At 44.8% G+C, this 115,343-nt stretch carries 91 protein-coding genes, 3 tRNA genes, 3 rRNA genes and 1 pseudogene (2 of these 98 running past the window's edge); 27 read left to right on the plus strand and 71 right to left on the minus strand.

Annotated features, from left to right (window positions below; all coding sequences use genetic code 11):
- Positions 1–1,205, minus strand: the beginning of a protein-coding gene (locus HRI96_RS09380) for an excinuclease ABC subunit UvrA (RefSeq protein WP_210117111.1). The gene continues 1,324 nt to the left of window position 1, outside the view; 1,205 of the gene's 2,529 nt are visible here — the first part of the coding sequence; its start codon is at positions 1,203–1,205; its stop codon lies beyond the left edge, outside the window.
- 232 nt (positions 1,206–1,437) lie between these two features.
- Between HRI96_RS09380 and HRI96_RS09385 the strand changes: the two genes are divergently transcribed.
- Both HRI96_RS09385 and HRI96_RS09390 read left to right on the plus strand, forming a co-directional pair.
- Positions 1,438–2,607 (plus strand): FIST signal transduction protein, encoded by a 1,170-nt coding sequence (locus tag HRI96_RS09385; protein ID WP_210117112.1) that lies wholly within the window; start codon positions 1,438–1,440, stop codon positions 2,605–2,607.
- Between the two features lie 20 nt (positions 2,608–2,627).
- Positions 2,628–4,067, plus strand: a complete 1,440-nt coding sequence (locus HRI96_RS09390; protein ID WP_210117113.1) for an aldehyde dehydrogenase family protein — start codon at positions 2,628–2,630, stop codon at positions 4,065–4,067.
- Between the two features lie 224 nt (positions 4,068–4,291).
- Here HRI96_RS09390 and HRI96_RS09395 read toward each other — a convergent pair whose 3' ends face one another.
- The 7 genes and pseudogenes from HRI96_RS09395 to HRI96_RS09420 form a co-directional block, all read right to left on the minus strand.
- On the minus strand, positions 4,292–5,056 hold the full coding sequence (locus HRI96_RS09395) for an IclR family transcriptional regulator (RefSeq protein ID WP_210117114.1): 765 nt from the start codon (positions 5,054–5,056) through the stop codon (positions 4,292–4,294).
- Positions 5,057–5,253: 197 nt separating this feature from the next.
- On the minus strand, positions 5,254–7,512 hold the full coding sequence (locus HRI96_RS09400; RefSeq protein ID WP_210117115.1) for a DEAD/DEAH box helicase: 2,259 nt from the start codon (positions 7,510–7,512) through the stop codon (positions 5,254–5,256).
- 13 nt (positions 7,513–7,525) lie between these two features.
- A complete protein-coding gene (locus tag HRI96_RS09405) occupies positions 7,526–8,857 on the minus strand; it encodes an ATP-binding protein (protein WP_210117116.1) in 1,332 nt (443 codons plus the stop codon).
- Positions 8,854–9,705: a tellurite resistance TerB C-terminal domain-containing protein gene (locus HRI96_RS11780; protein ID WP_256729330.1), complete on the minus strand. Its 852-nt coding sequence runs from the start codon at positions 9,703–9,705 to the stop codon at positions 8,854–8,856. The genes HRI96_RS09405 and HRI96_RS11780 overlap by 4 nt, the downstream gene beginning before the upstream one ends.
- Positions 9,700–10,236 (minus strand): annotated as a pseudogene (locus HRI96_RS11785) (TerB N-terminal domain-containing protein); the annotation flags it as partial. The pseudogene HRI96_RS11785 and the gene HRI96_RS11780, both read right to left, overlap by 6 nt.
- Before the next feature lie 15 nt (positions 10,237–10,251).
- Positions 10,252–10,770, minus strand: a complete 519-nt coding sequence (locus HRI96_RS09415; protein WP_210117118.1) for an MmcQ/YjbR family DNA-binding protein — start codon at positions 10,768–10,770, stop codon at positions 10,252–10,254.
- Positions 10,771–10,937: 167 nt separating this feature from the next.
- Positions 10,938–11,591, minus strand: coding sequence for an epoxyqueuosine reductase QueH (locus tag HRI96_RS09420; RefSeq protein WP_256729209.1), 654 nt, complete (start codon positions 11,589–11,591; stop codon positions 10,938–10,940).
- A 659-nt stretch (positions 11,592–12,250) separates the two neighbouring features.
- On the opposite strand from HRI96_RS09420, the gene HRI96_RS09425 reads away from it, so the two are divergent.
- The 4 genes from HRI96_RS09425 to HRI96_RS09440 all read left to right on the plus strand — a co-directional run bounded on the left by HRI96_RS09425 (position 12,251) and on the right by HRI96_RS09440 (position 15,476).
- On the plus strand, positions 12,251–12,868 hold the full coding sequence (locus HRI96_RS09425; RefSeq protein ID WP_430741162.1) for an ATP-dependent Clp protease proteolytic subunit: 618 nt from the start codon (positions 12,251–12,253) through the stop codon (positions 12,866–12,868).
- Between the two features lie 209 nt (positions 12,869–13,077).
- Positions 13,078–13,968 (plus strand): GNAT family N-acetyltransferase, encoded by an 891-nt coding sequence (locus HRI96_RS09430; protein ID WP_210117119.1) that lies wholly within the window; start codon positions 13,078–13,080, stop codon positions 13,966–13,968.
- A gap of 23 nt (positions 13,969–13,991) precedes the next feature.
- The gene (locus HRI96_RS09435) at positions 13,992–14,753 is read left to right on the plus strand and encodes a DbpA RNA binding domain-containing protein (protein WP_210117120.1); all 762 of its coding nucleotides are present in this window, start codon (positions 13,992–13,994) and stop codon (positions 14,751–14,753) included.
- Between the two features lie 6 nt (positions 14,754–14,759).
- Positions 14,760–15,476, plus strand: a complete 717-nt coding sequence (locus tag HRI96_RS09440; protein ID WP_210117121.1) for an MBL fold metallo-hydrolase — start codon at positions 14,760–14,762, stop codon at positions 15,474–15,476.
- 49 nt (positions 15,477–15,525) lie between these two features.
- Here the strand turns inward: HRI96_RS09440 and HRI96_RS09445 are convergent, their stop codons facing one another.
- The gene (locus HRI96_RS09445; RefSeq protein ID WP_210117122.1) at positions 15,526–16,227 is read right to left on the minus strand and encodes a YfcE family phosphodiesterase; all 702 of its coding nucleotides are present in this window, start codon (positions 16,225–16,227) and stop codon (positions 15,526–15,528) included.
- The gene (locus HRI96_RS09450) at positions 16,220–16,993 is read right to left on the minus strand and encodes a hypothetical protein (RefSeq protein ID WP_210117123.1); all 774 of its coding nucleotides are present in this window, start codon (positions 16,991–16,993) and stop codon (positions 16,220–16,222) included. The genes HRI96_RS09445 and HRI96_RS09450 overlap by 8 nt, the downstream gene beginning before the upstream one ends.
- 198 nt (positions 16,994–17,191) lie before the next feature.
- On the opposite strand from HRI96_RS09450, the gene HRI96_RS09455 reads away from it, so the two are divergent.
- Positions 17,192–18,847 (plus strand): Na/Pi cotransporter family protein, encoded by a 1,656-nt coding sequence (locus HRI96_RS09455; RefSeq protein ID WP_210117124.1) that lies wholly within the window; start codon positions 17,192–17,194, stop codon positions 18,845–18,847.
- A gap of 102 nt (positions 18,848–18,949) precedes the next feature.
- Here the strand turns inward: HRI96_RS09455 and HRI96_RS09460 are convergent, their stop codons facing one another.
- From HRI96_RS09460 to HRI96_RS09495, 8 genes are all read right to left on the minus strand, one after another.
- Complete coding sequence (locus tag HRI96_RS09460) at positions 18,950–20,947, minus strand: right-handed parallel beta-helix repeat-containing protein (protein ID WP_210117125.1); 1,998 nt, start codon at positions 20,945–20,947, stop codon at positions 18,950–18,952.
- 3 nt (positions 20,948–20,950) lie between these two features.
- On the minus strand, positions 20,951–21,799 hold the full coding sequence (locus tag HRI96_RS09465; RefSeq protein WP_210117126.1) for a carbohydrate ABC transporter permease: 849 nt from the start codon (positions 21,797–21,799) through the stop codon (positions 20,951–20,953).
- Entirely contained in the window at positions 21,792–22,718 is a 927-nt protein-coding gene (locus tag HRI96_RS09470; protein WP_256729210.1) for a carbohydrate ABC transporter permease, read from the minus strand. Before HRI96_RS09470 ends, HRI96_RS09465 begins: the two co-directional genes overlap by 8 nt.
- A 154-nt stretch (positions 22,719–22,872) precedes the next feature.
- Positions 22,873–24,174, minus strand: a complete 1,302-nt coding sequence (locus tag HRI96_RS09475) for an extracellular solute-binding protein (RefSeq protein ID WP_210117127.1) — start codon at positions 24,172–24,174, stop codon at positions 22,873–22,875.
- Positions 24,175–24,444: 270 nt separating this feature from the next.
- Positions 24,445–26,211 carry a helix-turn-helix domain-containing protein gene (locus HRI96_RS09480; RefSeq protein WP_210117128.1) on the minus strand — a complete coding sequence of 589 codons (1,767 nt, stop codon included), beginning with the start codon at positions 26,209–26,211 and terminating at the stop codon, positions 24,445–24,447.
- 120 nt (positions 26,212–26,331) lie between these two features.
- The gene (locus HRI96_RS09485; RefSeq protein ID WP_210117129.1) at positions 26,332–28,422 is read right to left on the minus strand and encodes a CHASE2 domain-containing protein; all 2,091 of its coding nucleotides are present in this window, start codon (positions 28,420–28,422) and stop codon (positions 26,332–26,334) included.
- A gap of 3 nt (positions 28,423–28,425) precedes the next feature.
- The gene (locus tag HRI96_RS09490; protein ID WP_210117130.1) at positions 28,426–29,271 is read right to left on the minus strand and encodes a M48 family metallopeptidase; all 846 of its coding nucleotides are present in this window, start codon (positions 29,269–29,271) and stop codon (positions 28,426–28,428) included.
- A 74-nt stretch (positions 29,272–29,345) separates the two neighbouring features.
- Positions 29,346–29,816: an SH3 domain-containing protein gene (locus HRI96_RS09495; RefSeq protein ID WP_210117131.1), complete on the minus strand. Its 471-nt coding sequence runs from the start codon at positions 29,814–29,816 to the stop codon at positions 29,346–29,348.
- A 1,032-nt stretch (positions 29,817–30,848) separates the two neighbouring features.
- On the opposite strand from HRI96_RS09495, the gene HRI96_RS09505 reads away from it, so the two are divergent.
- The 4 genes from HRI96_RS09505 to HRI96_RS09520 are packed head-to-tail and all read left to right on the plus strand — an operon-like array spanning position 30,849 to position 39,486.
- Positions 30,849–31,517 carry a hypothetical protein gene (locus HRI96_RS09505; RefSeq protein WP_210117132.1) on the plus strand — a complete coding sequence of 223 codons (669 nt, stop codon included), beginning with the start codon at positions 30,849–30,851 and terminating at the stop codon, positions 31,515–31,517.
- Between the two features lie 8 nt (positions 31,518–31,525).
- The gene (locus HRI96_RS09510) at positions 31,526–35,083 is read left to right on the plus strand and encodes an SNF2-related protein (protein ID WP_210117133.1); all 3,558 of its coding nucleotides are present in this window, start codon (positions 31,526–31,528) and stop codon (positions 35,081–35,083) included.
- A gap of 16 nt (positions 35,084–35,099) precedes the next feature.
- Positions 35,100–36,116, plus strand: coding sequence for a virulence RhuM family protein (locus HRI96_RS09515; RefSeq protein ID WP_210117134.1), 1,017 nt, complete (start codon positions 35,100–35,102; stop codon positions 36,114–36,116).
- Between the two features lie 19 nt (positions 36,117–36,135).
- A complete protein-coding gene (locus HRI96_RS09520; RefSeq protein WP_210117135.1) occupies positions 36,136–39,486 on the plus strand; it encodes an Eco57I restriction-modification methylase domain-containing protein in 3,351 nt (1,116 codons plus the stop codon).
- Positions 39,487–39,538: 52 nt separating this feature from the next.
- On the opposite strand, the gene HRI96_RS09525 is transcribed toward HRI96_RS09520, so the two are convergent.
- The 7 genes from HRI96_RS09525 to HRI96_RS09555 all read right to left on the minus strand — a co-directional run bounded on the left by HRI96_RS09525 (position 39,539) and on the right by HRI96_RS09555 (position 46,385).
- Positions 39,539–40,486: a TaqI-like C-terminal specificity domain-containing protein gene (locus HRI96_RS09525; RefSeq protein ID WP_346267176.1), complete on the minus strand. Its 948-nt coding sequence runs from the start codon at positions 40,484–40,486 to the stop codon at positions 39,539–39,541.
- 66 nt (positions 40,487–40,552) lie between these two features.
- Positions 40,553–41,167, minus strand: coding sequence for a master DNA invertase Mpi family serine-type recombinase (locus HRI96_RS09530; RefSeq protein WP_210117136.1), 615 nt, complete (start codon positions 41,165–41,167; stop codon positions 40,553–40,555).
- A gap of 67 nt (positions 41,168–41,234) precedes the next feature.
- Entirely contained in the window at positions 41,235–41,408 is a 174-nt protein-coding gene (locus HRI96_RS09535) for a recombinase family protein (RefSeq protein WP_430741163.1), read from the minus strand.
- A 612-nt stretch (positions 41,409–42,020) separates the two neighbouring features.
- Positions 42,021–43,076, minus strand: coding sequence for an NAD(P)-dependent alcohol dehydrogenase (locus tag HRI96_RS09540; RefSeq protein WP_210117137.1), 1,056 nt, complete (start codon positions 43,074–43,076; stop codon positions 42,021–42,023).
- A gap of 359 nt (positions 43,077–43,435) precedes the next feature.
- Positions 43,436–44,725: a TRAP transporter large permease gene (locus HRI96_RS09545; RefSeq protein ID WP_256729211.1), complete on the minus strand. Its 1,290-nt coding sequence runs from the start codon at positions 44,723–44,725 to the stop codon at positions 43,436–43,438.
- Complete coding sequence (locus HRI96_RS09550) at positions 44,722–45,213, minus strand: TRAP transporter small permease (protein WP_210117138.1); 492 nt, start codon at positions 45,211–45,213, stop codon at positions 44,722–44,724. Before HRI96_RS09550 ends, HRI96_RS09545 begins: the two co-directional genes overlap by 4 nt.
- Before the next feature lie 155 nt (positions 45,214–45,368).
- Positions 45,369–46,385, minus strand: coding sequence for a TRAP transporter substrate-binding protein (locus tag HRI96_RS09555; RefSeq protein WP_256729212.1), 1,017 nt, complete (start codon positions 46,383–46,385; stop codon positions 45,369–45,371).
- A gap of 392 nt (positions 46,386–46,777) precedes the next feature.
- Here HRI96_RS09555 and HRI96_RS09560 point away from each other — a divergent pair, with 392 nt between their 5' ends.
- Complete coding sequence (locus tag HRI96_RS09560; RefSeq protein WP_210117139.1) at positions 46,778–47,218, plus strand: Dps family protein; 441 nt, start codon at positions 46,778–46,780, stop codon at positions 47,216–47,218.
- A gap of 175 nt (positions 47,219–47,393) precedes the next feature.
- On the plus strand, positions 47,394–48,821 hold the full coding sequence (locus tag HRI96_RS09565) for a lyase family protein (RefSeq protein WP_210117140.1): 1,428 nt from the start codon (positions 47,394–47,396) through the stop codon (positions 48,819–48,821).
- Positions 48,822–48,887: 66 nt separating this feature from the next.
- Here the strand turns inward: HRI96_RS09565 and HRI96_RS09570 are convergent, their stop codons facing one another.
- From HRI96_RS09570 to HRI96_RS09610, 9 genes are all read right to left on the minus strand, one after another.
- Positions 48,888–50,258: a TrpB-like pyridoxal phosphate-dependent enzyme gene (locus HRI96_RS09570; protein WP_210118686.1), complete on the minus strand. Its 1,371-nt coding sequence runs from the start codon at positions 50,256–50,258 to the stop codon at positions 48,888–48,890.
- A gap of 674 nt (positions 50,259–50,932) precedes the next feature.
- Entirely contained in the window at positions 50,933–51,718 is a 786-nt protein-coding gene (locus tag HRI96_RS09575) for a TIGR02757 family protein (RefSeq protein WP_210117141.1), read from the minus strand.
- Positions 51,711–52,607, minus strand: a complete 897-nt coding sequence (locus HRI96_RS09580) for a patatin-like phospholipase family protein (RefSeq protein ID WP_210117142.1) — start codon at positions 52,605–52,607, stop codon at positions 51,711–51,713. The genes HRI96_RS09575 and HRI96_RS09580 overlap by 8 nt, the downstream gene beginning before the upstream one ends.
- Before the next feature lie 556 nt (positions 52,608–53,163).
- Positions 53,164–53,274, minus strand: a 5S ribosomal RNA gene (gene rrf / locus HRI96_RS09585).
- A 96-nt stretch (positions 53,275–53,370) separates the two neighbouring features.
- Positions 53,371–56,318: ribosomal RNA gene (locus HRI96_RS09590) — 23S ribosomal RNA — on the minus strand.
- A gap of 208 nt (positions 56,319–56,526) precedes the next feature.
- Positions 56,527–56,600, minus strand: a tRNA-Ile gene (locus tag HRI96_RS09595).
- A 113-nt stretch (positions 56,601–56,713) separates the two neighbouring features.
- A 16S ribosomal RNA gene (locus HRI96_RS09600) occupies positions 56,714–58,258 on the minus strand.
- Together the 16S, 23S and 5S rRNA genes with 1 tRNA gene alongside form the textbook arrangement of a ribosomal RNA operon.
- Before the next feature lie 567 nt (positions 58,259–58,825).
- Positions 58,826–59,419, minus strand: coding sequence for a CDP-alcohol phosphatidyltransferase family protein (locus tag HRI96_RS09605; protein WP_210117143.1), 594 nt, complete (start codon positions 59,417–59,419; stop codon positions 58,826–58,828).
- Positions 59,420–59,508: 89 nt separating this feature from the next.
- On the minus strand, positions 59,509–60,330 hold the full coding sequence (locus tag HRI96_RS09610) for a cytidylate kinase-like family protein (RefSeq protein WP_210117144.1): 822 nt from the start codon (positions 60,328–60,330) through the stop codon (positions 59,509–59,511).
- A gap of 88 nt (positions 60,331–60,418) precedes the next feature.
- Between HRI96_RS09610 and HRI96_RS09615 the strand changes: the two genes are divergently transcribed.
- The gene (locus HRI96_RS09615; RefSeq protein WP_210117145.1) at positions 60,419–60,976 is read left to right on the plus strand and encodes an NUDIX hydrolase; all 558 of its coding nucleotides are present in this window, start codon (positions 60,419–60,421) and stop codon (positions 60,974–60,976) included.
- A gap of 43 nt (positions 60,977–61,019) precedes the next feature.
- Here the strand turns inward: HRI96_RS09615 and HRI96_RS09620 are convergent, their stop codons facing one another.
- Together HRI96_RS09620 and HRI96_RS09625 are read right to left on the minus strand one after the other, a co-directional pair.
- Positions 61,020–61,715: a LysM peptidoglycan-binding domain-containing protein gene (locus HRI96_RS09620; RefSeq protein WP_210117146.1), complete on the minus strand. Its 696-nt coding sequence runs from the start codon at positions 61,713–61,715 to the stop codon at positions 61,020–61,022.
- On the minus strand, positions 61,712–62,761 hold the full coding sequence (locus HRI96_RS09625) for a hypothetical protein (RefSeq protein ID WP_210117147.1): 1,050 nt from the start codon (positions 62,759–62,761) through the stop codon (positions 61,712–61,714). The genes HRI96_RS09620 and HRI96_RS09625 overlap by 4 nt, the downstream gene beginning before the upstream one ends.
- Positions 62,762–62,930: 169 nt before the next feature.
- Between HRI96_RS09625 and HRI96_RS09630 the strand changes: the two genes are divergently transcribed.
- Positions 62,931–63,155, plus strand: a complete 225-nt coding sequence (locus tag HRI96_RS09630; RefSeq protein ID WP_256729214.1) for a YdbC family protein — start codon at positions 62,931–62,933, stop codon at positions 63,153–63,155.
- A 20-nt stretch (positions 63,156–63,175) separates the two neighbouring features.
- Here the strand turns inward: HRI96_RS09630 and holA are convergent, their stop codons facing one another.
- The 6 genes from holA to HRI96_RS09660 form a co-directional block, all read right to left on the minus strand.
- Positions 63,176–64,228 carry a DNA polymerase III subunit delta gene (gene holA, locus HRI96_RS09635; protein ID WP_210117148.1) on the minus strand — a complete coding sequence of 351 codons (1,053 nt, stop codon included), beginning with the start codon at positions 64,226–64,228 and terminating at the stop codon, positions 63,176–63,178.
- Between the two features lies 1 nt (position 64,229).
- Positions 64,230–64,844, minus strand: a complete 615-nt coding sequence (gene lexA, locus HRI96_RS09640) for a transcriptional repressor LexA (protein ID WP_210117149.1) — start codon at positions 64,842–64,844, stop codon at positions 64,230–64,232.
- A gap of 1 nt (position 64,845) precedes the next feature.
- On the minus strand, positions 64,846–65,112 hold the full coding sequence (locus tag HRI96_RS09645; RefSeq protein WP_210117150.1) for an HPr family phosphocarrier protein: 267 nt from the start codon (positions 65,110–65,112) through the stop codon (positions 64,846–64,848).
- 9 nt (positions 65,113–65,121) lie between these two features.
- The gene (gene hprK / locus HRI96_RS09650) at positions 65,122–66,111 is read right to left on the minus strand and encodes an HPr(Ser) kinase/phosphatase (protein ID WP_210117151.1); all 990 of its coding nucleotides are present in this window, start codon (positions 66,109–66,111) and stop codon (positions 65,122–65,124) included.
- A gap of 139 nt (positions 66,112–66,250) precedes the next feature.
- Entirely contained in the window at positions 66,251–66,541 is a 291-nt protein-coding gene (locus HRI96_RS09655) for an HPF/RaiA family ribosome-associated protein (RefSeq protein WP_210117152.1), read from the minus strand.
- 105 nt (positions 66,542–66,646) lie between these two features.
- Positions 66,647–68,446 (minus strand): RNA polymerase factor sigma-54, encoded by a 1,800-nt coding sequence (locus HRI96_RS09660; protein ID WP_210117153.1) that lies wholly within the window; start codon positions 68,444–68,446, stop codon positions 66,647–66,649.
- 45 nt (positions 68,447–68,491) lie between these two features.
- On the opposite strand from HRI96_RS09660, the gene HRI96_RS09665 reads away from it, so the two are divergent.
- Together HRI96_RS09665 and HRI96_RS09670 are read left to right on the plus strand one after the other, a co-directional pair.
- Positions 68,492–69,835, plus strand: coding sequence for a DUF1015 domain-containing protein (locus tag HRI96_RS09665; protein ID WP_210117154.1), 1,344 nt, complete (start codon positions 68,492–68,494; stop codon positions 69,833–69,835).
- 211 nt (positions 69,836–70,046) lie between these two features.
- Positions 70,047–70,544, plus strand: a complete 498-nt coding sequence (locus HRI96_RS09670) for a hypothetical protein (RefSeq protein ID WP_210117155.1) — start codon at positions 70,047–70,049, stop codon at positions 70,542–70,544.
- A 172-nt stretch (positions 70,545–70,716) separates the two neighbouring features.
- On the opposite strand, the gene HRI96_RS09675 is transcribed toward HRI96_RS09670, so the two are convergent.
- Positions 70,717–72,582, minus strand: a complete 1,866-nt coding sequence (locus tag HRI96_RS09675; RefSeq protein ID WP_210117156.1) for an IdeS/Mac family cysteine endopeptidase — start codon at positions 72,580–72,582, stop codon at positions 70,717–70,719.
- A gap of 301 nt (positions 72,583–72,883) precedes the next feature.
- Between HRI96_RS09675 and HRI96_RS09680 the strand changes: the two genes are divergently transcribed.
- A tRNA-Leu gene (locus tag HRI96_RS09680) sits at positions 72,884–72,966 on the plus strand.
- A gap of 1 nt (position 72,967) precedes the next feature.
- On the opposite strand, the gene HRI96_RS09685 is transcribed toward HRI96_RS09680, so the two are convergent.
- Together HRI96_RS09685 and HRI96_RS09690 are read right to left on the minus strand one after the other, a co-directional pair.
- Complete coding sequence (locus HRI96_RS09685; RefSeq protein WP_210117157.1) at positions 72,968–74,563, minus strand: YifB family Mg chelatase-like AAA ATPase; 1,596 nt, start codon at positions 74,561–74,563, stop codon at positions 72,968–72,970.
- A 116-nt stretch (positions 74,564–74,679) separates the two neighbouring features.
- Positions 74,680–75,540: a PHP domain-containing protein gene (locus HRI96_RS09690; protein WP_210117158.1), complete on the minus strand. Its 861-nt coding sequence runs from the start codon at positions 75,538–75,540 to the stop codon at positions 74,680–74,682.
- Positions 75,541–75,740: 200 nt separating this feature from the next.
- Between HRI96_RS09690 and HRI96_RS09695 the strand changes: the two genes are divergently transcribed.
- Positions 75,741–76,988: a Crp/Fnr family transcriptional regulator gene (locus HRI96_RS09695; protein WP_210117159.1), complete on the plus strand. Its 1,248-nt coding sequence runs from the start codon at positions 75,741–75,743 to the stop codon at positions 76,986–76,988.
- 62 nt (positions 76,989–77,050) lie between these two features.
- Positions 77,051–77,123, plus strand: a tRNA-Thr gene (locus tag HRI96_RS09700).
- Positions 77,124–77,208: 85 nt separating this feature from the next.
- Here the strand turns inward: HRI96_RS09700 and HRI96_RS09705 are convergent.
- From HRI96_RS09705 to HRI96_RS09735, 8 genes are all read right to left on the minus strand, one after another.
- Positions 77,209–77,742 (minus strand): ZIP family metal transporter, encoded by a 534-nt coding sequence (locus tag HRI96_RS09705; RefSeq protein WP_256729215.1) that lies wholly within the window; start codon positions 77,740–77,742, stop codon positions 77,209–77,211.
- 8 nt (positions 77,743–77,750) lie between these two features.
- Entirely contained in the window at positions 77,751–77,984 is a 234-nt protein-coding gene (locus HRI96_RS11790) for a ZIP family metal transporter (RefSeq protein ID WP_256729216.1), read from the minus strand.
- A gap of 3 nt (positions 77,985–77,987) precedes the next feature.
- Entirely contained in the window at positions 77,988–78,419 is a 432-nt protein-coding gene (fabZ, locus tag HRI96_RS09710; RefSeq protein WP_210117160.1) for a 3-hydroxyacyl-ACP dehydratase FabZ, read from the minus strand.
- An 18-nt stretch (positions 78,420–78,437) separates the two neighbouring features.
- Positions 78,438–79,691 carry a beta-ketoacyl-ACP synthase II gene (gene fabF / locus HRI96_RS09715; protein WP_210117161.1) on the minus strand — a complete coding sequence of 418 codons (1,254 nt, stop codon included), beginning with the start codon at positions 79,689–79,691 and terminating at the stop codon, positions 78,438–78,440.
- A gap of 192 nt (positions 79,692–79,883) precedes the next feature.
- Positions 79,884–80,630: a 3-oxoacyl-ACP reductase FabG gene (fabG, locus tag HRI96_RS09720; protein WP_210117162.1), complete on the minus strand. Its 747-nt coding sequence runs from the start codon at positions 80,628–80,630 to the stop codon at positions 79,884–79,886.
- Positions 80,631–80,653: 23 nt separating this feature from the next.
- Positions 80,654–81,610, minus strand: coding sequence for an ACP S-malonyltransferase (locus HRI96_RS09725; RefSeq protein WP_210117163.1), 957 nt, complete (start codon positions 81,608–81,610; stop codon positions 80,654–80,656).
- Between the two features lie 372 nt (positions 81,611–81,982).
- Positions 81,983–82,954: a hypothetical protein gene (locus tag HRI96_RS09730; protein ID WP_210117164.1), complete on the minus strand. Its 972-nt coding sequence runs from the start codon at positions 82,952–82,954 to the stop codon at positions 81,983–81,985.
- Positions 82,955–83,029: 75 nt separating this feature from the next.
- Positions 83,030–83,611 carry a type IV toxin-antitoxin system AbiEi family antitoxin domain-containing protein gene (locus HRI96_RS09735; protein WP_210117165.1) on the minus strand — a complete coding sequence of 194 codons (582 nt, stop codon included), beginning with the start codon at positions 83,609–83,611 and terminating at the stop codon, positions 83,030–83,032.
- Between the two features lie 347 nt (positions 83,612–83,958).
- Between HRI96_RS09735 and adhE the strand changes: the two genes are divergently transcribed.
- Both adhE and HRI96_RS09745 read left to right on the plus strand, forming a co-directional pair.
- Entirely contained in the window at positions 83,959–86,568 is a 2,610-nt protein-coding gene (gene adhE, locus HRI96_RS09740; RefSeq protein WP_210117166.1) for a bifunctional acetaldehyde-CoA/alcohol dehydrogenase, read from the plus strand.
- An 82-nt stretch (positions 86,569–86,650) separates the two neighbouring features.
- A complete protein-coding gene (locus HRI96_RS09745) occupies positions 86,651–87,400 on the plus strand; it encodes a phosphotransferase family protein (protein ID WP_210117167.1) in 750 nt (249 codons plus the stop codon).
- 146 nt (positions 87,401–87,546) lie between these two features.
- Here the strand turns inward: HRI96_RS09745 and HRI96_RS09750 are convergent, their stop codons facing one another.
- Both HRI96_RS09750 and HRI96_RS09755 read right to left on the minus strand, forming a co-directional pair.
- Positions 87,547–88,824 (minus strand): O-acetylhomoserine aminocarboxypropyltransferase/cysteine synthase family protein, encoded by a 1,278-nt coding sequence (locus HRI96_RS09750; RefSeq protein WP_210117168.1) that lies wholly within the window; start codon positions 88,822–88,824, stop codon positions 87,547–87,549.
- Between the two features lie 222 nt (positions 88,825–89,046).
- The gene (locus tag HRI96_RS09755; protein WP_210117169.1) at positions 89,047–90,360 is read right to left on the minus strand and encodes an ATP-binding protein; all 1,314 of its coding nucleotides are present in this window, start codon (positions 90,358–90,360) and stop codon (positions 89,047–89,049) included.
- A 310-nt stretch (positions 90,361–90,670) separates the two neighbouring features.
- Here HRI96_RS09755 and HRI96_RS09760 point away from each other — a divergent pair, with 310 nt between their 5' ends.
- Positions 90,671–91,285, plus strand: a complete 615-nt coding sequence (locus HRI96_RS09760; protein WP_210117170.1) for a uracil-DNA glycosylase family protein — start codon at positions 90,671–90,673, stop codon at positions 91,283–91,285.
- Positions 91,286–91,303: 18 nt separating this feature from the next.
- Here HRI96_RS09760 and gdhA read toward each other — a convergent pair whose 3' ends face one another.
- The 3 genes from gdhA to HRI96_RS09775 all read right to left on the minus strand — a co-directional run bounded on the left by gdhA (position 91,304) and on the right by HRI96_RS09775 (position 95,268).
- A complete protein-coding gene (gdhA, locus tag HRI96_RS09765) occupies positions 91,304–92,647 on the minus strand; it encodes an NADP-specific glutamate dehydrogenase (RefSeq protein WP_210117171.1) in 1,344 nt (447 codons plus the stop codon).
- A 240-nt stretch (positions 92,648–92,887) separates the two neighbouring features.
- Positions 92,888–93,874: a ketopantoate reductase family protein gene (locus tag HRI96_RS09770; RefSeq protein WP_210117172.1), complete on the minus strand. Its 987-nt coding sequence runs from the start codon at positions 93,872–93,874 to the stop codon at positions 92,888–92,890.
- 497 nt (positions 93,875–94,371) lie between these two features.
- Complete coding sequence (locus tag HRI96_RS09775; RefSeq protein WP_210117173.1) at positions 94,372–95,268, minus strand: DMT family transporter; 897 nt, start codon at positions 95,266–95,268, stop codon at positions 94,372–94,374.
- Positions 95,269–95,430: 162 nt separating this feature from the next.
- On the opposite strand from HRI96_RS09775, the gene HRI96_RS09780 reads away from it, so the two are divergent.
- Together HRI96_RS09780 and HRI96_RS09785 are read left to right on the plus strand one after the other, a co-directional pair.
- Entirely contained in the window at positions 95,431–97,422 is a 1,992-nt protein-coding gene (locus HRI96_RS09780) for an ABC-F family ATP-binding cassette domain-containing protein (RefSeq protein WP_210117174.1), read from the plus strand.
- A gap of 221 nt (positions 97,423–97,643) precedes the next feature.
- On the plus strand, positions 97,644–99,341 hold the full coding sequence (locus HRI96_RS09785; protein WP_210117175.1) for an FAD-dependent protein: 1,698 nt from the start codon (positions 97,644–97,646) through the stop codon (positions 99,339–99,341).
- Here HRI96_RS09785 and HRI96_RS09790 read toward each other — a convergent pair.
- The 6 genes from HRI96_RS09790 to HRI96_RS09815 all read right to left on the minus strand — a co-directional run bounded on the left by HRI96_RS09790 (position 99,336) and on the right by HRI96_RS09815 (position 106,952).
- Positions 99,336–100,271: a transketolase family protein gene (locus HRI96_RS09790; protein ID WP_210117176.1), complete on the minus strand. Its 936-nt coding sequence runs from the start codon at positions 100,269–100,271 to the stop codon at positions 99,336–99,338. The two genes, HRI96_RS09785 and HRI96_RS09790, sit on opposite strands and share 6 nt — an antisense overlap.
- Positions 100,272–100,283: 12 nt before the next feature.
- Positions 100,284–101,135, minus strand: a complete 852-nt coding sequence (locus HRI96_RS09795) for a transketolase (protein ID WP_210117177.1) — start codon at positions 101,133–101,135, stop codon at positions 100,284–100,286.
- Positions 101,136–101,154: 19 nt separating this feature from the next.
- Positions 101,155–101,910 (minus strand): SDR family NAD(P)-dependent oxidoreductase, encoded by a 756-nt coding sequence (locus HRI96_RS09800; protein WP_210117178.1) that lies wholly within the window; start codon positions 101,908–101,910, stop codon positions 101,155–101,157.
- A 180-nt stretch (positions 101,911–102,090) separates the two neighbouring features.
- The gene (locus tag HRI96_RS09805) at positions 102,091–102,816 is read right to left on the minus strand and encodes a FadR/GntR family transcriptional regulator (RefSeq protein WP_210117179.1); all 726 of its coding nucleotides are present in this window, start codon (positions 102,814–102,816) and stop codon (positions 102,091–102,093) included.
- A 296-nt stretch (positions 102,817–103,112) separates the two neighbouring features.
- A complete protein-coding gene (locus tag HRI96_RS09810) occupies positions 103,113–104,543 on the minus strand; it encodes an MATE family efflux transporter (RefSeq protein WP_256729218.1) in 1,431 nt (476 codons plus the stop codon).
- A gap of 3 nt (positions 104,544–104,546) precedes the next feature.
- A complete protein-coding gene (locus tag HRI96_RS09815; protein ID WP_210117180.1) occupies positions 104,547–106,952 on the minus strand; it encodes a glycoside hydrolase family 88/105 protein in 2,406 nt (801 codons plus the stop codon).
- A 69-nt stretch (positions 106,953–107,021) separates the two neighbouring features.
- On the opposite strand from HRI96_RS09815, the gene HRI96_RS09820 reads away from it, so the two are divergent.
- Positions 107,022–108,677, plus strand: a complete 1,656-nt coding sequence (locus HRI96_RS09820) for a SulP family inorganic anion transporter (protein ID WP_210117181.1) — start codon at positions 107,022–107,024, stop codon at positions 108,675–108,677.
- Between the two features lie 20 nt (positions 108,678–108,697).
- Here HRI96_RS09820 and HRI96_RS09825 read toward each other — a convergent pair whose 3' ends face one another.
- From HRI96_RS09825 to HRI96_RS09835, 3 genes are all read right to left on the minus strand, one after another.
- Complete coding sequence (locus tag HRI96_RS09825) at positions 108,698–109,456, minus strand: amino acid ABC transporter ATP-binding protein (RefSeq protein ID WP_210118689.1); 759 nt, start codon at positions 109,454–109,456, stop codon at positions 108,698–108,700.
- A 17-nt stretch (positions 109,457–109,473) separates the two neighbouring features.
- Positions 109,474–110,139: an amino acid ABC transporter permease gene (locus tag HRI96_RS09830; RefSeq protein WP_210117182.1), complete on the minus strand. Its 666-nt coding sequence runs from the start codon at positions 110,137–110,139 to the stop codon at positions 109,474–109,476.
- An 87-nt stretch (positions 110,140–110,226) separates the two neighbouring features.
- Complete coding sequence (locus HRI96_RS09835) at positions 110,227–111,021, minus strand: substrate-binding periplasmic protein (protein WP_210117183.1); 795 nt, start codon at positions 111,019–111,021, stop codon at positions 110,227–110,229.
- A gap of 180 nt (positions 111,022–111,201) precedes the next feature.
- On the opposite strand from HRI96_RS09835, the gene HRI96_RS09840 reads away from it, so the two are divergent.
- Positions 111,202–111,996, plus strand: a complete 795-nt coding sequence (locus HRI96_RS09840) for a carbohydrate-binding protein (RefSeq protein ID WP_210117184.1) — start codon at positions 111,202–111,204, stop codon at positions 111,994–111,996.
- A gap of 2 nt (positions 111,997–111,998) precedes the next feature.
- Here HRI96_RS09840 and HRI96_RS09845 read toward each other — a convergent pair whose 3' ends face one another.
- The 4 genes from HRI96_RS09845 to HRI96_RS09860 all read right to left on the minus strand — a co-directional run.
- Positions 111,999–112,562, minus strand: coding sequence for a hypothetical protein (locus HRI96_RS09845; protein WP_210117185.1), 564 nt, complete (start codon positions 112,560–112,562; stop codon positions 111,999–112,001).
- Between the two features lie 189 nt (positions 112,563–112,751).
- Positions 112,752–113,390 (minus strand): RpiB/LacA/LacB family sugar-phosphate isomerase, encoded by a 639-nt coding sequence (locus tag HRI96_RS09850; protein ID WP_210117186.1) that lies wholly within the window; start codon positions 113,388–113,390, stop codon positions 112,752–112,754.
- Between the two features lie 247 nt (positions 113,391–113,637).
- Positions 113,638–114,552: a DMT family transporter gene (locus HRI96_RS09855; RefSeq protein WP_210117187.1), complete on the minus strand. Its 915-nt coding sequence runs from the start codon at positions 114,550–114,552 to the stop codon at positions 113,638–113,640.
- Positions 114,545–115,343, minus strand: partial view of a glycogen/starch/alpha-glucan phosphorylase gene (locus HRI96_RS09860; RefSeq protein WP_210117188.1) — the final stretch only. Its footprint extends 1,673 nt past the window's final position; 799 of the gene's 2,472 nt are visible here — the last part of the coding sequence; its start codon lies off the right edge, out of view — the gene reads right to left on this strand; the stop codon is at positions 114,545–114,547. Before HRI96_RS09860 ends, HRI96_RS09855 begins: the two co-directional genes overlap by 8 nt.

Genomic DNA, 115,343 nt, shown 5'->3' on the forward strand with positions numbered 1-115,343 from the left:
TATAAAACGCCCGTCGTTTCGTTACGGACTGCGCGCGCAAGCTGAACTCTTTGCCGTTCCCCTGTGGAAAGCGTATTGCCGGCGCGGTCCAACGAAAGATAATCGAGTCCCAAATCATTCAGCCTTTTGGCATTATCGAGAAAAGACTGAATTATGCTATCCGCCATCGGACGCATGTCTTCGGGCAAAGTGTCGGGAACGGCCTTTATCCACGGAATGAGCGCGGCAAGCGTCATAGCCGTAGCTTCCGCAAGGTTTTTCCCTGCAAGTGTCGTAGAGCGCACCTTTGCGGAAAGCCTCGTGCCGCCGCAGTCAGGGCAAGCTGCTTCATGCAGAAATTTCTCTACCCGCTTCATGCCCTTTTCATCCTTTACCTTGGACAGTGCGTTTTCCACAGTATAGACGGCGTTATAGTAGGTAAAATCCATCTCGGCGGCAACATTGGTTTTTTCATTGACATACAGGATATGCCGTTTTTCCGCAGGCCCGTGAAACACGATCTCTTTTTCAGCGGGACTTAAATCTTTGAAAGGCACATGTGTCCTTACGCCCATTTTGCGCGCGATATCCTTCATTAAAGACCACATGAGGCTTTGCCACGGAGCGACGGCGCCTTCGTCAATGCTCAGCGATTCATCCGGCACAAGAGCGGACTCGTCCACCGTCCTCACAACTCCCGTTCCGGAACAGGTCGGGCAGGCGCCTCCCGAATTGAAGGCCATTTCTTCAGCACCGGGGCCGTAAAAGGTTTCGCCGCATACGGGACAGACAATCGGCTGCATGAGGGCGACAGCCATGCTCGGCGGGCAGGGATGCCCGTTAGGACAGCAATGACTGCCCAGACGGGAGAACATGAGCCTCAGACTGTTCAAAAGCTCGGACGCCGTTCCGAACGTACTGCGCACGCCGGGGATTCCGGGCCTTTGATGAAGAGCGAGCGCCGCAGGAACATGCCGAATCTCATCTATATCCGCTCTGGCAGCCTGCGTAAGCCTTCGGCGCGTGTAGGTTGACAACGCTTCAAGATAGCGGCGTGAACCTTCCGCATACAGTATTCCCATTGCAAGCGACGACTTGCCGGAACCGGAAACACCCGCTACGGCGACCAGTCTGCCGAGAGGAATATCCACATCAATATTTTTCAAGTTATGTACTTTTGCGCCCCGTACGATAATCTTGTCCGGAGCGGATCTTTTTTTATCCATCAAATTATCACCTGCTTAGCTTAGTAAAAGCTGTTCGATTATTATCCTGCCGAACTCTAAAATAAATCAAGTACGTATTTCAGATATAGGGGATCCTAAAATTTCGTTCCGCATCGTGAAACCACGTTTTTAATATACAGAACCGACTATTTTTATTTTCGTTGACAGGTGAAAATTGACCTTCTATCATAAATTCAAAAGTTTTTATAAAAAGTTTTAACAGGAGGCGTTTATGTTAAAGATACGGACTGCAAGCAGCAACAACCCCGATCCGGCTATGGCGGGAAAAGAATGTGCGCGAAAAATAAAAGATGCACTGCACGATCTGAAGCTTGTATTTGTATACAGCGGCGTATCGTATAACCAGCAGGCTCTGCTCAAAGCGATCGGTGAAGAACTGCCGGGCGTGCCGCTGATCGGAAACACGTCGTACTCCGGCATCGTTACTCAGGACGGTTTTGTAACCGGCGAAAAAGGTTATGTCGGAATTATGGGATTGTCGGACGCCGATTTGACGGTCGGAACGGCGGCCATGGCAAAAAGCGGGAGCGCCCGTGCGACGGGACGGAAATTGGCGGAAAGCGCGCTAGCCGCGGCCGGCAAAAAGGAAGCGCCCGCGTACATGTACATGGTCGCTCCTCCCGGCGAAGAAGAACACTATCTGAAGGGTATTGCCGAAGTCGTAGGCAGGGTACCGCTTTTCGGCGGCAGCGCGGCGGACAATACGCTTTCCGGCGAATGGAAACTTTTTGCGGACAAAACAATAACCGGCGACGGCGCGGCCGTTGCTTTCTTCTATACGAAAGCCGCTTTCGCGAACAAGTATACCGGCGGCTACAAAGAAACCGGCAAGTACGGCGTTATCACCAAAGTCGCAAAAGAGCGCACCCTCGTGGAAATCAACGGAAAACCGGCGCTTGACCAGTACCGCGAATGGACCGGTGCGAGCGCGAAAGACACGGAAGGCGGCAATCTGCTCGTGCGCTCCATCACAAATCCGCTCGGCGTAAAAGATCCCTTAGGCGATTTGATTGCGGTACGCCACCCGATGAACGGCAATGCCGACGGCTCGATCGCGGTAGGAAACAACCTTGCTGTAGGAACGGCGATAGCGCTCCTCGAAGGCAGTACGGACGATTTAATAAAAGCCGTAAGCACAGCTCTTGCCGATTTAAAAGCGAAAATGAAAGAGCCGATAGCAGGCTTCCATTTGGTGCACTGCGGCGGCAGACGGATCGGTATCGGAGACCGGATAAACGAATTGACCGCGGCAATCAAAAAAGAAGCGGGAAATATTCCGTTTATCGTCGAATTTACGTTCGGAGAATACGGCTACGAAGACGACGGACGCAATACCTGCGGCGGCCTTATGCTGTCATTTACGGCGTTCGGCGAAAAGTAAGTTAATAAGAGGTAATAATTATGAAGATGATTATCAACGGAAAAAAAACCGACAGCGCAAGCGGTAAAACATTTGACGTAATCGCACCTGCGACCGGCAAAGTGATCGACAGCGTTCCGCGCGCAAACGAAAAAGATTTGGACGCGGCGCTTGCGGCGGCCGTGCGCGGGCAAAAAGAATGGGCTAAAGTGCCCGTTTTTAAGCGCGCTGAAGTGCTGTATAAATTTTTGAGTTTGGTGCAAAAATCGCACGAAGATTTGGCACGGCTTTTGTCGAGCGAAAACGGCAAACCAATAACCGAAGCGCGCGCCGAAATCGGAAACGTTACGATCGGCTTCAGCGGCTTTATCGAGCGGGCAAAACACTTTTACGGTACGATTATTCCGCAGGGAACGGAAGCGGGCCAGCAGACAACGATGCAGCTGGTGCTCAGAGAACCGGTCGGCGTCGTCGTGTGCATCATTCCGTTCAACTTTCCGTGCGATCTGTTCGATCAAAAAGTCGCTCCCGCTTTAATGATGGGAAACTCCGCGCTCGTGCTGCCTTCGTCGGATAACCCGCTGACATTGATGCGGCTGACGGAATTGCTCGTTGAAGCGGGCGTGCCCGACGGTGCGATTCAGTGCGTTACGGCTCCCGGCTCCGTTAAAAGCTATGCCGTTTCCGACAAGCGTGTCGGTTTGGTTACGCTGACGGGAAGCACCGAAGTCGGAATCGATTCGGCGATAAAAGCCGCGGCTAACCTTACCCATACGGCGCTGGAATTGGGCGGAAACGATGCGTTTATCGTGCTGGAAGACGGCGATGTCGATTTGGCGGTCGAAGAGCTTGTATGGGGGCGCATGTATAATACCGGACAGGTATGCTGCGCAAGCAAGCGCTTTATCGTTCACAATTCGCTGAAAGACGAATTCGCGAAAAAAACCGTTGCAAGAATAAAGCAATTGAAATTCGGTGATCCTGCCGAAGAAGATACACAAATTGCATGCCTTATCAGCGAAAAAGCGGCGATTCAAGTTGAAAAACAAGTGCAAAAAACCGTCGAGCAGGGCGGCACAATCGTTTTAGGCGGAAAACGCAACGGCGCTTTTTATGAGCCGACCGTCATTACGAATGTTCCGAAAACGGCCGACGTCGCAAAGGATATGGAAATATTCGGACCGGTCGTGCCGATCATAGGATTCGATACCGACGACGAAGCGATCGAAATCGCGAACAATTCCGTATTCGGCTTGTCGAGCTGCGTATTTTCACGCGATCAAAAACGCGCCTTTAAAGTCGCAAACGCGATGGAAGCCGGCGAAGCGGTTATCAACGGCGCGAGTTTTTACCGCTCGTTTGAAATGCCCTTCGGCGGATGGAAGCACAGCGGTATCGGCACCGAAGGCGTCATGTCCACGTTCAACGAAATGACAAAGATAAAAACCGTCGTGCTGAAAAATATTATAGGAAACCTCTAAAAACTGCAGTTTTTAGAGGTAACTTTGAAAATGCGATGTTGTAACTCGCGATAATACAGCGAGTTACAACTCGTCGGAATCTCGAAAAAAAAAATCACTAAAGACAAGTTTTTCGAGATGACCTATAGAAGCGTAAAATAAATTCTAAAGGCGCTTTCGGACACAGTCCGCGAGCGCCTCTTCGTATGCGCCGCAAAAACCGCGCATATTTTGCGTGCCGCGCTTTACGGCACATATCCCATATTTTGAGAAATCTCCGCGGCGGTTTGCTTGAGATACTCGACTATTTCGGGAATCCGCTCGTCGGTGAGGATGCTAGTGCTGCCGCTTGCGCTGATAGCAGCGATTATATCGCCCCGGTAATCGTATACCGGCGCTCCGATACAGCGGTGCCCGATTTCAAATTCTTCGTTGTCGATCGCCCACCCGCGCTGTCTGACCGAATCGATTTCTTTTTGCAGCGCTTCGATAGTCGTAATTGTATTCGGCGTAAAGCGCGTAAATTCGGTTTTTCCCATAATCGAGCGAAGCTGCGCGTTCGAAAAATTCGCCAAAAGGCACTTGCCGAGCGAAGAACAGTACGCATGCATGCGCAGTCCGATTTGCGAATACAATTTGATATTCGAAAATATGTCCATCTTTTCTATATACACGACCTTGTCGCCTTCCAAAACTCCCAAATGCGACGTAAGGCCGAACTTTGCCGTAATCTGCGCGATATACGGACGCACTTCCGTTTGTAGCTCCAAACTGTCGATATAATAACTGACGGTTTCGATAAGCTTTAACCCGATTTTATAGGTGCCGTCTTCGTTCTTTTTTAAATATCTCCGCTTGAGCAGCGTCGAAATAATACGGTATGCCGTACTTTTATGCAGCCCCGCTTTTTCAGCAATTTCCGTTAATACGGCGGAACTTTTATTTGCCGCTACCGCTTCGATGATATCCAATGCCCGTTCAATAGATTGAACGCCGTGATCATCAGCCATGGCATACCTCCGTTACGTTTTTCAGCAAGTTTACGGCAGAAATCGATGCGCGCAGTTATTTGTTGCTTATTTTTTACTTTTCCGTATTTAAATATAGTGCAATTTTTTAAAATTGCAAAGCCGCCCGGTGTAACATATCGACTCCGGCAACGGTTTTCGCCGGGTTCCTCATCCCATACAGAATTCACAAGGTGTGCTCAAGGCCGAGCCTTATTTCTTTTCGCATTTTCCGAAGACCAGCCGATCACGCGCTTTTTCATTCCCGCAATGTCGAGGACGCCTTCGGCAAAGCCCTTGCGTACCAATTCTTCGGGAACGTATTCATCGTATTTTTCAAAAACGGGAATTTCTTTCGGATAGACAAGCTCGATCGGATCGAATTCCGTTTCGGCTTCTTCCGCAACAATTTTGAAAAATTCTTCTTCGCTCGCCTGCATCGTAAACTGCAGATAGTACGGGCGGGACGGATTCAAGCCTTTTAACCCGAGCCGCTTTGCGCACCGCAGTTTTAAAAAGCGTTCGAGCACAAAAAAGGCGTAGGTTCCCAGCCACGGAAACAGCGCCCACATTTTACCGCCGAGATTGATAAGCGGCCGATTTTGCATGAGCGCCTTTGCAAAGGTTTCCCGTGCATCGGCAAGGCGGCAGACGGCGTGCCGCATCAAATACGGATAAACTTTGTCTTCCGAAAGAACGCCGTACATCCGCTCCAAAATGTGCGTGTGTATGTCGCCGGCAACATCGCCGAAATACGCGGGGATATTGCCTTTAACCAAAGTGCAGTAAACTTCACGCTTTTTATGGTCCACTTCGTCGACCGCCCATACGCGGCCCGCGATGGCAATTTTGTCTCCCGCAGGCGGCGGCTTTACAATGGTGCCCAGCTGCTCCGAGCCTGAGCGCACGGTGTATTCGATATTTTCCTGAAACACCGCATAGAATTTATAATCGTTGACGATTCGCTCGCCTGCAAGACCGACGATGAGCCCGCCGTTTTCCGTACGGTTTATATGGTCGATTTCGATCAAGTGCCGAAGCAGCAAGCGGTAATCGTCCTGACCGATCCGATGAAAAGCAGACAGCGGCAAAACTCTGGACGCAAGTTCGGCGGGCGTCATTTCTCCGCGGGAAGCGAGCGTGCTCATCGTTTGATGATAGAGCAGACTGAAGGGCAGCCGTTCTGTCCTAGGCGGTTCAACAAAACGCTCTTCGATATACAGCTGTACGAGCGCGACGCCCTGAATGAGATACCACGGAATCATATCGGGCAGCATGGCCCGCGCTTCGGGGTGATCTTCGCGCATGACGAACCACATTTCTGAAGGATTGCCGCGGCGTCCGGTGCGTCCCATACGCTGCAAAAAGCCCGAAACGGTAAACGGCGCATCTATCTGAAAAGCGCGCTCAAGTTTGCCGATGTCGATGCCGAGCTCCAGCGTCGCCGTAGCACAAACGCTCATAAGCGAATCGTCGTCCTTCATTTCTTCTTCGGCGCTTTCGCGATAAGAAGCGGAAAGGTTTCCGTGGTGGATAAGGAAGCGGTCGGCTTCATGATTCGCTTCGCAGTATTGGCGCAGGTATTGGCAAACGGACTCGCATTCTTCGCGGGAATTGGTAAACACGAGGCATTTTTTTCCGCGCGTGTGTTCGAAGATGTATCCGATGCCGGGGTCGGCGGCCTTAGGTGCTGTGTCGGTTGCGGGCTCTATAATCGACGCTTCCGAAAAGGCCTCTCTGCCCTCGTCGGCTTGCGGAGCGGTATTGAAAAAATGCTCCATAGAAAGCCGCCACACTTCCTTTCCGCCATCAAAACGGGGAATGACCGTCTTTTTGCCGCTGCCCGCCGAAAGAAATTTTCCGGCGTCCTCAGGGTTGCCGATGGTCGCGGAAAGCCCGATGCGTCTGGGCTTACACGATGCGGTTTTGCACAGCCGCTCGATAAGGCAAAAAGTCTGCAAGCCGCGATCGGCGCGGAGAAACGAGTGAATTTCGTCGATGACGATAAATCGCAGATCGCCGAAAAGCGAAGGAATTTCCATGTGCTTGTTGATTATCAGGGATTCCAAAGATTCCGGCGTTATCTGCAATATGCCCGCCGGTTTTCGCAGGAGTTTCCGCTTTTGGGACTGCGGCACATCTCCGTGCCAGCGCGTAACGGGTATTCCGGCTTCTTCGCACAGTTCGCCCAATCGTCCGAACTGGTCGTTGATGAGCGCTTTGAGCGGCGCAATGTACAAAACGCCGACGGATGAAGACGGATTTTCCGCAAGCAGGCTCAAAATCGGAAAAAATGCCGCTTCCGTTTTTCCCGATGCGGTTGACGCGGTCAAAAGAACGTTGTCATCCGTATTAAAAATGGCGTCCCCCGCGGCATTTTGCACGGCGCGCAGCATTTGCCATCCCGAACGGTAGATATAGTCCTGTATAAACGGTGCATATCGGCTGAAAACATCCATAGCGGTCTTTTCCTTACACGCTGAATTCTACAAAAGTGCCGTCCGCTTCGTCCGATACCGCTTCGGTTTTGGCGTATGAAAATTCATCGGAATTCAGCATTTGTTCTATGGACATGGACGGATTTTGATACAAAAGATTCAACAGTTCGATAAAATCCCGAATCACTTCGCGCGGAGTTATATTCAAATCCGCACCGATGCGCTCGTATTCGATGCGGATAAAAACGGCCAGATCGTCCGTCGTAACGCTCCTTGCGTATCCGTACAGATCGGCATGCATGGCGGCGAGCTTTTCGCACAGGATGAGCATTTCTTCGGCGGTAAGCGGCTCCAAGCGGATGACAGGCGCCAATAAGTCGCGCGCTCCGGGTTTTGAAAATTTTCCTTCCGTAAGGCGCGAGCGCAGCGCTTCATAGCTGTACACACCGCGCCGCTTATCCTCGACGGCCTGCGGCGTGGCTCCCATGAGAATGCCCACATATTTCGCCTTACCCTGCAGGGTATCGTTATACATAGTCAGCAGTTTTTCGTAATTGTACTGCCGCGTAATTGCATTGGGGATTTTATATATGTTTACGAGTTCGTCGATGATGATCATCATGCCGGTGTAGCCGGCCAAACGGAAAAAGGCGGCGAAGAGTTTGAGATAATCGTACCAATCATCGTCTGAGATGATAATGTTGACGCCCAGTTCTTCTTTTGCTTCGCGCTTCAGATTGTATTCGCCGCGGAACCAGCGCACAACCTTCGCCTTCAGCGCATCGTCCCCGTTCACGTAGGCATGATAGTAAGCCGAAAGGAGTTTTGCAAACTCAAAGCCGTGTACCAGTTCGCTGACGGAGGAAGTAACCGCGTAGATTTTTTTGTCCACCGACGCCGTAAGAGCGGGATCGCCCGGTACGGCGCCGCTTTCGTTTACGGCTTCGCTCTGCACGCCGCTTATCCAGCGGTCGAGCACTAAAGTGAGCGCTCCGCCTTCGGGCTTTGTCTTTGTGGACAGGTTGCCGATGAGTTCGCGGTAGGTGGCAAGTCCTTGCCCGTGCGTTCCCTGCAGCCTCCGTTCGGGCGAAAGATCGGCGTCGGCGACGACAAAGCCCCGCTCCATGATATGGTTGCGGATTGTCTGCAAAAGAAAGCTCTTGCCCGAACCGTATCGTCCCACGATAAAGCGGAAGGACGCGCCTCCTTCCGAAATAATATCCACGTCGTGAAGGAGCGCTTCGATTTCGTTTTTCCGCCCGACGGTGATGTACGGAAGGCCAATGCGGGGAACGACGCCGCCTTTCAGGGAATTTAACACGGCTTGAGCGATTCTCTTCGGTACCTTTCTGTTTTCTTCGTTCATTGTATGTTTCCTCTGAGTATGCGGCCGATGTCTTCGCGGTAGTCGTCCACAAGCGTAAGGTCGCCGTTGTCGCATTCCACGGCGATGTCGCCGATTGTATCGAACAGGGCTTCGTTTAAAGAATCGGCAAAAATTTCAGCCATTTCGTTCCGAGCCTTCAAAATGCTCTTTACGGATTCTCCGCGCAAAAGCAGCGTCAGGATATCCGCCTGTTCCGCAGTGATCGGCATGGCGGGAATTTCGCCGCCGGAAGCGGCTTCGTTGCGGAATGCCGGTTCGTCGGACGTGCGATTTTTGTACGCACTATCTTCACGCTCCGCTTTTTCTTCTTGCGCTTGATTTTCCCGATTGTTTTCATGCGTTTTTTCGTCCGCTTTTTCTTCTTCGGTTAAAAGGTTTTCACGGGTTTGCAGAGCATCTTTTCGGATCCTGTCAAGGTCGCCGAAGCGGATTGTAACCTTAGGCTTCAAGGCTTCCGCTTGCAAGCACTTTTCGACAGCGATCACGTCTTCGATGATTACAGCGGCCCACGCGTCTTCCGGTCTTTCTTTTAAGGGCCGGCCCGCATTCAAATAGATACGCAGCCTTCGCTCGGTTTCGCGCAGCAAGCCTTCGAAAAGCGCCTTGTCATAGTACAGGCTGTGATAACAGCGCTCTTTCCACTTTCCGCCGCGGCAGATATACCGATGACATTCGTTAAGAGAATAATCGGCGTTTATCGCCGGCTGCGGATTCCAATAAACCGCATTTTCGAGCGGATGCCAGCTGAATTCTCTTTGCCTGCCGAAGCACGCAGTAAAAAAATCTTTTCCGTCTTTTTTATACTGTGATGCGGCATAACGCCACACCGCTGCGAATAAGCGTTTTGCGCCGGCTTCGGACTTTTTAAAAACCGCTCCGTTTTGTATCTTCGCCCCGCCGAATGCGCAGAGCGCACCGAACAGTTCGTCATCACTGTACTGTGCGGGCTTGCGGAGAACCGAAAGTGCGGCATCCCGTTTTAATGTTTCCGCATTTGCATATCGGACGGCAGTCTCCGGAGCGGCGCCTCCGGTAACGGCAAGTTCGTGCATCCAGCGGCGCAGATTTTTGCGCATGCCGCCGTCTCCGATGCCGGAATCGATAAAGCCGTTTTCAAACGCTTCCATTTTACAAAGAGCGTCTTCAAGCGAAGATGTGCCGATGCCGTTTAAAAGTTCGTAAAGATACAGGTACACAAGCGATGCGGCGATCGGCTCATAGACGCCTTTTCGGACCTTCGTCCTCCACGTAAAATAGCCGCGAAGCTGCTTTACGCTCAAATCGTGATAGGTTGTAAAATATCGATGAAATTCGCCGTTCCACGGAGCATCGTCTTCGTAATCCTCCATGAATTGTGCCTGTACGCAGAAATTTCAGCATTTTTGGCGGAACGAACCGTCGCCGTACCGATAGAGCTTTATCATTTTGCGGATTTTTTCGGGGATTTGAGCGGTCTGCAAAGAAGACGCCACCTTTGAAAACGGAATCGCCGATGCGTGATATTCCGCCTGCGCCGCCGGCAAATCGCTTGCGAGCACGATCGTAAATCCGCGCTGTTCTCCCGCTTTCATCGCTTTGTCAAACAGAGCGAACACGACATCCTCTTTTGTGCCGCTGTCAAACCTGACTCCGACCCAGTTTTTTCCGCGCATGCGAAACGGTGCCGAAAGAAACGGCGCGTCATACTCCTCAAGCGCTTCTTTCGCACACTTGATATCGCACAGTTCCGTTTCTTCGCCGAGGGACGCATTCCATCTGCGCATCAAAAGCGCAACCCATTTTTGCGTGTCCGGATCCTCGAGTACGGAAAATTCGGGAAAATCCGCCCATTTATGCTGTTCGGCAATGTTATATTTTTCTTTTGCGTATATCGTCAGATCCCGTAATCGCATTTTTCGGTCGTTCTTTTCAGCGTTAGTATTAAAACTATACTAATGTATACAAAAAGATCAAGTATTTTTTTATCATCACATAGCTTTCTGCGTTTTAAAATCAAGTTTTTTATTTAGGGCGGCTGCCCGCAAAGCGGGCACCGGGCTCTTGCTGCAAGTCCTCGCGGCTAAAGCCGCTGCGGTCTTTCCGCGACGATCCCTGCCGCATTTGAAGAGAGCGAATACACGCAGCCGCAATAATCCTGCCTGTACACCCCGTACTCTTTGGAAATCTCTATTGACCTTAGGTATCCGTTTTTTTTCTTAAAATCCGAATAAAGATACCTCAATTCAAGTCCGTTTTTTACGGCCTGCTCGTCAAGCAGCCTGCCTATTTCGTTCACTTTGTCGGAATCTTTATAAGGGCTTAAAGTCAAAGTAGTCGCAAAAAAATCAAAATTATTTTCGGCGGCATATTCAAAAGCCTTTTTCATCCGGAATTCGTAACACCTTCGGCATCGTTCGCCGCGCTCGGCCTCAAAAGCGAGTTCCGGGCATTCTTCGATTCTTATCGCCCTGTCATAATCGTCTTTATCGTAGCTGCCTTCCAAAATCCGTATCTCCTGTCCCGTAGCGGAGCGAAGCTTTTCTACAAATTTAAATATCTCGTCCCTGCGTTTTTCATATTCTTCAAATGGATAAATATTAGGGTTATAAAAATACACGCTTATTTCAAAAAAGGAAGAAATTTTTTCCAGGCAAGCCGTACTGCACGGCCCGCAGCAGGCGTGCAGCAAAAGTGAAGCTTTTTTGCCTTCAAGACCGGCTATGATTTTTTCCATTACATCATTATAATTTGTCTTTATTTTACGGCCTTGAGATCTTTTTTTATGTTCGGTTTCGGATACTTGCATTCTAAAGGCTTGCCGTGCCAAATTCATGTTTTAAACATATATTTTTTAACGGCCCTATGCAAGAACGCAAGGCGACAGTCTGCCGCCAGCCGCAGCAGAACGACGCAGGCACATTGCTTGCCTGACGGCTTTTTATTCGCTATATTGAATAAAAAGTTGTTTTTAACTTTTATTTGCGGCATCCGCGCCTCCGTCCGCAACAAAATTTCAGGCGAGATGCGGTGCGGTTCCGTGCAAAACAAAATTTCAGGCCGCACAAAATTTTATTCGGTTCTTTAAAATTCAACAGTCGAACAAAATGTCAATTTTGGAGACTGTTGAATTCGTGCGCATCTTGCGCACAGTTAATAAGCGATGTTTGCCGAAAGACAAACTCGAAATTAAAATATGCCGCGCTTATTTAGCGGCATCTTTTAAACCTTCCTTAAAATTCAACAGTTGAGAGAATATCAATTCTCGAAAACTGTTGAATTGATGCGCGATAGCGCATATGTTAATTAGCGATGTTTGCACAGCAAACTCGTCGTTTAATGAGACTGCGATATTCTTAGCGGTCGAAATTAAACCTGCTATTTACAGGAGCAACGATGAACGGTATGTATGGCATTGTCTTCAATGAAGAAGACGACGACGACGAAAAAAACAAAAAATCCGCCGATCCGTTAATGGAAAAATTTCTAAAAACAAGGCAGATAATTCTTTCGGGAGAAATAAACAAAGATCTGGCGGAAAAGATAGTCAGGCAGCTGCTTTTGCTTGAAGCGGACAACAAAGACCCTATCTGCATGTACATAGATTCTCCGGGCGGCGACGTCGACGCAGGTTTTGCAATATTTGACATGATCCGTTTTATAGACGCTCCCGTGTGCCTTATCGGTATGGGGCTCATTGCAAGCGCGGCAGCCCTCGTACTTTTAGCCGTACCCAAAGAGCGCCGTATAGGGCTGCCTGACAGCCGCTATCTCATACACCAGCCGCTGTCCGGAATAAAAGGGGTGGCAACCGATATAGAGATCCACGCGCAGGAAATGGCAAAAACACGCGCAAAATTGAATAAGCTGATCGCAGACGAAACGGGAAAGCCTTTGCCGCAGGTTGAAAAAGACACCGACCGTGATTATTGGCTTACCGCGGCGGACGCAAAAGAATACGGTCTTATAAGTTCCATCGTTTCAACGCGCGCAGACTTAAAAAAGATAATGTAGATATATGAAGGCAATGCGTTACGCGGCAGGGATTATGTAAGTCGCATGTCCGTGTGCGACAAACGCCGCCGAGGAAGTCTTCCGCGGCGTAAAAGCCGCCCCTGATTGCGGTTTGCCGAGCTTTTAGGGCAGACTCCGATAAGCGGAACGCTAAACACAAACGGTGCGCACAACATTGTCAATCGGAGCCTTTTATGGTACATTGATTTATGTATTTTGAACTTACTGAAAGCATAGCAAACTCTATTCTTGCTGCGATGGAAGATCAAAATTCTTTTTTCGTCTTAGACGCAGCAAACGGAATTTTAATAGAAAAAGAACAAAATACAGTTGATAACGACAGATATTTTTTTTTACCGCAATGGACATCTGCCGACGGGTTTGCGCTTAGGGAACAATTCGTTTCCGGCTTGCACTCGCCGCTCATAAAAGACGAACTTCAGCAGATCCTTCATTCCGGGAGGGGGGTGTTCAAAAACTTTAAGACCTGCATAAGGCAGTACCCTGAAATCGAGAAAAAGTGGCATTTGTTCAAGCATTATAAAATGCGCTGCAGCCTTAACGAATGGTACAATTCATTGCGCGAAATTTGGGGGCTTGAAAAACTGGCTCAGGAAGCGGAGGACTTTGAAATCCCCGTTCAAAACGATTTTATATTTTGCGCATACGATTCGTCCAAGGACAAGAATTTGATACTGCACTACAGCCGGACAGCCGCAGGCAATACGGATGAAAACCTGCCGAAAGAACTCAGCACGGCGTTCGTATCTTTATGGAAGTATCAATTCAAATCGCATGATTCTGAAATCGGCTTCATATGCAAAACCTTTTCCGACGAATTTGCAGGCTGCATAACGTTTTCACAATGTCCGTTTCCTCAGGGGAAGACGGCCGTACTTACGTCTTTTTTTGTTTTACAGAATTTCCGCGGACTCGGGATAGGTAAAGAACTTTTATCGCTGAGCCTTGAAGACTTACAAAAGCGGAATATTCAATGGGCGATCATCGCGAATGTAATAATTCCCGATATCATGATCCCCTTATTGCATCGGTTCGGTTTTGAAAAAATCGGTTCCGGATTCACTGCAAAACTATTTTAAATTATATTATTTGGGAGTTTCCTATGTCTTTTAAACATGCGGATGAGATAGATATTAACCTGTTTGTTTCTATTTTGAATGATGCCGTTTCCAAAGTTAAAACGGAAGAGGATCCTGAAGTTTTAACGGATCTGAAAAAAATATATAAAAAGAACGTTCCATTTTCGCTTAGAACATACGTTGCAGCTTACCTTGCAAAGCTGGCAATGGGCTCTCGTTCTTCCTCTTACAAAAGCCGGCGCGACGGACATGAAGGCCGCGCATATTCCAGAGATTGGAAATCCCGCCCTGCGCGCGAAACTCGTAATTTCCAGGCAAAGAATTCAAGCGTTGAAGAAAAAGAAAGCGAAGCCCGTACTCCGCGCGTACAAATCGACAGCGATCTTGCAACAACCATTTTTATCGGTATAGGACGAAATCGCCGCGTTTATCCGCGCGACCTTGTAGGCCTTTTGATAAGCGCAGCTCACTTGGACCGCGACAGAATCGGCGATATCCGCGTATTGGCAAATTATTCTTTTATACAGCTTTTTAACGAAGATGCGGACAAAGTAATCGAAGCTCTTAACGGCTACGACTACCGCGGACGAAAACTTACGGTAAGCTATTCCCACCAAAAAGACGTCAACGACGCCGTAAGACTTGCCGAATCGGAGCATCCCGAAAACTTTTCATCCGAAGTAAACGAAAACGACAAGTTTTCACAGGAAGATGCCGAAGCTTACGCAGCTGCTGAAAAAGCGGCGGCCGATAAAGAGCCGTTTACGACTTCTTCCGCACTTTAATAAAAGATGAAAACAATACGGACCGGGCCGATTCAAGTAAACACATACGTAGTTCCGCTTGCTGAAAATTTTGTCTTTATAGTGGATCCGGCAGGCTGCAAGGCCTCCGGAGACGCAGCGGCAATAACGGATTATCTTGCAAAGAATTTTCTTGTACCCGTTGCGGTTGTGCTTACACACGGACATTTTGACCACGTAATCGGCCTTCCTGAAATAAAAGAAGCTTACCCCGGCATAAAGATCGCAATACATAAGGACGACGCTTTAAGCCTGGGACAAGGCGGAACTGAATTTCACAGGCTTTGTCTTGAGCCTATGGGAGGACTTAGCCTTATACCTTTTCTTGCAAGCCTTCCCGAAGCGGATATTTTACTCAACGACGGCGACGATCTTGGAAAAGCCTTCGGTAAAGAGCATTGTCTTAATCTTTGTAAAGAAAACACGGAAAAGGCGGAAGAAAACTTTAAGCTTTTATCTCAATGGACTGTGATACACACTCCGGGACACACTAAGGGGTCTATTTGCCTGTACAACAAAACTCGTAAGGAGCTCATTTCAGGAGATACGCTTTTCTTTCAATCATGGGGAAGGACGGATCTATACGGCGGAAGCGAAAGCGCCATATTAAAAAGCTTGGAGCACTTAAAACAAACGCTTCCCGGCGACACCCTCGTATATCCCGGGCACGATTATTCGGGATTTCCTTTGTCACAGGGCATTTAAAAATAAATACGGTTAAAAAGGTATCGTGCCCATTCGCGCACAAAAAGCGCTAGTAAAAATTGAACCCCGGCTCGAACGGAACATACCTTAATTTGCCGCCGTAAATTTCTATCTTATAAAAAACAACTTTAATGTCTTCCATGTTTTTTCGGACAAATATCCGGGCAAAAGACGGCGGCATTCCTCCGCGCGGAAAACTACAGCTTCCGGGGTTTACCAAAACTGCGCCTTTCCTTTCAATTTTGCACGCAATGTGCGTGTGCCCATAAAGCGCCGCATACGCGCCCGCCTTTTTTGCGGCATAATACAGGTTTTCTGCGGAATAATACCTGTGCCCGTGCGTTATAAATATCTTGTGCAAACAAACCGGTAAAACAAGGCTGTCCGGTATAACGCTGCGCTCGTATCCGCTTTCCGCTTCGAAGCGTCCCGCGCCAGAGGCAAACTGCACGGAAAAACAACCGCCGTCGTTATTGCCGCGAACAACGGCGACTACGGGCGGAATATACTCCGAAAAAGCGATATCCATGCTTGCCCTATCGAGCATAAACGCCACATCTCCCGCCCCGTCGCCGCAAAAAACAAGAGCGTCGCTGCCTTTCCCGAAACTGCTTAATATTTCAAAAAGAATGTTTTTATTACCGTGAGAATCTGAAATTACCAGAATATCCGCGCTGTCCGCTTCGGAAAGTTTAAGCGCGTCTTCGTCTGAGCCTATCAGTTTTGATCGAAGTTGAACTAATTTATTCATACGCTTTTAAAACAAAATGATTTACGGAAAGAAGTCCAGTTTCGGGATCCACATACCTGCTTATTTTTCCGTATTTTCCGGCAATAGCTCTGACGTGGAGAATAAGATCGGAATCGGGCGGCAGCGGACCGTCAAGCAGCGTCATATATCGCACGGAAGAATCAAGCAGCAAAGATACTTCGTCCGTAACTACCACCGATTCTTCCATGGCGGGAACGGCGTCCTGAGGCCTGGCCTCGTCAAGCACAAAGTCGGCCGTCCATTCCATTCCGAGAACATCGTCTTGAGGAAAAAATGAAAAAATCGGAAAAGGAATTTCTCCATCATATAGATTTTTAAAAACTGAGACTGCGTTGTGCGTATTCTCAGGCGCGCCGAGAAATATTATTCCTTTAAGCCGGACATCGCGCAAGATTTCCGGCAGCATGGAAATTCTATCCCTGCCGGACACTTTAAAATCTCCGGGAAATAAAAGAGGAATTATAAGTCCGCCGTCTTCCGCAAGACCGTATTTTTCGGAAAGTTCGGCTTTTATTTTTGAAATAAATTCGTCGCCGTTGTAACCGTAGCCGAAGACTATGCATATTTTTTTTTCGGATTCGCTCCAAGCGCGGGAATTCGTCCATACGGAATGCGGCACGCTTTTAATATTCAGGCGCATAAGATCTGCGTAATCGTTATTTTTTTTTCTCTGCCCGCAGCTGCAAAAAATAAAGCATGCAAGGCAAATAACTGCAAATAGCACGGCATTTTCGTATTTTTTCATATTATCATAATACCGAATTTTCAGCTTTTTGAAAATCGGACGCCGGTCGCCGTGATTTGCGCTTTTAAGTCTTAAGTCGTAAGGCGAAAAACGCTTGACGCGTTTTTCTTTTTTAGGACACGCTCGCAAATCCTCCTCCACTGCTCGGATTTGCTCGCTCTTATTGTAAATACTAGGATCTTTATGTATTATTCGCGTGTGAACATCATACAAACGGTTTTACAGCTTGCGGGAAGCCTTGCTTTTTTGCTGTACGGAATGAAGATGATGAGCGATGGCGTTCAAAAAAGTGCGGGCGGCAGTCTTCAGCACATATTGGGCTTTATGACGGGAAATCGCCTGATGGCGGTAATAACCGGTATTCTTGTAACCATGATCATACAATCTTCGGGCGCAACTACCGTCATGGTCGTTTCCTTTGTAAATTCCGGCCTTCTCACGCTTACACAGTCAATCGGGGTCATCTTCGGCGCCAATATAGGAACTACCGTTACGGCGTGGATTGTCGCCCTATTCGGATTTAATTTTAAAATATCTTTATTTGCCGTTCCCGTTTTCGGGCTGGGCTATCTTTTTACCCTTTTAAAAAAATTGCACAAAGAAAGCATCGGCGAATTTTTGATGGGTTTCGGTATGCTGTTTTTGGGACTCGGCATGCTTTCATCCGTAGTATCCGTCGAACCTGAAAAAATTCTATTCCTTACGCAACTGCAGGGAATGGGCTTTGCGAGCACGATGATCGGAGTCTTTGCCGGATTTCTTTTGACCGTGCTGCTGCATTCGTCAAGCGCCTCTACTGCCATAATACTCACAATGGCCTACAACAGAATTCTTGAGTGGGAATTTTCCGCAGCTATGATTTTGGGGAGCAATATAGGATCCACCGTGGATTCCGTGCTTGCGGCGGTAAACACAAAGGTAAACGCGCGAAGAGCGGCTTCGATACACGTGATGTTCAACGTAGTCGGAACCGTAATAGCCGTAATCATGTTAAAGCCGCTTTTGCAAATGGTAGACTTTCTTGTTCCCGGCGACGTATACTCAAGCATAACCTACCATATTGCGATGCTGCACACGATATTCAATTTGCTTGCCACCGTTATATTCCTGCCGTTTACAAAACAAATTGCGCATCTTACGGAACGGCTCATAAAACCGCGTGAAAACGAAAAACAAGCCGTTTACAAGCTGGAATTCATAGACGCGATAGGAAGAAAAAACACACTTGCCCACATAGTCCGAGCGGAAAAAGCGATAGCCGACATGGCCGATCTTGTGATAGAGATGTTCGATCATCTTCAGCTGGGATTTTCAGACCGGTCGCAGAACTTTATAGACAAATACATGGAAAACCTTGTAAGGGACGAAGACTACGCCGATCAAATGTCCGAACAGCTTACGCATTATCTTTTAAGATGCGGAAATTTGCCGGTAGGCCCGTCGCAGCAAAACAACATATCTCTTATGATGTCAATCGTCGACGAGCTTGAAAACATTACCGATGACTGCTATAACGTCGCATGCCTTTTAAAAAAGAGCATAGAAAAGAAAATGGTGTTTTTGCAGGAAGACATGGACAAGCTCATTCCCTACGTTGAACTTGTACGGCAGTTTATAACATTCATTCACATAAATATCAACAAGCGTTTAAGCGCGGAAAAGCTGGAATTTGCCAAAGAACTTGAAGAGCAGATCGACGCTACAAGAAAGAATCTGAAAAAAACCGCAAGAAAGCGGCTTGAAAGCGGCGCCGACGTAAAATCGGAACTTTTATATATCGACGTAGTCCGCCAGATAGAAAAGATAGGCGACTGCGCTTTCAATATAGCCGGCGCGCTTTCGGAAACACGCTAAGACTAAGATCTTTCAATCCGCAACCTCTCCGCCGTATCGATATTCGAAGTGCCGCTTCAAGCGCGAAACATCGAGCGGCGGCGGTCATCAAAAGATTGAGCACTAATAAAGATTAAAAGGAAATTTCATCTCCTTGTCGGCAAAAGGCCCGGCAATGGGAGAAACTCCTCTTTTATTGTCAAAATAATCTTTATCGAAAATTATCTGTGTGCCGTCCGGATTTTCAAATTTTTGCTCCGGCTCAAACGCCTTTCCGAGCGTTTCGGTACAAATAAGATCCGTTTCGAATTCGGGAAGATGCTTGAACAAGTCGGTTTCAAAATAATATTTGCTGTCTTTTTCAATTATCTTTGCATACACCTTGCAGCCGCTCACTTCCTTAAAATTCCTTTCTTTTTTACAGGGTTTTGCGCCGTTAAAGAATACGTTCCCTCCGGTATACACGGGAAGTTTCGTATAGTATTTGCCTCTGTCTTCCTTTGCGCCTGCGTCGCCTTCTTTGAAGAATAAAGCCAAATACTCTTCTTCACAAGGATAATCGTCAAAGGGAACAGTCCCAGTTTCATTGTTCGTGGGCGTCTTATTTTGTTCCCAGTAAAGGTCATATTCCTTAGGCACTTCGTTTTTTACAAAGATGTTATTGTAAAAACGATCGTCGCCGTGCATAAAGGTCATAAAACCTGCAACTTCCGTTCTATGCGGAAAGTGATAAGGCGTATATCGCGGGCCTCCGTTTTTGCCGTTATCCGTTCCGCCCCCGACGCTCGTAAAGGGCCCGCAGATAAGGTTATGAACGTAGGCGGTTCCCTGTGTGGCGATACGCCCCGCATACACCGAAAGGAAGATATTGTTATCCACTAGGGTGGGGCCGTGGCTTACTTCAATAAACAAGTCTTCGCCTATAGCCAGAGCGGACATCACTTTCGTTCCTACGGGAATAGAATTGTCGTGGAATAAATTCTGCGTAACCCGCGTTCCCTGCGCTTGCCAGTCAAGCCACAAGCCCCTTGTGCAGTGATGGATGTGATTCCTCCTGATCTGCACGTCGATAGCCGCGTGCAGCTTTATTCCGCCTATCTCCGCGCCTGCAAGCTGCTGTTTATTGTTTATGTGGTGAATGTGATTGTCTTCGATTATCGAAAACACGCAGCCTAAATGCCCTACGATACCCGTCTGTTCGCAATGGTGTATGTCGCAGCGGCGCACTATATGAGAGCCTATGTTTTCTTTTGTCCAGCCTTCCACCTGCGCCTGGCATATAGAATCCCTTTCAGTCTGCGTTCCGTGCTTAAGCCTTTTAAAGGTCCATTTGTTTTCGTTTTCCGGCTGCAGGTACTTGCCTAAAGAAATTCCGCAGCACTTGGAATCGCTTATTTCACAGTCTTCGATAATCCAGCCCTTACTCCAATGGGGGCCTACCATTCCTTCCTGATAGGCCGTAGGCGGCGCCCAAGTAGTTGCGGCCTGCTTTACGGTAAAACCCGAAAAGGTTATATAGTCCACTCCCGTCTTACTGGGATAAAAACAATTTCTGCGCACATTTATCTCTACGTTTTCTTTGTTGGGATCCGCTCCGTGAAAATTTGCATATATGTAAGTAGCGCCGTCCTTTTGCTCCGAAAACCACCTGTATACGGAAAATTCCTTATCCCATGCACCTTCATATTTATGAGGCGACAAAACATTTTCAATACTGTCCGTTTCGTACATGGAAGCGCCGTTTAAATACACTTCCCCGGTATGAAGCGGAATTTCACTGAAATACCAATCCCCGCATATTTTTTCCGTATAGGGATTGTAGTTGCCGAAAATTCCGTTGGATACGCGCGCGCTCCAAACATTGCCTTTAAATCTCACCCAATTTTTTACTTCTTCCGTGCCGGTAATCACGGCCTTTCCTTTTACTTCGGATCTGTAAACTATTCTGGCGTCATGGGTTCCCTTGTTTACAGGATCCACGTATTCTCTGTATACGCCCGGAGCGACGATAATTTCATCGCCCGCTACGGCGATCTTTGCCGCATCGTTTATCCATTTGAACGGCCTTTCCCTTGTGCCGTCGCCGCCGTACAATGATTCTTTAGAAACATAATATTTCATATCTTACCCCTTTACCGCTCCCTGCGTCAGTCCGTTTATAACCTTATCCTGCGCTATAAAATAAAAGGTCAGCACAGGCAAAGATCCTACCAGTATGGCCGTAAGCACGGCCGGAATATTTATCGTCTGAAATCCGTAAAAATCGCGCACTCCGAGAGAAAGCGTTTTTCTTGCAGGCGTGTCTATCAAAACAAGCGCATAAATAAATTCATTCCACATGTTAAGAAAAGTATACACGCCTACGGTAGAAATTGCAGGAACAGAAAGCGGCATGATGATCTTTCTGTAAATAAGGAATTTACCGCCGCCGTCTATCGTTGCCGCTTCTTCAAGTTCTTTCGGGCATTCTTTAAAAAATTGCGTCATAATAAACACGGAAATCGGAATATTAAACGAAACATAAGGGCCTATAAGACCTATTAGATGATCGTAAAATCCGATCTGATGGCTCAATGTATAAACCGGAATAAGCGTCGTATGAATAGGGATCATCATTCCCGCAATGACAAGAAAATAAAGCGGTTTTGCGATCTTTATTTCAAAACGTGCAAATATGTAAGACATGAGCGAGGCCACCGTGATCGTAAGCAAAACACCGCAAACGCTCACGATAAGACTGTTTATAAAATATCTTAAAAAGGCGGGAGCCAATACCAAGACGTAGTTTCCTAAATAAATTTTTTTAGGAATAAACCAAATATTCTGCATGTATTCCGGAAGGCTCTTAAAACTGTTAAACAGAAGAAAAAGCAGAGGAAATCCTGTTATTATTGCGATTACGATACAGAACAGATAAATAAAACGTGAAAAAATAAAATCACCTAAAAACCACTTTTCGCCGTTTTTACGCATGTGCCTTCTCCTTTTTTATTTTTTCCTTGTGTTCCTGAGTCAGATACAAAAAACAACAGGCAAAAATAAAACATACTATAAACATTGTTCCGGCAATGGAAGATGCGTAGCCCATGCTGAATTCTACAAATCCTTTTTTGTACATGTAGGTAGCCATAAGTTCGCTTGCGCCGTTGGGGCCGCCGCCTGTCATAATGTAAATAAGGTCAAAGTATTTAAGCGAACCGACCATAGACATAACGGCCGACGTTCTCAACGTAGGAGAGATCATGGGCAAGGTTACGTGAACGAAGCACTGCCAGCGGCTAGCTCCGTCAATGCGTGCCGCTTCGTATAATTCTGTCGGAATATTGGCAAGTCCGGCCTTTAAGATGATCATGTAAAAAGGAATAAACTGCCAGCATATTACGAACAACACGGCCGGCATCGCAGTGCGTGTATCGGCAAGGAAGCCTATGACTTTGGACCCCAGCCCTAAAAACTTCATCAGATAAGCTAAAATCCCGAACATAGGATCGTAAAACAGCTGCCACATGATACCCGTAGCGACGGTTGAAAAAAGCATGGGTAAAAAGAATACCGTTCTAAAAAATTTTGTTCCTTTTATTTTTGAATTCAGCGCCATAGCGATAAGCAATGCGCAGGGAAGTTGAATGCAGATCGAAGTGACGACTAAAATAAGATTGTTTCTTATGGCGACCATCATGCTGGGATCTTTTACAAGCTTAAAATAATTTTCCAAACCGATAAAAGGCCGGACGTCGCTTATTCCCGTCCATGAAAGCAAACTGTAATGAAAAGTTTTAACTATTCCCAAAAGATTGTAAGTTCCGTAAATCAAAAAACCGGGAACAAGACATGCAATCACAAATAAAATTTCTTTTGTGCGGTTAATTTTTGAATTATATACACCGGCCAAGCTTTCTTCCTTGTGCGGCAAAATTCGCACGCATTTTATGCAAAATCTGCAGTATACAAACGCCGATAAAACCGGCTTTTTCAAAGCGGCGCATGCGGCCAACACGCCCTGCCGCGCGTTTTTTGCGCGGCAGCATCCGGTATTTTTCGGATTTTTATTTCTTTGCGGGACCTAAAATTTCAACCGCTTTTGCTTCTACTTCACTAGCGGCCTGTTCGGGAGTCATAGTCAAGCCGAACAGAGCTTGGGTTGTGTTTTTATGAACTTCGCCTAAAGCGGGCGGCAAGTACTGATCATAAAAATTCTGCATGTATTTTGCACCAATGAGAACTCCGTACTGCTGTTTTACAAGAGGATCCTTTATGTCTACGCCCTTGACGCCGGTATTCATACTTGAACCGTTTGCCATATCCTGTCCGTACGCGAGATCCGAAATCGCGACCAAAAGACCGAAAGCTTCATCAGGGTGTTTACACGAAGAAGAAATGTGAACTGCATTTCCACCGCCGACAATTTCATCCGCAGAACCTTTTGCGCCTTCGATTACAGGGAATTTAAACAGGCCGAGGTTGTTCTTAAAGAAATCAGGAGCTTCGGAACGGCAAGCGCCCAAAAGACCGTTTGTCTGAATTATGTGTGCAGCTCTTCCGCTGTAAAAAAGCATACGAGAACCGCCGGTGTCGTAATTAATGCCGTTCATTCCTTCAGGATAGTATCCTTTTTTAACCCATTCCTGAATTTTAGCACCTGCTTTTACAAAACTTTCGTCGGTAAAATCAGCGCCGTTTCTCGCATACGCCTTTGTAAACGTTTCTGCTCCGCCGTAGCGCATGGAAAGATAAATAAAGGTTATAGCGCCTGGCCATTTGCTTGAGTTTCCGAGCGCAATAGGAATAATTCCGTTTTTCTTAAGAACGTCGCAGTTGTTTTCAAATTCACTTAAGGTTTTAGGAACCGAAAGGCCATATTTTTTATACAGCTCGGCATTGTAATAAACGGACGAAGGTCCGCATACTACAGGCAAACCGTAGTAAGAGTTTCCGATCTTTCCCATGGAAATACCGGGTAAAAGATAATTGTCGGCCACTTTTGTTATCCTATCGCTTATGTCAAGAACTTTGCCTGCCTTTACAAATTCTTCAAGCCAGCCGCCGCCCCATGTGACAAATACATCCGGCGGATTCCCGCCGCCCATGGCCGTCTTAAGTTTCGTTTTGTACGGATCGTTTTCAATAGCCTGTTCAATGACTTTTACATTCGGGTTTGCCGCATGGTATCTGTCAATCGCAGCCTTTACGGCCGCATGACGGGTAGCGCTAGTTCCTATGTGCCACAAGTTCAACGTGATCTGCTCGCCTGAAGCGGATCCTCTCTTAGGCGCTTCTTTTGTGCCGTTCGCCGCAGCAAGACCGGCCGCAAGGATAAGCACTGCCAAAATAATTCCAATTTTTTTCATGTTACCCCCTATAAAACTGCATAGCCGCAGGAAAATTTGAGTTTTCCAAGACGGCGCAATCCGTGCGCACCGCGCACATACAACCTTAGTAAAGTGTAAAAGTGAAATTTTCATATGTAAAGGCACAATTTTTTACCGAATAAAAAGTGTATGTTTGTGTTGGGATAAAAAACGGTTTAAGGGGCTGTCCAAAACTTTAGCGCTTTGATGTTTTTCTTAATTTTGTTCCAAACTTTTAGTGTGTCAAATAAATTTCGAGTCGGATAGGATTTACCTGTAGACCTTAGGAGTTTTTCCCGTAACCCGTTTAAAAGCCCGCCTAAAACTTGAGGCGCTTGAGTACCCCACGGCAAACGCGACATTTTCAATAGGATCGTTTTTTACCGCCAGCAATTCGCAGGCTTTTTCTATCCGCTTTTTTTCCAAATAATCTGCAAAATTCACACCGAGTTGCTCTTTGTAGATCATAGAAACATAGCTTTCGGACACTGCAAATTTGTCGCTCACCATTGTAAGGCAAAGCCCCGTCTGGCTATAATTATCATCGAGATAAGATTTTATCTTTTGTGCAAGATCCTTGCGTTGCATGTTTTTTTTCCTTCCGGCATTTTCACATAAGGATTCGCAAATATTCAGCAGCTCGTCAAAATATTTTCTATGATCTTCGGGCGGCAAAGAATAATTTTTAAGAGAGTCCAAACGCCGAGCGCTTACGGTTTCAAGCGCTTCAAACGACATGAGCGCCGCACAAATTTTTGCGTTCAGCTCTGAAAACTTTGCGGCGTCGCAAACCCTGTTTTCAAAATTTTCTTTTTCAATCATGAGCACTATCGATTTTGCAGCTTCAAAGTTTCCCGATCTTATATTGCTGCATAAAAACGCTTCGAGCACTTCAGGATAAAACAGATCTTCTTTTCTGACGGCGGTAATGCTGTCGAACAGCCTTTCAAACAGTTTTTCAAGGCTTGCCATATCGCGAACTTCATGCCCCGCCCCGTGCGTATCGGCAAAGTAATGCGATTCAAGCGAATCAAAAATGTCTTTTACGGGCTTTCCTTTTTTTACGGCAAGGAAGGAAGATATAAAAAGCCCGACGGCAACAGTGAACATGAGCATAAGGATTAAAATCAGCCTTAACCTGTTGAATTTGTTCAACAAGCGATCGGAAGAAACGGCAAGAACATAACTCCAACCGTACTGTTCCGACTGAGTATAAATAATCCAAAGTCCTCTGCCCATTTTCATGTTCCGCCTTTGCGAAAGGTCAAGCGTCTGCAAAAGATCGCTTCGCGACATAAAATCTTCAGACCAAAGAACATGCGACATAGGCGTTTCGCTTTTATTTTTGATTTCGTCTACTAGAAAAAAGGAATAAGAACCGTATTCTTCGGAAAAATCAAGTATGTTTTTCATTGCGCCGCTTGAGATATTGCACACTACCGTTCCGCAATTTTTACCGTCCCTGTCTACGCCGAACGGCACTATGTAATCTATTCCCGCCCTGTTAGGCAAAAAGAACGGCAGTTTTTTATCAGAATTGCAATACTGATCTTCCCAAAAGGAATATTCAATGCCGAAATTCTTAATATACCCGGTAAAATCGTCAAACGAATAAACTCCCCTCTTATAAAGAACTTTTTTAGGACGGCGCAAAATCACATATGCCGATTCCAGCAAGTCATTGCCGCGTGCATCGATAATATCGGCAAGCGATTCCAGCGTTTTAAGAAGGACAGGATCGTCGGCGTTTTCTATTCTATCCGTCTTTATCAATTCGTTGAGATCCCTATCGCACACCATGTATCCTGCCAAGGTCTGAATGGAATCCATGCGCAGATCCATGAGCTGTTTTGAATGATTCAAAACAGTCATGTTAGAAATCATCACATTTTCAGTTATAAAAGAAAACGTAAACTGCAACGCGATAAGCACAAACGCTATGGGAATCGTCAAAACCGAAACGTAAGAGATAAGGAACTGCATAATCGGGCTTGCAAAATACGCCCTTTTAAAAAAACCGCCTGCCGCTTTTTTCATATATTCTTGTATATCTTGACGAGTTATAACTCGCTGTATTATCGCAAGTTACAACATCGCATTTTAGCGGCTCATGAGCCGCAGTCACCTCTAAGAACCGCAGTTTTTAGAGGTTCCGTCTTATTTTTCAGTACTGTGCCACACTCCGTCCCATTGATCATTCGGGTTCTCCATGAGAATTCTGCACTTTTGCGCGTAGGATCTGCAAGGACCGTCTTCGCCGCAAAAGCGTTCGAACAATAAAAGAGAATCGGAAAATCTTCCGGAATAAAAGAGATCTCTTGCCTTATCGAAATTTTCAAAAATTTCGAATTTTTTTTCAAACTCGCTCATCTCAAGCGGTTCGAATACGGTAACGGCTTCTTTTTTCCCGACAACAGCCACACGGGCTAGTTCCCGCCAATAAAGGTTACATCCGAATTTTACGGCCGCATCCTTTGTAGCCTTTGAACACATCGTGTAAGTACCGAACTGTTTGTTAAGCCCTTCCAGTCTTGAAGCGAGATTTACGCTGTCTCCCAGCATAGTATAATCAAACCGGCTGTGCGACCCCATGTTTCCCACTACCGCATAGCCGGTATTAAGTCCTATCCGCTGATAGATTTGCCCGCCTGAAAGTTTTGCAAGATCAGCTCGCATCAGGCTCAATTGCCTTTGACATTGCATGGCGGCGTCTACGGCTCTTAAAGCGTGGTCTTCTTCATCGGCGGGCGCGTTCCAAAAGGCTATAATCGCATCTCCTTCATATTTATCTATCGTTCCGCCCGTATTCAAAATAATATCCGTCATTGCCGAAAGATAAGTGTTTAGGAATTCGGTAAGAGCTTCAGGGGAAAGTTTTTCAGAAACGGAAGTAAACCCCTGTATGTCCGAAAAATAAATGCTTATCTCCCGCTTTTCGCCGCCGAGCTTGAGTTTTTTAGGATCCGTTATAAGCTGTTCGATTACAACGGGACTTAAATATTGGCTGAAAGCTGATTTAATGAATTTTTTCTGCCGGCCTTCAAAAACATAGCCTAAAAAAACCTGTGTGCCAAAAGAAAGTATAAAACCTGCCAAAGGAGCGGCGAGTAATATCCATAAATTGAAATAAAACAGAACAAATGAAAGCGAAATGATCGCCGCCGCGCCTAAAAAAAGAGCCGCCGCCGCTATCACAGGCGCCGTTTTTTGATTTTTTTGTCTGCCGGTAATGTCAAGCACCATAGCTCCTGCAAAACACACCGCAAACAAATAGATGAGGTTAAGCCACGCCGGAATCTTTTTTACAAAACCGCCATTTAAAATGTTGTCGTAAGCGGTTATGTGAACGCCGACACCCGGATACACTTGCGACACGGGCGAAGAACATATATCAAACAGGCCGGGAGCGTAATAGGCCAAAAACACGGCAGTATTCTTAAAATTTTCAGGCGGAAGAATGGGCTCTTTACCCGCCAAAAGAGCGTCGTAGCTTTTTAAAATATCACAGGCTCTGTAAGGAAGATAGGAATCGATATTTCTTTTATATCTTAGCAAAACGGTTTCGTCAGGAAGAAGCGGCGAATTTTTTTTAAGCGATGAAATTGCTTCAGCGACAGATTTTTTGCCTGCCCTTTGCTCGCCGATCACAAACGGCGCCGCTCCCAGCGAAGGATATTCAACTCCGTTCAAATTAAAAGACAGTCTTGTCCGCCTTATAACGTCGTCGCCGTCCTTTGCGCTTATGATATTTGCCAAAAGCGCCGCGGAATTTTTAAGGCTTTCGACCGGAAACAGCGCCTTATAGCCTTTTTCGCTTTCGGCGCTTGCAGATCCGCCGCCCGAAGCCGTATCCGCAAACATAACCTGAACTACCCTGCCGTTTTCTCTGCACGCAATAGCGAAATTTTCATCGTCGGCAATTCCGTAAACCGAAGGTTCCGTATAAAGAACGTCCAAAAGCACGCAGGCGGCATCTCCCAATGTCATATATCTTACGATATCGCCGTAGGCCGAACGCGGCCACGGCCATCCCCAGCCTTTTTCTTTTTGCGCCCAATCAATGCTTGCCTGGTCGACTGCAATAAAGCAAATTTCATCGGACGGAGGCGTTCTTTCGGGAGTTAAAACCGTCCTGGCGTCATAGGCTTTATTTTCGGCAAACGTAAAAAAACCTGAAAAATGCAATAACGAGCATAAAGCAAAAACTCCGATAAAGACCGCTACGTTTCTCTTTTTTAATTTCTTCATATTTTACAAAAACTCTTTTATGCGCTCAAAACGCCCCGTTCTGATCAAGCGGGCTTCATCGTCAGAATATTTTTCATACTTGCCTTTGAGATTTTCCATGCGGGCTTCGGGCGAAGGATGAGTTTTTGAAAATCCCGTCGTCTGTCCCTTTTCTTTTTCCTTTAAAAGTTCAAGCATCGAACGCATGGCGTTAGGATCGTAGCCTGCGGCTTTTAAAAGCAAAAGAGCGTTTTCGTCGGCCTCATATTCTTGTTTTTTCGAATAACCCGAATTTACCATAGTGCTCACTATGTCGTTTACGGTATCGTCAAATCCCGCTACGATTCCGGCCAATTCTCCGGAATTTACGGATACGGTAAGGGCGGCTCCTGCGGTTTTTAAAACAGCGTCCGTAGCACGGCTGGATCTGATCGCCTTTATGCTGTGCCGCAGCTGTATGTGAGATATTTCATGAGCAAGGACTGCAGCCAATTCGTCTTCGGAATGAGCGCAGGATATGAGCCCCCTGCTTACCATGATGTGTCCGCCTGAAGTTGCAAAAGCGTTTACTTCGTCCGTATCAAGGATCGCGACCCGGTAGTTTTTGTATAATACGGGCCTGTCGGAATTAATTGAAACGGTATTGCATATTTCGTTAAGATATTTTTGCGCCTTTGCAGAATCAAAGACCTTATAATTTTCAAGAATATTACCGGCAACGGCACGGCCTATATAGTATTCCTGTTCGGGAGTAACGGTTTCTGCAGCCTTGCCGATAGCGGCGGCAGATGAAGATACGGAAGACGCAATATTAGGATCGACAATTCCTGCCGATCCCGCTGCTTCGGCTGCGGCGCTCGCAATGTTCATAACGGAACTGCACGAGTTTAAGATTAAAAGTCCGCTTAACAATAAACAAACGGTCAAGATAAACGCATTTTTTTTCATTCCCCAGCCCCGTTTAATTTTCCTTTAAGTATGAATTGAAAAAGATCCGAAGAAGAAAGCTCCGCATTTTCCATTTTGTCCACAGCGGCGTAGTCGGCCTTTCCCGATTTTTTGTATTCGTTTTCCACTTCCTCACTGAACCCCTTACCGGCGAGCGCAAGTTCTTTCGCATCTGCGGAAACACGGTTGCCTCTTGAAACGATCTTCTTTTTTGTGAGCGCCGAACTTTGAAGCCAGCCTGAAACATCTTTTGCTGCGGCGCCTTGATCTTGAGGAGAAACTTTTATCCATTTTCCGTCTGAAGAAAGAACGTCCACTCTGTCGCCGTATAAAAGAGTTGCGACAGTTTTTGAAAAAAAGAAAGTGTTTTCTTTGAGCTGCGCCTTTTGTGCGCATATGTACATCGTTTCCGCGCTCAGGCATCCGCACAAAAAAAGAAACACAAGCACGGCAGATTTTTGTTTCATATAAACTCCCGTAAAAACAAAAAAGAAAAAAATCAAGGAACGCCCGAGCACAACGGACGGTCAACAAATCGGCAAACGATCATTCAATCGTCCGTAAAATTTCCTGCGCTAAAGCGTTTTTCCAATGAAGATATAAAAATACTATATTGAATTGATAAATATGTCCAGTTTCAGAGTGATTTATATCAAGGCAGGCGGCAGGAACCAAGCTACAAAAATGCTTAACAGCATAAAAGGCTAGCCTCCCGGCAGCGATCCGCCGCAATAAACGAAGGTTTAACTTCGACCACTGAATAAGCGCGGTCTCGTTAAACGGCGAGTTTGCTGTGCAAACATCGCAAATTAACGTATCCGCTATTGCGCACGAATTGCCCAGCCCCTAAATCTGAAGATTTAATCACTGTGCAATTTTAAGGAAGGGTTAAAAGCCGCTCACAGCGTCAGCGCCGGTTTACGCTTTTGTCCAGTCTTCCACTTTTATCCAAGGGATTCTTCCAAATTCGTCATAATTATTTGTAACAACCGTAAGATTCCTTGTCATTGCCGCAGGGCTTCAGCATGAGAATTTATATTCCCAAAAAAATAACCGTTACCGGAAAAAATCGGCTGCATTCCCGGCAGTCGTCCTGCCGTTTGCGCGGGGAACTTCGCGCTCGTTACAAGTGCCGCTGCTGACCGTAATCGTGAAATGCTGATTAAAGCGAGGAGCGCATATAATCAGCGCTTCCTTTTGTTTCTCATAAGTCTCGAATTTATAACTAGACTTATTACGAAACAAAAGATTTCAGAGTGAGCACTGAATAATCCGCTTTCGGATTATTCAGTGCTTTCATATTATCGGACTTGAGCGAACTTTTTTTGCCAAAAAGTTCGCTTGCCATTCCTTATAGTGCGGCATTGCCGAAACCTGCAGTTCAAGATAAATTACTAATGGATGCAACGCGCTCCATAGACATAAAGATTTCATCCACAACTGCTTAGGTTTTAAATTTGCTTATCTTGTAGTATACTGTGATTATCAGTGAGACAGACATGGCGAATTCAAAAGATACGATAAAATTTATTTTGAATGATCTTACAAGCGTCCATGAAAACCTTCTGGCACTATCGGAAGATATTTGGGACAGCATAGACCATAACGACAATCAAAAACTCGAAGAAGGCTGTTTGTTTAAAAAACAGTTCAATGCGCTTCTCGATAATTTTGAACACAATGCCGAAGAAATAAGCGCTCTCATTTCTCAGTTTACAGGGATAAAAGAAGAACCGCCGTCCGGCATTAAAGCCCCAGCCGAAAACAAACGGATCATTGCCGAACTCGACAAGTCCGAGCCGCATTCGCTCAGCGAAAATTTTACTTACAAACGACCGTATGCATTCGTTTTGGAAGAACATGCATATACGGAGCTTATGACATGGAAAGATCTGTATATACAGGTGTGCCGGCATCTTATTGCAAAGGATAAAAACAGATTCGACAGCCTTGCCGATAATGCTGATTTTATCAGCACACAAAACAGAAAATATTATTCCGAAGATAAATCCGCTTGCCGTACACCCTGCAAAATCACAGACAAAACATTCATCGAAGTAAATTTATCCGCCAATCATTTTGTAAAACTTATAAAAGAATTGTTCGAATATTTTAAAATCGACGCCAAGTCTATGAAAATATATTTGCGGCAAGATCGAAATGCCTAAGGTAAAATATGCAAAGTACACTGATTGACAATTCCGAACATTTGAAATTGGTTAATACACTGAAAGAATTGATTAAACTATCCGACATCACACACATCGACATTGCAACCGGTTACTGGGATATTCTGGGAACACGGCTTATAACGGAGGAGCTGCGCGCATTTTTGGAACGCTCGCCGGATACGCACGTGCGCCTTCTGATCGGGAAAGACCCGTATCTTTTTGCACAGTATAATGCAGATCCGAAATATAAAGGCGCAGAGTATCCGCAGGATTTTATCAGAACCGACCTTGCCGATTTAAAGGTAAAAGAAGAATACATTCCTGCTGTTCGGTTACTGCTGGACTTTTGCAAGGAGCAGCATGAGGGACAGAAAGACCCTAAAATAGAAATACGCATTTTCCGCGGTATGGGCGACGATAGCAGACAACAATTTTTTCATTCAAAGTGCTATATCTTTTACGGGGAAGGAAAGGCTTTCGGCATTATCGGCAGCAGCAACTTTACAGGAAAAGGGTTACAAGAAAATTCCGAACTGAATTATTTGGAGACGGTGCCCCAGATTATCACTGCAAAACCGGATGGAATAAACCGGTCGAAAGGGCATATCTCATGGTTCAATGAAAAATGGGCTTTAGCTTCGGATTGGACAAAAGCGTTTTTGGAAGAGGTTTTAAAACCCTCCGCATTGGGAGAAAAAGCGGCATTTCTATCAAAGTCTGGAACCGAGAATTTTATTATGCTTTCTCCCGATGAAATATATATAAAATTTCTTATCGATCAATTCGCAGAAGTTGTTGATTTGGATGGGAAAATTACATCAAATGATTACATGCCGCATGATCCCGATTTTAAAAAATTGATTTACCAGCAAGAAGCCGTCAACCAGGGGCTTGCCATTATGAAGCGGCACGGCGGTTTTATCCTTGCCGACGTAGTCGGTCTTGGAAAGACTTTTACCGCATTGATGATTGTAAAGCGGCATTTATTGGAAACCGGATTTAAGACCCCCATTTTGATTATCTGTCCGCCGGCGATTAAACAAAGCTGGAGCGATTCAATCGAATACTTCGATAAAAACGAAGTCTCTAATAAAAAAATAAAACCGCGTATCATTCTTACGACAATCGGTTGTCTTGAAGATGCAAACGAAAATAGTGAATATGTTGCTGAAGACGATTTTAATGAAACCTTTAAAAAGGCCAATTACAGTATGATAGTTGTAGATGAAAGTCATCGATTCAGAAATAACAAAACAATTATGTATCAAAAACTCGATGATTTAATCGGTTCCATAGCTCCCCAGCCTTATGTAATTCTCCTTTCGGCAACTCCGCAAAACAATAAACCCTATGATTTAAAAAACCAGATTTATTTATTTCAACGAGAACATAATAATTCAACTTTACAAAATCTCGGAAAACATGAAAATAAACTTGAAAATTATTTTGCCGAAAAACAACGGAATTATGAAGAATACATCAAGAAAGATAAGCGAATAAACGGTAAAAAGGTTCCGAAAACAAAAGAGGAAGCGGCAAAAGATAAAGCGAATCTCATTGCAGACAATGAAGATATACGAAAACGTATCGTTGAGCCGTTAATAATAAGACGTACGAGAACGGATATTGAAAAATATTATAACGACGATATGAAAGCACAGGGCTTGTGTTTTCCGAAAATAAAAGATCCTGTTGCAATCCCTTACGAAATGAAAGGAGATCTTGCCGGACTTTTTAACAATACGATAAATATTATTGCACCGCAAGTAAGCAAAATAGAGGCCGATGAAGATGGAAATCCTGTCATTGATTTCGGCACAACTGAAGGCAAAGACGGACTCGGCTATTACCGATATAGAGCTATCGAATTTCTTATAAGTGAAGAAAACCGTAGACAGCATGAAGTAAACAACTTAACGGTAGAAGATACGTCCCAACGCCTTGCACAATTAATGGAACTACATCTTGTTAAACGGCTAGAGAGCAGTCAGGCAGCCTTTAAGGAATCACTGCATAATCTTCGCCGCTATACTGAAAATATGATCAATATGTGGAATGAAAATCGTATTTTTATCTGCCCAGATTTGGATGTAAATAAAGAATTAAATGATTCATCTATTAAAAAAAACGGAAGTTTTGCCGCCTGTCTGGACATAATTGCAAACAAAGCAAAAAAAGCTAATAAAAAAAAGTCCGATTCTGAAAATATCGGAGCGAATCGCGAATACAAAAAAAACGATTTTGATAAAAACTATATCGAATTGCTGCAAAACGACTTGCGTTTAATCAATAATCTATGTGATCAATGGGACAAGCAAACGGATGATCCGAAAATTGAAACATTTATACGAAAATTTGATAGTTTGTTTTTTGATAAAGCAAAAAATCCTTTTCAAAAACTTATCGTTTTTACGGAATGTATTGCCACCCAGAAAACGCTTGTTCAAAAATTAGAAAACTGTGCGAGTGAATTCAACATCCTTTCAATTACTGCGGAAAACAGAGATCTTATGAAAGATACTGTCGCAGCAAATTTTGATACAAATTATAAAGGCAAAAAGCGCGATGACTATCAAATCCTTATTACTACCGATGTCCTTTCCGAAGGGGTAAACTTACACCGTTCAAATTCCATTTTAAATTATGACTCACCGTGGAATGCAACGCGCCTTATGCAGCGACTTGGACGTATAAACCGAATCGGCACGAAAGCCGAAGAAATATGGAACTATAATTTTTATCCTTCGACATTGGGCGATAATCAGATTAATCTTAAAAACAGAACATATATAAAACTTCAAGCTTTTCATGAATTATTCGGAGAAGACTCTCAAATTTACTCAACCGAAGAAGAAATTAAACATTTCGATAAAGTGGACAGGGAAGAAGCGAATACTGCCGAAACACCGATCATGCCGTTTATTGCGGAACTTCGTAAATTTAAAAAACAAAAGGAAGCGGAATACAATCGTCTTGCAGGTATTACACAAAAAGCCATCTCTACAACTCATAGCGGCACAAAACAGTTTTTTGCAAGCCTCCACGAAATGAACAAAAACGGTGAAGGATACAATTCTTTTTTATTTATTGTGAATAAAGAAAATGAAACGGTAACAAAAGTAGGACAGTTGGAATTTTTTGAAACATTAAAACCGCTCATAACATCTGAGGCACAATCCACCGCAATAGCGCCTGCTGCAATAACAGCGTGTCAGGAAGCGGTTATGGAATGCTACAACAAAGACAAACAAACCGCCGCATTGACCGTTAGAGGAAGAAAAACGAAACACGCAAAAGAGATAAACCAAGCACGGGCTAAAATACAAGCATTATACACACACGTTAATTCTGAAAAATTGCGCGATATGCTCAATGCCATTTCCGATGCGCTCATACACCATAATGTTACAGTAGCAAAACAAGTTTTAAAAACGGATTTTGAAGCTAATGCGTTATTTGATAACAAAGATTCCATCATTACAGCGCTTTATCAATTGGCACGTCAAAATAAACCTGCAACCGATACACATACTGAGTTATCAATAGCACTTATTACAGAATAAAGAGAGAAGAACCGGTATGACAGAACAAACAGATGAAATAATTATTTATAATACTGAAGACGGTAAAACCAATGTAAAATTATATGCGCAAGATGGAATGATATGGATGAATCAACAGCAAATTGCTTTACTTTTTGAAAGTTCCAAACAAAATATCAGCTTACATATTGCAAATATTTTTAAAGATAAAGAACTCGATGAAAAAGCAGTTGTCAAGGATTACTTGACAACTGCTTCCGATGGGAAAAATTATAAAATCACTTATTATGCACTTCCCATGATTTTAGCTATCGGATTCAGAGTCCACAGTAAACGAGGAACTCAATTTAGAATTTGGGCAAATCAGAATTTAACCGAATTTTTACATAAGGGTTTTGTAATGGACGATGAGCGTCTAAAAAATCCGGATGGGCGGCCTGATTATTTTGATGAACTATTAGAACGTATTCGCGATATACGGGCTTCCGAAAAACGGTTTTATCAAAAAGTTCGAGATTTATTTGCCCTTTCTTCGGATTATGACAGCTCTGATAAAGCAACTCAAATTTTTTTTGCATCAACGCAAAACAAACTCATTTATGCAGTTACACATAAAACTGCGGCCGAGCTTATATTAAGCCGTGCAGACAGTTCAAAACCCAATATGGCATTAACGAGTTGGAAAGGCCGTATAGTTAGAAAACAGGATATCTATATTTCAAAAAATTACCTTACAAAAGACGAGCTTGATATATTAAATCGAATTGTCATTATTTTCTTAGAGACGGCTGAATTACGTGCAAAAATGCATAAAGATTTGACAATGCATTATTGGAAAGATAACTTCGATAAGATTTTGATTGAGAATGGCTTTTCACTCTTAAATGATAAAGGCGCTCATTCTCATCAGCAAATGGAAAAGAAAGTCGAAGCCGTATATCTTGAATTTGATGCCAAACGTAAAGCTTTTTATGCTGCGGAAGCAGATAAAGCGGATGAGCTTGAATTAAAGGCTCTGGAGAATCTGGAAAAAAAACTAAAAGCAAAGAAATAACATTGCTAAGGAGCACACCATGGCAGACTTTCGTACCATTTTTGAACAAGCCTATCCCGGGAAAGATAAGATATATGAAGAGATCATTGTCCCTATTTTTACAAAAGCAAGGGATTTACGAAAAACGGCACCGCTTGCATTGGCAGAAACCGATAAAAAAATCATTTCGCAGGCAGTAATCATAGCGCAGGTTACAGGGACGTTTCCCATAACATTTGCCGATGTAGAAGTACAGTCGTCAGTACACCTCAAACGCAACCGTGTCAGCATTCAGAATTGTATCCGCAAAATTATGGAAGATAATACTTCTGCGCTTATCTTTTTTCATTTCGCTGATAATCAGGATGAATGGAGAGTAAGTTTTGCATATCGTGCCGACACAATAAAAACAAGTACCAGTGCAAAGCGATATACCTATCTTTGCGGGATAGCACATCCCTGCCGTACTATTGCAGAGCGCTTTCATCGTTTAGCAAAACAAGCCGATGCTGCTGATATAACAGCCGCAGATATGCTGGAAGCATTCAGTGTAGAGGCGCTGAGTAAGGAGTTTTTTGCCGAGTATAAGGTTTTCTATGAAGATTTTGTGCAGTATATCACAGGCAAACGTTATATCAAAGCAAAAGGGAAATTGGGGTATGAAAATAAAACGATAGCTGGAACAAAAGCACATACGAAAATTTTTGCAAACTTCAAAAAACTCAGCGAAGGAGATGAACAAAAGGCAGAAAAGAAAGTCCGCGATTATATTAAAAAGATGATGGGGCGGCTCGTATTTATTCAGTTTTTGCAGAAAAAAGGATGGCTTGGCTGTTCGGACGATAATTGGAATGACGGCGATCGGGACTATTTGCAGCACCTTTTTGAACAATCGAATACGGAACAACAAGAAAATTTCCTTTCTGCCGTGCTTAATCCGCTCTTTTTCGGTATGTTGAATACCAATCCCGAAGATCGAACGCAGCATTTTAAGCAAAAAGGCTGGGATGTAACGCTTCTTGATCTCTTTGGCAAAGTACCGTATTTGAACGGCGGGCTCTTTGAAGAGGATACGGAAGACATCGTACCCGTTGTATTTCCGGCTGTATTGTTCGGTAATCCCAAGCAAAAAGAAACAGGGAGAACTTTTCGTGCTACAAAGAATTCCGATTATCCGTATGATGCAAGCTGCGGTCTTTTGGATTTTTTTGCCCGTTATAATTTCACCATTGACGAAACGGATCCTGAAGATCGGGAAGTCGGAGTTGATCCTGAAATGCTCGGGAAAATTTTTGAAAACCTTCTGGAAGATAACAAAGATAAAGGCGCCTTTTATACTCCTAAAGAAATTGTACAATATATGTGCCGCGAAAGCCTGATCGCATACCTTGGCGAAGAAACACGGGATGAATCTGCAATGCGTGATTTTGTTTTAAAACACGAAATCGCTAAGATAAAGGATAAAAATGCGGTATTGTCGGCACTTAAAACAGTGAAAATTTGCGACCCGGCAGTCGGATCGGGGGCATTCCCGATGGGTATGCTGAATGAGCTTTTTGCGTGCAGAATGCTGCTGGAAGGAGATAGTACCAACGAAGAAAATCGATCACGAATTAAAAAAGAAATTGTGCGCGAAAATATTTATGGTGTTGATATTGAAAAAGGTGCCGTCGATATTGCTCGTTTACGTTTTTGGCTTGCAATTATCGTTGACGAAAAAACGCCTATTCCACTCCCTAACCTTGATTATAAAATTATGCAAGGAAATAGCTTACTGGAAAGTTATGAGGATGAAGATCTGAGTAATCTTACGCGGAAAAGCGGAGAGCTTTTTGACAGTGAAGAAATGATTAAGGAACTTGTAGACGCTATTAATGGATACTATATTCCGAAAGATAATATTGCTAAATCTAAAATTCGGAAACAAATAAAAGAAAAAGTGATCCTACTTCTAAGAGAACGACAGCTTCCACCCCAAATAATTAAAGCACTTGAAGGAATCGATCTGCATAAAAATAATAAGTTCTTTTTATGGCATACTTGGTTCAGCGATGTGTTTAACCGACCCTCAAAACAAGGCTTTGATATTGTGATTGGGAACCCGCCGTATATCCAATTGCAAGATGATAATGGCAAACTGGCAAAAATATATAAACCGATGAAGTTTAATACTTTTAATAGCATGGGCGATATTTATCAGCTTTTTTATGAAACAGGTATTAAGCTGCTGAGAAAAAGCGGGCACCTTTGCTATATCACCTCAAATAAATGGATGCGGGCAGGGTATGGAGAAAGCAGTCGTAAATATTTTGCAGAATATACTCAACCCAAAATTCTTGTTGATTTAGCCGGTGAAAAAGTTTTTGAAAATGCAACCGTTGATGTAAATATTCTACTGTTGCAAAAGGCTGCGTATACGAAAAATACCTGTGCTTTGCGGGGCGGATTGGATTGTTTAGAAAATAGGAGCGATTTTGATGATCTAGAAAATACGACCGTAAATATCAGATTTCCTCACAACGCCTCATGGGTTATTTTAAGTCCAATAGAACAAAGAATAAAAGAGAAAATTGAAAAAGTTGGAGTACCATTAAAAGATTGGGATATCCAAATCAATTATGGAATAAAAACAGGATGCAATGAAGCTTTTATTATAGACAAAGCAAAAAGAGACGAACTTATAAGACAATCGCTTAATTCTGTCGATATTATACGCCCGATATTAAGAGGCAAGGATATTAAAAAATATGGGTATAGTTTTGCTGAATTATATCTTTTATTTATCCCATGGCATTTTCCACTTCATAATAACAAAGACATAGTAGGAGCTTCGCAAGAAGCAGAAAAAATTTTTCAACAAGAATACCCTGCGATTTATGATCATTTATTACAATATAAAACACAACTTTCCAACCGTAATAAGGCAGAAACCGGTATACGATATGAGTGGTATGCTTTACAAAGATTTGGTTCAAATTATATGGACGATTTTAATAAGCAGAAAGTAGTTTGGAAAAGAGTCGGTTCTATTTTACGTTTTGCCTTTGATGATAAAAAGCTTGCTGTATTGGATAGTACATGTTTTGCAGCTGGAAATTATGCAAAATATTTAACCGGTATATTAAATTCAAATATGGGTAAATATATGTTACAAGAATCTCCAACTACAGGAACCGGTGATTTATTAATTAGTGTACAAGCGATTGAGCCTTTAAAAATACCTATCCCGAATATGACAACTAAAAAATTAATAGAAGATAAAGTTGATAAAATTCTGCAATATAATACAGATTGCGATATAGATATAAATCCAGATATTTATTCTATGTATGCATTATCAAATGAAGAAATTACATTCATTGAAACTTTCTTAACGGCACCCACAAAATAATAGGTATATCTTTTTTTAGCAAATGATTTATAAAATCATTTGCTAAAAGTAATTAATTGCTATTTTCGATAAAATCACATTCATCATTAGTTAGACCATAAAGTTCATAAATTTTATGGTCAATTTTCTGTGATAGTTCTGTAATATTTTTAGATTCCAAAACTTCATCAACAAGAGTTTTTATCTGTATATTTTCTTTAATGCAGGGGAAATCTTCAAAAAATGTATGTTTCATTCTTACACCGCTTTCTCCCAGAAGCCCTCCACCATAGAAATATTTAATTGCAAAAAAGAAAAGTTTACTGTTTAAGATACCTACTAAAAACTTAATAGCCTTGCCGGTTATAATTCTGCCAGTATCGTTACAAAAAAATTCCCCTTTGGTATCAAGCATAAATTGTCCTTCTTGTACAATTTCTTGAAAGATAATCTTTGGTTTAGAAAAATCGTCCCAATAAGCTATACTGTCTTGCAGTTCAAACCATTTATTATGAGTTTTTTTTCTGCTCCCTTTATTTCCCGATTGTTCTAGGCGCCTTTTACCCCAGCAATCTGTTCCATACTTTGATAAATGTTCATTGTCTGTTTTCCCAAAATTCAATAAATAATTTTTTATAGCCGGATAGTCATCAATATTATATTTCTTACTAGGGAAAGTAGCGATTAAATACAACTCTGCAAAATCGTAGCTATAGCGCTTTATATCTCTGCCGCGAAGAATCGGGCGTATAATATTGACACTTTTAGGACATTTTTTTATAAGTTCATCACGCTTTTCCTTGCTTATGATAAATGCATCGTTACAGCCGGTTAAAATACCTCTATATATTTTTATATCCCAATTTTTAAGAGGTGTTCCAGCTGCTTCAATTTTCCGTTTAATTCGCTGTTCTATGTCTGATAAAATAACCCAGCTGTTGCCGTTTTTAGGAAATACAATTGAGTGCCCATCAAAATCGCTGAAAAAAAGTGGACAGTAAATGGCAAGAAAAAACCGAATAAAAACTAGCCGTTGTAATTGCTAGAGCTGCCAGAAAATGGCAGCTCTAAAATATCAGCATTCGACCTATTTCGATGTTATTGGATTTTTAATACGCTCTTTGATAAACTTATCAACTGTTATACGATGTACGTCAAAAATCCTTCCGATGGCGGCTTTTGAAATTCTTTTATTGAGCAATGCTTCGATCTCCTGCTCTTTTCCACTTAATTTCAACAATGAGTTTTTCCGCCCCTTAGGCCTTCCCAATACGACACCTTGTGTTTTCCGTAAAGCAAGGGCCTCTTTTGTACGCTGACTAATAAGTTGCCGTTCAATCTCTGCTGCAAGCGAGAATGCAAAAGCAAGAACCTTTGAGTTGATGTTATCTGCAAATTCAAAGTTTTCTTTAATTGAAAAAATACGGACATGTTTTTCGATACAAGCATTCAAAAAACTCATGACATTTAAAAGACTTCTGCCTAGCCGGGAAAGTTCCGGTACAATAAGTAAATCATTTGCATGTAACCGTTCACTTAAAGCGCCGAGCTTACGATGTCCAATAGAAATTCCTCCTGACATGACCTCTTCGACAAACTCAGCAATAGTAATGTGCCGTTCTTCAGCCCAACGGCATACCTCAAACCGTTGATTTTCCAGCGTTTGTTTTTCGGTACTAACCCGCAAATATGCGTATATCATAGATGACCTCCAATTTGCAGTATACGCATTACGGCGGCAATTAACCTTACATCTCAACAATTCTTTTCTATTTCAAAAGCTCGCCTAGCTTGCGCTTATCGTAGTTTTTGCTGCCGCTGATGGTCTCTTCAATCCAGCCGTCGATGCTAAGATTTTCCCGTTTGCAAAAGTTGCTGATTTCGAATTTTTGGTTTTCAACCGTTTGCTTATCCGTGCTTACTCTGATATAACCGTATGTCATTTTTCCTCCACAAAGTCGATATGCTATGCCTGCCGAGCGCTTCTAAAAATCCGGCCGTTTTTAAAACACTCTATTGGGAAATTGGGGATGTCTCAAAAGTTTGTTACTTTTTCGCCATCCCGTCGAGTTTTAAATTAAGTCTTTGTATCGTAATGACTTAATTTAAAACGTCGCATCCCAAATTAAGGAAACTGTCCAAAAACTGAAGTTTTTGGACAGCCCCAGCTTTTTCTTAGATGTATTTGCGATGTTTTTTTTAGAGAGGAATACTGTACAAAAAATCAATTGTCCGTGATTATGATAAAGATAAAAAATGAAATAATATATGCGATGGACGTTATATACGGGGATAAGGATGGCACAATATGAGCATTCACCGGTATTGCCTTATAAATTTCGTAACGTTTGCCGCCTGAAATTTATCACAATCGCCGTTTGCCGTAAACCGCACTTTTCGAAACCGTCAGGAACCGGAAAACAAACGAATTCGGCTTCCTCTAAACATCTCTGAAAATGAGCACATAAAAAAGGGCTGTCCTTCGTGAAGCTTTGAATAACTTCCGGAACAGCCCCGCATTTGTTTGCCTTATATTAATTTATTCCTTAATTTATTTAGATAACGACAACCGGTTTTATAAGATCTTTCGGTTTATCCTTCATAAGCATAAGAGCATCTTCAATGTGTTCGAAGCCCTTAAATTTATGAGTGAGCATCTTTGAACAATCCAGACGTCCTGTTACCATGAGGGAAGAAAGTTTTTCGACTCTAAGCCGTCCGCCGGGCATAAGTCCGCCGACTATAGTTTTGTGTCCCATTCCGCATCCGCTCTGAACTCTTGAGAACCTTACAAATTCTCCGGAACCGAGATAGTTTACGTTTCCGATTCTTCCGCCCGGTTTTACCATCTTTATAGCCTGATCGAAAGTGTCGCAATCTCCGCCGGCTATAATCACTTTGTCAACGCCTTTTCCGTGCGTCTTGTCCATAACCTGCTGAACGATATCGCCTTCCTTATAGTTAATGATATCCGTCGCTCCGTATTCTTTTGCGAGTTTGCAGCAATCGGGACGTGAGCCTACGGCAAACAGATGTGAAGCGCCTCTGAGAGTTGCGGCGGCAACAGACATAAGACCTACAGGTCCTATTCCGACTACGCAAACTTTATCTCCGTATTGAACATCGGCAAGTTCGGCTCCGTGGAATCCAGTCGGAACCATATCGCTTAACATTACAGCCGGAGCAGGATCAAGACCGTCAGGCAAAAGTCCCAAGTTCGCATCAGCTTCGTTTACGTGGAACAATTCACCGAAAACGCCGTCTTTAAAATTCGAAAATTTCCAACCAGCAAGCATTCCGCCTGAATGCATGGAATATCCGCCCTGAGCTTCCAAAGATCCCCAGTTAGGCGTAATAGCAGGAACAAGAACCCTGTCGCCGCGTTTAAGGGTCTTTACAAGGTTACCTACTTCGACAATTTCTCCTACGGCTTCATGCCCGAGGATCATATCCTTTCTTTCGCCCAGTGCGCCTTCCCAAACAGTGTGAATATCGGAAGTGCACGGAGAAACGGCAATAGGCTTTACGATTGCGTCAAGAGGACCGCATTCGGGATCTTTCTTTGTAATCCAGCCTGTTTTACCGATACCCAACATTGCAAAACCTTTCATTTCAACCTCCTAAAATACTATATATGTATCAGTTTACACCACAAATTTCCATAAAGCAAGAAATATAATGATTGAATTTGTATTAGTTTGAACTATTTTTTTAACCGGGTGAACCGCTTATTGTACCTGCGTTTGCAAAAATAAGATTTTAAAATATGCGGATAACAATTCTTATTCATTTGGAATGGGCAAAGTAAATATTATGTACAACCAGTCGGAAATATCAAGATTTATTCGGCAAGAAATGGAAGATCCGGCGAAAGCCAATACATAGTAAACTGCTTCTGCGATACTCAAGCGGGCAAAAATCGCTATCTACGCCGTTTCGCATTATATTACAAAACGGCGTATTATTGCTTTTAAAACAAATTGGGAAATAATGACGCAGGAATCATCAGCCAAAAATTCGGAAACAGCGCCAGCAGCACCAGAATCACAAGCGATGAAACAAAGTACGGCAGACAGCCTCTAAAAGATCTTTCAATGCTGAGATTTCCTATCGAAGAAGCCAAAAGCAAGCACAGACCGTACGGCGGCGTCACCAGTCCGAGAGAAAGAGTACAAACCGTGATCAAGCCGAGCATTATCGGGCTGATCCCTAAACTGACGGCAGCAGGCAAGATAATCGGGACAAATAAAATTTCTGCCGGAACCGCGTCCATAAATGTGCCTACAAACATAAAAAAAACGATCACGACAAAGAGAAAGAATATTTTCCCGCCGGGAAGCGCAACAAAAAAGTTACGGATAATCATATTAAGCTGGTAATAGCTTAACAGTTCGCCGAGCGCATTTGCACAGGCAAGGGCAAAAAGGGAAAGAGAAGAAAGTTTCATCGTTTCGATAAGAATATGAGGAAGCCGAGAAAGTTTAATCGATTTATAAAAGAAAATGCCGATGACGAGAGCGTACATACAAGCAAATGCGGCAGACTCCGTCGGGGTAAACCAACCGCACACGATTCCTCCGATCAAAAGAATAGGTGTAAAAAGCGCCGGTAAAGAAATCGCAGTTTGTTTAAGAGCGGCCATTAGGGGAACTTTTTCGCCGATAGGGAAATTCTTTTTCTTTGAATAAAACTTTACAACCAGCATCATTGCAAGTCCGAGTAAAATCCCCGGAACAACTCCCGTCATAAATAAAGCACCGGTACTTACGTTTGCAACGCCGGCGTAAACTACCATGATGATACTCGGTGGAATAATCGAACCGAGCGTTGACGACGTTGCTGTAACACCCACAGTAGTTTCCATATCGTATCCCTGTTTGTCCATAGCAGGAATAAATACTTTTCCTACACCGGCAGTATCAGCCTGCGAAGAGCCGGAAATTCCCGCAAATATCATCGAAACTAGGATATTTGCATATGCAAGTCCGCCGCGAAAACGACCGACAAGTGCGGTGCAACAATCTATGAGCTTATCGGTAATTGCCCCTTCATTCATAAGGTTTGCGGCAAGGATAAAAAGCGGAACCGCAAGCAATGTAAAACTGTTAAGGCCGTTGAACATCTTGCTGAACACAACGGCATTAGGAATTTGAGGCAGAGCAAAAATTCCCGCAAACGAAACGACGCCCAAAGAAAACGAAATCGGAACGCCTATAGCTATCAGCACAATAAATAATACTACCAACAACGCTGCCATCATTTTGCTCCCTTTTTATAATTTGCCAATGAAACACAATCCGAAACGATACTGTCCAGCAGATAGATTGAAGATGTAATTCCCGCAATAGGAACGCAAATCCACGTAACGCCGCGTTTGAATTCCGGAATATTAACCCACGTATAATTCCAAAACTGCTTTGTCAGTTGAGTACCGTAATACGCCATTAAAATGCAGAATATCATCATGATACCGGAAATAATGATGGACAATTTTTTTACCGATTGCGGATTTTTTAAAGAGTCATTCAAAGCCGTAAAAGTGAAATGTTTTTTTTCATATACCATGGCGCTGGCGCCCATAAATACAGCCCAAATAAAAGAATACATTTCGACATCTTCCGTCCACGTAGCAATGATTCCAACATATCGCGTAAACATCTGCACTACCACGGTAATAAGAAAAAGCAAAAGGAAAAGCCCTCCTATGAGGATTTGAATCTTTTGCATACCGGCAATAATTTTTCTCATATAATTTCCTAAAATTTTATAAACTGCATCACTCCGAAAACCTTCGGCCTTCAAGAGTGCCGCATTTCATGCGCATTTTGCGCAAAGCTGATAAAATGAGTTTTCGAAAGAGAACTCGGAGTTTAAGTACCGCCACGGATGGCGGCGGACTAAAATTATTTGGCGCTGCGTACCATATCTATGTACTTCGTCATGTCGTTGTCTTTTGCAAATTTATCCTGAACAGGAACGGCAATCGCTTTGAAGGCGGCAATATCCATATCTTTAAAATCTGTTACAATAGCGCCGTCGGCGATAACTTTTGCTTTTGAAGAATCAAACATACCGTATGTAACTTTGCGGTCTTCAGCCGTCGCAGCGGCAGCGGCTTTATCTATCCATTTTTTTTGTTCTGGCGTAAGTTTGTCATAAAAATTTCCGTTCGTAAGAAATAAACGCGTCGTAAAATCATGGTGTGTTTCACAAACGTATTTTCCGTTAGGAGTTTTATGATGCTCTTTAAGCATGAAATTGGTATAATCATTTTCCGCAGAATCCACAACCCCCTGTTGGAGCGCCTGATACAGTTCTCCCCATGCTACGCTCGTCGGAATGGCACCGCAGCCTTTCCAGAAATTGAGCTGGACCTGCGAATTTTGCGTACGTATTGTCATACCTTTGAGATCGGCAGGCTTTTTTATCGGCTTTTTACCGTAATAATCGCGGACCGAAGCCGTCCAATAGCCCATAATGCGGTAACGGTTATTTGTTTTTTTCAAGACAACATCCTTTAAAGCCGTGCCGAATTCTCCGTCAAGACATTTTTCCCAATGGGCAAAACTGTCAAACAAATACGGAAGCGCAAAAATATTTACCTCAGGAACGCCGATCGCAGCCATAAATCCCGGAGAAGCGACACAAAACTGAAGCGCTCCCATATCAAGTTTTTCTACCAATTCGTTTTCATTTTCACCCATCGTACCGTGATGACATACGACTTTGATTTTTCCGCCCGATTCCGCTTCCGCGACTTCTTTGAATTTAATAATTGCATAAGCATAGGGATTTTCAAGCGATGTCTGATTATGAGCGACAATCAATTCTAGAGGCTTTCCACCCGAATCTGATGCTCCATTAGCAAATACCATACCTACAATAAACACTACCGAAATAAAGGCGGCAATCCTTTTCATAATTCCTCCTAAAAGTATAGCTTCAAATTTGTCATTTTGTTGACCTATTAATTATACGCTAAAATCGAACAAAACGCCATAATATTTTTGCGTGCCGCTGTCGCCCAAACAGTATGCGATATTAAACAGAACTACAGATGCGTAAACGGCGCTCACTAAACGCCCGGTTTGCCGATCGGGCGGAAAGCTTATCATACTCGTGTTTGCAAAACCGGCATAAAATGCCAAAAGGCCGCTCCGATACTCCGGCGGTCTATGAAGGTCTCCGCAGCATGCGCATAACGGATTTTATTGTTGACGATCGGTATTTTTTTTATTATTTTAAATATGACTGACATATTGCAATTTTTTGAAATTGCACGGAAATATAACATTTTTGATAGGAGATTGATATGACAAAAGAATTGGAAACAAAATTAAATCTGTATCTTGCTAATCAGATGATCGATTATGTAAAAAAACATAACCTGCATTGGAACTTAAAGGGCAACTCGTTTTTTACCCTTCATGCAAAACTTGAAGAGCTTTACGATGAAACAAGCGACATCCTCGATGAAGTTGCGGAACGCATTCTCGCACTCGGCGGAAACCCCGTTTCCAATATGAAAGAAGCTCTGGCCATGGCGACGATCAAAGAATTGGAGGACGGGCCGAAGTCTACCGAACAGACGATCCGCGCTCTCGTTTCCGACACCGACTATTGGATCAAAGATTCTAAAGAAATCGTAGAAATCGCCGAAAAAGAAGGCGACGGCGTTACGGCCGATATGTTTAACGGCTACACAAAAGAATATCAAAAATTGGCGTGGATGCTGAAAGCGTACAACAGCTGATAAACCTTACCCAATGCGGGTTGTGTGCTTTCGATTGCATTGGAGTGCATAACCCGCGTCTTAATACTCCATAATTTTTCAATTCAAGCTGTTTTATTTATAAAATCTTCATTATATCTTCTACCGTCCGCCGTACCGATTGATTATTTTACACCTTTATCACATAATTTTATTCATGGAAACACGTAACATTTTTGATAATCTTTCATGCATCGATCATCGCTATTCATTATCCGAATCTTCCGTCTTCAACGAGCTTTCCGGCTGTATTTCGGAATCGGCGGCGATTCGCTCATGCGCAAGAGCCGAAGCGGCCTTGGTAAAGACACATCTCTCTGTGCGCGGAGAGCTTACCCCTCAAATCGAAGCTCTGTTGGATAAAACCGCCTCGCAGATAGATCCTGAGGAAGTTTATAAAGAAGAAGAAAAAACTCAGCATAATATACGCGCCCTAGTTAACGTGATGAAGACAAAGGTTCCGCCCAATATAGCTCCCCTAGTCCACTTGGGAGCGACCAGCGTGGATATCCTTGACACGGCGCTTTCAATGCGCATAAAAGAAGTCGTTCAAAAAGTCGTGCTTCCGGAGTTAAAAGAACTCGAGGGGCACTTGTGCTCCATAGCCGAAAGAGAGGCGGAAACTCCGCAAGTAGGCCGCACTCACGGGCAGCATGCGGTTCCTATCACTTTCGGCTGGACTGTTGCAGAATTCGTAAGCCGGCTGGGAAAATCCATAATAGAGCTTGAAGCTCTTTCAAACAGGCTTAAAGGTAAACTCTCAGGTCCCGTAGGGGCTTATAACGGAATGAGCATGATTGTTAAAGATCCTGAAGAATTTGAAAAACTCTATCTGAAATTTTTAGGCCTTGAAGCAAGCGAATATTCAAACCAACTCGTAGAGCCGGAATATCTTTTGCGGCTTTTGCTTGAGTGCAACGTCGCCTTCGGCATTATAGCCAATTTGGCGGACGACCTTCGTAATTTGCAGCGCTCGGAAATAGGCGAAGTGTTTGAATATTTCAGTTCCACACAGGTGGGATCTTCCACAATGCCGCAAAAGCGCAATCCGTGGAACAGCGAACACGTAAAGTCTCTTTGGAAGGCGATGTCGCCCCGTGTGCTGACATTTTACATGGATCAAATTTCGGAACACCAGAGGGACCTCACCAATTCCGCAAGTCAGCGTTTTATCACAGACTACATAACAGGCTTTACTATGGCCGTTTCCAGAATGAAAAAAATCGTTTCGGGGTTGCAGGCCGACCGGAAAAATATGGAAAAAAATCTTTCAGACTCCGGCGGAAAAGTAAAAGGCGGCGTTCTTGCGGAACCGGCATACATTCTTTTGGGAGAAGAGGGAATAAATGACGCTCATGAAGTGATCCGTAAAATAACGCTTGAAGCTGAAAAATCAGGTAAAACTTTTTTTGAAGTTCTAAAAACTCATACCGAAGCGTTTAAAATGATCACGGCTCGGCTTAAAAAGCTCGGTATTCCGGACGCGGAAGGTTTTTTTTCGGATCCGGCGCGGTACCGGGGCCTTGCGGCGGAAAAATCCCGGCGCATCGCAAAAAAATATGCGGAACTCATGGAAAAAAAATAAAAGCACCTTTGAAAAAACGGCCGGCGACATAAGCGCCGGCAGCACCAGATCTTCTGCACGAGCTTTTTAAAATTTCGGCAGAGCGTCGAAGCCGCGCTTCAAATCTTCATCGCTCGGAATATAATCGCTCATTTTACCGTCATTAAAGTTTTCATAAGCCTTCATATCAAAATAGCCTGTTCCGGTCAAACCGAACACTATGTTTTTTGCCTCTCCGGTTTCTTTACATTTTAAAGCTTCGTCTATTGCAACCTTTATCGCATGGCTGCTTTCGGGCGCCGGTAAAATTCCTTCCACACGGGCAAATTCCGTAGCGGCTTCAAACACCGAAGTCTGCTTGACGGCTCTGGCCTCCAAAAGCCCTTCGTCATATAATTCCGAAAGCACAGGGCTCATTCCGTGATAGCGAAGACCGCCTGCATGACTTGCGGAAGGGATAAATTCCGAACCCAAAGTATACATCTTTGCAAGCGGGCAAACATGTCCCGTGTCGCAAAAGTCATACACAAATTTTCCGCGCGTAAAACTCGGACATGAAGCCGGTTCCACAGCGATGAACTTATAGTTTTTTTCACCGCTGAGGACTTCTCCCATAAAGGGTGAAATAAGTCCTCCCAAATTGGAACCTCCGCCGGCGCAGCCTATAATTATGTCGGGAACTATACAGTACTTATCGAGGGCGCTCTTAGTTTCAAGCCCGATTATGCTCTGATGGAGCAGCACCATATTCAAAACGCTGCCAAGCACATAGCGATAACCGGGCGATTTTGTGGCACATTCTACGGCTTCCGAAATAGCGCAGCCGAGGCTTCCCGACGTTCCCGGAAATTCCGCATTGATTTTCTTGCCTATATCGGTTGTCATCGACGGAGACGGAGTAACGGAAGCGCCGTAAGTACGCATGACTTCCCTTCTAAATGGTTTTTGCTCATAGGAACACTTAACCATAAAAACCTTACAGTCAATGCCGAAATAAGCGCAAGCCATTGAAAGAGCCGTACCCCATTGCCCCGCTCCCGTTTCCGTAGTAACGCCTTTTAACCCCTGTTCCTTTGCATAATATGCCTGCGCAATCGCGGAATTGAGCTTGTGACTTCCGCTAGTATTGTTCCCTTCAAACTTATAATAAATATGCGCCGGAGTATCTAATTTTTTTTCAAGGCAATAGGCGCGAACAAGCGGCGACGGTCTATACATTCTATAAAAATCAAGTATCGCTTTCGGTATGGGAATAAGACGATCGTCGTCATTTAGTTCCTGTTTTACAAGTTCGTCGCAAAAAACCGGCCGCAAATCTTCATATTTGAGAGCGGCGTGTGTTTTAGGATTAAGAAGCGGAGCGGGCTTTTTTTTCATATCCGCACGGACGTTATACCAATCTTTAGGCATTTCATTTTCCGAAAGATAAATTTTGTACGGGATGTCGTTTTTGTTCATATTTTTACCTCCAACAAGATTTTCGCCGATCGTCATTATGCCTAAAGACCTCACTGATTCAGACATTTTTGCGGCGCCGTGTTTCTATTTATAGATACACTATAACAAAAACCGTTGTTCTTGTAAATAGAAACAGTCAAAAAAACAAAAAATTTTAAATTGTTTTCGGCCGAATTTCGAGTTTTGAAAATATCATGGTTTAACTTCTACCGCTGAGATATCGCAGTCGCGTTAAACGGCGCCTATTTAGCGGCGGCTTTTAAACCTTCCTTAAAATGCGTCACCGCAGAAAGCCTTCAGCTTTCGAGGACGACGCATTCGTGCGCATCTTGCGCACAGTTGATAAACGAGTTTTCGAAGAAAACTCGATGTTAAAAGCGCCGCGCCTATTTAGCAGCGGCTTTTAAACATTCCTTAAAAAACGGCATGCGAGGAAATTTCAATTTCCGAGAATGCCGTTTTCGTGCGCATGAGCGCACAGTTGATAAACGAGTTTTCGAAGAAAACTCGATGTTAAAAGCATCGCACTATTGGCGCGATGCTTTTAAACCTTCCTTAAAATGCGTCGCCGCAGAAAGCCTCCAGCTTTCGAGGATGACGCATTCGTGCGCATATTGCGCACAGTTGATAAGCGAGTTTTCCGAGGGGAAACTCGAAATTAAAAGACGCCGCGCCTATTTAGCGGCGGCTTTTAAACCTTCATCTACTCCCATACCGAACAGCGCAAAGTCCCCTCGGCATGGATCGTCAGGCCATACCTGTTTTAAAATTTCCGTCAATTCAAATGCGGTTTTAGCGGAAGCGGCGCTTTTTTCAGGTACCAAATGAAGTTTCTTTGCCTGCTGTAATACATGCGTGTCCAGCGGGATGATCAATTTCTCGGCAGGGTACCAATCCCATAAACCTACGTCCACGGGAGAATTCTTTCGAACCATCCACCGCAAAAACATGTGCAGCCGTTTATTGGCGGATTGTTTTGTATGCGAAACCATACGGCAATTCTTAAAAAGTTCTGAAAAAATCCGAACGGGTGAAAAATCGTCGACAGCATTCGCCAGAGCCTTGTTTTTTTCATATTCCCTGCGGACACAGCCGCCTAAAGTGCCGTATTCGGATAAAATTTTTTGCAGAACGTTAAATACGTCCCTAACGTCGTCGTAGGAATAAAAGCGGTAATATTTTTTAGTTCCTGAAGGAAAATCGTTTTTCCAGCTGCCGTCCTTTAACCAATCGGCAAAGGAATCGCCGGAATAAGCGAGCACTTCATCAATCTTTTTTAAAAATTGCCGTCGCTGACCGAATGCAAAAAGCGATGCGATGAACGAGCAGATTTCAATATCGGCCGTCGCATTATAACGGCGCAAAAAAAGGCTCGGATCTCCCGATGAGAACTCCGGAGTTTCATATTTGTCCGCCAAATAAAGGAGAAGTTTTTTTGTCTCATCGGAAATTTTATTCATACGCCGGCTGCCTTTCGCGGTTTTGCGCCGGCGGAAAGTCTTCGTTTGACACAAAAAATTTAAGAAAATCCAGCCGCGCCGAAGCGTCTTCTCTTCCCAAATCATACATGCTTTGAAGAACTTTGGGATCGTGTTCCGTCCTTTTAACCTTTAAAAGGCGGCTCGGCGCAAAAACAAAAGCGTTTCCCCCTTCTTCCTGCTTCTTCACAAAATCAAGCTCTTCATTATAAACCGTATGACGCTCCGCCATAGCTTTTATTACGGAAGGATATTTTGCGTAAACGATTTTGATCAAAGGCAGTAATTTGGCCGGCTTTTTTCGATAGCCTTGAGGCTGCGTCAATACGACAATATTTTTTTCATATCCCATTCTCATAAGTTTTTCAATAGGAATAGAATCCGCCATTCCGCCGTCGAGAAGTTTATATCCGTCCGCTTCAACAATATGTGAAACAAGCGGCATAGATGCCGAAGCTCTAAGCCACGTAAGGTCGTTGCCGTCGCCGGAAGAAAGTTCGCGGTATACGGGTTTACCCGTCAGAACATCAGTGCATACCGCATAAAATTTTTCAGGAGTGGAATTAAAGGTCCTTGCATCAAAAATATCAAGTTTGTTCGGAATATCGTCATAACAAAATTTTGCGCCGAAAAAATCGCCGGTTTTTATAAACGACCTTATACCGGAATATCTTGGATCGCGGCAGAATCTTTTGTTATAGCGGATAGTGCGGCCGATCTGCCTTGATTTATAGTTACATCCGAAAACCGCCCCGGCGGAAGCTCCCATAATCGCATCGACTTTAATTTCATTTTCAAGCATCACATCCAATACGCCGGCAGTATACATGCCGCGCATACCGCCACCTTCAAGCACAAGTCCGATTTTCATCACTGTTATTTTACCGATTAAAGGCCAAATTGAACAGCCTTCAGCGCGAACCTACGGCACTATAATATGAAAGCAAGGCTACACTATCGGCAGCGTCCTGCATGCACCCGGCAAAGGCCGGGCAGCTACCGTATAAACCGCTGGCGCGCTTTAACAACAGTTTGCCTGTGAAAAGGAATGTAAGTTTGACATCGTTTATGGGCAAACTGATAGGTCCCCTCGAGTCGCCCGGTGTTGGTCTTCTGTCCCAACTAAGGCCGTTTGCCATAGCTGCTCACTAAGCAAGTCCGCAAGATAAGGCTATTTATTTTTGCAAACGAATGGCGGCAAACTGATAGGTTTCTTTGGACAATTTTTTATTTTAAACGGCCGCAAAGCCGTTTAGGATAAAAAAAGCCCGGCAGGCTACCGTCGTTCGCAGCATAGCTGCTCACTTACCAAGTTTGCAGGGTAAACATTCTATAGCGCTAAGAACCGCCCGTGCAAACTTGCTATGTCCCCTAGAACTCGTTTTATTTAAAAAGGCTGCCTTAAGGCAGCCTTTTTAAATAAAAAAGCCCGGCAGCTACCTACTTTCCCGTCAAAAGACAGTATCATCGGCGTAAGAGAGCTTGACTTCCGTGTTCGGGATGGGAACGGGTATTGCCTCTCCACAATGGCCACCGGGCATATTAACATGATTAAAGATGCGGAAAAAAAGTCAATAAAACTCTCTCAAACCGCTATGGGAAGATCAGTGAAGAAAAATAACGGGAACAATAATATGGTCAAGCCTCACGACTTATTAGTACTGCTTGGCTGAACGCCTCACGACGCTTACACCTGCAGCCTATCAACCGGATAGTGTCTCCGGAGTCTTTAGGAGGGTTAAACCCTCAGGGATGTCTTATCTTGGGGTGGGCTTCCCGCTTAGATGCTTTCAGCGGTTATCCCTTCCGAACTTAGATACCCAGCACTTACCCTTGGCAGGATAACTGGTAAACCAGAGGTTCGTCCACTTCGGTCCTCTCGTACTAAAAGCAGCTCCTCTCAAACATCCATCGCCCGTAACAGATAGGGACCGAACTGTCTCGCGACGTTCTGAACCCAGCTCACGTACCGCTTTAATTGGCGAACAGCCAAACCCTTGGGACCTGCTCCAGCCCCAGGATGCGATGAGCCGACATCGAGGTGCCAAACTTTCCCGTCGATGTGAACTCTTGGGGAAAATCAGCCTGTTATCCCCGGAGTACCTTTTATCCGTTAAGTGATGGCCCTTCCACACGGAACCACCAGATCATTAAGACCTACTTTCGTACCTGCTCGAAATGTCTTTCTCGCAGTCAAGCCTCCTTGTGCCTTTACACTCGTACGATGATTTCCAACCACCGCGAGGAGACCTTCGCGCACCTCCGTTACTCTTTAGGAGGCGACCGCCCCAGTCAAACCGCCTGCCTACCATTGTCCCCGCACCGGCTTCACGGCACAGGTTAGAAATTCCATTCATCAAGGTTGGTATTTCACTTTTCGGCTCTTCGCAACCTAACGGCCACGCATCACTGCCTCCCAACTATTCTACACATGATGAATAGAATCCCAATAGTAAGTTACGGTGAAGGTTCACGGGGTCTTTCCGTCTAGTTACGGGTATCCGGCTTCTTTACCGGAATATAAATTTCACCGAGTCTCGCGTTGAGACAGTGCCCAGAATCGTTACACCATTCGTGCGGGTCGGAACTTACCCGACAAGGAATTTCGCTACCTTAGGACCGTTATAGTTACGGCCGCCGTTTGCTGGGGCTTCGATTCACAGCTTCTCCTTACGGATAACCGCTCCTCTTAACCTTCCAGTACCGGGCAGGTGTCACCACCTATACGTCCCATTGCTGGTTCGCAGATGGCTGTGTTTTTGATAAACAGTCGCCTGGGCCTGCTTTGTGTCGCTCACAATTTTTGACTAAAGTGAGCCGCACTTCTTCCGAAGTTACGTGCGCATTTTGCCGAGTTCCTTAACGCGAGGTCGCTCGTGCGCCTTAGATTTCTCATCCTACCTACCTGTGTCGGTTTCCGGTACGGTCTTTTAAGCCTAACTTAGACATTATTTCCCGGCACCTTGATTACGTCCGCTTCACTTCGACTTTCTCTCCGCTCGCTGTCACGGCTCATCTCAGAGTGTCTTTTAACCCACTCTTCACTAACTTACCGCTTTGACCGGAACTACCGTTCTCCGGCCGGATTTCACCTCATGCGTCATGCCTTCAATACTTAAAAGGTATTGGATTATAAACCAATTTCCCATCGACTACGACTTTCGTCCTTGCCTTAGGGGCCGACTTACCCTGGGCAGATTGCCTTTACCCAGGAAACCTTAGGTTTTCGGCGGACGGGGATCTCACCCGTCTTTTCGTTACTTATACCTGCATTCTCTCTTCCATCTCCTCCAGCATCCCTCACAGGTTTGCCTTCTCAGGTTAATGCAATGCTCCCCTACCAATCATAACTTTCGTTATGAGTCCGTGACTTCGGTATCATGCTTAGCCCCGTTACATTGTCTGCGCACAGGTGCTCGACCAGTGAGCTGTTACGCACTCTTTTAAGGAATGGCTGCTTCTAAGCCAACCTCCTGGCTGTATTTGCATCCGCACTTCATTTCACACTCAGCATGATTTTGGGACCTTAGTCGCCGGTCTGGGCTGTTTCCCTTTCGACTATGAACCTTAGAGCACACAGTCTCACTCCCATACGATGACTGTCGGTATTCAGAGTTTGATTGGTTTCGGTAGGTTTTGACACCCCCTAGTCCATCCAGTGCTTTACCTCCGACAGTTTTGTATGAGGCTGTCCCTAAAGGCATTTCGGGGAGAGCCAGCTATTTCCAGGTTTGTTTAGCCTTTCACTCCTAGTCACAGGTCATCACTACCTTTTTTAACAGATTACTGTTCGGTCCTCCACAAGGTTTTACCCTTGCTTCAACCTGCCCATAACTAGATCACCTTGGCTTCGGGTCTACGACATGCAACTTTTCGCCCTTTTCAGACTCGCTTTCGCTCCGGCTCCGGAACTACCATTCCTTAACCTCGCTGCATACCGTAACTCGCAGGTTTATTCTACAAAAGACACGCCACTACCGTTGCCGGCTGTGACATCTTGTTAGTCTATGGTTTCAGGTTCTATTTCACTCCCCTTACCGGGGTTCTTTTCGCCTTTCCCTCACGGTACTTCTTCGCTATCGGTAGCTGATTAGTATTTAGCCTTGGATCGTGGTCGACCCGGATTCCGACAGGGTTCCTCGTGCCCCGCCGTACTCAGGTACCGCATCAAAAAGTCATACTCATTTCGCTTACGCGGCTTTCACGCTCTTTGACAGGCTTTTCCAAAACCTTTCTGCTATAAGTATGTTTTCTCCTAACTTTTCGGGTCATCCCCATGCGGCCCTTCAACCCCACTTGCGTGGTTTGGGCTCCTCCGCTTTCGCTCGCCGCTACTTACGGAATCTCTTTTGTTTTCTTTTCCTCGGGTTACTTAGATGGTTCACTTCACCCGGTCTCGCTCTGCCGCCCTATTTTATTCAGACGTCGCAGTGACAACCTTTTAAGTTGTCGGGTTACCCCATTCGGCTATCCGCGGATCATTGAATATGTGCTTCTCCCCGCGGCTTTTCGCAGCTTATCACGGCCTTCTTCGCCTTCCAGCTCCTTTAGGCATCCGCCATAGACCTCTTTTCGCTTGACCATATTATTCTTCCCGTATTTCAACTCTCGCACTGTTAAAAGTTATCAAGCTTACCTCTTCTAACGTGCTCGCCTCAATCGGGTTTCTTCACCTAGTTGCAAGTTCCTCTCGTGTTTACCACTCAAGACCCTCGCAACCTTTCTTCCCTTCTCTATCTATTTCAAAGATCGTGTAAAGCTGACCGAACATCGTTCCGATCACTTTAGGCTGGGACAGAATAGAGTTGAACTATTGACCCCCGCCTTATCAGAGCGGTGCTCTAACCAACTGAGCTACTGTCCCAATAAAACAAAAGGGGAAAGGAAGAAAAAAGATGAAAATAACCTTGCTCCTCTACGGAGCTTGTGCCGTACACCGACACTCGTCCTACCTTACAGGACTTACCTTTCTCTTAGAAAGGAGGTGATCCAGCCGCACTTTCCAGTACGGCTACCTTGTTACGACTTCACCCCCCTCACAAAGCATACCTTCGACAGCGCCCTCCTTGCGGTTGAACCACTGGCTTCGGGTATCCTCTACTCGGATGGTGTGACGGGCGGTGTGTACAAGGCCCGGGAACGTATTCACCGCACCGTGCTGATGTGCGATTACTAGCGATTCCAACTTCATGGAGTCGGGTTTCAGACTCCAATCCGGACTACGATCGCTTTTGTGCGTTTTGCTCCGCCTCTCGACTTCGCTTCACTCTGTCGCGACCATTGTAGCACGTGTGTTGCCCTGGACATAAGGGCCATGATGACTTGACGTCATCCCCACCTTCCTCCGGTTTGTCACCGGCAGTTCCGCCAGAGTCCCCATCTTTACATGCTGGTAACTGGCAGTAGGGGTTGCGCTCGTTGCGGGACTTAACCCAACACCTCACGGCACGAGCTGACGACAGCCATGCAGCACCTGTTCACAGCCGTATTGCTACGCTCACATATCTCTATATGATCGCTGTGTATGTCAAACCCAGGTAAGGTTCCTCGCGTACCATCGAATTAAACCACATGCTCCACCGCTTGTGCGGGCCCCCGTCAATTCCTTTGAGTTTCACCCTTGCGGGCATACTCCCCAGGCGGTACACTTATCGCGTTTGCTTTGGCACCCAGCCTCTTGGCCGGACACCGAGTGTACATTGTTGACTGTGCGGACTACCAGGGTATCTAATCCTGTTTGCTCCCCGCACCTTCGCACTTCAGCGTCAGTCATCTGCCGGTAACCTGCCTTCGCCATTGGTATTCTTCCAGATATCTACAGATTTCACCCCTACACCTGGAATTCTGGTTGCCCTTCAGTGACTCCAGTCATCCAGTTCTCAATGCAGCCCCGGAGTTGAGCCCCGGTATTTCACACCAAGCTTGAATGACCGCCTAGATGCCCTTTACGCCCAATAATTCCGAACAACGCTCGCAACTTACGTGTTACCGCGGCTGCTGGCACGTAATTAGCCGTTGCTTATTCAAACCTTTCTGTCACCGCTTAAGCATTCCCTCTTAAACTTATTCTTCAGGTTCAAAAGGACTTTACAACCTTTCGGCCTTCATCGTCCACGCGGCGTCGCTCCGTCAGGCTTTCGCCCATTGCGGAATATTCTTAGCTGCTGCCTCCCGTAGGAGTCTGGGCCGTATCTCAGTCCCAATGTGTCCGTCCACCCTCTCAGGCCGGATACCCGTCGTCGCCTTGGCAGGCCTTTACCCTGCCAACTAGCTGATAGGCCGCGAGCCGATCCCCCTGCGGTGCCAAAGCACCTTTCCTCACTATACTCTAACTATAGCGTTCGTATCCGGTATTATCTGATATTTCTACCAGCTATCCCTGTCAGGAGGGTTCGTCACCCACGTGTTACTCACCAGTCCGCCACTCTAGGAGAAAAGCAAGCTTTCCTCTTGCCGTTCGACTTGCATGCTTAAGACGCGCCGCCAGCGTTCGTTCTGAGCCAGGATCAAACTCTCCATGATTATTTCATAAGCCTTTCGGCTTGTGATTTCCTAACCATTTCTGTCCGGTCCCCTCCCTCTCTTTCAAGGGATTCGCCCTTCCTTATTATTCTTCAAGCCCAAAGCTTCCGCTTCAGGCTTCTTTGGCTCTCTTCACCTTTCCTGGCCGACAATGCTTTACATTGCCTTCCGTCTTTTCTTCCCTTCCCTCTTGTCTTTCAAAGAACTCTGCCTTCAAGGCAGCTCCCGCCTTTATTATAGCGGGTGATTGTTAATATATACCTTTCTCTCTTTTTATGTCAAGTCTATTCTCACCTTTTTTACTCTTTTTTTTCAACTTTTTTTACCCCCGCTATCGGGAAAACAGCTGTCTTGAAAGCCGTTGAATCAGTGCGCAAAAGCACGCGGCTTTCGTAAATACCGCACCGGAAAATCCGGCCCCCAAACCCCAAAATATCCGCTTTAGAAAATCCCGCAGCTGTGCGCCCCTACGCCCAGCTGATAAGCGATATTTCGGATTTATTCCAAACTCGCCGTCTTAACGGTCTAATGAGACGGCGGGGTTTCTACAGATGAGGAAAACAGCGATTATTTTAACACTTTACGGAAATGTATAAGATAATCCGCAAACGAAACATAGCTTGCGACGAGGCACAGCACAAACAGTCCCCCGCTTATGCCTTTCAAAAGCATAAGGGAATTTTCAATGTCTAATCCCAGCCGGGCACAGCATTCTACTGCAAGAGCGAAAAAACCTGAAACCACATATAAAACGGTTTTAAGCTTGCCGCCCTTTCTTGCCGCAATCGCAATTCCTTTTTTTGCCGCAATCATACGGATAAAATTCATGGAAAATTCGCGATACATTATAAAAACAAATACAATTGAAGGAAGATATGCGGAGCCGGAAATTCCTCTGAGCATAAAACATGAGAATGTGGTTAAATGAAGAATAACGTCGGCAAAGGGATCAAAAAGTTTTCCGAAATCGCTGACCTGATTGTTTTTTCTGGCAAAAAAACCGTCAAGAAAATCCGTAAACTCCAAAAAGGCAATCAGGGGAATCATGAAAAAGACGGACGCGTAAGAAAAACACCCCGTCCAGACGGGAATGAAATACAGCAAAAAGAAAACCGGAGCGCCGATAACTCGGCACAATGTAAATCTATCGGATAAGTTCATGGTAAAAAAATATCAGACCGGCAAAGATAAAGCAAGCGGTATTTTGCCGGTATTTGCCCACAAAAAAAATGCGATAAAATCCGTAAAAATTACGGATGCGCCTTAAAATCCTGAACAATGCTGATCGCCGAAGTTATGGAATAATCCGGCAAAATTTTATGAGAAACGGCCAGAGCTTTTTCCACAATTGCGCTGGAATCCGCGACTCCCTGCAAAACTATGGCCTTGCCTTCAATCGCAGCGTGCAAAAAGCTGATATTCATTTTGTATTCGAATACAAGGGAATTGACAAGCCTTTGAGCGCAGATGAGTTCTTCTATCCTTTTTTTACCTGCTTCTTCTTTTTCAGGAGTCACGGACGTTCTTACCAGATCCGCAATTATGCCGGAAGCCGTATCGATATCGAGAAGTCCCGTATTCAATATAAGATGAAAATGAGAAGGATCTTCGTTTTCAAGATTAAAAAAACTTTTATGAAAACCCAGCCTGTTTGCGTCGCTTTCATTTATCCGCTGGCGGGCCTGTTTTTCATCTATTCCGAATTCTTTTTGCAGACGCGACAAACGGACGGAATCCTTTGCCACAACTCTCAAAGCGAGCAAGTTGGAAAGCTGCTCAAGGATGATAAAAGCGCCCCGCCCTATTAAAATGCAGTTGCCTTCGGCGGCGGCTTCCAAAATCGCAATCTGCAGATAATCCAAATACTCATCACGCTCTTTTGCAAGGGATGCAAAAAAACCCGGCTTCTTTTCATCGTATTTTTTCAGAGTTTCTGCAGGAAAGCCGAGGGAAATTATTCTGCGTTCAATCTCTTTGCGATCGATAAACGCATACTTAAGCTTTTTTGCAGTAGCTTCGGCAATTTCATCGCCAAGCGCGGCGATTTGACGCGATATCGCAATAACAGCCATAAAATCCTCCCGGCAGCGTTTGATGTTTTATTATGCTGATTTGTTATATAATAAACTTAATCCAAAGCAATGTCAAAGGTGGAATTTTATGGATACGAAAGACGACGACAAACTTGCATGGCACGAAAGATCTCAAAAACTGCTTTTAAAAACTCCCGTCATGGATATAACTCAAACCGACAGCATGTCGCCCGACGGGGAAATGTGCCATTATATAGTAATGAACGCGCCTGACTGGGTGATCACAGTGCCGGTACTCGGCGACAAATTGCTAATGGTCAGGCAATGGAGACACGGAGAAAAAAACATGAGCGTGGAATTTCCCGGCGGTGTGAGCGAAAAAAATGAAACTCCCGAACAGGCCGCCGAAAGAGAATTAAAGGAAGAAACCGGATATACCGCAAACAAGATGGTGTTTTTAGGATCGGTAAATCCCAATCCCGCCTTAATGTCAAACCACGTACACATATTTGCCGCCTATGACCTTGAAAATTCAGGCGAACAGTCCTTGGACAGCGACGAATACATAAATCTCATGAAAGTTTCAAAAAAAGAAGTGCTGAAAAATCTCGGAACAAAGGAATACCAACACGCTCTAATGTCGACGGCTATGGCATTCTTTATGCGCTACGAAAATTCGATATAAAAAAAAGCCCGCCTAAAAGGCAGGCTTTTTAAAACCGTAACGGCTAGCGTTTTACTCCGTAAGCATCGTAGCTTTTTGAAGGACTGTAAACGCCCTCGCGGAATTCACCGGTAAGGCTCGGAATTTCCATCTTCATTCCCGGCAAAATCAGATTAGGATTGTCCGGTTTAGGCATTGCCTTTTTATTTTTCTGATATAAGTTTTCCCACAGTCTGGGGTCGTTGTAAACATAGGGGCGGCCTGAAATGTTCCAATAGCAATCCCTTGTCTGCTCCCACGGGCGGACTACGTAAAACTGGGGAAGAGGCGTAATTTCATAAACATCCGCAAGAACGTCAAGAACCTGCTTTGCATATCCTGCAGCGAATTTATAATCTTCCGCCGCATAAGAACGCCTGGCATTTTCCATTGCGGTTTCCGCCGAAGAATAGGCCATAGGGAAGTTTCGATCTACGTAAGCTTTTTTTGCCCAGTCGATCCTTTTTTGAGCAAGAGACATCTGCTTGTCGGCGTCGGAGCGGGCGAGCATCATGTCTATGTATGCTCTGGAAAGAGCCGCGTTTTCTTCCGCTTTCTGAGCGTATTGAACGGAAAGATCGTACTCGCCGGCGTTAAGAGCTGCGCGGGCTTTGCGGTTGTATTCGTCGGCAAGCTTTTGATAAGTATTGTTTGTGTAACTTACGGCAAACACGGCCGCACCTGCAAGGGCTATCGCAAAAATTAAAACTATCTTTTTCATTGAGCACCTCCCTGGGTCGCAGCCGATTCGATCGCAGCGGCAGCCTTACCTGTTTCCGTCACGTCCAAATTAAGCGCCGCTTCGTCAGGATTTTCATAGGTATCCGCCTCAAGCAGAGTAGTCCCTTCGTCTTCAATTCCTTCTACTTTGCCTTCAAGCGGAGCGGATGCATCGGCTTCAGCCGCATACTGTCTGGCGTTTTCAATCGCCTGTCTTGCCTTGTCAATTTGAGCCTGAGCTGCCGCACGTTTTTTTGAAACGGACTCATACAGCGCCGTAAAAGAATTTCTGGCGTCGGTATAACCGTTGTACGCCGCTTCCGGATCGCCGGTTACAAGTTTGGAATCCGCTTTAGCTATCTTATCGGCACAGGATTTGTATGCCGCTTTTTCGGCAACGCCGGCATATACGCTGTCGGCCTTTTTCTTGGCTTCAAGAGCGGAAGTTCTGGCTTTTGCGGCTATCTGCTTTAATCCGGCAGTTAAAACCTTCGAATACGCTGCATTTCCGGCCTTTGCGGTTGCAAGAAGGTCGTCATAACCTTTGCCGCTGTCGTATTGTTCAAGAAATTTTTTGTATGCAGCCTCACCCGCAGCATAGTTGGACTTGTCATACTGAGAAAGATCAAGTTCGTCTATGCGCGTCTTTTTTGCATAAGCTTCGGAAACATTCGCAAGAATTTCATAGCGGGCGGTCAGTTCGTCGATCTCCGCAGAAACGGACGCATCCGACAGATTCTTGGAAATATAATCTTTTCTGCCGTTATAAGCAGCTTCCGTCTCGTCAAAATCCTTAGCCAAAATTTTAGGCGCGCCGGCGTCAATAGCCGCTTGCCTGGCTTTTAAAAGCTTTTCAAGCTTACGTTTGTTTTCAGCAGTAAGATCCTTTGCCGGCACAGTCTCTTTGTTTTCCGAAACCTGAGGTTGTTCCTGGACCTGCGGGACCGTTTCCACGGTATCATCTTCCACTTTTTCTTTGGGAGCCGACTTACAGGATGCAAAGATCAACGCCAAAACAGTAACAAACAAAATAAAATATTTTTTCACCGTTTACCTCCAAATCAATAAACCACAGGTAAAACCATCGCATAAAACCTGTAATATGCTCTAAGAATACTATACAATCAAAAAAACGGCAATCTTTAACACCTGTTTTTATACAAAAACAGGTACTAAATTTAAAATATATATTAAAATGAGTATAATGGAGGATTTTATGGCTGACGATTTTTCATTTAAGATCGCGGAGAGTTTGGGAGAAATTTCGGAAGGAAAAGGCGGCTGGAAAATGGAATTGAATTTTGTTTCATGGGGAGACCGCCCGCCCAAGTATGATATAAGAAGCTGGTCTCCGGATCATCAAAAGATGGGTAAAGGCATAACTTTAACAAAGGAAGAACTTCTTTCGCTGAAAGAGCTTTTAAATTCTTTGACTCTATAGAAAAACCGCCGATAATTTTTTTAAAATTCATAAACGGAACAGAAGGAGCCGCCTTTCATTATGATCGCGTACAGCATCATCTGGAGTTCGGTTTCTTCAAATTGAGCGCCGGACGCACGAATAGACACGTCCGAAGCGGCCAATAAAGCGATGATTGCCGTAGTCTGCCCCGAAGTCCAAACTTTAGAAGCACATGCGTATTGCGTACGGGCTTTTTTGCTTGTAAAGCCCTTAGTTTTTAATGTAAAGTCGTCGGGAAAGGCGCCGTTTGAATGCAGAGAATGCCAAAGCGAAAGACGGCGGAAACAGGAAACGAGCCCTGCGATAAGCATTACGCTTGAAAAACCTTTTGAAAGGCGTATTTTTTGCAAAATCAAAAGAGCGTTTTCAAATCGGTTTTCAGGCCGCAGCTTAAAATCGGCCATGGCGTCAAAAAGCGTAAAAGCCGATTCTTCACGGTTATGAGCGAGGATATTTTCAACGTCTGAAACGGTAACTTCTTTTCCCTGAGGAAGACAAAGAAAAAAACGCGAACATTCGTTTTTCAGCGCTTCGGTGTTATTCTCTACCAGATCAAGGATTGTTTCAGCGGCTTCGGACTCAAGTTTATAACCCGATTTAAGAAAAAACTTTTCAAGCCATTCCCTCTTTTGATCTTCAAACATTTCCCAAAATATTTTTCTGTTTGTTTTAGGAATAAGTTTTTCAATCTTGGCGTCTATGGAAATTTCATCGGACACAAGTATGAGGACTGAATTTTCTCCTGACGACGAGGCGGCCCAAGACGACAAAAGGTCTATGTCCCGCTTGTTTTTCAGCAGCTCCGCTTCGCGCAAGACTACGCAGGAAGCGGGAACAAAAAGCGACGAGCTTTGAAGCGTAGTGAGAACTTCGGAAAAATCGGTTTCGGAAGCGTAATACAGATATTCGTCGATCGGAGATGAGTTTTTTTCCGGCAAAGCTGCAGAACTCTGCGCGCCGTATTTTTTTTTGAGCGCGGATTTTACGGAATCTACGGCCGCATTTCTTTCACCGAATTCCGGGCCCGTGTAAAGATATACGGAAGGCGTCATATTACCAATAAGTGCGCACTATATTTGAAAGGACACCGACGATTCTTACATTCTGGCTGTATATCGCCTGAAAAGCGGGATTTTCCGGCTGGAGCCTTACGCGGGAAGATTCCTTGTAATAGCGCTTAAGCGTAATCGCATCGTCAAGGACGGCAACCACGATCTGTCCGTCAAGCGCCGTAGCCGCCTGCTCGACAACCGCAAGATCGCCTTCAAGAATGCCTGCGTTTATCATGCTGGCCCCTCTAACCCGCAGGGCAAAATACGTTTTGTCCGGTCTGACGAATGGTTCGGTAAGCGTTACATAACCGTCCAAATTTTCTTCGCACAAAAGAGGCTTGCCTGCGGCGACGGTTCCCAAAAGCGGAACTTTGCTTACGTAGGACGAAGAAATTCCTTTTACGTCGTTTTTAAGAACTTTTATCGAACGTGACCGCTTTTGACTTTGCGATAAAAAGCCTTTTTTCTGCAGAGCCGCTATGTGATCCTGCACCGCCCGCAATGAAATTTCAAAATGCTCGCCTATTTCACGCACCGTAGGCGGAAAAGAATTTTCTTCCGTAAATTCCGAAATAAACGCCAACACTTCTTTTTGTCTATCCGTAATTTCTTTCATATCACTCTTCTTCAAATTTCGTTTCAAACAAATTTTCTATTGCACGGGCGGCTTCTTTTTCATCGCTGCCCTCAACCTGCAGAGTTATGGCAGTGTTGTATCCGGCCGCCATAGTTATCACGCCCATGATCGACTTTGCATTGACCGTAATATCATCGCGAATGAGTGTGATCTCCGATTCGAACTTATTGGCCGTCTGCGCAATGATCGCAGCCGGACGCGCATGAATTCCGGCACGATTTTTTACCGTCAACAATTTTTCGATCATAAAACCCCTTTAATATGCGTCTTCACCGCTGTAATAAACGGACTGAGCCTCTCCGCTTTCGATCCATTTAAGTACGTTTTGATTGAAATCGCGGGCAGAAAAATACCCCATCTTTTTAAGTCTTTCATTCATCGCCGCCGCTTCCAAAATAATCGGCAGATTTCGGCCCGGCTTAACAGGAATTTCCAAACACGGAACCTTTACGCCGAAAAAATCGACGGTCTTTTGATCGCTTCCTATTCTGTCGTAAACTTTTTTTGAATCCCATTCTTCAAGGTGAACTACAAGCTGAACTTCTTTTTGATTGCGTATGGCGCCGACGCCGAACATTTGAGCGACGTTAATAATCCCGAGTCCTCTTACTTCCATGTGGTGGCTTATCTGATTGTTCGCTCCCTGTCCGAGTATCATATTACCGTTTACGCAGCGCATTTCAACAATGTCGTCGGCAACAAGGCGGTGGCCGCGTTCTACCAGCTCCAATGCGGTTTCGCTTTTGCCTACCCCCGAATGTCCGGAAAGGAAAATTCCTATACCGTAGACGTCGACCAGAACGCCGTACATTGTTTTTTTAGGAGCGAATATATTTGCAAATATGCGTAAAAGGCGCGAAGAAAAATCCGTGGATTCCAAATCCGTCTGAAGAATAGCGCAGTTGGTTTCTTCTGATATCTTAAAAATTTCTTCCGTAGGATTAAGATTGTGAGTGAACACGCAGCACGGCATATTGTAGCCGAACATCTTTACTAGAGTGTCGAAATTGCCTTCGTCGTGCATTTTTTGAAGATACGCAACTTCGCCGCGCCCGAAAAGCTGAACCCGCTGATAAGCGAACGAATCGTAAAATCCGGAAAGAGCAAGCCCCGGACGGTTAACGTCCGGCACCGTGATAACGCGAGTGAGACCTCTACGGCCAGAAATACATTTGAGATCCAACGCGTCGTGTCCTTTAAGCTCAAGTTCCAAAAGATCCAAGACTGTGAATTTTTTTTCGGCCATATGTATACTATACAGTCTTACGATATTTTTTACAACCGCATAAGAAAATGCACCTCATGGCAATCCGAAAAGCGGCATTTTCATCCGAGCCGCTAAAAGTTTTGGGGAAATTTCAAATTTTCCCAAAACTGAAAACGATCTATTTTTTCTCTTGAACCTTGTCTTTTTCTTTTTTGACCTTATTGTCCAGAATATCCATCATTTTATTTAATCCTGCGGCAAAATCGTAGTCATCGCTGGTTACGTGAGCTTGAGCGCCCCACCTAAAGTGGACGGTACAATCAAAACTATAAGACTTATCGCGTTTTATTCTGAGCATCAAATCAACAATCAGGTCGTCGGCGTAATCGATTCGCTTTATCTTTTTGTCTATCATTTCCTGCTGTTTTTTTTCCAACTCGAAACCGACTGCTGAAATGTCTTTTTTCATAATACCTTCCCCCTGTTCGAAAATGTCATGACCGTTTAGGCCGCAATTCTTTGCAGCTTACGCCGCTGTCTTAATTATACTCAAAATTTACCGAAAACACAAAATTTAACGTAAATAAGAAGATTCGATATTCAACTGGTTTCTATATTTTGCAACCGTGCGCCGGGCAATTTTTATGCCGCTTCGTTCAAGCAGTACGGCAAGCTTTTGATCCGAAAGAGGCTTGGCTCCGGGAGGCTGCGAAGCGATGATCTTTGAAATTTCGTATTTAACTTTTTCGCTTGAAACGGCAGCCTGTTTTTGAGCGGGAGCGGAATCTAAATCCGCCTTTGAGGAAGAGGAAAAAACGGCGCCGAAAGTCTTTTCTGCGGGCTTTGCAGACGGCGCAGAGGCATAAGGCGCGGCATCGGACACAGCTAAAGGGGCGACGGAGGACGCTGCAACAGGCACCGTTGACAGCGCGTTCGTAAAAAAATATTTTACGGGGAAAAGTCCCCATTCGCACTGAATGAATTTGCTGTTTGCCATACGCGAAACGGTCGCCTCATGAACGCCTATATCGGCGGCGATGTCTTTTTGGCGCAGCGGAGCAAGAAAATGCGGCCCTTTTGCAAAAAAATCAAACTGGGCTCTTACTATGGCGTTGCAAGCTTTTATGATGGTTTGCTTTCTGAATTCAAGATTTTCAATAAACGATTTTGCTTCCCGCACGGAAGCGGCGATAAATTTTTTATCGTCTTTTGAGGCGATATTCGGTTCGATTTTCATATATCCGGGAGAAACGGCTACGGAAGGAATAAAATTTTCGGCAAGCTCTACGCGAAAGCCGAAATTGCAGGCCGCGCCGCTTTCAATGTAGGCTGCACTGCCGATCTCGCCGCTTTTAATGCCGCCGGCAGCGGTTTCGCCGATTTTTTCTTGAACGCCGCCCTCAGTGCCGCTGCCGGAATTGCCGCAGGCATTATTTGCGCCGCTGCCTGTGCTGTCTGAGCCGCCGTCAATATCACCGCGCTTTCCAGCTTCTGTTAGTATGTCAACGGGAACCTTGTAAACATAAACGTCCGGGACGACGTAGGCGCCCGCCGACAGTCCGAACTGCCTCGCAGGAAACGGATCCAGAGTCTTTATAAAGGCTAGAGCGTCTTCAACATCTTTAATATCGAAATTTTCAGGGTGATAATCTTTTTTTTCATAATCGGAAGAAGAAAAAGCCATTTTTTTTCTTTTTTCAACAAATTCTTTTATTTTCTTTAAAATCGAAGAAGGCCGCGGAGGATCTAAAAAATCAAAATGTCCGTCCAATAAAAACAATACCGCCGGAGAGGCGTTTTTTTTAAGAGAGGCCTGAACAAAAAGACTTTCGGGAATGCCTGTACAGCAAGTTCCTATCGGATCCATGCGGCGCACAAGATCCATACACGAATCAAGAAATTTCTCAGTGTGCAAAGGATTTTCAGGATCCAAAAGCGAAATAGGCGCCAATATGTGAAAGCCGGAATTATCAAGATTTTCAATGAGCTTTCGCGAAAGTTCATATTTATCCTTTGAAATTTTAGAAACATTCAGCTGTGAAATAAGATGTTCCTGCAAGGTCTCTCTTTCGTCGGGGCGGCTTTCAAGCGCTTCCTGAAAACTGTCGGCCTTGCTCTGTCCTAAGGCGGAGGCTCTTCCCAGCCTTAGGTAATCGGAATGCCCGGAAGAAACTTTTTTTACATTCTCTTCGGCAAGGACGGGATCTTTTACAATCTCAAGCGCGGGATTCTTTTCAGCGGCCGCATATATTTCGCTCCGGAGATCCTGACTGTTCATTGCAAGCAGATTAAGAGAATAAATTTGCTGCCGGCTCATTTTTTGGGTCTGTATTTGCGAAGCGTTTTGAATCTGATAAAATTTGGCTTCCGGCATAAATTTACTATAGCACAAAAAATTTCTTACTGATATATTTTTAACATGGAAATATTAAATAAAGCGGGAATTTTTGTTCCCGAAATTCTATTACCGAAAAACGTAGACACAGAAACATGGGCTGTGATCGCCTGCGACCAATACACACAAAACAAGGACTATTGGAAAAAAGCAAAGGAACTCGCATGCGGCAAAGCTTCGACTCTAAACATGATTCTGCCTGAAGTTTATCTTGACGAACCGGACAAAAACGCCCGCATCCAAGATATAAGGCGGACTATGAAAGATTATTTGGACAACGGTGTTTTTGCAGCGCCGAAAAAACAATTCATATACACGGAAAGGACAACCGCTTTCGGTCGCACGCGCTCAGGTCTTGTCGCCGCAATCGACCTTGAAACCTATGACTGGAAACCCGGCAGCAAGGCGCCTATAAGAGCCACGGAAGCGACCATTGCGTCGCGTATTCCTCCGAGAATGGAAATACGAAAAGGGGCTCCTCTTGAAATTCCGCACATAATGCTCTTGGTGAACGATTTTGAACACATTTTCATTGAAGAAGCGGGAAGGCGCGTAAAACTCTCAGGCAAAAAGCCCGAATACAGCGGAAATCTCATGCAAAACGGAGGAAGCATAACGGGATGGGGAATAGATAAAGCGGAAGACATACAAAACATCGAAAAGGCTCTAAAAATCATCGCTCAAAAGAACACGGATCCGCAAGGTTCGGTGTTTTTGTTTGCCGTTGGCGACGGAAACCACTCTTTGGCAACGGCAAAGGCGGTCTGGGAAGAGTATAAAAAAGAACTTTACGAAAAAGGAGTTCCCGAAGATGAAGTCATAAACAGCCGCATACGTTATGCCCTTGTTGAAATCGTAAACATATACGACAAAGGTCTAACATTCGAACCTATTCACAGGGTTTTGTTCAATGCGGATCCGCAAAAACTTATTTTGTTTTTACAAAACAAACTTTCCGGAACCGTCATGGAATGCGGATCGGCAAAAGAGCTGAAAGAACGGGTAAAAGACAATTCCAAAGGCGAACACTTCGGGATGGTTTATACGAAAGAAGGCGAGGTAAAATATCTTGACATCAAAACTTCTTTTAAAGACCTGCTCGTAGCGGGGTTGCAGCCCGAGCTTGATCTTTTTATCGGCGACGAGACAAAAAAAGGCATAGAAATAACGATCGATTACATTCACGGAAGCGACGAAGTTTTTTCATTGGGAGCAAAAGACGGCGTCGTCGCTCTTCTTTTGCCGCCGGTCGATAAAGAAAGTTTTTTCAAAACGATAAGAGACCGCGGCGCGCTGCCGCGAAAGAGTTTTTCAATGGGAGAAGCCGACGAAAAACGGTTTTATATGGAATGCCGAAAACTTTTTTAAACAGTTCCCTATGGTACAGCCGGCCAGCCTATGACGGCGGCTAAACGGCTAACGCTGCAACGATAAAAAACGGCCGCACTGTAACGAGCGCCCGCTTGCCCCAATAAACGCATATTTGCTAATATGAGGCATAAAAAGTGCACGGAAATCAGGGAAACCGTCCAAGAGCGGAAGTTTTTGGACAGTTAATTTTGTAGGATGGGAGTAGACAATGAAAAATTTAAACAAAAAGCCTCTATTTTTATTTTTAGCGGGAACCGCATTGATCGCTTTAAGTTTGGCGCTTACCTCGTGTTCTTCTTCAGACAAAGATCTTTCAGATTTGATAAAAGGCGTATGGAGAGAAGTTTCAATTCAAGAAGGATCTGGCCATGTGCTTACGCATCCTCATCCGGGACCCGGTACACCGCCGGACCCTGCTTGGATACAGCCGTATATGTGTCTATATCAAAACAAGATTTACAATGCAGAGAAAATTACAGACCCTTCTAAAGACGGATTTTACAAAATGGGAGACTGGGATATTTCGTACTACGTAGAGGACACAAAATTGATATTTGTTAGAGGCTCCGACACGATCCATGCGGACATCACCTTGAAAGGCAACAGCTTGACAATGGTAGAACCGTCCGGCAGCGGCAACAGCACGAGAAAATTTGAAAGGGTAAGCAGCCCCACCGTTACTGAAATCCTTAGCGCTAAAGACTAAGAAAAAAAGTTTTACCTTAAAAAAGAAAAACGTCTGAAAAAAAAAGCGCACTCCTTATGAGTGCGCTTTTTTACCCCCTGCGCGGTATTCGTTTAATGTATTTATGTTACAACGCAGCTGAAAAGGCCCCGCCGGAACTTTTTACAGCCGCCTTGTTATTTGTAAAAGCTGCTTAGGGGTGTGCGTCAAACCAATCCTGCCACAGCTCTTCGCCTTTGTCTAGGGTAATTACTTCACCAACATACCTATTAGTAGCGAAATCATTGTTTGGATAGTTAAAAATGTAAGGGCGACCATCTCTATAGTAGATTCCGTAAGGGAATATCCTGTTTTCCGTATGATTATTGTCAACAACATAGATTGCAATAATATTTTCTTCTTCATCAAAGACTGCTCCCCAAAGCGTTATTCCATGAGCATAATCTTTTCCTCCATTTGTACCCCGCATATGTAGACCGATTGCTTTTTTGGAATTAAGTGCTTCGGTTATTGCCGTTTCAAACTCAACTTTGCTCTTAATAATTTTATCTTCAATAGGAGTTTTATCTATGTTAAACACATCTTTGAATAAAGCAGGTCCTTCATATGTGGGGGTGCTGGGGTGTGATGCACTTGTATTACCGTAGAGATACCATGCAAGTCCGCTCATAACATATCCCCCCTGCTGTCCGTTGGTTGCCTTTGTCCTAAAAGTTTTTGCTATATAACTTTTCTCCGGTTCTTGACTATCGGGAGAATTTCGTTTATAAAAATGTTGATACTTATCTTTTTCAGCACCTGTTATATTTTTCTTTGTTATGTAATTGTCTATGTTTTCTTTATTCTGTAAAAACCACCAATGCAGCATATTCGAAGCGGTTTTAGCCCAGCATTGGTTACTATCGCCGCCGTCAGTAGCAGGTATGTTTAGATAAAATATTTTTCTATTGTTGAACCATTTCGTATTATCACCTTCATACCAGAAGAAAATTTTATCGTCATCCCAATAAAATTTTTTAGCTTGACCGACATGAGGAACCGGAATTGCTGTCTTTTCATCCGGAGATGGAGCATCGATGCCATCAACCCATTGTATTCTTACAGTCGGGCTTTTGTTCTCTTCCTGAACTACTTTTACTTCGAGTTTTTTCCCATCGGCATTTTTGATCTCTTTATTGAATTCATCCTTGAAGTTAATATAGGCAGTTCGCTTCCATACAGTTTTATTTTGAGTAGCTTTTAGATGTATGGTATCTTTTTCTGTACTTGTAGTGGTGTCTGTACTAACAACGCTCAGCCAACCACTCTCTTCTCCAATAATTGTAGGCGTATACGAAAGCTTGCCGTTGAGTGTTTTTATTTCAAGATTCAGATCTGATTCGCTGCTTTCACTCGTCATTTCTTCTGTTATCAGTTCAATTGAGGGTCTTTGTTTTATGGCGATAGTAACAGTCGCTATGATTTCGGGATCGCTTTGCGACCTTACGGTTATGGTAACAGTTCCTTCCGATTGAGCGGTTACTGTACCGTCGTCAGCAACATGTGCGTTATTGTTGTCTGCGGTGTAGGTAAGCTCTTTATTCGTTGCGTCATTAGGATGTACTTTCGTTTTGAGTTTATAGGTTTCACCAATAACCAAAGATTCCGGTGCAGATTCCTCAAACACAATGCTTGTAACCGGCACCTGAGTCGCCGTAACAGTTAGGTTTACCGTTTTTGAAATACCGTCCGCTGCTCTTATGGTAATAACCGCATTGCCGACCTTTTTTACCGTAATTTTTCCCTCATCGGTTATGGAAGCTACTTCTTGATTATCCAATGAAAAGGTAAGCTTTTTATTCGATGCATTTTTAGGTACAACGTGTGCTTCCAGTTGACGCTCGGTACTTTTTGGCAACGAAATAAGAGTTTCCTCTGGTACAAGAGAAATCCCCGTAACGGGAATATGGTTATCGGTTGGGCTGTCGTCTAACGATGCGTCAAGTTTGCAGGATGATACGGATAATACGGAAAAGGCAAATAAAAACGCAGATAAAAAAGCCCAATGAATTTTCGGCATAATAATCCTCCAAATCATAGGTTTATTTTTAAACATATTTTTAGATACGTTATACTAACATAAATGAACTATAGTGGCAAGAGCACGCAAATCGAAAGATTTGCGTGCGTGTCCGATAAAAGAAAAACGCCGGAGCATTTTTCTTCTCCAGACTTATCAGAGCGATTTCGAGCCACGCAGAAATCGAGCACGTGTCCTGCGCGGTGCGTCCGTGTGCTGCAGGGCGGCGGCCGGTCTGAACATAAGTCTAAAAGCATGCGGCTTGTCAAAATCTGAAATTTTTGTTATATTTTTTATACTCGCCGGCGTGGTGGAATGGTAGACACGAAGGACTCAAAATCCTTTGTCAGCAATGATGTAAGAGTTCAAGTCTCTTCGCCGGTAATCACACAAAATCTATCCCTCCCGAATTTTTTCTGTATTCCACGGCTTCCTTTATATGCTCCGTTTTAATATCTTCGCTTCCTTCCAGATCGGCGACAGTCCGCGAAAGTTTTAAACAGGAAGCCGACGCCCGCGGGGAAAACCCGTATCTTTTTGAAGCCGCGTCAAGAAAGTTTTCGGCATCGGCCGACAATCTGCAAAAAGTCGATATTTCGTCGGTATTCAGTCTAGCGTTTCTTTTTCCCTGTCTCTTCCGCTGTATTTTTACCGCCAGGGCAACGCCTTTTCTGAGTTCTTCCGTAGAAAATTTTTCGGCAGTAGAGGGAATATCGGTGCGGATACGCATGTCTATGCGATCGAGCAAGGGACCTGAAAACCGCTTCCAATACAGTTCGATTGAATGCGTGCTGCATAAGCAAATTTTGTTTTTAGAACCGAAATTTCCACAGGGACACGGGTTTGCCGCCATGAGAAGCTGAAACGAAGCCGGATAAACCGAAGATCGCCCGGCGCGGCTTAGGGTTACGTATCCGCTTTCAAGCGGAACTCTCAGCATCTGGAGCACGGAGGTTTTGAATTCCGGCGCTTCGTCCAAAAATAAGACGCCGTTGTGCGCCAAAGAGATTTCTCCGGGTTTACAAGCCGGCCCTCCTCCGCAAAGGCCTTCGATGCTGGCGGTTTGATGCGGCATTCTAAAAGGCGGAAGGCGTACGCGTGATTTTTCAACCGGGAGAATTCCCGCCAAAGAATAAATCCTTGTGACGGGACGCGATTCTTCGCCGGTCAAAAGCGGAAGCAAAGCCGGAAATTTTTGCAGCGCCATCGATTTTCCGCAGCCGGGAGGCCCGAATACCAAAAGATTATGGAAGCCGGCCGCCGCAATCTGTAAGCCGCGGATTAAAAACGGCTGCCCCGCGACATCCGAAAATTCAAAACCGGCCGTAACCTTAGAAAAAGCGATTCCGCCTATTTCTACAAAATCGTCTTCAAAAAGAATCTCTCCGCCGGCCGAATCCGAAGATTCTTTAAAAGCGGAAGTATCTTCCAAAGCGAAAAACGCTTCTTTTAGAGTCGCAGCGGAAAACACGCGCATTCCGCACACTTCTTGCGCTTCGCTTGAGTTTACGGCGGGAACTATGCAATATCTTATTCCGGCCGAAGCCGCGGTTTCCGCAGCGGCATGTATTCCGCGGACGGGACGCACATTCCCGCAAAGCTCAAGTTCCCCCATAACGAGAATCGATTTTTCACCGCCGTAATCCCCGTAGCCGCCGTAGTCCGCATTGTTTTCGGGTAAAAAGCGTTTCGGCTTATCATCCTTTTGCTTTTTAGCCTGCAATACGGCCAAAGCTATCGCCAGATCAAAACCGGCTCCTTCTTTTTTTAAATCTGCGGGAGATAAACTTATTAAAACCCTTTCCTGCGGAAAGTCAAAACCCGCGTTGCAGATTGCCGAGCGCATGCGCTCCCGCGATTCCCTTACGGCTCCGTCCGCAAGTCCGACCAAATCTACGGAAGGAATGCCGCGCCGTAAGTCGACTTCAACTGAAACTAAAGCGCCTTCATAACCGAACGGAGAAAACGAAAAGATCCTCATTTAACCCTCTGATTATAAAATGCGCGCGTTTTATAAAATTCTGCAAAAGGATCCTTTCAAAAAGAGCGCCGAATCCCATATCGGATTTGCTCGTTCCGTGTTCCAGCCGGCTCCGGTCAAAAAGTTTCCGTAAAATTCTTTAAATGAGGGCGAAGTTCTTCTGTCCAAAAACGATCTTCTATAGCTTTTCCGCCTGAAGTATGCCCGAGCCTGCGTTCGGCCCTGACTTTTTCACCATGGAAATCGCTTCCGGCCGTTACAAAAAAACCTATTTTACGGGCAATAGCTTCAAGACGCTCAGCATCGACAACGCGCACGCCCGGATGCCACGCTTCAAGCCCCTGAACGCCGCTGTCGTAAATGCCGCGAAGCGTATTTTCAAGTTTTCCCCACGAGATATAGAGGGAAAGCGGATGAGCGATGACGGGAACGCCCGAAGCGTCGAGGATAGCCTCTACCGCCTCTTGAAGGCCGGCGCCTTTGCGCGGTATGTACCAGGGGCGGCCGCGCGCAAAATATTTGTCAAACGCTTCCTGGCGGGTCTTTACTATCTTTTTTAAAACAAGAAAGTCGGCAAAATGCGGCCGCCCCACAGTCTGCCCGGCAAATAATTCTTCCATTTCGTCCATAGTAATATCGACGCCGCCATCTCTCATTTTTTGCACGATAAGCAAATTTCTTCGCTTGCGTTCATCTTGTAGATATGAAATGATGCTCGACAGTTTTTTTGAACCGGGCATGATTCCAAGTCCCAGCAGATGGAATTCTCCGGTAGGCCACTCGATTTGAAGTTCGGTTCCGGGAATAAAAACGATACCGGCTTTTTTTGCCGCCTCGGAAGCTTCTTCATGGCCGGCTACGGTATCGTGATCGGTAAGAGCTAAAACGCGGACTCCCTCGGACAGGGCTTTCTGAATCAATTCGGAAGGACTGTACTGTCCGTCCGACGCAGTAGAATGAGAATGCAGATCTATCATAAAAATAGAATAGCACAAATACATTTTTTGTGATATTCTATAATTATAAGCCGTATAGCATACGAACATACGGGAGTCTCTAAAAACTCAAACGGTTTTCAGAAGAACGCAGTATATCAAAACTACGAAAACAGAAACTATATTAAGGATTTTTCAGAAAAACCTGTTATAATTTTTGTTAGACGGATGGACGCAGAAAAATGCCAAAAGCGGTAAAATACACAAAAGGTTCGATCATTTACTTTTCCGGCGATAAGGACGACAGAGTATTCATACTTCAAAGCGGAATAGTCATTCTTACCACCCACGACATAGAATCAAATTCTCAAATTACCGAACAAGTTAAAACCGGAGAATTTTTCGGTGTAAAATCGGCCTTGGGGCATTTTCCCCGTGAGGAAACGGCGACCGTATTGACCGACAGCATAGTGATCACGATGAATGTAGCGGAATTTGAAACGCTTTTCAGCTCGAAAAAAGACGTTATAATAAAGATGCTGCGAGTCTTTTCACACCAGCTGCGGATGGTGCACAAAAAAATCGAATCCATACTGCACAACAGCGAAGAAATAAATCAGGCGTCGGGAATGCTTTCCGTCGCGAAGAGTTTTTACAACGACGAACAGTACCGATCCTGCTGCGACGTGTGCATAAAGCTGCTCACACGGTGCCCCAATTCCGAACTCAAAGAGACTGTAGCCAAATTATATGCCGACTCAAAACTGAGATATGACAAAACCACGGCGAGAAAGCACAGAACGCTTCCCGCTCAAAACGCAGCTCCGGCAAAGGGCGCCTTAAAACAATTTTCTCTACCGGCCTTTGAACGTTTTGCCAAAATGTTCGAGCCGGAGCAGGTAATTATTTCGGAATTTGAGCCGGGAGATTGCTTTTATCTTATACAGTCGGGCGAAGTACAGCTTGTAAAATGCGTAAACGGTGCAAAAAAGAACCTCGACATACTTAAACCCGGAGAATTTTTCGGCGAAATGGCTATCCTCGATAATTCGCCGCGTTCGGCAACCTGTGTGGCGATCAATCAAGTAGAACTGTTGGAATTCAATAAAGAGAATTTTCAATCGCTAATCGCCGGGAACCCTCAAATCGCGCTTATTCTTTTAAAACTTTTCTGTAAAAGGATATACGATCAAAAACGCCGCCTCAACATTCTTGTGATAAGCGATTTGCAGGCCAGAATCGCAGACGTATTTGTCATGTACGACGAAATGAATCCCGTTCAAAACACCGAAGACCGTTCGCGGAAATTCAACTTGACGATTGCGTCGGTAGCTCATTGGGCGGGACTTACGCCGGAAGTTGCAAGAGAAGAGATCAATAAATTCATTGAAAAACGCAAGCTCGAAGTCTTTGAAAATTATATGATAGTTTCAAACATAACCGACATGAAACGTATAGTCGACACAAAATCGGTTCAAAAAACAAATTAAAATCTTATGTGAAAAAAGGGCTTGACTTACGGCAGGTAAATTGATATGTTATCACTACTTAAGCCAACTTAGCTCACCCGGCAGAGCAGCTCATTCGTAATGAGCAGGTATTGTGTTCGAGTCACAAAGTTGGCTCTGGCTGCCTGATCTTTCAGGCGGCTTTTTTATTTTAAATACACAACGAAAAAGCAGATTCAAACCGCTTTAGGGCGCACAGTTTTTAACTCAGCGCGACGTCCAAAACCATCATAAGCGCAAAACCTACCGCAAATCCGATCGTACAGACGTCCGTCTTTTCGTCCCTCGTCGCTTCAGGTAAAAGCTCTTCCACTATGACATACATCATAGCCCCGGCGGCAAAGGCTAAAAAATACGGCAATGCGCTTGTAATTGACGCCGTTAAAAATATGGTAACCGCGGCCGCGACCGGTTCAACCGCACCCGACATAACGCCGTACAAAAAAGACTTAACTTTTTTATTTCCTTCGCTTCTGAGCGGCATTGAAATGATTGCGCCTTCGGGAAAATTCTGAATCGCAATTCCTATGGAAAGCGCAAACGCGGCGGTAAGCGAAATAGGAGTGTGACCGCTGAGCATTCCTGCAAAAACCACGCCCACTGCCATTCCTTCAGGAATGTTGTGCAGCGTTACGGCAAAAACCAGCATGGTCGTGCGGCTGAGTTTTGTTTTTGGGCCTTCGGGCTTATTTGCGGCGGCATGGATATGCGGCGTAACTCTGTCCAAAATGTACAAAAACGCAATTATGCGAACCCCGAAAGAGCTGGGATCCAGGCAGGAGTTCCCGCCGCCGCCGCCATTTCAATCGCGGGAATAAGAAGCGACCATATGGAAGCCGCATTCATAATTCCCGCAGCAAAACCCAAAAGCGAGCGCTGTAAAGTATCGTTCATGTCGCCTTTCATAAAAAAAACGCAGGCGGCGCCCAATACCGTACCGGCAAAGGGGAGCGTTAATCCCCAAAAAACGGCCGTCATCTATTAAACCGCTATTCCGACCAGACACATCCATTCGGCTTCGGCGCAAAGAGTTCCGCCGACAAAGGCCTTTCCGGATTGTTTTATCATGTTTTTGCTTACGCGCAAATTTTTTATTTCCATACGGACGATATCTCCCGGCCTGACCTGTTTACGGAATTTTACTTTATCCACCGTTCCCAAAAAGAACAAACTGCCTTCTTCAAATTTTCTCTGATAGCTCAAAGCGGCTCCGCCGGCCTGTGCCATGGATTCTACGAGTATCATACCCGGAACCACAGGATATTTCGGAAAATGTCCCCTAAAAAAGAAATCTTTTTCCGTAAATTTCCGTTTGCTTACGCTGCCTTCGTCGTCGCAGCTTATAATCTCGTCAACAAATAAAAACGGGCTGCGGTGAGGCAGTAATATTTCAATGTTTCTTGTTCCTGCCATTAGTTCTCCTAAAAAATTCTATTTCATTTTTTTGATAACGACTGCGCCGTTGTGTCCGCCGAACCCGAAGTTCGTGCTCATAGCGCAATCGATTTTCCCTTCATAGCCCTTGTTAGGGACGTAATCAAGATCGCAGCCGCCTTCCACATCCGGCTCGTCAAGATTAATAGTCGCAGGGAAAAATCCGTCTTCTATCGCTTTTACGCAAATCATAGCTTCAATAGCGCCTGTAGCCCCCAGGCAGTGTCCCGTCATGCTCTTTGTAGATGAAATTTTGAGCTTTTTTGCCTGCTCTTCACCGAAGGCAAGTTTTATCATCTTTGTTTCGGAAGGATCGTTTATGTGAGTCGACGTTCCGTGCGCGTTATAGTATTGAATGTCTTCAGGTTTTACGCCCGCGTCTTTCATTGCGGCAATCATACAGCGGGAACCGCAAATACCCGAAGGATCGGGGCTAGTAAGATGATAAGCGTCGCTTGAAGCGCCGTAACCCGCCAATTCCGCGTAGATTTTTGCTCCGCGTTTCTTTGCGTGCTCATATTCTTCAAGGATGAGTATAGCGCTTCCTTCGCCCATAACAAAGCCCTCTCGTTTTTTATCGAACGGGCGGCTGGCCTTTGTAGGATCGTCCGTAAATGATTTGGAAAGGGTTTGAAGCACGTCAAAGGCGACCATTGCGTAGCCGTTCACTGTGCTTTCGGCTCCGCCTGAAAGGCAAACGTCAAGGCGCCCCGCACGTATGAGATCCAAAGCGTCTCCTAATGCATCGCAGCCGCTGGCGCAGGCCGTCGCTACAGTGTGGGAAAGTCCGTGAATTCCGAACTGCATACAGATATTTCCTGCAGCTTCATTGGGAATGAGTTCGGGAATCGTCATGGGAGGAACTCTCTGGTGGTTCGATTCGTGGTAGCGGATACAGCCTTCTTCCGTAACTTCAAATCCGCCGATTCCTACGCCCAAAAACACGCCAGCATTGTCGAGAACTTCCTTGTTGTCAATAAGATTTGCATCTTCAAGCGCCATTCTTGCGGCGGCTACCGCATATTTTGTAAAGCGCGCCATCTTGCGGGCTTCTTTCGGATCCATGTATTTTGACGCGTCAAAATGTTTTATTTCGGCGGCATATTTAACGTTTATATCGCTCGTATCAAAGTGCGTAATCGGCGCAATGCCGCTCTTACCAGCTTTAATTCCCGCCCAAGTTTCTTCAACGGAATTTCCCAGCGGAGTTACAGCTCCCATTCCCGTAATAACAACTCTTCTCTGTGCCATAAAAATCTCCCAAATAAAAGCAAACAAGGAAACATCCGTTTCCGGTTCAACTTTATAATGCTATTTTTCTTTACCGCAGCTTTTGACTTTGGAGTAAAAGATACGGTTTATAAAACGGTTTGCAACGCAAACCCTTGCCGGCATGACGCCGTTTAAAACTTTGCCGGCGCTAAATTTTATTTTACGCGCAAATTAAGCGCCCAATCCTCCGTCAATTCCTATGACCTGTCCCGTAATATATGAAGACAAATCGCTTGCAAGGAATAAGACGGTATTTGCCACTTCTTCAACCGTACCGGCGCGGCGCATGGGAATATGTTTTACCCATGATTCGCGAATTTCCTCTTTTACGGCGCGCGTCATGTCGGTGTCGATAAAACCCGGAGCAACCGCATTTACGCGGACTTCGCGGCTTCCCGTTTCTTTACAAAGCGCCTTAGTATACCCTATGAGGGCCGCCTTGCTTGCGGAATAGTTCGTCTGGCCGCCTTCTCCGTGAACGCCTGAAATGCTTGACATATTTATTATCGAACCTGATTTTCTATGAATCATATCGTTGGAAACTATCTGCGTCGCAACGAATACTCCCGTAAGGTTTATATCGATAACTTTTTGCCAGTCTTCCATCTTCATGCGGAAAGAAAGGCCGTCTTTTGTAATTCCGGCGTTGTTTACAAGAACGTCAAACCCGCCGGATTCCTTTAATGCGGAAGAAACCACAGACGCCAATTCGCTGTGATTTCCTGCGTCCGCGCAAATTTCATGGAATTTTGTTCCGTGCTGCGCTGCAAAAGATTCAAGATCCGCTTTGGCGGCGGAAGGACGGGAACACAAGCCCCAAACTTCGGCTCCGTTTTCCATAAAAACTTCAACTATCTTTCGCCCTATTCCGCGGCTTGAGCCCGTTACAAGAGCTTTTTTATTTTTAAGCAGATCCATATATTCACCTCTAAAATTTTGATTTACAAAGAATTAATGTCAGCGGCGCTTCCGACGGGCAATGAAGGCCATTTTTCGCCGAAGGCGGTGTCGCGCCATAATCCGCTCAAAACCTTTCCGGGGCCTACTTCCAGAACAGCCCATTCGTTTGCCGTATCGCTTCCGATCATAGAACCTAAAACGGCTTCTTCGTCAGTCCATAAGACGGGATGCGTCAAATGAAGAACGGCGGACGCCTTTGCTTCGCTTCCTTTCGTCACTTTTTTTCCGGTAACATTGCTGAAAAGCGCGATCTTAGGATCGTTAAAAGCGACGTTCTCTATTGCCTTTTCAAATCCTTCGGCAGCCTTCTGCATGAGCGGGCTGTGAAAGGGTCCTGCAACCGCAAGGCGGATAAAACGGCGGGCGCCGGCTTCCTTGCATTTCGCCTCGGCCTGATCAAGGCCGCCGGCGGTAGCGGAAATGACCGTCTGTTTTTCGCTGTTCATGTTGGCGGCGTAAGCGCCTTCACAGCTTTTTGTGATTTCAATAACTTTTTTGGGTTCAAGACCTATGACGGCCGCCATGCCGGGAGCGTGGCCCTCGTTTGCGGCGGCTATTTCTTCGCATACGCCCTGCATAATTTTTCCGCGCTGCTGAACAACCTTGATCACGTCTTCAAATGAAAGAACTCCGGCCGTGTAAAGCGCCGGAAATTCGCCTAAACTGAAACCCATAGCGGAAGAAGGCTCGATGCCCTTGGATTTAAGCGCTGCAGCGACCGCAAGAGAGGCCGCCGTGATCGCAAGCTGGCTGCGATCAGTCCTGCTTAAAACGGAAGCATCGGTTTCCCATAGGAGTTTTGTGATATCTTCACCCGTGATCTCGGAAGCTTTATCAATACATTTGCGCGCTTCAGCGAAGGCCTCGCAAACATCTTTCACCATTCCGGGAGCCTGAGCGCCCTGCCCCGGAAATAAAAACGCATATTTTTTTGCCATAAAAACCTCGTCATAAAATAGACCGAATAAACCGGCTCCGTGTAAACGCCGCTTTTCTTCAAAAAGAGCTTAAGCGGCAAAACCATGCTTTTGCGAAAACTCACGGCTCATTCTAAACATAAAAGTCGATGAAACCGCCGAAGTTACCGAAATCGCAGGAGATGCCGGATTTATAAATGACATTTTATGTCAAAATGTCATTTATAAATTACTATAAGAATAACGAATTCTCAAAAATTGTCAAGTGAAATTAAAAATTCGGTTCAATTCCGAGGTTAGTAAACTCGGAATTTTTCGTTCTTCAGCGTGCCAACAGAATGGCGAATTTTGAAAACGGGATGCTCAAGGCGAGGTTCCGGTTGCGCGCCGCTTTTAAACGGCCGAAAGTTTTTTTGTGATGGATTCAAAAAAATCGAAACTCCACAAACCGAGCTGCTCCTGATCTTCGACAAAAGGCCTTAGACTTCCCTTTGCCTCGTGAAAATTTATCTTTTTAAAACGCAGTTCCAGCATAGCTTTAAGGTTTTCCAATGCAGCTTCCTTATCCACAGGATTTCCGCCGTTATGTTCATTATGTTCAAGACAGGAATTTAAATAATTCATATTTACCGAAACGGAATGCGAAACAAACCACACGTATTCATATACCGCGTGCCATAAAAAACGATCGCCTTCCGGCCGGCACAATATTGCATAGACGCTCCTTGCAAATAACGACGGAAGGTCAAGGACGCAAACCGAATACGGAGAAGGTAAAAGGACGTAGCGAACCTCATATGTCGCGCCGGAAGCTGGGCGTCCGTACACTTCAAAAAAAATTAAGATATTTTCATCGGGAGCCACGCCCGAAACCAAAGGTTCGTTCGGACTTATCTTTAATTTATATGAAAAATTTGCAGTTGGTGCCGAAATTGCTGGCAGCGAGGAAACTGCGGACACGACGTGCGGAATTTTCGGCGATGAGGAATCTACGGCTTTGGAGGCGACATCTTCAAGTGAAAAGCCGGGAAAGCCCCGACCGCGCAAAAAAGCCGTCTCTTGCTTTTCGGAAGTCATGGAAAAACCGTTTGCGTTGAGTTCCGAACGCACGACCGTAAGATAATACGGAAGACTTAAATCTATGTCAGGGTCTTTAAATAAAAAACTCATACTGCTTGTAAAAGAATCCAAACCGTAGAACGTCCTTAAAACACAACCGCCGCATAAAACGGCCTTAGAAAAAAAACCTGCCCGGCTCAATCCGCACAAGATAATTCCTTGAACGATCTCTTTTACGGCGTTTTTATATTCCATGGGATTTTTACAGCCGAAACTTTTTATCATTGAAGCTACGACGCTTGTCATTAAATTTTCCTCACAAAACCTAAACCTTTTCCGCACGAACCTTAAATAAAGGTGCGCGCCCACAATCGTTTTATTTCAGGCGCCTTCTAAAAATTGCAATAATAGCATGGTGTTTTTACGTCCGTAACGCGGCGCAAGAAAGCGTATGTCGTTATTTTTCAAAGACCGCAAAACCCTTTCTTCCATTCCAAGACAATCGAAAAGAAAACTTCGCAATTCAAACACGTTTTTTAAAGGTGGCGCTTTATAAAGAGTATCGCACAGAGCTTTTTCAGGCGACGCTATCTGCCAGCTGTAGCCGTTTTCAGTGAAAATACCCACGTCGTAAGGATATACGGCTTTAGGCACCGGCTGATATAAATAAAACCCGAAAGGAGTTTGAAATTCTTTTATCTTATTTTTTCCGAATACGGCTCCCGTAATTACGCTCACCCGCTCGTGAATAATATTATACCAATAAAGCGCATATTCAAACGAAAGATAAGAAGGACCGTAAACGGCCGATAAAAGCGCATAGGGAGGCGCCGAAGGATCCGTTTCAAACAATCCGCGTCTGATCTGTATGAGTTCGTTTTTCTTTATAAGCTGCGTAATCTTGGACTTGGGCGACTTATAGTCTTTAAGCTTATAAAGAACCGTTCGGCTGTCCATTATCATATCATAACCTCAGGCACAAATCTCCACGGCACAGTTTTAAACGCAAACGGCACATGATCGGCGCAGCACATTATCGGCGGCGTTTTCAGAGTGAAAGCGCACACATAATCGGCGCGTTTGCAAAGCGGTTCGAAGTTTTACGGAACCGCGATATTTCAGCGGTTGAAATTAAACATTTTTCTCCTATAAGTATAATATTATCATACTTTCAGGAGAATTTAAAATATTTTTTTACTTTTAAAACTTATAAAAATGCTTTTTTATTAACAACGAAACAAAAAAGTGATAGATATACGGCAAAGGCCTTTGCCGATGCGATAATCGGTCAAGAGAGGCAGGAGAAAAACATGGAACATATATTTGTAAATTCTGCTGAAAAACTGGAAGAAGAAATCGCGCGCGTCCGTGCCGCGCAAAAAAAGTATTCTTTATTTTCACAGGAACAGGTAGACGCCATATTTAAAGCCGCCGCATCGGCAGCAAACCAAATGCGCGTTCCGCTTGCGATGCAGGCTGTGGCAGAAACAGGCATGGGCGTTGTGGAAGACAAGGTTATCAAAAATCACTTCGCTTCCGAATACATATACAACGCGTATAAAAACACAAAAACCTGCGGGATAATCGAAGAAGACGACAGCTACGGCTTAAAAAAGATCGCCGAGCCCATAGGCGTAATCGCCGCAGTCATTCCTACTACAAATCCTACTTCAACTGCGATCTTTAAAACTCTCATATCGCTTAAAACCAGAAACGGCATTGTGATAAGCCCTCATCCCAGAGCGCAAAAATGTACGATCGCCGCAGCAAAGGTTGTTCTTGACGCGGCGGTAAAAGCGGGCGCGCCGGAAGGTATCATAAGCTGGATAGACGAGCCGTCGCTGGAACTCACAAACCTTATAATGAAGGAAGCAGATATTATCCTTGCGACCGGCGGACCGGGAATGGTGAAGTCCGCATATTCCAGCGGCAAACCCGCGCTCGGCGTAGGAGCCGGCAACACTCCTGCCATCATAGACGAATCGGCCGACATACTGCTCGCGGTCAATTCCATCATTCATTCCAAAACCTTCGATAACGGAATGATCTGCGCTTCCGAACAGTCCGTGATCGTGCATGAAAAAATATATGCAAAGGTGAAAAAGGAATTTGCCGACAGAGGCTGTTATTTCCTCGATCCTAAAGAAACGGATAAGGTTCGCAAAACCATTCTTGTGAACGGCGCCATCAATGCAAAAATAGTGGGACAAAAAGCTTTTACCATAGCCGAAATGGCGGGCATAAAGGTTCCGGAAGCAACAAAAATTCTTATAGGTGAAGTGGAAAGCGTCGATATTTCAGAAGAATTTGCGCATGAAAAACTTTCTCCGGTACTCGCTATGTACAAAGCGAAAAATTTTGCCGACGCGCTGAAAAAAGCCGAACACCTCATAGCCGACGGAGGCTACGGACACACTTCGTCTCTTTATGTAAACGCTTCTACCGAAAAAGAAAAGATTGCCGAATTTGAAAAAAAGATGTGTACCGGAAGAATCCTCATAAACACGCCTTCTTCTCAAGGGGGAATAGGAGACCTTTATAATTTCAAACTCACTCCTTCCCTAACCCTGGGCTGCGGTTCATGGGGAGGAAATTCCGTTTCGGAAAACGTAGGCGTAAAACATCTGTTAAACGTTAAAACCGTTGCAGAAAGGAGAGAAAACATGCTGTGGTTCCGCTGCCCCGAAAAAGTATACGTAAAGAGAGGCTGTCTGCCTGTGGCTCTCGACGAGATAAAGTCCGTAATGAACAAAAAACGCGCGTTTATAGTTACGGACGAATTTTTGTTTGCACACGGATATACGAAACCGATCACGGATAAACTCGATCAGATGGGAATAACGCACACCACGTTCTTTGAAGTACAGCCGGATCCTTCTCTTTCCGCCGCAAAAGCCGGAGCCGCCGCCATGACGGCTTTTAAACCGGACGTCATAATAGCGATGGGCGGCGGCTCCTCTATGGACGCTGGTAAGATAATGTGGGTGCTGTACGAGCATCCGGAAGCGGACTTTCAGGATATGGCGATGCGCTTTTGCGACATCAGAAAACGCATTTACACCTTTCCAAAAATGGGAGAAAAGGCATACTTTATCGCCGTTCCTACTTCGGCGGGAACAGGATCTGAAGTTACTCCGTTTGCCGTAATAACCGATGAAAAAACAAACGCGAAATACCCTCTTGCCGATTACGAACTCTTACCGAATATGGCAATAATTGACGCGGACATGATGAAAGACGGTCCTAAAGGTCTTACCGCCGCATCGGGAATCGACGCGGTTTCTCACAACCTTGAAGCGCTCGCTTCCGTAATGGCAACCGATTATACGGACGGGCTTGCGATGCGTTCTCTTAAAAATATCTTTGAATACCTGCCGAGAGCATACGACAAGGGCGCCCAAGACATGGTAGCGCGCGAAAAAATGGCGGACGCGGCGACGATGGCCGGTATGGCTTTTGCAAACGCGTTCCTCGGGATAAGTCATTCTTTGGCGCATAAACTGGGAGCGTTCCACCACGTAGTTCACGGAATTGCAAACTCCGTTCTTTTACCTGAGATAATCCGTTTTAATGCGGCCGAAACTCCTGTAAAAATGGGGACATTCCCGCAGTACGCCTATCCTCAGGCCGGACACCGCTATGCGGAAGTCGCTCAAATGCTCGGACTTAAAGGTAAAACCGACGAGGAAAAGGTGGAAGCCCTCATAGAAGCTGTAAAAGCTCTCAGCGCCAGAGTAGGCATTAAACCCACCATAAGAGACTATGTCCCGGATGAAAAAGCCTTCCTTGCGACTTTGGACGATATGGTTGTAGCCGCCTTTGACGATCAGTGTACCGGCGCCAATCCGCGGTATCCGCTTATGTCGGAAATCAAAGAAATTTATCTTAACTCCTATTACGGAAGAGACGGGAAAAAGTAAGAATATTGTCGGGGCGGCAGGCTTAATTTTTACAGACTTGCCGCCGTCGCTTACAACAAAATATTCAGTACGGAGGATCAATATGAATCTTAACACGGTCATTGCGTCACGAAGCGATAAAACTATTTACAGAGACGGAGATCTGGCGATAAAAATTTTTAACGAAACCTATTCGAAATCGGATATTTTAAACGAAGCTCTGAATAACGCGCGCGTAGAAGAGACCGGATTAAACATTCCGAAAATTGAAGAAGTTGCTAAAATCGACAATCGGTGGGCCATAATTTCAACCTTTATCGAAGGAAAAACTATGGCGCAGCTTATTGAAGAGAATCCCGAAAAAGAGCAGGACTATCTGAAAAGATTTGTCGACATACAAACGGAAATCCACAGCAAAAGATCGCCTCTGCTTAACAAGCTTCAAGACAAAATGTTCAGAAAAATCGCGGAAACGAATCTTGACGAAACCGTGAAGTACGATCTGCAGACGCGGCTTCAGGGTATGCCGAAGCATGTAAAGGTTTGCCACGGGGATTTTAATCCCAGCAATATAATAATCGCAAAAGGAGACGTTCCTTATATTTTGGACTGGTCTCATGCCACACAGGGCAACGCTTCCGCCGACGTAGCGCGAACATATCTTTTGTTCCGTCTTGCAGGTAAAGAAAAGGCTGCGGAATATTATATCGATCTGTTTTGCAAAAAGACAAATACCGAAAAAAAATACATCCAAAGCTGGATGCCGATCGTAGCCGCGTCTCAACTGGTAAAGAGCAAAGCGGAAGAACGCAAATTCCTGCTTAAATGGACGCAGGTTGTAGATTACGTATAAAGGCAAACGCTTCGGCAAATTTTAAACGGCTGACCGCCGCTGTAATATGCCCGAAATTCGCCTTGAGCACAATCTTATCTGCGTTAAGCCTACATTCCGCGTGCGTATAACGGCGCATGTGGAATAAAGCTTTCGCTTTGGGAAGCCTAGACTTTTTCCAATGCCTGTTTTATGTCGCAAATAATGTCGTCTACATTTTCAAGGCCGCAGCTGAAGCGAACCATGCCGCCGTCGATTCCGGCGGCGACAAGCTGTTCGTCCGTAAGCTGGCGATGAGTCGCGCTTGCAGGATGCAATACGCATGTCCTTATGTCAGCCACGTGAACTTCGTCCGAGGCAAGTTTAAGGGAATCCATAAAACGCATCGCAGCCTTGCGACCGCCCTTTATGCTAACGGTTATCACTCCGCTTGCTCCGAGGGATAGATATTTTTTTGCACTTTCATAGTACTTGTCGCCTCCAAGCATGGGGTATCTGACTTTTGCAATCTTATCGTGCCTTTGAAAGAATTCCGCAACCTGCAGAGCGTTCTTACAGTACCGTTCCATACGGATCGGCAAGGTTTCGATTCCCATATTGAGCAAAAAGGCGGAATGCGCCGCAGGATAACACCCGAAATCTCTCATGAGCTGCGTTCTTGCCTTTATTATGTAAGCGGCCTTGCCGAATTCTTTTACATACTCAAGTCCGTGATAGCTCGGATCGGGTTTGACAAGATCTTCAAAATAACCGGTCGCCTTGTTTGCGGCAACCCAGTCGAAATTTCCGCTGTCGACAATCGCTCCGCCGCCCTGAACCGCATGCCCGTCCAGATATTTTGTGGTCGAATGAACGACGATATCCGCGCCGAATTCGAACGGACGGCAGAGATACGGCGTGGCAAAGGTGTTGTCAACAATTAGAGGAACGTGTTTTTCATGCGCAGCCTTAGCCCACTTTTCAATATCAAAAACCGTAAGCGCAGGATTTGCGATGGTTTCGCCGAAAACGGCCTTTGTATTAGGTTTAAAAGACTTCAGTATTTCATCGTAAGAAGCGTCGACATCCACCCAGATACACTCTATTCCGAGTTTTTTAAGCGTAAAACCGAACAAATTTATGGTTCCGCCGTAGATTGACGCGCTCGCAATAAAACTGTCTCCGGCTGAACATAAATTTAAGATGGAAAGAAGGGAAGCCGCCTGCCCGCTTGAAGTAAGCATGGCGCCGACGCCGCCTTCCATGTCGGCAAGTTTTTTTTCAACGGCATCGCATGTGGGGTTTGCAAAGCGCGAATATATGTATTCTGTGGGTTTGTCAAAAAGATCTGCAACGTGATCGCAGGAATCAAAGCGATAAGTCGTGCTTTGCACAATGGGAACAACGCGAGGTTCGCCGTTTTTGGGAGCATATCCCGAATGCAGGCACTTAGTTTCAAATTTCATATTCTGTCTCCGGCTTTTAAACTTTATTATAACTGGAGTATATGCAAAAAATATTTTTTACACAATAAAGCGGCGGACACAACTGACGACAACAAGCGACACACAGCGGCGGCGCAAAAGCTGCGGCATGGAATCTGCCGCACAACAGCTGCGCGCAGATTTTGAAAAAACCGTCAGTTTAAGAAAAAATAGGACGTTGTTATTAAACCGCAATACTCGCCGCTACATGTTTTCCATGCTTAATCCGCTGAATTCTATAAAATACCCGGGAACGTTTGACTTAAAAACATTGCCTTTTTCTTCGAGCAATTTTAAATTTATTTTCTCAGCTTTACGCTTAACTTCATATATGCTGCAGGTCTTATTCAAATCATTAGCGGCAATAATATCAATTTCATTCTGTGATTTTCTGTCCCACCAGCCGCCAAGTAATGTAAGTTGAGTTTCCTCTTTAATTTTTTCAGTAAAATATTGCTCGAGCGTCTTTCCGGTAAAAGTCTCATAATCGCGTAAAATCACAGTTTTCAATACGTCATATTGTCCAAGTTCAACGAGATTCTGATTTGAATAAATGAACCGGAAATAGAATCTCAAATAACTGTCCGTAATCTGCCATCGAACATTGCGACTTTCAGCCTTTGAATATAAAGGTTTTATAGGTCGTATTACATCATAAACTTTATAAAGGTTGGAAAGATATGCGCCCGTATTTTTTTGAATTATAGAATCAATTTCATTTTGAGCTGTCATTCCGTTTGAAATAAGAGAAAGAATGGAAAAATAAATGCCGTAATCCTTGCCCATTTCATTTATTAGAACATCTTTGCCGTCAATTAAAAATGGAGAAGTAACTCCGGTGACATAATCAATCATTTTTTCTTTTGTAGTACTGCCGGAATCCATAAGCAGCATCATGTATTTTGCAACTCCGCCGCTGAGCATATAGAGGCACAATAAATCTTCATTATTAAAATCCGGATTATACGCTTTTAAAATTTCCTTACAAACAGAAGGGGTAAACGGCCTTAGATTGATTTTTGCAGTTGCCCGACCGAATAACGGCTCTTTTGAATCCTCAAAAATCTTAATCATCATGGAATACACGGAGCCGCACACAATTAAATTGATCTTAGAATTGTCCTTATTACTATCCCATATATTCTGCATCTCGCTGAAAAAAGCAGGATTAATAGATTTTAGATCCTGAAATTCATCAATAACCAAAATAAAATGACGCTGCGTTGAAAAGAGCATTATTTGTTCAAATAAATCGGCAAGCTTATAAATATTTCCGAATATTTTTAGTCCGATTTTTTCTTCCAGTTCCTTCTGCCACTGTCGGCATAAAAGACTTTCCGAATTTCTTGTGGTGAATAGATAGCAGCTTTTCTTTCTTTCAAGAAATTTTTTAAGCAATGCTGTTTTTCCTATCCGTCTGCGACCTGTCATTACTGTAAAAGCTGCTGAAGATGAGGAATTTCTCTCTATCTGTCCGAGCAAGGCTAATTCTTTCTTCCTATCATAAAATTTTGACATATTATTTTAACCACTGTTAACTTAATGACTATTATAATAATACAATATATCTTAGAGTATTACAATAACGATTTTCCTTAATTTGTTGAACCGGTAATCCCGAAGAATTCCTTGGATGAAAAATTAATCACGCCATTTTTTTTAGGAAACATACCATATGCCGCAAAGCCTTTAAAATGCGGAAATTTGCCGCGTAATTCACCGCGAAACTATCCGGTACAATGCATCGATGCAACTCTCCGGCACAATGCGCCGCGCCGGTTTTAACAGCTTATCGCGCTGACGCCTAAAATGTGTTAAAGTTGTTTATATGAGCGAAAGTGCAAAAATCATCCGTTTAAAATCTCATGCCCAAACGCCCGAAGCTGTAATCCACACGATAGAGCCGGTCTTTAATTCCGAAAGTGCTATCCTGATCCTGGGAACCATGCCTTCGCCGGCTTCGCGCAGGGCAGGATTTTATTACATGCATCCGCAAAACAGATTTTGGCCTATAATGGCGGAAATTTACGGGGAAAAACTGAAATTTTCAAACAAAGAAGCCGTAAGAGGCGCAGAGATTTCCGAAGGCATAAAGGATTCGGAGGCGGTAAACGTATGCGGCGAATGCATAGAAGAGCGCAGGCGGCTGGCTCTTAAACACGGCATAGCGCTCTGGGACGTTCTTAAATATTGCCAGATAGCCGGCGCGGACGACGCTTCCATAAGATCTCCCGAGCCGAACGATATTCCAAGAATAATCGAAAACAGCCGAATCTCCAAGATTTTTTGTACGGGCAAAACGGCTTTTAATTTGTACAAAAAGTTTTACGGCCGGACATTGGAAAAAGACGTGCAGTATTTGCCTTCTACCAGCCCCGCAAACAGGGGCAAATGGCCTACCGAAAAACTACTTGAATTCTACCGAGAAAAATTGCTTGAGTAGACCCGGCCTCGCGCTTAACTATACAAGTCCCTGCGCTATCATCGCTTTTGCAACTTTTATAAAGCCTGCAATATTGGCGCCGGCGACGTAATTTCCCTTCATGCCGAATTTTTCAGCCGTATTATAGGCGTTATCGTGTATATTTATCATTATCCGATGAAGCCTTTCGTCAACTTCTTCTCGTGACCATGAAAGACGGGCGGAATTTTGGCTCATTTCAAGTCCCGAAGTTGCAACTCCGCCTGCGTTCGAAGCTTTTCCCGGAGCAAAAAGAACTCCTGCCTTTTGAAATTTTTCGGTCGCTTCAAGCGTCGACGGCATATTTGCGCCTTCGGCCACAAGTTTTACGCCGTTTTTAATAAGCGCTTCCGCATCTTTCCCGTCCAATTCGTTTTGCGTAGCGCACGGAAATGCGCAGTCAACCTTTACCGACCAAGGACGAGCGTTCGCCGTAAATTTTGCGCCTGAAAATTTCTTTACATATTCGCCTATTTTTTTATGCTCGGCGCGTAAATGTTTTACATAGTCCAATTTTTCCTGATCTATTCCGTCCGGATCATATATAAATCCCGACGAATCGGAAAGCGTCACCGGTTTAGCCCCAAGATGGATCAATTTTTCAGCCGCATATTGAGCAACATTTCCGTCGCCTGAAACGGCACAGATTTTCCCTTTAAAATCGTCTCCGATTTTTTTGAGCATGCACTCTGCAAAATATATAAGCCCGTAGCCGGTAGCCTCCGTGCGGATCAAAGATCCCCCGAACTCAAGTCCCTTACCGGTAAGAACGCCTGTAAACTCATTGCGGAGCCGTTTATATTGGCCAAACATGTATGCAACTTCCCTTCCGCCTACGCCCTTATCTCCGGCGGGAATATCCGTGTCCGCTCCTATGTGACGGCTAAGTTCAATCATAAACGACTGGCAAAAGCGCATAACTTCCGCATTGGATTTTCCGTGCGGATCAAAGTCGGAACCGCCCTTGCCTCCTCCCATGGGAAGAGTTGTAAGGCTGTTTTTTAAAACTTGTTCGAATCCCAAAAATTTAAGAACCGAAAGGTTTACTTCCGGGGAAAAACGGAGACCTCCTTTGTACGGGCCTATGGCGCTGTTAAACTGAACTCTGTAACCTCTGTTAATATGAGCTTTGCCCTTATCGTCCGTCCACGGAACGCGGAAAATCACGATGCGCTCAGGCTCTACCAGCCGCTCTAAAATTGCATTTTCTTCAAGATCGGGCATCTTTTCGATAACGGGATCAAGAGTTGTAAAAACTTCCTGTACCGCCTGTAAGAATTCCGGCTGATCTGCATTTTTCTTTTGGACGTCCGCCCAAATACGTTTTACGTATTCATTAGTCATGATATTAACCCCTATCGGCTCTTCCAGCAAAATACTGCCGATGATGATTATATTATCAAAAAAAAATATATTGGAAAAGTATTAGGGATTTGCCGGCACGGGCAGAACGGGAGTGGAGTTTGCCATATTCGGCAGCAGGGGTTTCTGTTCGGCAGGCGGGCTGCTCCGGCTCAACGGTCGGAGATACAGAGCTTTGATGGGCGGGTTTCCGCCTGTGCGTATACAGTTTTTCGCCCGCGCTTATAAAGCGCCGAAAAAATCCTGCATACGGGCCCTTGCTTCAAGCGAACGGATCTGTTTTCCCAGCACGGAATTTACAGGAGTAGGAATTCCGTATTTTTTCCCCAGCGCAATTACGGTTTCGGCAAACATTTCAACTTCAGTTTTCCGTCCCGCCTTTATGTCCTGACACATCGAAGTGCAGCTTTCGGGCGTAAGGTTGTCAAGAAAATCAAACCACTCTTGCATATCGCTTTCGTTTAAGTTTACTCCGGCAGGTTTTGAAACGGCGATCACTTCCTTCATAGCGTCAGTCATCAGCTCGCGCGCAAAAGGAATATTAAACGGCTTGCCGTTAGCCTGAAACGCACCGTAGGGGAGTTTTAAAACGGCTGAAACTTGGTTTATTCCCACGTTTATCATGAATTTAACCCACTGCTGTCTTATCATATCGTTAGGAACGGAATAAGGTACTTTGGAGCGTTCAAAAAAGTCCGAAATCAAACGTACGGCGTCGGAACATTCGGGCGTAGCTTTCCCGCCCACGCTCGGATTCTTTTCTTCGCCGAAGAATATTATTCCTTTTTGATTGAATACCGTATGGCAGTCTTTGTGCTGAGCGTCGGTGCCAAGAATCAGCGCATACGGAATACGCCGGCGGCCGTACTCTTTTGCAATAATTTCTTCGCTTGAAATTCCGTTAAGAAGAGAAAGTATGTATGTTTCTTTTCCTACGTAGTTTTTAATGTCGTCGATTATCTGCGCCAAATGGTGAAATTTACAGGCGATGATTATAAGATCGGCCTTGCAGTCGGTTTTCTCCGCGTCTGCAAACAAAAAATCGATCTTTTTACCGTTTACAAAAAGCCCGGAATTTTTGTACTTTCGGAGTCGCTCGCCTTTAGCAAGTATGTAAACACTTTTAGGATCCCACTCATAAATAGTTGAAGCGACTGTAAGACCTACAGCCCCCGCTCCGGCAATAAGCACTGTTTTTATCTCTTTCATAATGCAATTTTAAATGCAAATCGAATATACTGCAAGAGCTCGAAAATCCGAGCAGTGGCGCAGGATTTTCGAGCGTGTCCTATAAAAGAAAAATGCCGAGAGGCATTTTTCAACCCTAGACTTAAACACGCAAATCGAAAGATTTGCGTGCGTGTCCCATAAAAGAAAAAACGGCTCGGCCGTTTTTTCGCCGTCAGGCTTAAACGAGAAAATCCGAGCAGTGGCGCAGGATTTTCGAGCGTGTCCTATAAAAGAAAAATGCCGAAAGGCATTTTCAACCCTAGACTTAAACGAGCAATGACCGTCCGCGCTACATCCGTGTACCGCGCACTACCGTATTTTGCTGCGAAAACATACACAGAGGTTTTGCAAAATTCCGACACGGCTACGTGCCGTGTATTGAACAACGTAAAGCGTCTATACACTATACAGGATTTTTAAAGCTGCGGCGGCTGAATTTCCGGCTAAGCGAATCCGAGCTGCGGTAAAGGTTACCGCTATAACATTCTTTTTTGACGTACATAAGAGCGAAGAATAACGCTGGATAAGATTATTATGCCGCCGGCGACGGTCTTTAACGACGGTATTTCGCCTACAAAAATTATAACCCATATCGGATTCATCACCGGTTCGATCATGGATATCAGCATAGCGGAAAGAGCGCTTTTCTTTTTTATTCCGGTAGAAAATAAGATCGAAGGAATTCCGATTTGAACTACACCCAAAACAAAAAGGCACGGCAGACTGACGGAAATATTTTTAATCGGTCCGGTAAAAAAAAGCGGTAAAGAAATCAAAAAGGTTAAAATATGTGAAAGAATAAAAGAATCCTCAGGCGCGACGTTTTTTTGGCGCCGCATGAACACGGACATAAACGCCATAGCCGCTCCGGACGCAACGGCAAGTATGTTTCCGATAAAATTCCCGCCGTTCAATCCGTCATAAAAAAATAAAACCATTCCGGCAAGGACGCCCAAAACAGATAAATAATCCGAAAGGCTGTTTTTTTCACCAAGTAAAACGGGACTGAGTATTACAACCCATATAAGACTCGTATACTGCAGCAATACCGCATTTGCGGCCGTCGTCATCTTGGTTGCGGTTACAAATAAAAGCATGGTAGCGGAATAGCAGACCGCTGCAGTCCACAAGTTTAAAGTTAGCTTTCCGTCCGGTCTTTTTAAACTCTCCGCACCGTAAATCCCACTTTTATAAACGGCAAATGCAGGTTTTCTGTGAAGAAAAGCGCACATAAATATAAAAGCAATGAGACTTCTTGCGCCGGTAATTGCGACAGAATTCCATTCCACGGATTTTATTAAAAATCCGCCTGTACTCCACATAAGAGCACATATTACAAGCGCTGCAGAAGGATGCCGACCGATCTTTAACATAGCCTAAAATGATAACGATTTGTCATATGCCGTGCAATCGCGCTCACAACATCTTTGCCGCACTGTAAGTACGCTGTCGCACGTGCACGTCATTTTGGACGCTGCAGGTCTGCAAAACGCGCCAGATTCCACATGCAATGTTTTTTCACTATAATCGCTCCTATGAATATTCTTTCAATAAATGCTCTGGCCATGCAGGGGCGTGAAAGTCCTCTTTTTACGGACGTAAGCTTCGGTCTTAATTACGGTGAAAAGGCCGCCGTTATAGGCAAAAACGGAAGCGGAAAGTCTACGCTGCTTAAAATTATTGCTGGAATATTGCAGCCGAGCGGAGGTTCCGTCGTCATAAACAAAGAAGCTGGCGTATCTTTTTTGCCGCAGGATCCCTCCTATAATAAAAACGACACAATACTTGACCATATATTTAAAAGTCCTTCCCCGAAACTTAATATAATCCGTAAGTACGAAGAAATCTGTGAAAAGATTGCTTTTGAAGGTACAAAAGAAGGCGCGCTCGATCGGCAGTTTGAAGACCTCAACAGGCAAATGGAAGAAAAAGATCTGTGGAATTACGAATCGCAAATTTCATCTATACTGACGGCGCTCGGAATCAAAAACATGCAAAGAAAAATGTCGGAGCTTTCAGGCGGAATAATAAAAAAAGTCGCTTTAGCCCAAGTTCTGGCGGAAGACACAAAACTTCTTTTGCTCGACGAGCCTACAAACCACCTTGATATAAGAACGATAAGCTACCTGCAAGACTATCTTGCTTCATCAAACCGCACGGTGCTTATGGTAACGCACGACAGATATTTTTTAGACAACGTGTGCGATACGATCTACGAACTTGAACGCGGGACGCTAAAATACTACAAAGGGAACTATTCATCCTATCTTGAAAAAAAACAAATCGAAGCTGAAATTGAAGCGAATGCCGACCGCCGCATTGAATCCGTCCTGCGGACGGAACGCGAATGGCTTTTGCGAGGCCCCTGCGCGCGCGGCACAAAAGCAAAGGCAAGAATTCAGCGCGACATGCAGCTTATAAACCGGGAAAAATTTAAAGCCGACAAAGAATTTTCTTTTGAAGTTTCAGGAAGAAGATCAGGCAAAAAAATTCTTGAATTGCACGGCATAAGTAAAAATTTTCCCAAGGGCTATGCTGAAAAAGAAATTTCCAAATCATTTGACGCCGATGCGTACGGCAAAGAGCCGGTCAAGGTGACGGCTGACGCAGCTCCCTCTCCCGTATTAAAAAATTTTTCTTATACATTCAGTAAAGGACAAAAAATCGGCATATTCGGCGATAACGGCACGGGAAAATCCACCTTGGTAAACATAATAACCGGAAAAATTTCCCCGGATTCCGGGAGCATCGTAAAAGGTGAAAATACGGTATTCGCGCATTACGAGCAAAATCCCGTCTTTCCCGACAAAGAAATGACCGTTCTTGAATACGTAAAAGAAGCGGCGGAAATCATCAAAATCAATGACAAAAACTCTGTAAGCGCTGCCCGTTTTTTGGAAGAATTCGGTTTTGAAGGCAAGATTCAATATTCGCCCGTTTCCGCTTTGAGCGGCGGTGAAAAAAAACGTCTTTTGCTCGTGCGGCTGCTCATAGGCAATCCTAATTTTTTGATCCTCGACGAGCCGACCAACGACTTTGACATATTCACTATGAACATTCTTGAACGGTTTCTTACGGAATACGAGGGCTGCCTTCTTGTGATAAGCCACGACCGTTACTTTATGGACAAGGTAGCCGACACTCTTTTCATTCTTGAAGACGACGGAAGCGTTTCAAGCTTTGCAGGAAAATGTTCACAATATATTATGCAGGGAAAAAGCCGTCAGAAGCATAAGGCTAATAATGAAGATAAGAGCGAAAAGGACAAAAGCAGCCGGAATAAAACATCGGCGCAAAGTTCCGCTTCTTCCGGTGCGGGAATAAAAAAGCTTTCATTCAAAGAGCAAAAGGAATTCGAACAGATTGAAAAAGACATCGAAACGCTTGAAAAGCGTAAAAAAGAACTTGAAAATATCATGTCTGACGGAAAAACGGATTTTTCAAATATGGGAAAAATAAACGCCGAATATCAAACGCTGTCTTTGTCGCTGGAAAAAAAATATAAAAGATGGGAAGAGCTGGCGTAACGATCCGCCTGTAAAACACGCTTATACCGTCCCTCGGAAAAACCGAATCCGCTAAAGGCCGGCATCGCTCAGGCTGTGTGTTGCATTTTGCCGGCAAACAAACGCATGCGCCTCGGCAGATTTTTCTTTCCGCTCGACAAAAGACCGCGGTGCTGTGTTCCGCGCCATGTGTCAACAGCCATGTGCCACGCGCTCTGTAATGTGCTATAATCCTTAAAGCTATGAACACTGAAATTTCGATAACTTTAAATCCCGAAGATGAAAATAAAAATCTTGTCATACTCCAAAAGATAATTAAGGAATTAAAAAAACAAAAAATATCCGTCCCCCAAGCCGGTTCCAAAGATAAAATAAGATTTGTAAACATAAAAAGATCCGTAGATGCGCGGCATGCAAAAGTAAAACTTTATATGCGCTACAAGGTATATATAGGCGAACGGATCGAAGATCAGGACATAGGACAAAAAACAGTCGGCGGGGCAAGCTGCAAAACGGAAACAGGAAGGCAAGATTTTTTGCCGATCCCTAAAATAGAACACGGCAATGGCGCTAAAAAAGTCGTTATAATAGGATCGGGACCTGCCGGATTGTTCGGCGCGCTGCGGCTGCTCGAAAACGGAATAAGACCCGTGATCATTGAGCGCGGAAGCAATGTTTCTCAAAGAAAGCGCGACATTGCGCAGATAAGCCTTAACGGCGTTGTGGATCCTAACAGTAATTACTGTTTCGGCGAAGGCGGCGCCGGCACTTTCAGCGACGGAAAATTATACACTAGGAGTAATAAACGCGGCGACGTTTCGCGCATATTAAAAATACTTGTGTATTTCGGCGCGGATCCTGCGATCTTAACCGATTCTCATCCTCACATAGGAACGGATAAATTGCCGAAAATCATCGACGCCGTGCACTCAACAATAATAGATGCAGGCGGAGAATTTTACTTTAACACTCTGTTTACGGATTTTTTGTTTGACGAGCGGTCAAATGCGAAAACCGTCTGCGGCGTGCGCGTGCAAAACACAAAGACGGGCGAAAGCTCACAATTGGATGCTGACGCCGTTCTTTTGGCTTCGGGGCATTCCGCTTCGGACATATACTTTACGCTGGCAAAGACCGATCCTTCGTCGATTGAAGCGAAAACCTTTGCCGCCGGAGTCCGCGTAGAGCATCCCAGAAAAATCATAGATAAAATTCAATATCACGGCAATGCGTCAAATCTTCTTTCCGCAGCCGAATACAGCCTGACTACTCAGGCAGACGGACGGGGAGTCTATTCGTTTTGCATGTGCCCCGGCGGATTCGTAGTTCCATCTTCAACAAGTTCCGCCGAAATCGTCATAAACGGAATGTCGCAGTCTTCAAGGAATTCTCCGTGGTCTAATTCGGCCGTAGTCGTAGAAATCCGGCCGGAAGATATTCCCGAAAGGTTTAAGGAACAAGCAAAGCAAAAAGGATGCGTTGCTCTGGCAGGACTTTTTTACAGAACCTATCTTGAAATTCAAACGAAAAAACACGGCGAAGGCCAAAAGGCGCCCGCCCAAAGGCTCTGCGACTTTCTTGACAAAAGGCCTTCACAGGAACTTCCCAAATCAAGTTATTTTCCGGGACTCGTTCCAAGTCGTTTGGATCTATGGCTCGACCCTCACATCAAAACCCGCATTGAGCAGGGATTTAAAAATTTCAACAAAATGATGAAGGGCTTTATCTGCCCTGAAGCTATAATAATCGCAAGCGAAACCCGCACGTCCACTCCGGTGCGCATATTGCGGAGCAAAGAAACATTCGAAAGTCCCGCCCTTAAAAACCTGTTTCCTGCAGGAGAAGGCTCAGGATATTCGGGCGGGATAGTGTCGTCGGCGATGGACGGGGAAAACGCCTGCGCCGCTATTGCAAAAAAACTTAAATCGTCTTCCTCATAGCTTTTCTAAGATTTCTTTCGCTTTTTTTTCTATTGCAGAAGACGTGAGCCCGTAATGTTCAAGAAGCTCGTCATAGTTTTTTGCACTTGTGCCGTAACTGTCTTTTATTCCCACCATTCCTATGGGAAGCCTTGAAGCGCAAAGCGCTTCCGCCACGGCGGAACCTATTCCGCAAAAAACGTTGTGTTCTTCTGCGGTTACGACGGCTTTAACGCCCGCACACTGCGCCGCCAATTCTTTTAAATCAAGCGGCTTAACGGTTGAAAGGTTTACCACGCGGGCGCTTATTCCGCCTTTTTCAAGATTTTCAGCGGCTTCAAGGCTTTTTAACACCATAACGCCCGACGCAAATATTACGATGTCTTTGCCTTCACGCAGTCTTGTCATCTGCCCTATCCTGTAGGGCTTTGCCGGATCCGTGAGAACCGGAAGATCGGAGCGGTTTATGCGCAAATAAACCGGGCCTTTGTGCGCCAGTACGGCTTCCATCATGTTCTTTGTTTCTACGGAATCCGCGGGACTTAAAACCGTCATATTGGGAAGAACTCTCATTATCCCTATGTCGTCGATGCTTTGATGCGTTTTTCCGTCGCCGAAATCCGAGAGTCCGGCCGAAGATCCGCAGATTAAAACCGTTAAATTGGGAATTGCGATCGAAGAACGTATCTGATCGTAGGCGCGCCCTGAAGCAAAAACCGCAAACGTGCTTATAAAAGGAATTTTCCCCGTAAGAGCAAGCCCTGCAGCAGTAGACGCCATATTCTGTTCCGCGATACCCATTTGAAAATATCTTTCGGGAATCTCATTTGCAAACATTATGCTTTGGGTAGATTTTCCCAAGTCGGCTTCGAGCGCCACCACGCGTTTATCTTTTTTTCCAAGCTCTACAAGTTTTTCACCGTATGCGCTGCGTAAACTTTCATATTTCATTGCATTCCCCCTTTAGACTTCCAGCTCTTTTTTCATGGCTTCAATATCTTTTTTGCACTGTGCAAACTGCTCTTCGTTAAGAGCTGCGTTATGGAACTGCGCCTTTCCTTCGGCAAACGGGAACCCTTTACCTTTTACGGTATTCGCTATGATCATGGTGGGAACTCCGAAAGTTTTATCCGCTTCAAAAACCGCATCGAGAATCTGTGATATGTCATGACCGTCTATTTCAATGACGTGCCAGCCGAACGCAGTCCATTTTTCTTTAAGATTATCCACAGGAAGAATTTCATCTATGGGACCGGTAGCCTGTACTTTGTTCCTGTCTATAAACACGCAAAGATTGTCCAGCTTGTAGGCGGCCGCGCTCATTGCGGCTTCCCAAATCTGTCCTTCTGCAAGTTCGCCGTCGCCGCATATACAGAACACCTTCGCCGGATTTTTATCAAGTTTAAGCGCCATTGCGATTCCTTGAGAGACGCTTAAGCCCTGCCCTAAAGAACCGGTTACGGCTTCAAGCCCCGGAGTTTTGTCTATGTCAGGATGTCCTTGAAGCATTCCGCCTAGCGTCTTTACTTTTAAAAGCTCTTCCCTGCCGAAATAGCCCAGTTCCGAAAGCCCCGCATACTGAACCAGCACCGCATGTCCCTTACTTAAAATAAGACGGTCCCGCTGGGGTGCCTTAGGATTTTTGGGATCAAGACCCTTCATCCTGTCAAAATATAAAACAGTAACTATATCCGCCGCTGAGCAGCTTCCTCCAAGGTGCCCGATCTTTCCGGGTGGAATCATTTCAACAATGTCTTCCCTGAGCCGCACCGCCATTCGTTTTAAGTCTTTTATTCTCTTTGCGTCGTATTTCATGTGTTTTCTCCCATTAAAATCAATAACAAGTTACTCCGCCGTCAACGGTAAGAGCGGCGCCGTTTATAAAAGAAGCCTCTTCGCTTGCAAGAAACAAAACAGCTTGTGCAACGTCCTGAGCGGTGCAAAGCCTTCCGAGAGGAACTTCGCCGAGCCGTTCCGCACACCACTGAGGATCGGAAAGCATTTTTTCAACCAGAGCCGTCTTTACAGTGCTGGGATGTATGGAATTGCTCCGTATACCGTCTTTTGCATAGCGCGAGGCTACCGCCTTTGTGAGCATGGTAACGGCGCCTTTTGAAGCGGTATAAGCTTCAGGCGTGTATTTATGACCTACGAGACCGCACACTGAAGAAGTGTTTATTATCGCGCCCGAATGCCGTTTTCTCATTACGGGAATCACATACTTACACCCTAAAAAGACGGATCCTGTATTAACCGTCATCATGGTATTCCATTCAGAAATATTCATTTCTTCTATAGGTTTGCGGATATTTATACCCGCGTTGTTTACAAGTACGTCAATTTTACCGGTTTGTGCGACTACGCTTTGAACGACGCGTTTCCAGTCTTCTTCGCTTGTGAGATCGATTTTTTCAAACCGCGCGTTGCCGCCTTCGGCATTGAGTTTTTCGGCGAGAGCCGATCCCTTTGTTTCTTCCATATCGAGAATAAAAACCGCAGCCCCGTTTCGGCTTAGAAATTCCGATATTTCAGCTCCAAGACCTCCCGCTCCGCCCGTTATAAGGCAGACCTTATTTTTTACGTTGCTCATGCTGCAACCTCCGTATGAGTTTTCAGCTTGTATGTTATATTACAAGTTGAGATCGTTCATTAATAAGCGATGTTTGCCTAAGGGCAAACTCGAAGTTAAAAGACGCCGCGCCTATTTTAGCGGCGGCTTTTAAACGTTCCTTAAAAAACGTTAAAAGCACATAATCTGTAAATCGACATCTTACCTGCCGTGAAGATCCAAAAGCATCTCCTTTAATCTTTCTGCGGTAACCCCGATGTGTTCCCTCATCAATTCAACAGCTTTATTTTTATTCCTCTTCTTTAGGGCTGAAAGAATTTCCGTGTGATAGTGAATGCCGTCTTTACGCCCCAGCCTGGAAACCGTAGTTTCCATTCCCTTCCTTAGCATTTCAAACATAAGATCGTTCATTTGGATTATAAAGCTGTTATGCGAAGCCTTTGAAATGGTCAGGTGGAATTTAAGGTCGTCGTCAATGAATTTCCGTATGTCAACGTCGCTCCTCTTCATATCGGAGACCAAGCGCTCCAATTCGGCAAGTTCTTCATCCGTTATGCGCTCTGCGGCTAAAGCTATAGCGCCCGGTTCGTTTATGGAGCGGAATTCGATTATTTCAAGCAAGGAAGGCGGATCCATCGTAAAAAGCGGGAGCAGAATATTTTTTGTGCAATTTTCAAGCGAAATCTGTTTTAAGAAAGAACCTTCCCCCTGCCGCGTTTCAACTATGCCCATGGCGGCAAACCGCTTTACGGCTTCTCTGACTGAAATTCTGCTTACGTTAAAAGCCGAAGCCATTTCATTTTCGGAAGGAAGTTTGTCGCCTGCTTCCCATACGCCGGCTTTTATCTGATCGAGCAGCTGATCGAATACCTGATCGGCGATTTTTTTGGAAGCGATTTTTTTGAGCGTCGAAGTTTTTCTTGCCATACTTGTATGATAACTTATAACGGACATTTGTCAAGTACTAAGTGTATGTAAGGGCGGATCGAACAGGCGCATCAAGCGCAGGCAAATTGAGCGGCCGTACAGGAAAATATAAAAAAGGCCGTACTCCCTGCAGCGCCCTGCCGCGTGCCGCAGCTGACCGTAATAGGTATCGGACTGCGCTCGCTTTCTTCAGGAAAGTTCGCTTGCAAACGGTCAGGGCGGCTCAGCGTAAGTTACAGCCCGCCGCAGGAAACTTCGCGCTCATTGCAAGACGCCGCGTGATACGGCGCGAAATCTCATATCAGTTTTCTTTCTTTCCACTTTCCTTTTGAAAAACGCCGCACGAATAAAAAAGAGCGCATAAGCCAGTCAAGAATCATCGCGTACCATACGCAAAGAGCGCCGAACGAGGCCGGCCAATTCATGAATTCGACAAGGCCGAATATTCCGGTCCATTTAAAAACATAGCTGAAACCTATGCGCAAAATCCACATTGAAAGTATTGAAACGGTCATAGTGTAGGCGGTGTCGCCGGCGGCGCGCAATGCGTTCGGGAATGCAAAGGCAAGCGGCCAAATGAATATTGAAAAACAACTGTGACTCACGCTCATGAGCCATGCAAGGCGCGTCGTTTCCTGCGACATGCCGTAAAAACTTAAAATTTTTGAACAAAACAAAAGGATCGGAATATTTATAATGAACACCGAAACATAGGCTGTCGCCGTTATTTTTTTTGTAAAGTACACCGCTTCCTTTTGTCTTCCGGCGCCAATACATTGACCCACAACCGTAAGAATGGCAAGTCCGCATGCGCTGCCCGGAAGTGTTTCAAGCATAGCCATAGTATTTCCTCCTGCGTTCGCGGCGATTGCGGAAGTTCCGTAACTTGAGACAATGGAAAGCACGAGTATTTTTCCAATTTGAAATACTCCGTTTTCAAGTCCGCTCGGGATACCTACATAAAGTATTTTTCTTATGATTCTAAAATTCAGCCTTACATGTCCCACACCCTTGATGGAAACGGCCGTACGACCGTGATATTCTTTTGCACCGTATAATAAAACTATCAATACGGACGCTGCTATAAGGCGAGAAATCAGCGTAGGAAGCGCGACTCCTTCCACGCCCCAGTGCAGCCGGAACAGGAAAAACGCATTGCCGCTTATGTTAAGAATGTTGATGAGAACCGAAATAAGCATGGACACATAGGAATTTCCTTGCGCTCTGAATAAGGCGGCGCATCCGCTGTAAAGCGCTATGCCCGGCAAAGAAAAAAGTGTCCAAACAAAATATTTTTGACTTGCAGCGTAAACGTCGGCTTCTATGCTTCCGAATATCACGGACAAAATCCACGAACGCGAAAGAAAACCCAAAACTACAAGGAATACTGAAATGATTATAAGCGAATACAAAAGCTGTTTTGCCGTTTCGCCGGCGAGTTTTTCATCTTTTTTTCCCACATACTGTGAAGCGACTACTGCGCCGCCGGTGCCTAGGGCTGCAAATACCTGAATTACAAGTACCATGACGGCATCGACGAGAGAAACGCCCGAAACCGCAGCCTCTCCCAAAGAAGCGACCATCATAATATCGGCAATGCCGAGCGTTATATTTAAAAGCTGTTCGATTATGAGCGGCCAAATGAGATTAAGCAGATCCGTGTTTGAAAACAGCAATGAGGACGTATCTATGTTTGATGAAAAGCGTTTAAGAAATTGGAATGACATCAATCACCTGCCGCAGTATTTAAAAAGTCTTTCCATCTCTACGCCTGCTAAAAGCGCTATCCCGATACCGTGAGTATCGTTCAATCTGGGCAGAAGATGTTCCGCATAATATCTGGGCGTAAATGCAAATTCCGAGCCGCGGCATACGCCGTAGACATTTCCTTCCGCATCGATGGAAAAACGCTCTATCGCTCTCCACGCTTTGATGCACGATTTTTTGTACTCTTCAACGTTTTCAGTAAGCCATCCGTTTCTTATTCCGCGCGAATAAGCGCAAATGAACATCGCCGTACATGAAGTTTCACGGTAACTTTCAGGCATGTCGAGAACCTGTCTCCACATTCCGTCTTCGTTTTGCTGTTTTAATATTCCCGCCGCAAGTTCCCTAAAAAATGCGGTCAGCTCTTTTTTTAAAGGATGCGGATCCGGCAGGAAGCGTAAAATTTCCGACAAAGAAAAGATCGTCCAGCCGTTGCCTCTGCCCCAAGGTATGCCGGTGTTCATCTTCCGGCCGAAATCGTATACGTGCGCCATTAAAGAATTTTCAGGCATAAAAAGGAATTTTTTAAAACCCAAAAACTGCATGGCGGCGTCCGTTAAAATCTTTTCGTCATTTTTTAAAACCGAATAACGGCACAAAAACGGAACGCTCATGTAAAGGTCGTCGGCCCACATAGTGCCGTTGTGAAAAGCGTGCATCATGCGCTTTCTGAAAAAAGTTCCGTCCGGCAGGTGGGATTGTTTTTTAATTATGTAGTCGCCTGCGTATTCGGCAACCCGCTTGTAAAGGTTTTCAACGCTCCGGAAATTTTCAGAAGATTCTGAACTTTCCAAACTTTCCGAGGCGGAGCCGCCGTGAGGCTTAGAAGCCCCCTCTCCGTCCCAAAGCTTTGCATCCGTGCAGATTTCAAGCATCGTCGAAGCGAACGAACCGCAGTCGTCAAGGCTGTCGATCGAAGTAAGAAGGTGGTGAACGGCCGTCGCGCCCGTAAACTGCTTTTTATCGAAAAGCGCATAATCGAACGTCTTAAGCGAGCGCAAAATGTGAGCTTTAACGTAGCCGGAAATCTTTTGCGGTAGGCCTGCGCTTTTAAAATACCGAGCCGTCTCGGTAAGCCCGTACAATGTAACTCCGAGCGGATAGTTCCAATGGGCAAAAAGAGGCGCGTCATTGTACAGTCTCAGCCATCCGCCGGGCATATCGATCCGCCAATAGGTTTTTTCGCCGTCCGCGCCCACAAGTGCATACCTGTTAAATCCGCCGTCAAGAAGCTGAGCCGGCGAAGTCTTTTTAAAAGGACCTGCGAACATCCACGGGAAGCGTTCGGGGTTTTGTGTAATTAAAGGGTTGAGAAGATGCACCCCGCGGCCGTTTGAATTTTTTACCGTAACGGAAAAATCCGCCTCGTGTTTTAGTGAAAGAACTTTTAATATCAAAAGGATATTGTGAATCCCTTCGCCGCACGAAATTTCTTTTTTGACACGCCGAGCAGCGCGAAATTCAACGCCCGTTTTTTTCTCGCACTCAGTCTTTCTTTCAGATTTTGCTTTGTATGATTCATCCTCACAGGCTTTGACGCCGCCAAGTTCCGCTTTGTCAGGCCCGACATCGCAGAGCTTTACGCCGTCTACATAAACTTCGGCTTGCAAAGAAGGCGAAACATCGATTAAAAAAGCATACTTTTGAGAACAGGAGTCCGTCTTTGGGGATACGAATACAGTGCGCGCGACAAAGGTTTTATTTACAGGATCATGCAAAAGTCTGCCGAAAATGCGGTTTAAAACGCCGGACCTTTGCTGTTTTTCATCCCAGCTTGCGAACGGGACGAATAGTGAAGTTTTAACAGGAAGCTTTTTTAAAGCGTTTTTTTGCGGATACGTATAGTCAAAGCCTTCAATATCCCGAAGCCCCTCGCGTTCATGCAAAAAATAATAATCGAGTTTCCCTAGCCATGTTCCGAATTCCGCGCCGAAACCGGCCATTGTTTTTGTGCAGCGGACGCAAAGGCTGTTGAATCCCGTCTTTACGGGAATATCGATAGTGATCGACTTATTTTCGTATCGTTCGTCCTCAAAGGTCGTTCCGTAGACAGCTTTATTGTTCATATAGATTTTTACCGGCCCGAACGGAATAAACAAAAACTTTACGGCGCCTGAAGTCCGTGCAAAATAACGCCCGCAAAAATAAACATAACTGCCTTCTTCCGCATCCGGGAACAATTTTGAGCAGTCGGCCGTATAGCGATAATCGGGATTTCTGCTTATGTCGTAAAGCGAAAAAGGCCGAACGGTAAAAGGCTCTTCGGGATTCATATTCATATACCGTGACGAAACTGCGGACAGTGTTTTTAAAATATTGCCGTTCGAATTTTTTTCTATGCTTTTTTCCGGTTTAAAATAATCAGCCATATTCTTATTATAGCACAATTTCTTCTTTGACTATTTACAAAAATCGGCGATTGTCGCATTATCCGTAGTATGTTTAAACCTGAATTAATCTCGTCATTACGCACTTACAATCTCAAAACATTTTTTGCAGACTTGTCCGCAGGAATTATCGTAGGAGTCGTAGCTTTGCCGCTCGCCATAGCCTTCGGGATCGCAAGCGGAGTAAAGCCGGAGCAGGGTATTTTTACCGCCATAGTTGCAGGCTTTTTAATATCCGCACTGGGCGGCAGTAAAGTCCAGATAGGAGGCCCCACCGGAGCCTTTGTCGTCATAGTATACAGCGTAGTGCAGCAGTACGGATATTCCGGGCTGGCCATAGCCACAATAATGGCGGGCGTCATGCTTATTCTGCTGGGAATTCTAAAACTGGGAGGGCTAATCTCATTCATTCCCTATACGATCATTACAGGTTTTACGGCGGGAATCGCAGTTACGATTTTTACCACTCAGATCGGAGATTTTTTAGGACTTGCGGTACCCGGAATGCCGGGAGATTTTTTGGGTAAAATAAAAGTATACGCAAAAGCGATCGGTACGATCGATATATACACGTCAATCGTGGCGGCCGTTTCGCTTGCGGCAATCTTTATCTGGCCGCGCTTCAATAAAAAAATCCCCGGTTCCTTAATCGTCATCGTTCTCTCCACGATCGTGTGCATCGTGTTAAAAAAAGCCTTCGGGCTTGAACTTGCCACGATAGGAAGCCGCTACGGGGAAATTCCCAAAGGCCTGCCGCTGCCGAAACTTCCTTCGTTTTCAGGAGCCGACATAAAGGAGCTGTTTCCCGTAAGCGTATCCATAGCGATGCTTGCGGCAATAGAGTCGCTTTTGAGCGCGGTCGTGGCGGACGGCATGACAGGGACCAAGCACAATTCAAACACGGAACTTATCGCCCAAGGCATAGCGAACATCGCAAGCCCGATTTTCGGAGGAATCCCGGCAACGGGCGCTATCGCACGAACGGCGACAAACATTAAAAACGGCGGACGCACGCCGGTTGCAGGAATAATACACGCGATCACATTGCTTTTGATCACGTTCTTTCTGGGCCGCTATGTAGTTTATATTCCGATGGCGGCTCTTGCAGCAGTCCTTGTTTCGGTTTCGTGGAATATGGCGGGGATTCCTGCCGTTCGAGAGCTTTTAAAAGGGCAAAAATCTGACAGCGCCGTTTTGTTCATAACCTTTTTTCTTACGGTATTCATAGATTTGACAGTCGCCATAGGCGCAGGACTTTTGTTTGCAGCCTTCTTTTTTATTAAAAAGATGGTAGACGTTTCGACAGTCCGTGAGTACGGCGACATTTCCGACGGTCTCATATCGGAAAGCGAAGGTGAAAAACCCTTGAACGTTCCCGACGGCATTTTAGTATACGAAGTTTTAGGTCCGCTTTTTTTCGGCACCGTGCGGAAATTTGAAATCGCGGTGGAAAGGGCGGGTGTGGAATACAAGGTTTTGATCTTGAGGTTGCGCCACACAAACTACCTTGACGCCGGCGGGATAATGGTTTTAACGCAGCTTAAAAACGCATGCGACAAAAAAGGCATAAAAATAGTCTTGGCGGGAGTACATCCGCAGCCCTTAAAATTACTTACAAAGACGGGAATGGCAGAAAAAATAGGAACCGAAAACATATTTGACAACTTTGCAGGCGCCTTGAAACACGCCGTAAAAATAAGAGACTGATGGAAAAGCCGCTGACGCCGTTACTGAGATATTACGGATTTTAGAAACTGTTTTAAGCGTTCGCTTTTAGGCTGTTGGAAAATTTGCTTGGGCTTTCCTTCTTCTTCAATCTTACCGTCGGCCATAAACACAACCCTGTCGGCAACTTCGCGCGCAAATCCCATTTCGTGGGTAACGACGATCATAGTCATGCCGTCTTCCGCAAGTTTTTTCATGACGGACAAAACTTCGCCTACCAACTCCGGATCAAGGGCGGAAGTCGGTTCGTCAAACAGCATGATTTTAGGCTCCATAGCAAGAGAACGAGCAATCGCTACGCGCTGCTGTTGCCCGCCCGACAGATTGTTGGGATATTCGTTTATCTTATCGCTGAGCCCTACCCGCCCCAAAAGTTCCACAGCCTTATTTCTGGCTTCTTTTACGGGAATTTTACGCACATGGACGGGGGCGAGCATTACGTTTTCAAGGACGGTTTTGTGCGGAAACAGATTAAAACGCTGAAACACCATTCCCACATCCAAAAGAAAACGCATTCTTTCCTGAGAAGGCAGTTTGAATTTTCTTTCCCCGTTTTCATAGTGATCGAGCAGATTATCTTCGATATATATTTTACCGTTGTCAATCGCTTCAAGGTGGTTTAACGTGCGCAGATAAGTCGATTTTCCGGCTCCGGAAGGCCCTATTATGCACACGACTTCTCTGGATTCCACGGACAGCGAAACGTTTTTAAGCACTTCAAGTCCGCCGAATTTTTTACATATATTTTCAGTCTTTATCATCGACATAAAAAGCTCTCCTAAGTATTTTCATAAACCGAATATTTTTTTTCAAGACTGCCAAATACGAATGAAAATACTGCGGTAATGATCAAGTACAAAATCATCGCAGGAATATAGACCAAGGCGGAAGCCGTAGATGACGATATGCTTCTGGTTACCTTTGTGATATCCGCAAGCGCAATGATCGAAACAAGCGAAGCGTCTTTTAAAACCATTATGAATTCGTTTCCTACGGGCGGGATAAGTCTTCGTATCGACTGCGGAACTATCACAAGCTTCATAGTCTGAGCATAACTCATGCCGAGTGCGTGAGAAGCTTCGAATTGTCCCTTGTCTATGGATTGAATGGCGGCGCGGATTATCTCTGCGGTATAGGCTGCGGAATTCAGCGCAAACGCAATGAACGCCGCAAAAAAACGATTGTTTATCGTAAATACCGGAGAGAGCTGGGGCAAACCGTAATAAACAAAATAAAGCTGCATTAAAAGCGGCGTTCCCCGAAAAAAGAAAATATAGCCCGAACAGATTTTGTTCAGCCATTTTATCTTTGACATCTTTCCGAGCGCTAAAAACAAGGCAAGCACAAGACCTGCGCATACGGCTATAAGCGTAAGCGAAATAGTGATTTTTGCGCCGTCTAAAAGGCTCGGTATCCATCCGATTATGTCTTTTAAAAATTTCATTTAGCTAAGTCCTTGCATCTTTGATAGAATCGAACCGGATCGGCCAGCCGCACAAGATTTCAAAGCAAAATATGCGGCCGTGGAAATTCAGTTAAGATCCGAAACTATGTCGCTTCCGAAATTCTTTTCCGACAATTTTTTAAGAGTGCCGTCGGAGCGCAGCTGAAGCAACGCTTTATCGACGGCTGCGGCAAGTTCCTTGTTTCCTTTTTTCATCGCTATTCCCAAAAATTCTTCGGCCTTTCCCTGCCACGCAATTTTGTACGGATTGTTGGGCTTGGAAACATAGTCAATGGCGACAAGGGAATCGGAAACTACGGCGTCGCAGCGGCCGTTCTTCAGATCGGCAAAAGAATTCATCGCGTCGTCATATTCTGCGGCGGTAAATTTCAATCCGGCTTCGGCTTTTGCGGTCATAAATATATCGGACGTCGATTCGGTAAGATAGCCTACCGTAAGTCCCGTAAGATCTTCCGGAGCGGAAATTTTTAAGGCGGAATCTTTTCTTATGATTATCGACTGGCCGTTTCCTACATACGGCTTTGAAAATTCAAACGCGTCAAGGCGTTCCGGCGTAATGGTAACTCCGGAAATTATACAGTCGTATTTATTGGTATTGAGGCCGGCAAATATTCCTTCCCACGCCACGTCTATAAATTTAGCTTTAAGTCCGAGCTGCTTTGCAACGGCGTTTCCGAGATCTATATCAAAACCCATAGCGGTTTTCCCGTCCTCGCCGTAGTATTCAAACGGCGGATAAGCGACGTTTACTCCGATCTGCAATTCTCCGGACTTTAAGACCATGCTTGTTTCAGATTTTTTAGCGCATGAGGCAAAAAACAAAATTGAAGATCCTACGATAAATAATAAAATTTTTTTCATATAAACTCCCAATCCGATACCTTGGAATATAAACCGTATCGATAGCAATGAGTATAAGAGGTCAGCGGCAAAGCGTCAATAAATGAAAATATATTCTAAATGCAAAGAAAATGCAAAACGGAAACTCAAAAACGCAAAAAAATATCGCGAAATTTTATTTTTTATATTATACTTTTGTTTATGAATATAAGATTTACCGTTTCCGTTAAAAAGAAAGACGGGTCGCAGGCTTTATCCGTAAAAGGCGAAAATGAACTTTTTGCTTTTTACAATAAAATTTACGAAGAAGGCGACCGCATAGAAATAGAGCCTTCGGATAAGAATTTTTTTGCCATAGTGCAGATTGATCAGGCGTTGCAACCGTCGTTCGTCTACTGCACCGGCGCGTTTTCTTTTCCGATTCCTTTCGAAGAAAAAAAGCGATGCTATCCGCAGCAAAGTTTTTCAGGCGAGGGGCATTATATTTACATAAGAAAGGCCAGACCTGAAGAAATCGGCGTAAGAAAAAACCTAGCGTTAAATCCGTGCGACTGGCATGAAAACGCAACTTTTTTTCCGCATGCGAGCGCAAACGTCGAAACGCGGGGAGAATCCATTTTTTTTGCAAGAAATGCGATCGACGGTTGTATTGCAAACGATCACCACGGAAGCTGGCCGTTTGCAAGCTGGGGGATAAACAGAGATCCGTCGGCGGAACTGCGTATAGACTTCGGAAGAGAGGTGTGTGCGGACGAGCTCGTGTTTTACCTTAGAGCGGACTTTCCGCACGACGCTTGGTGGAAAAGCGGAACCGTCCATTTTTCGGACGGAAGTTCATACGTAGCGGAATTTATAAAGACGGGAAGCGCTCAGCGATTTAAAATAGAAAAAAGAGTGATCTCTTGGCTTACATTTGGCTCCCTAATAAAAGCCGACGATCCGTCGCCGTTTCCGGCTTTAACCCAGCTGGAAGTTTTCGGAACCGAAGCGAATTAGTTTCATGCCTTGTCGCCCCCGTAAAAAATTTCTTTTACGATCGAAAAAATTTCTTTATCTTGGGACTTAAACACGAAAGATTCGCTTTTTTGAAAAGATAAGCTGAATTTTCCGTCTTCGCCTTGCTGCATAAAAGGAATATAGTCTTGGGCTTTTTGTTCAAAAAAAAGCCAGCATTGCAAAAATATAAGATCGCTTCCGATCGTGTACTGTTCTTTAAGTGCAAGAGGACTTACGATCTTAGCCTTAATGAACGTCTTGTCGTCGCCGTCTTTTTCATTCGCTTCTTCGACGGCTTTAAACAGATTGTAAGCCGAAAGCAGTCTTTGCTCGTCAGTAAATATGTCGTCCGCCTGAGCGGAATTTTCACCCAAGACCTTATGAGGGAACCGGTATTTTTTATACGTCGAAACGACCGATTTTTTAAATGCAAAATCCGTTTCGGATATAAGCCTTTTCAGGCGGCTGTCTTCGCCGTCTTTTAGGCCGATTTTTGCGTCGCGATTGGCTTTGTTAAAACGCTCAAGTTTGCTTGAAAATTCCGAAATCGCATTTGTTATTTTCATCGTTACTCCTTGAGCGTAAATATCGTTTGCGACGTTTCGGCTTTGATCGAAACTCGAAGTTCAAGTACCGCCGCAGACGGCGGTAAAATGTGTAAAAGCGATATTTCGGCTTTGTTGAAATATCGCCATAAACCGATGCACACGGATGTACGTCGGTTTATGATCGCGCTATATAGCCGCCGAAGTCAGTTATTTCATCAGTTCCTTTACGGCTTCGGCGATCTTTGTGTCTTTGCATGAAGCAAAAAAGAGTTTTTCAAATTTTTCACCGGCAAAGGCTCCCCGCACAAGATCCTTATCGAGGCTTTTTAAAATGGAAACGAAATCTTTGAACGCAGCTTTTCTCACTCCGTCAAGAATTTTTTTATTCCTCTGTTCCGGAACGGCGCGCTCTCTGGGATAACCTTGCCCGCTCGGTTCGCAAAAAAGTTTTTCAAAAATATATTCAAGATTAAGGTCGCCGCCCCAGCCGAATCCCTTTGCAAAAGGCAGAGCTATCGCGTTTCCGTCATTGATCTGAGCAAAGGTATAAGCGTCGAGCGGATCTTCCACATGGCCGCATATCACGCCCGGAAAACTGTTTAAAGCGAGCATCGCGCCTTCGCCCGTTCCGCATCCGGTAATCACATAATCGGCGGCTCCGGAATTCAAAATCGCAGCTCCGAGTATTCCCACTTGAACATAAGTGAGTTCGGCCTTGTCGTCGGCGGAATACATTCCGTAATTTACGACTTCAAAGCCCATCGGTTCCACGACTTTTTTAAGCGCATTCAAAACTATTGTGTTTTTTGCCGCCTGGCTGTTTTCATTGATCAAAGCAATTTTCATAAAAACCCTCCTATAAAAACTTTTGCAGGAAGTTTCAACTTCCGAAAAAGTTTTTAGCCGTGCGCTAAAGCGCACAGGTCAGATAATCGAGTTTGCAAAATAAAGTATATCGTATCCATTCGATTTTATCGGCACGATACGTAATATAAGTCTTCTGCAAACATCCGCGCAAACTCGAAATAAAAAGTGACGGCGATATTTTAGACGTCGCTTTTTATCATACCTCCTACTAAAAAATTTTTATCGTTTATAGTGATCTGTCCCGCAGACCTCTGCGGGGCAAAAAATCGAACCCGGTTTGGGCAAAAACTATCGCCGCAAACATAAGAGCGCAGCCTATGATCATGTGTCCCGTCATGTTTTCGCCGAGCAGAACTGCGCTGAAAAATACGCCGAAAACCGCTTCCGTAGACAAAAACAGCGCGGCTAAGGAAGACTGTAAATATTTAAGGCACACGTTCTGCAAAACAAAGGCAACCATAGTGCTGAATATCCCCAAATAAAGCATTGAAAAAACAATCTTAGGGTCTTCGAACGCGCCGGACGGGAACGGTCCGTCAATAAAAGGAGCCGCTATCCACGAAAAGATCGCTGCAAAAACAAACTGGAACACCGTCAGCAAAACAGGATCGCGGTTTTGATCGTAATGCGCGGTAAACAGAATGTGAACCGCATAAAAGATTCCGCATATGAGCGTTAGCACGTCTCCTATGTTGACCTTCAGAGCGCCGCCTTTGCCCTTTAACACAAGCATACCGATACCTGCCAAAGCCGTCAACGCAGCGATGAACACGTGACTCTCCGGACGGCGTTTTTTTAACGGCCACCCCAAAAGCGGCACAAGTATGACATAAATCGCCGTTAAAAAAGCGTTTTTTCCGGCAGTGGTATAAACGCAGCCCACAGTCTGAAAAGAATAAGCTAAAAACAGATACAAGCCCAAAACGGCGCCGTACTTCAAATAAGAAAAATTAAACGAAAAAAGCCTTTTCGCGTAGACCAGGGCGAGCGCAAGAGAAGCTATTGTAAAGCGGAGGGCGAGCATGTAAATCGCAGGCACGCAGTCAAGGCTGTCTTTTACTATCACAAAGGCAAAACCCCATATACAAGCCGCACATAGCAACCCAAGCCCCGAAAACATCGAAACGAATCTTTTATTCATCAGTTTTCTGTTTTACGGTTACCGGAACTTTTTTCAGCTTCCATATGTCGCGCACATACTCTTCGATCGTTCTGTCGGACGAAAATTTTCCGCTGTTTGCAATGTTTTTCAGCATCATCTTAGCCCAGTGAATTCTGTCGTTATATTCGGCTTCAATTTTTTCATGCGCTTTGCAATACGCGTTAAAATCGGCAAGGATATAATACACGTCGGGCCTTTGGCCTTCAACGCCGAAAACCAGAGAATCGTACAGCTCTTTAAACAATTGCCGCGAAGGATCGTATGTGCCGTCGATAAGCTGTTCCACAACTTTGCCCAACTCAGGGTTTTTGGAAAAATATTCCTGCGGATGATAGGAATTTTCAGTCTGTATCTTCAATATCTCATCCGTCTTCAGTCCGAATATGAATTCGTTTTCTGCGCCGGCCTCTTGTACTATTTCGATATTCGCTCCGTCAAGGGTACCCAGAGTTATCGCTCCGTTCACCATAAATTTCATATTGCTCGTTCCCGAAGCTTCTTTTCCGGCCGTAGAAATCTGCTCCGAAACATCGGCGGCGGGGAAAATTTTTTCCGCAACGCTTACCCTGTAATTTTCAATGAACACCACTCGCAGTTTTCCGCGGACGCGGCGGTCGTTGTTCACATGATCGGCTACGGTGTTGATCAGTTTTATTATAGCCTTCGCACGGCGATAGCCGCTTGCGGATTTTGCGCCGAAGATAAAAGTTCTGGGGTAAGGATTGTAAGACGGATCGGAAATGAGCTTGTTATAAAGATACATGATGTGC

It is taken from the genome of Treponema parvum, assembly GCF_017893945.1.
Taxonomy (GTDB): Bacteria; Spirochaetota; Spirochaetia; order Treponematales; family Treponemataceae; genus Treponema_D; species Treponema_D parvum_A.

Excerpts from the sequence above, each read along its gene's own strand:
- HRI96_RS09385 (WP_210117112.1), top strand. The coding sequence starts at position 1,438 with ATGTTAAAGATACGGACTGCAAGCAGCAACAACCCCGATCCGGCTATG.
- HRI96_RS09390 (WP_210117113.1), top strand. The coding sequence starts at position 2,628 with ATGAAGATGATTATCAACGGAAAAAAAACCGACAGCGCAAGCGGTAAA.
- HRI96_RS09395 (WP_210117114.1), bottom strand. The coding sequence starts at position 5,056 with ATGGCTGATGATCACGGCGTTCAATCTATTGAACGGGCATTGGATATC.
- HRI96_RS09400 (WP_210117115.1), bottom strand. The coding sequence starts at position 7,512 with ATGGATGTTTTCAGCCGATATGCACCGTTTATACAGGACTATATCTAC.
- HRI96_RS09405 (WP_210117116.1), bottom strand. The coding sequence starts at position 8,857 with ATGAACGAAGAAAACAGAAAGGTACCGAAGAGAATCGCTCAAGCCGTG.
- HRI96_RS09415 (WP_210117118.1), bottom strand. The coding sequence starts at position 10,770 with ATGCGATTACGGGATCTGACGATATACGCAAAAGAAAAATATAACATT.
- HRI96_RS09420 (WP_256729209.1), bottom strand. The coding sequence starts at position 11,591 with ATGGAAAAAATCATAGCCGGTCTTGAAGGCAAAAAAGCTTCACTTTTG.
- HRI96_RS09425 (WP_430741162.1), top strand. The coding sequence starts at position 12,251 with ATGAACGGTATGTATGGCATTGTCTTCAATGAAGAAGACGACGACGAC.
- HRI96_RS09430 (WP_210117119.1), top strand. The coding sequence starts at position 13,078 with ATGTATTTTGAACTTACTGAAAGCATAGCAAACTCTATTCTTGCTGCG.
- HRI96_RS09435 (WP_210117120.1), top strand. The coding sequence starts at position 13,992 with ATGTCTTTTAAACATGCGGATGAGATAGATATTAACCTGTTTGTTTCT.
- HRI96_RS09440 (WP_210117121.1), top strand. The coding sequence starts at position 14,760 with ATGAAAACAATACGGACCGGGCCGATTCAAGTAAACACATACGTAGTT.
- HRI96_RS09445 (WP_210117122.1), bottom strand. The coding sequence starts at position 16,227 with ATGAATAAATTAGTTCAACTTCGATCAAAACTGATAGGCTCAGACGAA.
- HRI96_RS09450 (WP_210117123.1), bottom strand. The coding sequence starts at position 16,993 with ATGAAAAAATACGAAAATGCCGTGCTATTTGCAGTTATTTGCCTTGCA.
- HRI96_RS09460 (WP_210117125.1), bottom strand. The coding sequence starts at position 20,947 with ATGAAATATTATGTTTCTAAAGAATCATTGTACGGCGGCGACGGCACA.
- HRI96_RS09465 (WP_210117126.1), bottom strand. The coding sequence starts at position 21,799 with ATGCGTAAAAACGGCGAAAAGTGGTTTTTAGGTGATTTTATTTTTTCA.
- HRI96_RS09475 (WP_210117127.1), bottom strand. The coding sequence starts at position 24,174 with ATGAAAAAAATTGGAATTATTTTGGCAGTGCTTATCCTTGCGGCCGGT.
- HRI96_RS09480 (WP_210117128.1), bottom strand. The coding sequence starts at position 26,211 with ATGAAAAAAGCGGCAGGCGGTTTTTTTAAAAGGGCGTATTTTGCAAGC.
- HRI96_RS09485 (WP_210117129.1), bottom strand. The coding sequence starts at position 28,422 with ATGAAGAAATTAAAAAAGAGAAACGTAGCGGTCTTTATCGGAGTTTTT.
- HRI96_RS09490 (WP_210117130.1), bottom strand. The coding sequence starts at position 29,271 with ATGAACATTGCGAGCGCCGCAGCCGAAGCAGCGGGATCGGCAGGAATT.
- HRI96_RS09495 (WP_210117131.1), bottom strand. The coding sequence starts at position 29,816 with ATGAAACAAAAATCTGCCGTGCTTGTGTTTCTTTTTTTGTGCGGATGC.
- HRI96_RS09505 (WP_210117132.1), top strand. The coding sequence starts at position 30,849 with ATGGCGAATTCAAAAGATACGATAAAATTTATTTTGAATGATCTTACA.
- HRI96_RS09510 (WP_210117133.1), top strand. The coding sequence starts at position 31,526 with ATGCAAAGTACACTGATTGACAATTCCGAACATTTGAAATTGGTTAAT.
- HRI96_RS09515 (WP_210117134.1), top strand. The coding sequence starts at position 35,100 with ATGACAGAACAAACAGATGAAATAATTATTTATAATACTGAAGACGGT.
- HRI96_RS09520 (WP_210117135.1), top strand. The coding sequence starts at position 36,136 with ATGGCAGACTTTCGTACCATTTTTGAACAAGCCTATCCCGGGAAAGAT.
- HRI96_RS09530 (WP_210117136.1), bottom strand. The coding sequence starts at position 41,167 with ATGATATACGCATATTTGCGGGTTAGTACCGAAAAACAAACGCTGGAA.
- HRI96_RS09535 (WP_430741163.1), bottom strand. The coding sequence starts at position 41,408 with ATGACATACGGTTATATCAGAGTAAGCACGGATAAGCAAACGGTTGAA.
- HRI96_RS09540 (WP_210117137.1), bottom strand. The coding sequence starts at position 43,076 with ATGAAAGGTTTTGCAATGTTGGGTATCGGTAAAACAGGCTGGATTACA.
- HRI96_RS09545 (WP_256729211.1), bottom strand. The coding sequence starts at position 44,725 with ATGATGGCAGCGTTGTTGGTAGTATTATTTATTGTGCTGATAGCTATA.
- HRI96_RS09550 (WP_210117138.1), bottom strand. The coding sequence starts at position 45,213 with ATGAGAAAAATTATTGCCGGTATGCAAAAGATTCAAATCCTCATAGGA.
- HRI96_RS09555 (WP_256729212.1), bottom strand. The coding sequence starts at position 46,385 with ATGAAAAGGATTGCCGCCTTTATTTCGGTAGTGTTTATTGTAGGTATG.
- HRI96_RS09560 (WP_210117139.1), top strand. The coding sequence starts at position 46,778 with ATGACAAAAGAATTGGAAACAAAATTAAATCTGTATCTTGCTAATCAG.
- HRI96_RS09565 (WP_210117140.1), top strand. The coding sequence starts at position 47,394 with ATGGAAACACGTAACATTTTTGATAATCTTTCATGCATCGATCATCGC.
- HRI96_RS09570 (WP_210118686.1), bottom strand. The coding sequence starts at position 50,258 with ATGAACAAAAACGACATCCCGTACAAAATTTATCTTTCGGAAAATGAA.
- HRI96_RS09575 (WP_210117141.1), bottom strand. The coding sequence starts at position 51,718 with ATGAATAAAATTTCCGATGAGACAAAAAAACTTCTCCTTTATTTGGCG.
- HRI96_RS09580 (WP_210117142.1), bottom strand. The coding sequence starts at position 52,607 with ATGAAAATCGGACTTGTGCTTGAAGGTGGCGGTATGCGCGGCATGTAT.
- HRI96_RS09605 (WP_210117143.1), bottom strand. The coding sequence starts at position 59,419 with ATGAACTTATCCGATAGATTTACATTGTGCCGAGTTATCGGCGCTCCG.
- HRI96_RS09610 (WP_210117144.1), bottom strand. The coding sequence starts at position 60,330 with ATGGCTGTTATTGCGATATCGCGTCAAATCGCCGCGCTTGGCGATGAA.
- HRI96_RS09615 (WP_210117145.1), top strand. The coding sequence starts at position 60,419 with ATGGATACGAAAGACGACGACAAACTTGCATGGCACGAAAGATCTCAA.
- HRI96_RS09620 (WP_210117146.1), bottom strand. The coding sequence starts at position 61,715 with ATGAAAAAGATAGTTTTAATTTTTGCGATAGCCCTTGCAGGTGCGGCC.
- HRI96_RS09630 (WP_256729214.1), top strand. The coding sequence starts at position 62,931 with ATGGCTGACGATTTTTCATTTAAGATCGCGGAGAGTTTGGGAGAAATT.
- holA (WP_210117148.1), bottom strand. The coding sequence starts at position 64,228 with ATGACGCCTTCCGTATATCTTTACACGGGCCCGGAATTCGGTGAAAGA.
- lexA (WP_210117149.1), bottom strand. The coding sequence starts at position 64,844 with ATGAAAGAAATTACGGATAGACAAAAAGAAGTGTTGGCGTTTATTTCG.
- HRI96_RS09645 (WP_210117150.1), bottom strand. The coding sequence starts at position 65,112 with ATGATCGAAAAATTGTTGACGGTAAAAAATCGTGCCGGAATTCATGCG.
- hprK (WP_210117151.1), bottom strand. The coding sequence starts at position 66,111 with ATGGCCGAAAAAAAATTCACAGTCTTGGATCTTTTGGAACTTGAGCTT.
- HRI96_RS09655 (WP_210117152.1), bottom strand. The coding sequence starts at position 66,541 with ATGAAAAAAGACATTTCAGCAGTCGGTTTCGAGTTGGAAAAAAAACAG.
- HRI96_RS09660 (WP_210117153.1), bottom strand. The coding sequence starts at position 68,446 with ATGCCGGAAGCCAAATTTTATCAGATTCAAAACGCTTCGCAAATACAG.
- HRI96_RS09665 (WP_210117154.1), top strand. The coding sequence starts at position 68,492 with ATGGAAATATTAAATAAAGCGGGAATTTTTGTTCCCGAAATTCTATTA.
- HRI96_RS09670 (WP_210117155.1), top strand. The coding sequence starts at position 70,047 with ATGAAAAATTTAAACAAAAAGCCTCTATTTTTATTTTTAGCGGGAACC.
- HRI96_RS09675 (WP_210117156.1), bottom strand. The coding sequence starts at position 72,582 with ATGCCGAAAATTCATTGGGCTTTTTTATCTGCGTTTTTATTTGCCTTT.
- HRI96_RS09685 (WP_210117157.1), bottom strand. The coding sequence starts at position 74,563 with ATGAGGATCTTTTCGTTTTCTCCGTTCGGTTATGAAGGCGCTTTAGTT.
- HRI96_RS09690 (WP_210117158.1), bottom strand. The coding sequence starts at position 75,540 with ATGATAGATCTGCATTCTCATTCTACTGCGTCGGACGGACAGTACAGT.
- HRI96_RS09695 (WP_210117159.1), top strand. The coding sequence starts at position 75,741 with ATGCCAAAAGCGGTAAAATACACAAAAGGTTCGATCATTTACTTTTCC.
- HRI96_RS11790 (WP_256729216.1), bottom strand. The coding sequence starts at position 77,984 with ATGACGGCCGTTTTTTGGGGATTAACGCTCCCCTTTGCCGGTACGGTA.
- fabZ (WP_210117160.1), bottom strand. The coding sequence starts at position 78,419 with ATGGCAGGAACAAGAAACATTGAAATATTACTGCCTCACCGCAGCCCG.
- fabF (WP_210117161.1), bottom strand. The coding sequence starts at position 79,691 with ATGGCACAGAGAAGAGTTGTTATTACGGGAATGGGAGCTGTAACTCCG.
- fabG (WP_210117162.1), bottom strand. The coding sequence starts at position 80,630 with ATGGATCTGCTTAAAAATAAAAAAGCTCTTGTAACGGGCTCAAGCCGC.
- HRI96_RS09725 (WP_210117163.1), bottom strand. The coding sequence starts at position 81,610 with ATGGCAAAAAAATATGCGTTTTTATTTCCGGGGCAGGGCGCTCAGGCT.
- HRI96_RS09730 (WP_210117164.1), bottom strand. The coding sequence starts at position 82,954 with ATGACAAGCGTCGTAGCTTCAATGATAAAAAGTTTCGGCTGTAAAAAT.
- HRI96_RS09735 (WP_210117165.1), bottom strand. The coding sequence starts at position 83,611 with ATGATAATGGACAGCCGAACGGTTCTTTATAAGCTTAAAGACTATAAG.
- adhE (WP_210117166.1), top strand. The coding sequence starts at position 83,959 with ATGGAACATATATTTGTAAATTCTGCTGAAAAACTGGAAGAAGAAATC.
- HRI96_RS09745 (WP_210117167.1), top strand. The coding sequence starts at position 86,651 with ATGAATCTTAACACGGTCATTGCGTCACGAAGCGATAAAACTATTTAC.
- HRI96_RS09750 (WP_210117168.1), bottom strand. The coding sequence starts at position 88,824 with ATGAAATTTGAAACTAAGTGCCTGCATTCGGGATATGCTCCCAAAAAC.
- HRI96_RS09755 (WP_210117169.1), bottom strand. The coding sequence starts at position 90,360 with ATGTCAAAATTTTATGATAGGAAGAAAGAATTAGCCTTGCTCGGACAG.
- HRI96_RS09760 (WP_210117170.1), top strand. The coding sequence starts at position 90,671 with ATGAGCGAAAGTGCAAAAATCATCCGTTTAAAATCTCATGCCCAAACG.
- gdhA (WP_210117171.1), bottom strand. The coding sequence starts at position 92,647 with ATGACTAATGAATACGTAAAACGTATTTGGGCGGACGTCCAAAAGAAA.
- HRI96_RS09770 (WP_210117172.1), bottom strand. The coding sequence starts at position 93,874 with ATGAAAGAGATAAAAACAGTGCTTATTGCCGGAGCGGGGGCTGTAGGT.
- HRI96_RS09775 (WP_210117173.1), bottom strand. The coding sequence starts at position 95,268 with ATGTTAAAGATCGGTCGGCATCCTTCTGCAGCGCTTGTAATATGTGCT.
- HRI96_RS09780 (WP_210117174.1), top strand. The coding sequence starts at position 95,431 with ATGAATATTCTTTCAATAAATGCTCTGGCCATGCAGGGGCGTGAAAGT.
- HRI96_RS09785 (WP_210117175.1), top strand. The coding sequence starts at position 97,644 with ATGAACACTGAAATTTCGATAACTTTAAATCCCGAAGATGAAAATAAA.
- HRI96_RS09790 (WP_210117176.1), bottom strand. The coding sequence starts at position 100,271 with ATGAAATATGAAAGTTTACGCAGCGCATACGGTGAAAAACTTGTAGAG.
- HRI96_RS09795 (WP_210117177.1), bottom strand. The coding sequence starts at position 101,135 with ATGAAATACGACGCAAAGAGAATAAAAGACTTAAAACGAATGGCGGTG.
- HRI96_RS09800 (WP_210117178.1), bottom strand. The coding sequence starts at position 101,910 with ATGAGCAACGTAAAAAATAAGGTCTGCCTTATAACGGGCGGAGCGGGA.
- HRI96_RS09805 (WP_210117179.1), bottom strand. The coding sequence starts at position 102,816 with ATGGCAAGAAAAACTTCGACGCTCAAAAAAATCGCTTCCAAAAAAATC.
- HRI96_RS09810 (WP_256729218.1), bottom strand. The coding sequence starts at position 104,543 with ATGTCATTCCAATTTCTTAAACGCTTTTCATCAAACATAGATACGTCC.
- HRI96_RS09815 (WP_210117180.1), bottom strand. The coding sequence starts at position 106,952 with ATGGCTGATTATTTTAAACCGGAAAAAAGCATAGAAAAAAATTCGAAC.
- HRI96_RS09820 (WP_210117181.1), top strand. The coding sequence starts at position 107,022 with ATGTTTAAACCTGAATTAATCTCGTCATTACGCACTTACAATCTCAAA.
- HRI96_RS09825 (WP_210118689.1), bottom strand. The coding sequence starts at position 109,456 with ATGATAAAGACTGAAAATATATGTAAAAAATTCGGCGGACTTGAAGTG.
- HRI96_RS09830 (WP_210117182.1), bottom strand. The coding sequence starts at position 110,139 with ATGAAATTTTTAAAAGACATAATCGGATGGATACCGAGCCTTTTAGAC.
- HRI96_RS09835 (WP_210117183.1), bottom strand. The coding sequence starts at position 111,021 with ATGAAAAAAATTTTATTATTTATCGTAGGATCTTCAATTTTGTTTTTT.
- HRI96_RS09840 (WP_210117184.1), top strand. The coding sequence starts at position 111,202 with ATGAATATAAGATTTACCGTTTCCGTTAAAAAGAAAGACGGGTCGCAG.
- HRI96_RS09845 (WP_210117185.1), bottom strand. The coding sequence starts at position 112,562 with ATGAAAATAACAAATGCGATTTCGGAATTTTCAAGCAAACTTGAGCGT.
- HRI96_RS09850 (WP_210117186.1), bottom strand. The coding sequence starts at position 113,390 with ATGAAAATTGCTTTGATCAATGAAAACAGCCAGGCGGCAAAAAACACA.
- HRI96_RS09855 (WP_210117187.1), bottom strand. The coding sequence starts at position 114,552 with ATGAATAAAAGATTCGTTTCGATGTTTTCGGGGCTTGGGTTGCTATGT.